The sequence below is a fragment of the Herbaspirillum rubrisubalbicans genome, from assembly GCF_003719195.1.
GTDB classification, from domain to species: Bacteria; Pseudomonadota; Gammaproteobacteria; order Burkholderiales; family Burkholderiaceae_D; genus Herbaspirillum; species Herbaspirillum rubrisubalbicans.
In genome coordinates this window covers 2,301,909-2,414,260 of the sequence record NZ_CP024996.1, presented here as the reverse complement: position 1 = coordinate 2,414,260, position 112,352 = coordinate 2,301,909, and the positions used below count along the sequence as shown (strand labels likewise).

Genomic DNA, 112,352 nt, shown 5'->3' with positions numbered 1-112,352 from the left:
CAATCAAATTCTGCTGGAAACCGACCTGCTCAAGACCCTGCGCATCTGACCGCGCAAGCCGCCGCGCTGCTGCCCGTCTGGCGCGGCAGCGCGGCTGGCCGTACAATCTCACCCTCGCCGCTGGCCGGCCCTCCGTTTTTCGCAAGGCAATCCCCATGACTGAACCTGTACGACTTTCCAAACGCATGTCCGAACTCGGCCTGTGCTCGCGCCGCGAAGCCGACGAGTGGATTGAGAAGGGCTGGGTGCGGGTGGATGGCCAGGTGGTGTCGGTGCTGGGCAGCAAGGTGCTGCCGCACCAGAAGGTCACCGTGGAACGCCAGGCCAGCGCCGAGCAAGCCCAGCGCGTGACCATCCTGATCAACAAGCCCATGGGTTACGTCAGCGGCCAGGCCGAAGATGGCTACAAGCCCGCCGTGGTGCTGGTCAATGAACAATCGCGCTGGACCGAAGACCAGACCGAGATGCGCTTCCACCCGCGCCAGTTGAAGAGCCTGGTGCCGGCCGGACGGCTGGACATCGACTCGGTGGGCCTACTGGTGCTGACCCAGGATGGCCGCATCGCCAAGCAGTTGATCGGCGAGGATTCGGCGGTCGACAAGGAATACCTGGTGCGCGTGCAATACACGCGCCCCGGCAAGCTGCCCGAATCCGATCTCAAACGCCTGAACCACGGCCTCATCATGGATGGCAAGCCGCTGCGCCCAGCCAAGGTGGTGTGGCAGAACGAGGATCAGTTGCGCTTTACCCTGCGTGAAGGCAAGAAGCGCCAGATTCGTCGCATGTGCGACATGGTCGGATTGAAGGTGATCGGCTTGAAGCGCGTGCGTATCGGCGGCGTCAAGCTCGGAGAACTGCCGACCGGACAGTGGCGCTATCTGCGGCCGGACGAAAAATTCTGATCGTGCTCGCCTGAATGAAGAAACGGCCCTGATTCACATCAGGGCCGTCAGGTTGATGACGAACCCCGTGTTTTCGAACACGGGGTTTTGTTTTTCAGGCGCAGGTAATTTGCAGATGGTCGATGGCGCAGAAGCCAAGCAAGGCGCTCATTTTTCGCTGTAGCCACTTTTGTACGCTGGCAGAGGCGCTCAAGCCGTGTAAAAGCGCGCGCAAGCGCGCCACCAACAGGGCAATCTTCTTCATGTTCTGGGCCGCCGCCGCCAACAAGCACTGCTCGGCGACCTTGCGCAATCCCCGCATACGGGCATAACGATGTCCGTGCAATTGCTTGGCGTCGGCGAAGCTGCGTTCTACCGTTTCCTTGCGTCGGGCATAGATGCGCTTGCCCCATTCGGTACGACGCCGATCATCCACCTTCTCCTTGGAACGCTCCCACACATGGCGCGTCACCACCTTGACCGCATTGGCGCTATTGGTGCATTGCTCGCGTACCTTGCAGCCTCGGCATTGCTCAGGGTTGGATTTGTATTCCCGATACCCCAGTCGATTGGTCGTGCTGTAGCGCAAGGGTTGACCCTGCGGGCAGATGTATTCGTCACGGTAGGCATCGTACTCATACGCCCGTTTAAAGAATGTCCCCGGCTTGTGGTTGGGTGTGCGGTAGCCCATCACGCCGCTGATCTCGCGATTCTCCAGTCCCTGGCAGACGGCCGGTGTGAAGTAGCCCGCATCCAGGCCAACGGCCTGTACATCAAATCCGAACGTCTGGCGCTGACGATCCAGGCGCGCCAGATAAGGCTGACTGTCATGGACTGAGGCGGGCGTGACATGGGTATCGGTAATGATGGAATGCTTGGCATCGACGGTGCGGTGATCCAGGTAGAAGAAGCCCTTGGGCTTGTCGTCGCGCACCATGTAGCCACTCTCGGGATCGGTGCGACTGACCTTGATCTCTTTGGTGGGCGGCTCATCATCGTCGTCACGCTTGAGCGGTTTCTTGCCATGCTCGGCACGGTCGATATCCACAGCGGCATCCAATTCGGCCAGATAGGCCGAGGGGGTCTGGGTAACTTGAACGTAGTCGAACTTGTTCTTGTTGGCGTTGGCCTTGAGGTGGGTGCTGTCGCTGTAGAGCACACGGCCATCGACCATGCCGCGTCCAATGGCCTGGCGCACGATCTCGTCGAAGATCTCTTGATAGACGGTGGTATCAATGAAGCGGCGGCGCCGGTTCTGGGAGAAGGTGGAGGAGTCCGGTACCTTGTCGGTCAAACGGAATCCGGCAAACCAGCGATAGGCCACATTGACCTGGACCTCGCGGATGAGCTGGCGCTCGCTGCGGATACCGAAGAGGTAACCGATGAACAAGAGCTTGAAGAGTACCACCGGGTCCAGTGCCGGGCGGCCATTGTCGGCGCAATACAGATGCGCCACCTTCTCTCGGATGAACTCGAAATCCACCGCCGCGTCGATCTTGCGCAGCAGGTGGTCCTTGGGCACGAGCATCTCGATGGTCACCATCTCTAACTCGTGCTGGGCGGCTGTCGGTTTTTTGAGCATGACCGATTAAACAACAAAGCCTTGGCTCTCGCCAAGGCTTTGTCATCAATCTGACGGCCCTGATTCACATCAGGGCCGTTGTCTTTTGCAGCGTGCGAAAGGATCAGAGGAAGCGATCCAGGATCTTGCGGCTGTGCTTGTCCAGCGCCTTCTGGTCGCGGATCAGGAATTGGATGCCATGGCTGTCGGCAATGAGCAGCGCCGGCGCCGCCAGGCGGCGGATGTCTTCCTCGCCCTTGAGCGTGAAGGTGGTGGTACCGCGCGTGGTCTGCACGGTCCAATCGCTGGGCGTGGCGAAGGTGGAGACACTGACGATGCGCTCAATCTCGGGCATGAATTCGCGGCTGGCGAGTTCTTCCTCGATCAGGCGGCGCGTCGCGGCATCCACTTGGTCCAAGGTATCGATCCAGGCCAGCTCATGGCCATCGCTGCTGACCAGGGACAGCCCGCTTTCAGGCGATGTGATCGGAAATGCACGCACCGGAATGACGTGCTCGTGCAAGCCGCCCTGGGCGTCGGTCAACACCAGGCGCCCGAAAGCATTGCGCGCCAAGGTGAAGTGTTGGGCAGAATTCATCGTGGTGCTCATGGCCTTATTCGCCCTTCTCTTCTTCGCTCACCGAGACCTCGGCCTCGCCATCAGGATTGCGCGCCTGGGCCTGGTAGAGCTTGTAGTAATGCCCTTCGCGGGCCATCAGTTCTTCGTGGTTGCCGACCTCGACCACCTGGCCGCGATCCAGCACCACCAGGCGATCAGCCTTGCGCAGCGTGGACAGGCGGTGGGCGATGGCAATCGTGGTACGGCCTTGCACCAGGTTGTCCAGCGCCTTCTGGATTTCCTTTTCGGTGGTGGTATCGACCGAGGAAGTGGCTTCATCCAGGATCAGGATGCGCGGATCGATCAGCAGCGCACGGGCAATCGAGATGCGCTGGCGCTCGCCGCCCGACAGCGCCTGGCCGCGCTCGCCCACCAGCGAGTCATAACCCTGCGGCAGGCGCAGGATGAATTCATGCGCATGGGCGGCACGGGCGGCGGCGATGATTTCCTCACGGGTGGCTTCCGGCTTGCCGTAGGCGATGTTCTCGGCAATGGTGCCGAAGAACAGGAAAGGCTCCTGCAGCACCAGGCCGATGTTGCGGCGGTATTCGGAGATCGGCAGCGAACGGATGTCCACGCCGTCGATGCGGATCGCCCCTTCGGAGACATCGTAGAAGCGGCAGATCAGGTTCACCATGGTCGATTTACCCGAACCACTGTGGCCGACCAGGCCGATCATCTCGCCCGGCGCAATGGACAGGCTCATGTTGCGGATCACCGCGCGGTTGCCATAGCGAAAGCCAATGTTGCGCACTTCGATGGCGCCCTCGACCTTTTCCAGATGGACCGGATTAGCCGGTTCCGGCACGCTGGAGACGTGGTCCAGGATGTCGAAGATGCGCTTGGCGCCGGCCGCGGCCTTCTGCGTCACCGAAACGATGCGGCTCATCGAATCCAGGCGGGTATAGAAGCGGCTGATGTAAGCCAGGAAGGCGGTCAGCACACCCACCGTGATCTGGTTGCTGGAGACCTGCCAGATCCCGAATACCCACACCACCAGCAAACCCACTTCGGTCAGGAAGGTGACCGTGGGTGTGAACAGCGACCAGATCTTGTTGACCCGGTCATTGACCATCAGGTTGTGCCGATTGGCTTCGCGGAAGCGCGCCACTTCACGCTTTTCCTGCGCAAAGGCCTTCACCACGCGAATGCCGGGGATGGTATCGGCCAGCACGTTGGTCACCTCCGACCAGATGCGGTCGATCTTCTCGAAGCCGTGGCGCAGGCGGTCACGCACCACGTGGATCATCCAGGCGATGAACGGCAGCGGCAAGAGCGTCACCAACGCCAGCCAGGGATTGATGGAGATCAGGATGGCCGCCGTCATGATGATCATCAGCACATCAATGGCGAAATCCAGCAGGTGCAGCGACAGGAACACGCAGATACGGTCAGTTTCCGAGCCGATACGCGCCATCAGGTCGCCGGTACGCTTGCCGCCGAAATACTCCTGCGACAGCCGCAACAGGTGCGCATAGGTGGTGGTGCGCAGGTCGGCGCCGATACGTTCGGACACCAGTGCCAGGATGTAGGTGCGCGCCCAGCCCAGGCCCCAGGCCAGCAAAGCCGCGCCCAGCAGGCCCGACAGGTAGAGCGTGGCCAGGTGGGTATCGATGGGTGCGCCGTTCTGGAACGGAATCAGCACGTTATCCATCAGCGGCATGGTCATGTAGGGCGGCACCAGCGTGGCCGCGGTGGAGGCCAGCGTCAGCAGGAAGCCCAGCAGCAGCGAGCCCTTGTAGGGCTTGGCAAAGCGCGACAGGCGAAACAGCGCCCAGGTGGAAGGCGGTGCCTCCTTGGTCTCGGGGCAGATGGCACAGGTGTCCTGGCCTTCCGGCAGCACGGCCTTGCAGGTGGGGCAGACATCGCCTTCTTCCTCAGCCGTGACGCCTGAGGCCAACAGCTCACGCTGCTGCTCGAACAGCTTGATCAAGCGTAGCGCCTGCGGATTTTGCGCCAGCGTATAGCGCCAGGCGGCCAGGCGGCCGGCGCCATCGCACAGCTCCAGCGTACCCACGCCGGCGTGATCGTAGTGTTTCAGTTGCAGCTCGGGGCGGTATTCCCAGTGCTGGGCTGGCTGGCCATCCGGGCCACAGGCCAAGAGGCGGGTGTCGGTGGCCAGCAGCAGGGAAGGCTTGAAATGCAGTTGTGCATCCAGATCCAGCTCCAGCCAGGCCAGCACGGCTTCGCCGGGCGCCAGGCGGGCAGCGGTTTCCGTTTGCCAGCGCTCGGGCAGGCTGGCGGTCGCGGAAGGAATTGAGTCAGTAGTCATGTAACGGCAGCGTTGAGAGGCCCGAAGTGAGCAAATTGAGCAGTTTGGCTATGGTTTTATATGAATGGGCAGGTCTCGCCGGACCTGTTGTGCTGATGCGATGTCGCTGGGCGGTCAAAGACGCAATAACGAACGATAACGAACAGCGCGCGATTATAGCGCAGCGTCCCCACGCTGCATGATCGCTGTCAGGTGCCGCGCCCGCTCACGGCACTCCGATTAACGCGAGAGGCGGCAAAACGGTGCACTTGCAGGCAAGCACAAGTGATCGTTCCCGCACGCTGCGAATCGACGCCCCGCCATCGCCTGGTTTTTTGTGCCGCAGATGCCACGGCGACGGGACAGTCTGCGACAATAACGTTCACATCTACCCCTCTGCTTGCCATCCATGAATTTGCCTTCCGCCTGCACTACCCTGCCCCATCCTTCGGCCCCAGGCTCGGCACCAGATTTCCTCAATGCAACACAATCATTCATTTGCTGCACCCTGCAAATGCAGTAAACCAAACAGCGTCCTGCGCGTTACTGGTCCATGCGTTATTCTGACAGAGTGCTGACCGGCGCGCCGGCAGCCAGCAGAATGGCGACATGAGGGCAAGCACCAGCGACGGTCCGGCTCTGGCAGCGCCGGCATCCTCGGAGACCGGCGCCCCACTTCCGGCAGCTTGGGCAGACCTGGCTTGGGCAATTACAGCGGACTATCCACCACACATGAAAAACATCGAATTCCTCCGTTTCCTGAACCTCAAGGGTCCGAACATCTGGACCTACCGCTCCGCCCTCGAAGTGTGGATCGACATCGGCGAACTGGAGGACTTCCCCTCCAACACCATTGCCGGCTTTCCCGACCGCCTGACCGCCTGGCTGCCGACCCTGATCGAACACCGCTGCAGCTATGAAGAGCGCGGCGGCTTCGTGCGGCGCCTGCACGAAGGCACCTGGCCCGGCCACATCCTGGAGCACGTCACGCTGGAACTGCAGAACCTGGCCGGCCTGCCCGGTGGCTTCGGCAAGGCGCGCGAGACCAATGTGCGCGGCGTCTATAAGGTGGTGGTGCGGGCCCGCCACGAGACGGTCACCCGCGCAGCGCTCTTTGCCGCGCGCGATCTGGTCATGGCCGCCATCGAAGACCGCCCGTATGACCTCGACACCACCCTGCGCAAGCTGCGCCGCATGGTCGACCGCCTGTGCCTGGGGCCCAGCACCGCCTGTATCGTGGATGCCGCCGATGAGCGTCGCATCCCCACCATCCGCCTCTCCGAAGGCAACCTGGTGCAATTGGGCCACGGCTGCAAGTCGCGCCGCATCTGGACCGCCGAATCCGACCAGACCGGCGCGATTGCCGAAGGCATCTCGCGCGACAAGGATCTGACCAAGTCGCTGCTGCAGACCTGCGGCGTGCCGGTGCCCGAAGGCCGTCTGGTGGACAGCCCGGAAGATGCCTGGGAAGCCGCCCAGGACATCGGCCTGCCGGTCGTGGTCAAGCCCTGCGACGCCAACCATGGCCGTGGCGTCTTCATCGACCTCAATACCCGCGAGGAAATCGAGACCGCCTTCAAGGTCGCGCTGGAAGAAGGCAGCGGCGTGCTGGTCGAACGCTTCATCCCGGGCCTGGAACACCGCCTGCTGATCGTCGGCGGCAAGCTGGCCGCCGCCGCCCGGGGTGAACCGATCTTCATCGTCGGCGATGGCCAGTCCACCGTGCAGGATCTGCTGGACGAACTAAACCGCGACCCGCGCCGCGGCCTGCTGGAAGAACATCTGCTGGACCCGGTGCTGCTGGATCGTGAACCGGCCGCTGCGCTGGAACTGCAGCGCCAGAACCTGACCACCGAATCGGTGCCTGCCGCTGGTCGCCGTATCCTGTTGCTGCGCAATGGCAACGTCTCCTCCGACATCACCGACCTGGTGCACCCCAGCGTGGCCGCTGCCGCCTCGCTGGCCGTGCGCATCGTCGGTCTCGACATCGCCGGCGTGGACATCGTGGCCGAAGACATTTCGCGCCCGCTGCAAGAGCAAGGCGGCGCCATCGTCGAGGTCAATGCCGGTCCCGGCCTCTTGATGCACCTGAAGCCCTCGGACGGCAAGCCGCGTCCGGTCGGCGAAGCCATCATCGACAACCTGTTCGGCCCGGAAGAAAACGGCCGCATCCCCGTCGTCGGCGTCACCGGCACCCACGGCAAGACCACCATCGCGCGCCTGATCGCGCGCATCGTGCACCTGTCGGGCAAGCACGTGGGCCTGGCCTGCGGCGAGGGCCTCTACTTCGGCGAACGCCAGATCGAGCGCGGCAATCGCGCCACCTGGGATGCCGCTCATCGGGTGCTGCTGAACCGCGCCGTGGAAGCTGCCGTGTTCGAGAACGGCAGCGCTGCCATCCTCTCCGAAGGCCTGGCCTATGACCGCTGCCTGGTGGGCGTGGTGGCCAACATTGACCCCAACGACAGCCTGCCCGAGTTCTACATCGAGAACGCCGAACAGATCGCTACCAAGGTCAAGCGCACCCAGGTCGATCTGGTGCTGCCGGACGGCGCCGCCGTGCTCAATGCCGACGACCCGCTGGTGGCTGACATGGCCCAGCTGTGCGATGGTGAAGTCATCTTCTTCAGCACCGACCCGGCCTCGGAACTGCTGGCCAGCCACCTGAAGGATGGCGGTCGTGCCGTATTCCTGCGCGATGGCGACCTGATCCAGGCTGAAGGCGAGCGCCAGTGCAAGGTCAGCTCGGTGGATGCCATCCCGCTGACCGAAAACGGCGCCGTGGCCTACCAGGTCGAGAACGTGCTGGCCGCCGTCGGCGCCGCCTGGGCGCTGGGTATCGGCCCCGAGGTGATCCGCGCCGGCATCGAGCTCTTCGGCACCGAACGTGCCGAGGAGCAAGGCCTGAAGTTCAAGAGCCAGGCCGCCTGAAGCGCCGGCCCGCACTGCAAGACTGACCGATTCAAGATCAAGAGACACCTAGGAAAAATTGTCCATGGACGTATCCCGCATTCGCGCCCTGCGCGGCCCCAATCTCTGGAGCAGACACACTGCCGTCGAAGCCATCGTTTCCTGCCCGGAAAACGAACGCGTCATCGCCGACATGCCCGGCTTCGAACTGCGCCTGCGCGCCCGCTTCCCGCAGATCGGCTTCCTCGAACCCGATGGCGGCAAGCAGGTGGTCTCCATGGCCCACGCCCTGGCTGCCGCGGCCCTGGCGCTGCAATCGCAAGCCGGCTGCCCGGTGACCTTCAGCCGTACCGTGTCCACCGTCGAGACCGGCATCTATCAGGTGGTGGTGGAATACAGCGAAGAAGAAGTCGGTCGCCTAGCCTTCGACCTGGCACTGGAACTGGTGCGCGCGGCCCAGGCCGACACGCCCTTCGACCTGACCGGCGCCTTGGCGCGCATCCGTGAGCTGGACGAAGACGTGCGCCTGGGCCCCTCGACCGCGTCCATCGTCAACGCTGCGCTCAAGCGTGGCATTCCCTATCGCCGCCTGACCCAGGGCAGCATGGTGCAGTTCGGCTGGGGCAGCCGCCAGAAACGTATCCAGGCCGCCGAAACCAGCAACACCAGCGCCATTGCCGAATCCATCGCCCAGGACAAGGATCTGACCAAGATGCTGCTGCACGCAGCCGGCGTGCCGGTCCCCAACGGCCGCGTGGTCGAGACCGTGGAAGACGCGCTCAAGGCCGCCGAAGAGATCGGCTCGGCGGTGGTCATCAAGCCGCTGGATGGCAACCAGGGCAAGGGCGTGGCGGTCAACATCAGCACCCCGGAACAGATTACCCGCGCCTTCAACAACGCCGCCCTGATCAGCGATGAAGTCATCGTCGAACGCTACCTGCCCGGCCACGACTTCCGCCTGCTGGTGATCGGCAAGACCCTGGTGGCTGCGGCCCGCCGCGATCCGCCGCAAGTCATCGGCGATGGCGTGCACACCATCCGTCAACTGATCGACCAGGTCAACGCCGACCCGCTGCGCGGCGATGGTCATGCCACCTCGCTGACCAAGATCCGCCTGGACGACATCGCCCTGTCGGTGCTGTCCGGCCAGAACCTGGACCCGGAAGCCATCCCCGCCCAGGGCGTGCGCGTGGTCCTGCGCAACAATGCCAACCTCTCCACCGGCGGCACCGCTACTGATGTCACCGATGACGTACACCCGGACGTAGCTGCACGTGCCATCGCGGCGGCGCAAATGGTCGGACTGGACATCTGTGGCGTGGACGTGGTCTGCAACTCGGTGCACATGTCGCTGGAAGAACAAGGCGGCGGCATCGTCGAAGTCAATGCCGCACCGGGTCTGCGGATGCACCTCTCGCCCTCCTACGGCAAGGCACGCGACGTGGGCGAAGCGATCATCTCGACCATGTATGACGATGGCGACGATGGCCGTATCCCGGTGGTGGCGGTAGCCGGCACCAACGGCAAGACCACCACCGTGCGCCTGATCACGCACCTGCTGGCCAAGACCGGCCTGCGCGTGGGCATGACCAATACCGATGGCGTCTACATCGACGGCCAGCGCACCGATACCGGCGACTGCAGCGGCCCGCGCAGCGCCCGCAACGTGCTGTTCCACCCGGATGTGGACGCCGCCGTGCTGGAAACCGCCCGTGGCGGCGTGTTGCGCGAAGGTCTGGGCTTTGACCGCTGCGCCGTGGCCGTGGTCACCAACATCGGCATGGGCGACCATCTGGGCCTGTCCTACATCAGCACCGTGGAAGACCTGGCCGTGGTCAAGCGTGTCATCGTCGAGAACGTCGCATCCACTGGTACGGCTGTTTTGAATGCAGCCGACCCGATGGTGGCCAAGATGGCCACCTCCTGCCCTGGCTCGGTGACCTTCTTCGCGCTGGATCCGACCCATCCCATCATGGCCACCCACCGCGCCCAAGGCCATCGCATCGTCTATCGCGACGGCGACGCCATCGTGGCCGCGCAAGGTACGTTCGAAAAACGCCTGAAGCTGTCCGGCATTCCGCTCACCCGTAGTGGTGCCATCGGCTTCCAGGTCGAAAACGTGATGGCTTCCGTGGGCGCAGCCTGGGCACTGAACCTGGACTGGGAGCAGATCACCGGCGCCCTGGCCAGCTTCATCAGCGATAGTGGCACCGCGCCTGGCCGCTTCAACCTGTTCGACTACAAGGGCGCCACCCTGATCGCCGACTACGGCCACAATCCAGATGCCATCCAGGCCCTCATCAAGGCCGTGGACAGCCTGCCGGCCAAACGCCGCTCGGTGGTCATCAGCGGTGCCGGTGACCGCCGCGATGCGGACATCACGCGCCAGACCGAACTACTGGGCGATGCCTTCGATGAAGTGGTGTTGTACCAGGACCAGTGCCAACGCGGCCGTGAAGATGGGGAAGTGATCGCCCTGCTGCGCCAAGGCCTCGGAAAGGCCACGCGTACGGCCGATGTGAAGGAAATCAACGGCGAATTCCTGGCCATCGATACCGCCCTCGCAAACCTGCAGCCAGGCGACCTGTGCCTGATCCTGATCGACCAGGTGGAAGAGGCGCTGGCCCATATCGACCAACGTGTGAAGGAAAATTCCTGAGTCTCTCGTTCGGCAGAGCGCTCAAGAAAATCCCGGCACTACGCCGGGATTTTTTTATGACCTGACGATCGATTCAGCGCAAGACTGGCTCAATCATCCTCAGCCATTCTCAGTCGTCCTGACTGGGATCGAGGTCCGGGAACAGGATTTCGGTAAAGCCGAATTGCCGGAAATCGCGGATGCGCATCGGATACAGGATGCCCTGCAAGTGATCGCACTCATGCTGCACCACCCGGGCATGGAAGCCATCCACGGTACGATCGATGGGATGACCGTTCTGGTCGAAGCCCTGGTAGCGCAACTGGCGCCAGCGCGGCACCACGCCACGCATCCCCGGGACTGACAGGCAGCCTTCCCAGCCCTCTTCCTCTTCCTCCGACAAGGGGGTCAATACCGGATTGATGAGCACCGTCTCCGGCACGGCCGGGGCATCGGGGTAGCGCTGGTTGTGGCCGAAGCCGAAGATCACCAGTTGCAGGTCCACCCCGATCTGTGGCGCGGCAAGACCAGCCCCATTGACCGCACGCATGGTCTGGAACATATCATCCACCAGCCGCGCCAGTTCGGGCGTACCAAAGTCCGTCACCGGCTGCGCCTGGCGCAGCAGGCGCGGGTCGCCCATCTTGAGAATGTCGCGTATTGCCATTTGCCTATCTCCGTCCAAGACGCCCGGATCAAGCCGGGCGTTGAATGTCATCTTGGTGGCAGCGTTGTTCCCAGCGCGATGCCTCAACCCTGCTTGGTCGCCACGTCGTGCAGATATTCCGAAAAAGCGGGGCCGGTTTCCGGGTGCTTCAGCCCCATAGCCACCATCGCCTTGAGATAGCCCAGCTTGGAACCGCAGTCATAGCGCTGACCCTGGTAGCGATAGGCCAGCACTGATTCTGCCTGCATCAGCTTGGCAATGCCATCGGTCAACTGGATCTCGCCACCGGCACCGCGCGGAATGTTTTCCAGGTAGTGGAAGATGCGGCTGTTGAGCACGTAGCGACCGACCACCGCCAGCGTGGACGGGGCTTCTTCCGGCGCGGGCTTTTCGACGATGGCGTTGATGCGCTCCAGGTCGGGCTGGTAAGGCGTGGCGCTGACGATGCCGTATTGACGGGTATCGCTCTTGGGCACTTCCTGCACCGCCAACATGCTCATGCCTTCGCGCGCATAGATATCGGTCATCTGTGCCATCACCGGCTTGACACCAGGGTCGGTATCCATGAAGTCATCGGCCAGCAGAATCGCAAACGGCTCCTCGCCCACCACCGGGCGTGCGCACAGCACGGCATGGCCCAGGCCCAGCGGCTCGGACTGGCGGATGAAGATGCAATTGACGCTCTTGGGCACGACGTTACGCACGATGTCCAGCAGCTTCTGCTTGCCGGCGGCTTCCAGTTCGCTTTCCAGTTCGTAGGCCTTGTCAAAGTGGTCTTCGATGGCGCGCTTGTTGCGACCGGTGATGAATACCATTTCGGTAATACCGGCGGCCACCGCCTCTTCGACCGCGTAATGGATCAGCGGCTTGTCAACGATGGGCAGCATTTCCTTGGGCTGCGCCTTGGTGGCGGGCAGGAAGCGGCTACCGAGACCGGCAACGGGGAAGACGGCTTTCTTGATCTTCTTGATCATCATGACTCCGAGGGAAAAATGGGTCTTGTTCTATTCTTATCGTCTGCATAAAAAGACAGTGCGGGCGAATTGTATATGAATAAAACGACAATATGATTACGTCTATTCAACATCCTGACCGGCACACATGAGCTTGAGTCCATCCTCATCCAGGATGGCAATACCCAGCTCTTCAGCCTTGGCCAGCTTGCTGCCGGCTTCGGCACCGGCCACCACGTAGCTGGTTTTCTTGGAGACCGAACCCGAGACCTTGCCACCAGCGGCTTCGATCAACTGCGCCGCCTCGTCACGCGAGAGATTGGGCAGCGTTCCGGTGAGCACGAAGGTCTTGCCGGCCAAGTGTTTGGTGCCGGTGTCAACGCCCTGGTCTTCCGGCCAGTGTATGCCCACGGCGCGCAACTGCTCGACCAGTTCGAGATTGACCGGATCGCTGAAGAAGGCGCGAATCGAGCTGGCCACTACCGGGCCGATATCGGCCACTTCCAGCAACTGTTCTTCGCTGGCAGCCAGCAGCCTGTCGATGCCACCGAAGTGGCGCGCCAGTTCCTTGGCGGTCGCTTCGCCCACGTGACGGATGCCCAGCGCATAGATGAAGCGCGCCAGCGTGGTGGTCTTGGATTTTTGCAGCGCGTCCAGCACGTTCCGGGCCGACTTTTCGGCCATGCGGTCCAGCTCGGCCAGGGCCGACAAGCCCAGGCGATACAGGTCGGCCGGCGTGTTGACCACCTGGCGATCCACCAGTTGCTCCACCAGTTGCTCGCCCAGGCCTTCGATATCCATGGCGCGACGTGAAGCAAAATGCTGCAGCCCCCCCTTGCGCTGCGCTGAACATTTCAGCCAGCCGCCCGAGCAGCGCGCCACCGCTTCATCTTCGGCGCGCACGATGGGCGAACCGCACACCGGGCAGGCGCCGGGCATGACGAAAGCGCGGGCATCGGCCGGACGCTTCTCGGGCACGAAGGCCACCACTTCAGGAATCACGTCGCCGGCACGGCGCACGATGACGGTGTCGCCAATCTGGATATCCTTGCGACGCACTTCGTCTTCGTTATGCAGCGTGGCATTGGTGACGGTGACGCCGCCCACGAACACCGGATTCAGACGCGCCACCGGAGTGATGGCGCCAGTACGTCCCACCTGCACTTCGATGTCCTGCACCACCGTCAGCGCTTCCTGCGCCGGGAACTTGTGGGCCAGGGCGAAACGCGGGGCGCGCGAGACGAAGCCCAGGTGCTTTTGCTGGTCAAGCCGATCCACCTTGTAGACCACGCCATCGATCTCGTAAGGCAGGCTCTCACGCTTTGTGCCGATGCCGCGGAAGAAGTCCAGCAGGCCAGCCGCGCCGGTCACCACCGCGCGCTCCTTGCACACTGGCAGGCCCAGTTGCTGGTACCAGTCCAGCAGCGCCGAATGCGAGGCTGGCATCTCGGCGCCTTCCAGTACGCCAATGCCGTAGGCAAAAAAGCGCAGCGTGCGCTGCGCTGTGATACGCGAATCCAGCTGGCGCAGGCTGCCGGCGGCGGCGTTGCGGGGGTTGGCGAACTCCTTCTGGCCGGCATCGCGCTGACGGAGGTTCAGGCGCGCGAAGTCGTCCTTGTACATCAGCACTTCGCCACGCACGTCAATCACTTGCGGGACGTTTTCGCCATGCAGGCGCAGCGGAATGGCGCGCACGGTGCGGATGTTGGCGGTGACGTTTTCACCCGTGGTGCCATCGCCGCGGGTGGCGGCCTGCACCAGCACGCCGTTTTCATAGCGCAAGCTGATGGCCAGGCCATCGAACTTGAGCTCGGTGGCGTAGCGCACTTCCTGCAGGGTTTCCAGGCCATCGCGCACGCGCTTGTCGAAGGCTTCGATGTCTTCGTCGGTAAAACCGTTACCCAACGAGAGCATGGGAATGTCGTGGCGCACCGGTTCGAATTGCGGCAGAGGTCCGGCACCCACGCGCTGGGTGGGCGAATCGGCAGTGAGCAGTTCGGGATGGGCGGTTTCCAGCGCCTGCAATTCCTGGAACAGCCGGTCGTATTCGGCATCCGGGATGCTGGGCTCATCGAGCACGTAGTAGCTGTGGTTATGGCGGTTCAGTTCGTCGCGCAACGCACGGGCGCGCAACAGCCACTCCGGCGCCCCTTGCGGGGGCCGTGCGGCGGAAAACAAGTCATCTTGCATCGTAGGGGGAAGTAAAAACAGACCTTAGCTGAACAGGCGCAAGGCACGGGTGGAACCGGCCGGGATCTCGGCCGATTCCATGGCGCTGTAGAACGCGGCCACCTGTTCGGCGATATCGGAAAGCGCTTCATCGGTCAGGGGCTGGTCGCTGTCGTCCACGATGATGCCGCCCAGGCGCGCCGACAGCGACTTGGCGCAGGCCACCAGGGCGCCGTAGCCGTCACGCGAAGGCGCCACGCGGGGCACATCCAGCAACAACGTCAGGCGATCGGTGGTTTCATCGGTCGGGGTGGCATTGGTGGAGAGCGCAAACAAGACCTCGCCCTCGCCATCCTGCATCACCAGGTAACCTTCGGTACGGCGGTCGAAGCCCTGGCGGGTCAATGCCGCCAGCAATGTTGCCAGGCTCCAGGGCGCTCCTTGCGAGCGCACATTCACCGACAACTGGGCATCATGGTCGATGATGAACTGATGCAGTGCCTGGGCAGTGCGGATGACGTCGGGCATGTCCGGCAGTTCCGGTTCGCCCGAGAGCGAATCGGTCAGGTCGCGCAGACGCATGACCAGTTCCGAATATTCGATCTCATTGATGGCATTGCTGCGGTTGGCCAGTTGCGCGCCGGCCAGCAAGGCGTCGTAGATGCTGCCGTGAGCAATGGCTTCCCAGTCGCCTTCGAGGGTGCGGCCGATGAAATGCACCGGCTTGTTGCCCACATGGCGCAGGTTCTGCAGCAACGGCAGCAGCTTGTCACCGCGCAGCGGATTGTCCAAAGCGATGGGGATGTTGCAGTCGATCAGCTCATCCACCGGCAGCTCGCGCTTGGGCGCCAGGCGGGCCTGCATCTCGGGCGGCGGCGTGAAGGCGGGCGCGGTCTCGATCTGCTCCTCGGCACCGGCGATGACCTGTGCCACGGTGGACTGCTGCGCCTGGGCCAGGGCCTGATCCAGTGCCGCTTCGGCGCCGCGCGCCGGCTCGGCTAGCGGCGGCTCGCCCAAGAAGGGTTCGCGCGGCTCGAACTCGGCCTGCTCCTGGTAAGCCTTCACCGGAGCAGAGACCGGCTTGCGTTCCGGCACCTCGTACAGCGAGGGTTCGGCGCGTCCCATCTCCGGTGCAGCCGGGCTGGCCGGGGCGCCACTACGTTCTGCCACCGGTGCGGTGAAGACCGGTTCGGTCGGGGCCAGGCCGGGTTCATCGGGCGACATCAGTACATCATCGTGAGACGAAGAAAAAGCACGCTCCACTGTCTTGCGCGCCTTGTGCTCCTGCCACTTGTTGTAGGTGATGACCCCAGCGACAAACACGGCGCCAAGAATGATCAGGCTGGTCTGGAGATCCATCATCATGCTGCACGACCTTTCAGGCTGGCTGGCGGGAAGGCGCCATCATGGGCGCCGCGTGGCATGGTCGGCTGGGAAGAGCTGCTCATCGAAGAAATCCGAATCCTATCAATCCAAGAAGGCCCGGACCGCGCGGGCCGCTCACACGGCCATCCGTGACTGCCGCAGCGCTGCTGGCAGCGGCCAGTGCGGCGCTCATCTGGCACATCGAACGGATCGGGTACGGCAAGTGCGCGGTCAAGATATTGTTATTTTTCCATGGCCCGTAGGCCGTATCAGTACGGTTCCAGCTGGGGCTCGCGCCCTTGTGGGCTGGTCGGCAAGGCTTTCAGGGTACGGTCACGCCCCCTGCTTGTCAAGCCGACAAAGCCCCAGGCCAAGCCAGCACAACCCATCAGGCGGCCTGTTCGGCGCTGGAGAAGTTGGCGGCCGACTCCATGTCCACTGCCACGATACGCGAGACCCCCTGTTCCTGCATGGTCACCCCGATCAGTTGCTGCGCCATTTCCATGGCGATCTTGTTGTGCGAGATGAAGAGGAACTGGGTGTGATCCGACATGCGCTTGACCATGTTGGCAAAGCGCTCGGTATTGGCATCGTCCAGCGGCGCGTCCACCTCATCGAGCAAGCAGAACGGCGCCGGATTCAACTGGAACATGGAGAACACCAGGGCCGTGGCCGTGAGCGCCTTTTCCCCACCGGAGAGCAGGTGGATGGTGGCGTTCTTCTTGCCCGGCGGCTGCGCCATGACCTGCACCCCGGAATCGAGGATTTCGTCGCCGGTCATGATGAGCTTGGCCTGTCCACCGCCGAAGAGCACCGGGAATAGTTCCGAGAAGTGGTGGTTGACCTTGTCGAAGGTGTCCTGCAGCAGGTCGCGGGTTTCCATGTCGATCTTGTGGATCGCGTCCTGCAGCGTGGTGATGGCTTCGTTCAGGTCGGCGTGCTGGGCATCGAGGAAGTGCTTGCGCTCAGAAGCGGTGGCCAGTTCGTCCAGCGCCGCCAGGTTGACCGCGCCCAACGCCGCAATGGCGTTGGTCAGGCGGGTCACTTCGCCTTGCAGATAGGACGGGCGCATGTCGCTGGTGAGCTTCTCGGACAAGGCGGCCTCGTCGGCCTGGGTCTGGGCCAGCGCTTCGGAGAATTGCTCTTGGTTCAGGCGCGCGGCCTGTTCCTTCAGTTGCAGTTCGGTGATGCGATCACGCTGCGGTTGCAGGCTGCGTTCGGCCTGCAAGCGTGCTTCTTCATGCGAGCGCAGTTGCTGCGAGAGCTGATCCAGTTCGTGGCGGGCATCGGCCAGCGCACGCTCCTGCTCGCTGCGGCGGTCCAGCAGCTCTTGCAGGCCAGCCTGGGCGGCCTGATCGTCCAGGCTTTCCAGCTCCAGATTACCCTGCTGCATACTGGCAAACAGTTGCGCCGCCTGTTCCAGGGCAGTGGCAATGCCACGCTTCAATTCCTCGATCTTGTTGCGGTGCGACTTCTCGGCGAATTCGCTTTCCTGGGCGGCGCGCTCCAGCTCGCGCAAGCGCGTGCGGGCGTCGTTGAGCTGCTGTTCCTTGTTGAGGTAATCGGTCTGGCCGTTCTCGTGCTGCTCTTGCAACTCGGCCAGTTCGATATCCAGCTCCTCAAAGCGCGCCTCGGATTCAGCCTGCACCTGCTGCTGCTCGGCTTCCTGCATCCCGATTTCTTCCAGGTCGGTGGCGATCTGGGTGCTGCGCTGGTTGAAGCGTTCCTGCACCTCGGATAGCTTCATCACTTCGATCTGCAGGCTATGCGCCGACTGGGTCAGCGAATTGACGCGCTGGCGCAGTTCCTGCAGGCGCTGCGACGCCGCCGACAGGGCCGCTTCGGCACGCACTGCGCGGCCCTTGGCTTCTTCGGCCAGCATCGCTTGGGCACGTTGCTGCTTGGTGATGTTCTCGATTTCCTGCTGGCGCGCCAGCATACCGTCCTGCTCCGAATCGGAGGCGTAGAAACGCACGCTGGAGTTACTCACCACATGACCCTGGCGGGTCACGAAGAGACCGCCCAGCGGCAGCTTGGAGCGCTCGGCAAAGGCCGTGGCGGTATCGTCGGCGATGTAGATGTGGTTGAGCCAGTCGTTCATCAGGGCGCGCAGGCCCGGATCGTTCAGTTGCAGCAGCGTCACGAAGGGCTTCAGGCCCGCCACTGGCTGGGCGTCCGGCTGGGCCAGCCCGGCATTGGGCGCGTACAGCGCCAGCTTGGCCGGCGGGGCGTCGCTGAAGAAGGCTTTGGCCCAGTCCAGGTTGGACATTTCCAGGGCCGACATGCGCTCGCGCAGCACCGCTTCCAGCGCGGTTTCCCAGCCGGATTCGATGTGCAGCTTCTGCCACAGGCGCGGCAGCTCGGCCAGACCGTGCTTTTCCAGCCAGGGTTGCACCTTGCCCTGGGCCTGTACGCTTTCCTGCAATTGCTTCAGGGCCGTCAGGCGCGCTTCCAGCTGGGCATTGGCCGAGGTTTCCTTGCTGACCAGTTCCTGGGCGGTGCGGCGCTCTTCTTCCAAGCGCGGCAACTGCTCCTGCGCCTCCTCCAGGTACAGATTGGCCTCTTCCAGCGAGGCCTGCTTTTCTTCCAGCTGCATCCGCAGGTTGGACAGGTGCGTCTCGTCGGGCAAGGCCATGCCGTTCTTTTCCTGCATCAGGCGTTCGCGGCGTGCGGCCAGGCCGGAGAGGATGTTGGAAGCATTGCGCTGGTGCGTCGATTGCAGCTCGATCTGCTGCTGTACCTGCATGATCTTGCCGCGCGACTCGGTGGTCTTGACCTGCGATTCGCGCCAGGCCGCCTCCAGCGACGGCAAGCGATCGCTGGTGTCTTGCACCGCGTGCTGGGCTTGCTCCACCCGCATTCCGAATTCTTCGAGCTGGATCTCGGCTTCTGCCAGTTCTTCCTGCTGCTGGGTGCCCTGGCGCTGCCACTGGTCGCGCTGCGCGCCCAGGGAGTTCAACTGGGCTTGCAGGCGGTTGCGCGATTCGATGACGAACTTGATCTGCGCTTCCAGGCTGCCGATTTCGGAGTTGGTCTGGTACAGGTGGCCTTGCGCCTGGTGCAGGCGGTCGCCGGCGCCATAGTGCGCCTGGCGCATATGCTCCAGCTCGGTTTCGACGTGGCGCAGCTTGGCGGTCTGCTCTTCCAGGTCGATCTGGGCGCGCTCGATTTCCTTGAAGAAGCGCTCCTGCTCCGCCTTGGCCTCGTTCTTGCGCAGCAGCCACAGCAGCTTCTGCTTTTCTTCCTGGTCGTTCTGCAACTCGTGGAATTTCTTGGCCACGGCGGCTTGAGCTTCCAGCTTTTCCAGGTTGGTATTGAGCTCGCGCAGGATGTCTTCCAGGCGGGTCAGGTTTTCGGTGGTGTCGTGCAGGCGGTTCTCGGTTTCGCGGCGGCGTTCCTTGTACTTCGATACGCCTGCGGCTTCTTCCAGGAAAATGCGCAGCTCTTCAGGACGCGCCTCGATGATGCGCGAGATCATGCCCTGGCCGATGATGGCGTAGGCGCGCGGACCCAGGCCGGTACCGAGGAAGATGTCCTGGATGTCGCGGCGGCGTACCGACTGGTTGTTGATGTAGTAGGACGACGTACCGTCGCGGGTCAAGGTGCGCTTGACGGCGATTTCAGCGTACTGGCCCCACTGGCCGGCGGCCTTGCCGGCAGAGTTGTCGAACACCAGCTCGACCGAGGCGCGCCCGGCCGGCTTGCGGTGGGTAGAGCCGTTGAAGATGACGTCCTGCATCGACTCGCCACGCAGCTCGGAGGCCTTGGATTCACCCAAGACCCAGCGCACGGCGTCGATGATGTTGGATTTGCCGCAGCCGTTGGGTCCGACCACGCCGACCAGCTGCCCCGGAACCTGGAAATGCGTAGGCTCGACGAAGGACTTGAATCCAGATAATTTGATGGAAGTTAGACGCACGTTATCGACAAATTAAAACAATTGAGGGAAAGCGGGAATTTTGCTTCCAGAAAGGCCGGTATCATAACATCGCACGGCCCTGGCAAGGCCAAAAACGGCTGTGGATCGCCTCTGGCGGCGCGTTTCTCCGCCCATCTTCGCACCCTACACTGCGCAAAGAAGAACGCCGTACCGACTCGCATCGGTACGGCGCGCTTTCATTCACTTCAGCAAGGGGGAATCAGAAGGTTTCCCAATCATCATCAGTGTTTGCGGGTGATGACCTGCCCGCAGAGGCCGGTTTGGCGGGGGCTACCGCCTTGCTCGGCGGTGGCAGCGGTGCCACCGGCTTCACCATTGGCTTGGCAGCAGGCTTGAGGGTCGGCTTGGCCGCTACGGATGCTGCCTTGACGGTGGCAGATGCTGTCTGCGGCGCAATGACCTCCTCACCCTCCACCTGGAAGGTCGCCACCGCCGCCTTCAGGCGGCGCGCCTGCTCTTCCAGCGAACCCGCGGCCGCGGCCGCTTCTTCCACCAGCGCTGCATTCTGCTGGGTCACCTGGTCCATTTCGCCGACGGCCAGGTTGACCTGCTCAATGCCGCGTCGCTGCTCTTCGGATGCGGCCGATATCTCACTGACGATGTCGGTCAGACGCTGCACCGCCGAGACCACCTCGCCCATGGTTTCACCAGCGCGCGCCACCTGATCCGAACCGCTGCCCACACGCTGTACCGAATCCTCGATCAAGACCTTGATTTCCTTGGCCGCCTGGGCGCTGCGCTGGGCCAGCGAGCGCACTTCCGAGGCCACCACGGCAAAGCCGCGCCCTTGCTCGCCGGCGCGGGCGGCTTCCACCGCCGCATTGAGCGCCAGGATATTGGTCTGGAAGGCGATGCCGTCGATCACGCCAATGATGTCCGAGATCTTGCGCGAACTTTCCGTAATACCTTCCATGGTCTGCACCACCTGCCCCACCACATCGCCGCCGCGCCGGGCGATCTCCGAGGCACTGTTGGCCAGTTGGCCAGCCTGACGGGCGTTGTCGGCATTCTGCTTGACGGTGGCCGTGAGCGAATCCATGTTGGAGGCCGTCATGGCCAAGGAACCAGCCTGCTCTTCGGTGCGCGAGGACAGATCAAGGTTGCCGGCGGCAATCTCGTGGGCGCCGATATCGATGGCCTCGGTCCCCTGACGGATACCCTTGATGACGCCAGCCAGGCGTTCACGCATGGTGGCCATTTCATAAAGCAGGCTGCGAGTATCGCCGGCGCGCGTCTGCACCTGCACGGTCAGGTCGCCATTGGCAATGCGGGTGGCGATATCCACCGCATAAGCGGGTTCGCCACCGAGACTGCCGGTGATGCGACGGATGATGGCCAGCATCATCAGCGACACCACCACTCCCACCACCAACAGGATGCCCAGGAGCCGGGAAACGTCGGCCCGGAACTGGGCCTGCACGTCACTGAGAAACACGCCGGTGACGATGAACCAATCCCAAGCCTGGTTGTGTACCACGTAGCTCATCTTGGGGGTGCGATTGTTGTCGTCAGTACCGGGCAGACGACCCATGTACTGCACGAAGCCCTGCTGCTTTTCCTGGCCCACCTTCATCATCTCGACGTAGTAGGCCTTGCCCTCGGAATCCTTGCGGTCGGCCACATTCTTGCCGATCATCGCCTTGTTGGAAGGCAGCATCAGCACCACCGGGCGGGAGTCGAAGATGAACAGGTAATTGTCGCCGTCATAGCGCATGGCAGCGATGCGTTCCAGTGCATTCTTCTGCGCCTCTTCCTTGGAAATCTTGCCCGCAGCAACATCGGCCACATAGCTGTTGACCACGCCATTGGCCGCCTCCACCACGCGGCGCAGGCCATCCTTGCGTTCCTCCATCATGTTTTCGCGGGCGCTGTAGGCCGACCAGGCTGCCAGCAGCAGCAAGCCCATCCACATCACCACCAGCGCAGACAGTAGCTGTGCCTTGAGGCTCTTCATTATTGATCTCCGGGAATTAGTGTCCAGCCTCACAGGCTGGCTCGTATTGGCAAGTGCCCACCATACGCCTGAAAGATTGCTGACAAAGCACTGAATACAGCGCTTCCCTGCCCCTGATTTCCCGGATTGCACTTTTTCATTGCTCCGCCGCACCAAGCTCGACACCTGCACCATGGCGGTGGACAACGTTGGATGGTCTGGCCTCCTGTCGATCATGCATGTCACCCGACCAACCTCGCTGCCGTCCATGGGCGCAGCAATGACGGTATAATCGCAAGCTTTCCCAGCCCTTTGCCGTGGCCGCCCGATCTCGCTGACACCCTCGCGAAAGGCCGGCCCGGGAAGCTTTACTCCAGTCCAGCGACGTGAATCCCCTACTCGACAAACTGCAGCCCTATCCCTTCGAAAAGCTCAAGAAGCTCTTCGCCGGCATCACGCCCGACCCGGCCTATCGCCCGATCAGCCTGGGCATTGGCGAGCCCAAGCATCCCACCCCGGCCTTCATCCAGCAGGCGCTGACCGACAATCTGGCCGGGCTGGCCTCGTACCCGGCCACGCTGGGCAGCGAGGCGCTGCGCGGGGCCATTGCCGACTGGCTGCAACAGCGTTATGACATCCTACGCCCCGATCCGGCCACCGAGATTCTGCCGGTGATCGGTTCGCGCGAGGCGCTGTTCTCGCTGACCCAGACCGTGGTCGATCCGACCAGACCGGGGGCGCTGGTGATGTGCCCCAACCCGTTCTACCAGATCTACGAAGGCTCGGCCTACCTGGCCGGCGCCGAGCCCTACTTCGTCAATTCGGACCCGGCGCGTAACTTTGCGCCCGATTTCAGCCAGGTGCCGCAAGAAGTGTGGGAACGCGTGCAGCTGCTGTTCGTCTGCTCGCCGGGCAACCCTACCGGAGCCGTGCTGAAGCTGGATGACTGGAAGGAGCTGTTTGCGCTGTCGGATCGCTATGGCTTCGTGATCGCTTCCGACGAATGCTATTCCGAGATCTACTTCAAGCAGGATCCGCCGCTGGGTGGCATGGAAGCCGCCCGCAAGCTGGGCCGCGACTATCGCAATCTGGTGTGCTTCTCCAGCCTGTCCAAGCGCTCCAACGTGCCAGGGATGCGCTCGGGCTTCGTGGCCGGCGATGCGGCCATCCTCAAGAAATTCCTGCTCTACCGCACCTACCACGGTGCGGCCATGAGCCCGGTGATCCAAGCCGCATCGGTCTTGGCCTGGCAGGACGAGACCCACGTCCAGGACAACATCGCCAAGTACGTCACCAAGTTCTCGCAGGTCACGCCGCTGCTGCAGGAAGTGATGGATGTCGCCTTGCCCGATGCGGCGTTCTACCTGTGGGCCAAGGTCGACAAGCTGGTCGATATCAGCGACACCGAATTCGCTCGTCGCCTCTACGCCGAATATAATGTCACGGTGCTGCCCGGCAGCTACCTGGCGCGCGAGGCGCATGGCGTCAATCCAGGCGCCGGCCGCATCCGCATGGCGCTGGTGGCCGAAGTCGAAGAATGCCTGGAGGCGGCGCAACGCATCGTCGCCTTCACCAGGAAACTGGCCGGCCAGGCCTAAGCCCGGCCAAAGAAGCCAGATTCACACCCCTTTCACCCAACCGTTCATAGATATCAACATGACACAGTCCATTCAGCAAATCATCGATCAGGCGTGGGAAGACCGCGCCAGCCTGTCCCCCAAGAGCGCTCCGACCGACATCCGCAATGCGGTGGCCGAAGTGATCGCAGGCCTGAACGATGGCACCCTGCGCGTCGCCAACCGTCAAGGCGTCGGCCAGTGGGAAGTCAACCAATGGGTGAAGAAAGCCATCCTGCTGTCGTTCCGCCTGGAAGACAACGTGCCGATGTCGGCTGGTAGCGGCTACCCGCAGTTCTACGACAAGGTGCCCACCAAGTTCGCCAACTACACCGCGGAAGATTTCGCCCGTGGCGGCTTCCGCGTGGTGCCGCCCGCCGTGGCCCGTCACGGTTCCTTCATCGGCCGCAACGTGGTGCTGATGCCCTCCTATGTGAACATCGGCGCCTACGTCGATGAAGGCACGATGGTCGACACCTGGGCCACCGTCGGCTCGGCTGCCCAGATCGGCAAGAACGTTCACCTGTCGGGTGGCGTGGGCATCGGCGGCGTGCTGGAGCCGGTGCAGGCCGGCCCCGTCATCATCGAAGACAACTGCTTCATCGGTGCCCGTTCGGAAGTCGTCGAAGGCGTCATCATCGAAGAAAACTCGGTGCTGTCCATGGGCGTCTACATCGGCCAATCGACCAAGATCTATGACCGCGAAACCGGCGAAGTCCACTACGGTCGCGTACCGGCGGGCTCGGTGGTGGTGCCGGGCAACCTGCCCTCCAAGGATGGCAAGTACAGCCTGTATGCCGCCATCATCGTCAAGAAGGTCGATGCCCAGACCCGTTCCAAGACTTCCATCAACGAACTGCTGCGCGGCGAGTAATCCCGCCCTGCAACTTCATTGAAGTCCTGAAACACCCACGCGCCGCGCCGGTCGTCCTGTCCGGCGCGGCGTCGTGTTCTAATGCCCTGTTTTGTGAGAACCAGCATGAGCGACAAGATCACCCTTTTCGGCATCCCCAACTGCGACACTGTCAAGAAGGCCCGCGTGTGGCTGGACGAGCAAGGGATCGCCTATCACTTCCACGATTTCAAAAAGGCCGGCCTCACCGCCGAACAGGCGCAAGCCTGGCTCAAGGACGTGGAGCGCGACGTGCTGGTGAACCGCAAGGGAACCACCTGGCGCGCCCTGCCCGATGAGCGCAAAGCCGCCATCACCGATGACGCCGGCGCAGTCGCCCTGATGGTGGAAAACCCCTCGGTGGTGAAGCGCCCGGTGCTCTTCGATGGCAAGCAGTATCACGTCGGCTTCAAGGCCGATCAGTATCAACACATTTTCGAGAAATGATCATGAGCAAGACGCTGGCCCTGACCCAGGAATTGATGTCCCTTTCTTCCGTCACCCCCGAAGACAAAGGCTGCCAGGCCAGGCTGGCGGAATTGCTCACGCCGCTGGGCTTCGTCTGCGAGACTATCCAGTCGGGCGAGGTCACCAACCTGTGGGCGCGCAAGGGCACAGCCCAGCCGCTGGTGGTCTTCGCCGGCCACACCGACGTGGTGCCGACCGGCCCGCTGGAGAAGTGGCAGTCGCATCCCTTCCAGCCGACCCTGCGCGATGGCCGCCTGTACGGTCGCGGCGCCTCCGACATGAAGACCTCGATCGCCGCCATGGTGGTGGCTTGCGAAGAGTTCACGGCGGCCCATCCCGAACACAAGGGTTCGATCGGCTTCCTCATCACCAGCGATGAAGAAGGCCCGGCCACCGATGGCACCGTGGTGGTCTGCAATGCCTTGAAGGCACGCGGCGAGCAGCTGGATTACTGCATCGTCGGCGAGCCGACTTCGGCCAAGACCCTGGGCGACATGATCAAGAACGGCCGCCGTGGCACCATGTCGGGCAAGCTGACCGTCAAGGGCATCCAGGGCCACATCGCCTATCCGCAACTGGCGCGCAACCCCATCCACCAAGCCGCACCGGCACTGGCCGAACTGGTGGCCGAACAGTGGGATGCGGGCAATGAATACTACCTGCCGACGTCCTGGCAGATTTCCAACATCCATGGCGGTACCGGCGCATCCAACGTGATCCCGGGTGAAGTCGTGATCGACTTCAACTTCCGCTTCTCCACCGCCAGCACCGTGGAAGGCCTGCAGCAGCGCGTACACGCCATCCTCGACAAGCATGGCCTGGAATACGACCTGAAGTGGACCGTCGGCGGCCTGCCCTTCCTGACCCCGCGCGGCGACCTCTCGGATGCGCTGTCCAAGGCGATCAAGGACGAGACCAGGCTGGACACCGAACTGTCGACCACCGGCGGCACCTCGGACGGACGCTTCATCGCCCAGATCTGCCCCCAAGTGATCGAATTCGGCCCGCCCAACGACAGCATCCACAAGATCGATGAGCACATCGAAGTGCGTTACATCGATCCCTTGAAGAACATCTACCGCAAGACGCTGGAAAACCTGCTGGCCTGAGCCGGCGGCATTGCATCGAAGAGAATCTCATGACCCCCAACAATTTCTCCACCGTGCGCGACCTGCTGCGCTACGCCGTGACCCGCTTCAACACCGAACAACTGTTCTTCGGCCACGGCAGCAGCAATGCGCTGGATGAAGCGGCCTACCTGATCCTGCATACCTTGAAACTGCCGCTGGACCAGCTCGATCCCTTCCTCGATGCACGTTTGCTGCCCGAAGAAATCGCTTCGATCATGCGTGTGATCGAACGTCGCAGCAAGGACCGTGTGCCGGCGGCCTACATCACCAATGAGGCCTGGCTGGGCGCCTATCGCTTCTACGTCGATGAGCGCGTGATCGTGCCGCGTTCCTTCATTGCCGAACTGATTCCGCAGCATTTCTCGCCATGGATCCAGGACCCGGAAGCCATCGAGAATGCGCTGGATCTGTGCACCGGTTCGGGCTGCCTGCCCATCATGCTGGCCGATGCCTTCCCGAACGCGCAGATCGATGCCGTCGACATCTCCGCCGACGCCCTGGCCGTGGCGCGCAAGAACGTGGACGAATATCAGCTTCAGGATCGCATCAACCTGGTCCAATCCGACCTGTACACGCAACTGCCGCTGCGCAAGTACGATCTGATCATCAGCAATCCGCCCTATGTGAATTCCGGTTCCATGGCCAAGCTGCCCCAGGAATATCTGCGCGAGCCGCAACTGGCGCTGGCCGGGGGCGAGGATGGCATGGATCTGGTGCGCAAGATCGTGGCCGGCGCCGCCGAGCGCTTGACGCCCGAAGGCGTGCTGGTGGTCGAGATCGGCAATGAGCGCGCCTTCGCCGAAGCCGCCTTCCCGGAACTGGAACTGACCTGGCTGACCACCAGTGCCGGGGATGACATGGTGTTCCTGGTCACGGCCGAACAACTGCAACTGGCCTGAACTTCGGCATTAGCGTGCCCCTTTGAGTCTGAATCACCGATGATCCGTTTCCAGCAAGTTTCCCTCCAGCGTGGCGTCAAGCCGCTGTTGGAGAATGTCGACCTGACACTCAACCCGGGCGACAAGATCGGCCTGATCGGCGCCAATGGCGCTGGCAAGTCCAGCCTGTTCGCCATGCTGCGCGGCGAGCTGCACCCCGACTTAGGCAATATCGATTACCCGGCGCGCTGGCGCATGGCCTACGTGGCGCAGGAAACCCCGGCGCTGGACCGGCCGGCCATCGAATACGCCATCGATGGCGATGCCCATCTGCGCCAGTTGGAAGCCGAGCTGGCCCGCGCGGAAGCGCAGCCGGACGACAAGCACGATGGTAATCACGTCGCCGAACTGCACACCGCCCTGGCCGATGCCGATGCCTATACCGTGCGCTCGCGTGCCGAGCAATTGCTGCTGGGGCTGGGGTTTTCGCTGGAGCAGATGGAACGGCCGGTGGCCAGCTTCTCCGGTGGCTGGCGCATGCGCCTGAACCTGGCGCAGGCGCTGATGTGTCCGTCCGACCTGCTGCTGCTGGACGAACCAACCAACCACCTGGACCTGGATGCCATCATCTGGCTGGAAGACTGGTTGAAGCGCTATGAGGGCACGCTGCTCATCATTTCACACGACCGCGATTTCCTGGATGGCGTGGTGAACGTGATCGTTCATATCGATGATCGCAAACTGAAGCGTTATTCCGGCAACTACAGCGCCTTCGAGCGCCAGCGCTCGGCCCAGCTGGAACTGATGGCGGGGATGATCGAGAAGCAGCAGCGCCAACGCGCGCACCTGCAATCCTTCATCGACCGCTTCAAGGCCAAGGCGACCAAGGCGCGCCAGGCACAGAGCCGTATGAAGGCTTTGTCCAAGATGGAAGAGCTGGCACCGCTGCGGGCAGCAGCCGAGTTCTCGTTTGAATTCCGCGAGCCCTTGTCGGCACCGAATCCGTTGCTGGTGATGGAAAAGGTCAACGCCGGCTATCACATCGAGGGCAAGAACGGCGCGCCCGATGCAGACAAGATCATCGTGCATGGCATCGATTTCTCACTGCAGAATGGCCAGCGCATTGGTCTGTTGGGCGTCAACGGCGCCGGTAAATCGACGCTCATCAAGACGGTGGCGGGCGAGATCGATCCGCTTTCCGGGACGGCCCGGCTGGGCAAGGGCCTGGTGATCGGTTACTTCGCCCAGCATCAGGTGGAGATGCTGCGCCATGACGAATCGCCTCTGTGGCACTTGACCCGGCTGGCGCCCGATGTGCGTGAGCAGGAATTGCGCAATTTCCTGGGCAGCTTCAATTTCAACGGCACCATGGCTACCTCCTCCATCGCCCCCTTCTCGGGCGGCGAAAAGGCGCGCCTGGCGCTGGCCCTGATCGTCTGGCAGCGCCCCAACCTGTTGCTGCTGGACGAACCGACCAACCACCTCGACCTGGAAACCCGCGAAGCCCTCACCATGGCGCTGGCGCAGTTCGAGGGCACGCTGGTGCTGGTATCCCACGATCGCCACCTGCTGCGCGCCACGACTGACCAGTTCCTGATCGTGGCCGAAGGCAAGCTGCAACCCTTCGATGGCGACCTGGACGACTACAAGGATTGGCTCTTCAAGACCAAGCTGGCCGCCCGCAATGATGCCGCAGCCGCTGCGCCGCTGCCGACCTCCAGCCAGCCGGTGGAAGCCGCTCCGGCTTCTCTGGTGGACCGCAAGGAACAGAAGCGCCTGGAGGCCGAACAGCGCCAGAAGATGTCGGCCCTGAAAAAGCCCATCGAGGCGCGCATCAAGCGGCTCGATGAGCAGATCGCCAAGCTCAACGTCCGCAAGGGCGAGATTGATGCCCGCCTGGCCAGCCCCGACATCTACGATGCCGCCAACAAGGATGAGCTCAAGACGCTCATCACCGACCAGGCCTATTGCAGCAAGGAGCTGGAACAGCTGGAAAACGAATGGCTGGAACAGCAGGAAGCACTGGAGCAATTGCAGGCCTGAAGTCCGAAGGAACCGAGGCTGGCATAAGCTTTCTACATGAATGTCTTAAGCCAGCCCTTGCAGTTGGGCAAAACGAAGGCATCATTGCGCCCTGGCCGCACTTTTTGTGGCGAAAGTTTTTATAAGGACATCGAGATATGAACAAAAACATCAAGCAATGGCTGCTGGCCGGGGTTGGCGCGGCACTGCTGGCTTCCTCCCTGAGCGTCTCGGCAGCGGACCTGCTGCAATCGGTCAAGAGCAGCGGTACCTTGAAGGTGGCACTGGAAGGCAACTATCCCCCGTTCAACTTCAAGGATGCCAAGACGGGCGAACTGACCGGGTTCGAAGTGGACGTAGCCAAGCTGCTGGCAGCCAAGCTGGGCGTCAAGCCGGTCTTCACCACCACCGAGTGGAGCGGCATCCTGGCCGGTCTGGGTGCGGGCAAGTATGACGTCATCATCAACCAGGTCGGCATCACCGATGAACGTCAGAAGGCTTTCGATTTCTCCGATCCCTACACCCTCTCCAGCGCCCAGTTGATCGTGCGCAAGGATGAAAAGCGCGACTTCAAGAGCCTGGACGACCTGAAGGGCAAGAAGCTCGGACTGGGCCAGGGCACCAACTTCGAACAGAAGGCCAAGGCCGTGCCGGGCATCGACGTGCGCACCTATCCTGGTTCACCCGAGTACCTGGCCGACCTGGCCGCTGGCCGTATCGATGCTGCGCTCAACGACAGCCTGTTGGTGGGCTATATCCTGAAGTCGACCAACCTGCCGCTGAAGGCCGGTAGCCCCATCGGCACCGTCGACAAGATCGGCATTCCCTTCCGCAAGGGCAATCCCGAGTTCAAGGCTGCGCTCAACAAGGCCTTGGCCGAGATCAAGGCCGATGGCAGCTTCAAGGCCGCCTCCGAGAAGTGGTTCGGCATTGACGTGAGCCAGCCGCCGAAAGCACAATAAGGCGCGCCAGACCAAGCGCTCCCTGCTGCCCGGCATGGTCCGGGCGGACCGATTTATCCCCGCATGGCGGGGATAATTTTTTATATCGAATGCTTATGGAAATCCTGGAACTGCTACAGCAAGCCGCCCCCACCCTGGCCAAGGGCGTGGGCTACACCCTGCTCTTCGCGCTGGCCTCGATGGTGGGCGGCTTGGTGCTGGGTTTCGTGCTGGCCGTGGCGCGCATCGTTCCCTGGCGCCCCATCCACTGGCCGGCCGCGGTCTACGTCAGCATGATGCGCGGCACGCCGCTGCTGGTACAGATCTTCGTCGTCTATTACGGCTTGCCGGGGTTGGGCATCGAGTTTTCACCGCTGACGGCCGGCGTGCTCACCTTGAGCCTGAACGCCGGGGCTTACCTATCGGAAAGCCTGCGCGGCGCCATCCTGGGCGTGACCCGCGGGCAGTGGAATGCTTCCTATAGCGTCGGGCTGACCTACTTCCAGACCTTGCGCTACATCATCGTGCCGCAGGCGGTACGCATCGCCGTGCCCTCGATGAGCAATACCTTGATCAGCCTCATCAAGGACACCTCGCTGGTCTCGGTCATCACCGTGACCGAACTGATGCTGGCGACCAAGGAAGTGATCGCGGTGACCTTCCGCCCGCTGCCGCTGTACGTGGCCGCTGCCGCCATCTACTGGGCCCTGAGCCTGTGTTTCGAGGCCTTGCAGCACCGGCTGGAGAAGAAGCTGGGTAAGGCGCACCAGGTTTGACGGAGCGCGCGAGCTACCACTGCCCCATGCAAAAAGCCCGAATGCGATGCACTCGGGCTTTTTATCGGGTGAGGTGGGAATCTTTCCCGACCAGGTCACTCAACCTAACTCAACGCTTGACGCGGTAGATATCCTGACCCACTTCGTTGATCTGACGACGCAGTTCGCGGCGTTCATCGGCACTGAGCTTGCCGTTACGGCGCTGGTCCTGTTCGCTGGCCATCTGGCTGCGCTGCTCTTCGGGATGGAAGTCGCTTACGTGCTGCCTGAACTCACCCGGCTGCCCCGGCATCGGCCGGCCGCCCTGGGGTGGGGCCGCCAACGCGGCCGCTCCCACACCGAGCGCCAGCATCGCTGCCAGACATAGCTTGTTGAGGACTGCAATCTTCATAATGCGATTTTTTCCGGGGACAGAGAATCAAGGAGAGAAAGCAGCGACGACGTTGCTTTCCCGACGTGATTCCAGTTTAGGCCGCAGGCCGCGATGGTATAAGATGATTAAGGTAAGGGATGTAACAGTTTGTAATGGATCAATAGACCCGACTTGCTCAAAATCGCCAAGACGCTACCATAGGCAACATGAATACAACCAACGGCAACAATACTAATACGACAACTTCCGCCAATCAATTCAAAGTATTGGTGGTGGATGACGACATTCGTCTGCGCGACCTGCTGCGTCGCTACCTCACCGAGCAAGGCTTCAACGTGGTCACGGCCGAAAACGCCCAGGCCATGAACAAGCTCTGGATCCGCGAGCGCTACGACCTGCTGGTGCTGGACCTGATGCTACCCGGCGAAGATGGTCTGGCCATCTGCCGCCGCCTGCGCGGCGCCGGCGACCAGACGCCGATCATCATGCTCACCGCCAAGGGCGAGGACGTGGACCGCATCATCGGCCTGGAAATGGGCGCCGACGACTACCTGCCCAAGCCGTTCAACCCGCGCGAACTGGTAGCCCGCATCAATGCGGTGCTGCGCCGCAAGGGCCCCGATGAACTACCGGGGGCGCCGTCCGAAACCCCGGAAACCTTCGAATTCGGTGATTTCATCCTGGACCTGGGTACCCGCACCCTGAAAAAGAATGGCGAAACCATCTCGCTGACGACCGGGGAATTCTCGGTACTGAAGGTTTTTGCACGCAATGCCCGCCAACCGCTGTCGCGCGAGAAGCTCATGGAAATGGCGCGCGGTCGCGAATATGAAGTATTCGACCGCAGCCTGGACGTGCAGATTTCGCGCCTGCGCAAGCTGATCGAACCAGACCCGGCCAATCCACTGTACATCCAGACCGTATGGGGCCTGGGCTATGTCTTCATCCCGGAAGGGAAACCGCGCTGATCACCCGCTTCACCCCTGACCTGCAGGCCGCTTGCCGATGAAAGTCCGTACTCAATCAGGATGGTTCAGCAACGGCCTGTTCTGGCGCACGTTCTTCCTCCTGACCTTCCTGATCACCGCCAGCATGGTGGCCTGGGTGGCCAGCTTCCGCATGGTCGAACGCGGCCCGCGCGCCGAGCAACTGGCCGCACAGATCGTGTCGGTGGTCACCATCACCCGCGCCGCCCTTACCCACTCCGCACCCGAGATGCGGCGTGAGCTGCTGTTCGACCTGGCCAGCAACGAAGGCATCCGCATCTATCCGCTGGAAAAGACCGACCGCATCGTCCCGCCCGAGGATTCGCCCATCGTCCCCGAGCTGGAGTACTACGTGCGCCAGTCACTGGATGAGAACACCATCTTTGCCTCCAGCGTCAACGAGGTGGAGGGTTTCTGGATCAGCTTCAACATCGATGATGACCAGTATTGGCTCATGCTCGACCGCGGTCGCCTGGATCGCACTTCCAGCCTGCAATGGCTGGGTTGGGGCTCGATTGCGCTATTCCTGTCGTTGATCGGTGCAGTCTTCATCTCCACCCTCATCAACCAGCCACTAGCCCGGTTGACGGCCGCCGCGCGTGCCATCGCCAAGGGTCGCCAGCCGGAACCGCTACCTGAATCCGGGCCCACCGAGATCGAAGAAGCCAACCGCAGCTTCAACCAGATGGTGGCCGACCTCAACCGTATCGAATCGGACCGCGCCCTGATCCTGGCCGGCATCTCGCACGACCTGCGCACGCCCCTGGCGCGGATGCAACTGGAAGTGGAGATGGCCAACCTGTCCGATGAATCGCGTGACGGGATGCACTCGGACCTGGCGCAGATGGACAGCATCATCGGCCAGTTCCTGGACTACGCGAAACCCTTCGATACCAACAACCTGGAAACCATCGACCTGGCTGGCCTGCTGGAAGATGTAGCGGCCAAGTCCAGCCGCCTGGCCGACGTGAAGATCACGACCCAGATCACCCCGGCCACCGAGGTTGCCGGCAACGGCACCGAACTGGCACGGGTGTTCAGCAACCTGGTCGAGAATGCCCGCCGCTACGGCAAGACCGCCGACAGCGACTGCGCCGAAATCCACATCCGCAGCCGCATCGAGGGCCAGCAAGTGGTGGTGGAAGTGTTCGACCATGGCTCGGGGGTGCCGGAGAACGAATGCGAACGCCTGCTGCGTCCCTTCACCCGTCTCGATACCGCACGCGGCCAGGCCAATGGCTCCGGGCTGGGCCTGGCCATCGTCAACCGCATCGTGCTCAAGCACAATGGCAAGCTGGTCTTGAAGGGACATGAAGAACACTATGGCGGCCTGCTGGTGCAGATTTCGCTGCCGTTGAAGGGACATCGCCGTCATGCCTGAGCGCACCAGCCAATGGAGAGTCTGGCCCGTGCTGGCCTGCGCCCTCCTGCCCGGTCTGGCCCTGGCGCAGACCTATGCCGACCGCAACCTGAGCATCCCGCCCGTGGGGGGTAACGGCGCTCAGCGCCCCATCGTGATCGTCTCCCCGGTCGTTCCCTCCGGCCCTTCCCCGCTGGTGCCGCAGGTGCATGGGAATGGCCCGGCCGGTGCCTATGCCTCCGACGAACCGGGGCCGGACATCCGCGCCCGCAATGCCGACTATGTCACGCAGTTCAAGGTAGTGGGACAGGTGCCGCCGGGCGCCACCATCAGCAAGGTCAGTTGGCGCTATACGCTGGCCAGCAAGCCAGCCGGTTTCGAGGCGCGGCTGTGCTGGCAGGATGCGGGATTATGCTGGGATGTGAGCGACGCCAACGCCGGCAGCACCGACTTCTTCAATGGCCGCGACGCCACCCGCCCCTTCCAGCTGCATTACAGCCTGCGCGGCACCGCGCGCACCGGCGAGGCGCCCATCAAGGGCGAAGTCAACCAAGTCATCGTCACCTTCGCCACGCCCGGCTGAAGCTCTTCAGGCGGCGTAATCGTCGATCTCGCGCGCCTTCTGCAAGGCGTCGTCAATGCGCTCCACGGCAATCACCTTCAAGCCCTCGATGGGCTGCTTGGGCGCATTGGCCTTGGGGATCACGGCGATGGAAAAGCCCAGCTTGGCTGCCTCGCGCAAGCGCTCCTGACCACGCGGGGCGGGACGGATCTCGCCGGCCAGGCCAACTTCCCCGAACACCACCAGCCCGCGCGGCAAAGGCTTGTTGCGCATCGAAGAATTGATGGCCAGCAGCACCGCCAAGTCGGCGGCCGGCTCGGTAATCTTCACGCCACCGACTGCATTGATGAACACATCCTGATCGAAAGCCGCCACGCCGGCATGTCGATGCAGCACGGCCAGGAGCATCGCCAGCCGGTTCTGCTCCAGCCCCACCGATAGCCGGCGCGCATTGGGCACGTGCGAGCTGTCCACCAGCGCCTGGATTTCCACCAGCAGCGGACGCGTGCCCTCCTGGGTCACCATGACGCAGGAGCCTGGCACCTGATTCTCATGCTGCGACAGGAACAGGGCCGAAGGATTGGAGACCCCCTTCAAGCCCTTCTCGGTCATGGCGAACACGCCCAGTTCGTTGACCGCGCCAAAGCGGTTCTTGAAGGCGCGCACCAAGCGGAAGCTGGAATGGGTATCGCCCTCGAAGTAAAGCACCGTATCGACGATGTGCTCCAGCACGCGCGGGCCGGCCAGCGCGCCTTCCTTGGTCACATGGCCGACCATGATGATGGTGATGCCGGAAGTCTTGGCGACCCGCGTCAATTGCGCCGCGCATTCGCGCACCTGCGCCACCGAGCCGGGAGCCGAGGTCAACGCATCCGAATACAGGGTCTGGATGGAGTCGATCACCGCCACTTCGGGCTTGTGCTCGGCCAGAGTAGCCAGGATCTTTTCCAGCTGGATCTCGGCCTGCAATTGCAGCTCGCGCGCATCCACCGCCAGCCGCTTGGCGCGCAGGGCGATCTGAGAGCCGGACTCTTCGCCGCTCACATAGAGGACTTTCTTGAGCTTGGAGATATTGGCCAGCGCCTGCAGCAGAAGGGTCGATTTGCCGATGCCGGGGTCACCGCCGATCAGGGCCACGCCACCCGGTACCAGGCCGCCGCCTAGCACGCGGTCGAATTCCTCGATGCCGGTGCCAAAGCGCGGCACGTCGATGGCCTCGATATCGGCCAGGCTCAGCACCGGAGCCGTCTGCGCCAGGCTTTGCGGGCCCGAGGAATAACGGTTGCCGCCGCTGGCTTCCACCAGGGTCTCGACCAGGGTGTTCCACTGCCCGCAGGCCGGACACTGGCCGGCCCATTTGTTGCTGATCCCGCCGCACTCGGTGCAGGTGTAATTGGTCTTGACCTTGGCCATCGTCGCCTTGCTGCCCTTGCTTTCCTGTTTGCTGTCACTTCCTGGCAAATCTGCCAGAAAGTTCATCTATTTCAATTACTCCACTTCACGCACCGCCACCCGCGGGGCCAATGCGCACATCAGTTCATATCCGATGGTACCCGCGGCAAAGGCGACCTCATCGATGGGCAACCGATTGCCCCACAACTCGACGTGGCTGCCCACGGTCGCACCCGGCACGTCGCTCAAGTCCACGCACAGCATGTCCATCGACACCCGGCCCACGGTGGCGGTCTTGACGCCATCGACCAGCACCGGTGTGCCGCTGGGCGCATGACGCGGATAACCGTCGGCATAGCCGCAGGCCACCACGCCGACCCGCATGGGCTTGTCGGCCACGAAGCGGCTGCCATAACCGATAGCTTCACCGGCCGGGACTTCCTGCACGCCGATGATCTTGCTTTCCAGGATCATGGCTGCGCGCAGGCCGAAGTCGGCCGCGCTGCCGCCACCGGGGGTGCCGCCATAGAGCATGATGCCCGGACGGATCCAGTCGTTGGCCAGTTCCCCATGCATCAGGTCGGCGGCGGAATTGCAGAGGCTGCGCGGACCGGCCAGGCCTTCGGTGCCGGCCTGGAAGCGGCGCACCTGCTCGGCCAGCGGCAGCGCCGGGTTGCCGGCATCGTCGGCATTGGCGAAGTGGGTCATCATGGTGATGCTGCGCACGCTGGCAATCTTCTGCACGCGCTCGTAGGCAGCGCGGAAAGCCTCGGGCTTGAAGCCCAGGCGGTTCATGCCGCTGTTCATCTTCAAGTGCACATGCAGGGCGCTATCGGTGACGAATTGTTCCAGCAGCGCGATCTGTTGGTCGCAATGCACAGCGAACTGGATGTCATGCTGGGCCAGCACCGGCAGATCGTCGGCATCGAAGAATCCTTCCAGCAGCAGGATGGGCTTGGTCCAGCCCAGTTCGCGCAGGCGCACTGCATAGTCCGGCTCCACCAGCGCCAGACCATCGGCGGCAGCGAAGCCGCGCATGGCGCGTTCCAGCCCGTGACCGTAGCCATTGGCCTTGAGCACGCCCCAGACACGAGCCTGGGGGGCGTGGGCACGGGCCACGGCGAGATTATGTTGAAGCGCGGAAATGCTGATGGAAGCGAGGATCGGTCTTGGCATGATATCCAGTGGGGGATGGCAGGTAAGGAGGCAGACGACTGACAGAAGAGAAGATGGCTAACCAGCTGGCAATGCCGCCGTGGGCCTGCCTGAAGCGCTTGGCCCGGGCGTTTTTGCCCAGCGAGGAACAAGCGGACATTTTACCGGACGAACATCTTTCTGGTTTGACTTATGACGGAGTGCACATGGTTTCATGGTATAAAGCTACCCGGACATCATTTGTTATACATCTTGGACAGGGATGAATCGCGGTTTCTATACCATCATGGCGGCGCAGTTCTTTTCGTCGCTCGCCGATAACGCGCTGCTGATCGCCGCCATCGCCCTACTTGCCGAAATGCACTCGCCAGCGTGGATGACCCCGCTGCTGAAGTTGTTCTTCGTGCTTTCCTATGTGCTGCTGGCCGCCTTCGTGGGCGCCTTCGCCGACGCCTTCCCCAAAGGCAAGGTCATGTTGGTTACCAACATGATCAAGATCGCCGGCTGTTCCCTCATGTTCTTTACCGTGCATCCGCTGCTGGCCTATGCCGTGGTGGGCTTTGGCGCGGCAGCCTACTCACCGGCCAAGTACGGCATCCTCACCGAACTGCTGCCACCGGAAAAACTGGTCGCAGCCAATGGCTGGATCGAAGGGCTCACGGTGGGCTCCATCATCATGGGTACGGTGCTCGGAGGGGCGCTGGTGAACCCCAAGATTTCGGCGGTGATCCTCAGCTTCGATTTCCCCATGATCGACCTGCCCATCGACACCCCTACCGAAGCCGCCCTGTGCATCATCTCCTGCATCTACATCATCGCCGCACTGTTCAATTTCTACATTCCTGATACCGGTGCCCGCTACGAGCACCAGGAACGCAATCCCGTGCGCCTCATCGTCGATTTTGCCAATTGCTTCACCACCCTGTGGAAGGACAAGCTGGGCCAGATCTCGCTGGCCGTGACTACGCTCTTCTGGGGCGCCGGAGCGACGCTGCAGTTCATCGTGTTGAAATGGGCCGAAAAGTCGCTGCACATGCCGCTGGACAAGGCTGCCATCCTGCAGGGTATTGTCGCCGTGGGGGTGGCGCTGGGTGCGGTAGCCGCGGCCCGTTTCGTGCCACTGAAAAAGTCACTGACCGTCATGCCTCTGGGCATCATCATGGGCATCGTGGTGATGCTGATGACCACCACCACCTCGGTGTGGGTGGCCTACCCGCTGCTGGTGATCGTGGGTGCACTGTCGGGTTACTTCGTGGTACCAATGAACGCCCTGCTGCAACACCGCGGTCACGTGCTCATGAGCGCGGGCCACTCGATTGCCGTGCAGAACTTCAACGAGAACCTCTCGGTACTGACCATGCTGGTGCTGTATGCCTTCATGGTGCGCATGAACCTGGATGTGAATACCGTCATCATCATCTTCGGCTCCTTCGTGGCCGGCATCATGTATCTCATCATGCGCCGCCATGCCGCCAACCAGCGCGAGCACGACTCTCTGGCGCTGATCGGCGAAGACAAACACCCGCACCACTGACACGCCAGCAAAGGCCTGGGCCTGTTCAGACCTGCAAGATGGCGTGCCGCACGGTATCGGCGGCACGCGCTTCCCACTGCGGCGGCACGATGAAAGCGCGTGCCGTTTCCAGCAACTCCGGCTGCGCCCCTTGCTCCAGGCGGCATTGCGCCACCATCACCGGATTATCGTCAGCGCGGAACATCTCTTCGAGCCGCAACAGCAACTGCGTCAGCGACATCCCCTGCTCTGGCGGCAGCCTGGCCGGTGCGAGCCAGGACAGGCGCGGCAACAAGGCATAACGCATCTTGTCATCGCTGCCGTCGTCCAGCGCCTGCAAACCCGACGCATCGCACCAGAAGCCGCGGCAATGATCTGCGGCGATGCCCATCGCCGGGGGCAAGACCAGGGCCTCCCCCTGGCGATAAAACAACCAGCCCTTGACCAGCGCTCGCGCCGCCACCACCGGTGCCGGCAAGACCGCCTGCGCGGCCGGATGGGAGGAGAGCATCAACTGATGCTGCATGATCTTGCGCATCTTGCGCCCCAGCGAATCAGCCAGGTTAGGACCGACGAAGGCGTCTGCGGCCTGCCGAGCAGCACTGTCGCGCCCCTGCAGGAGATAGAACTTGGTGGCAAATTCCCAATGCACCACGCCACCATCACTCTCGGCCTCGGGCGAGCGCACCAAAAAATCGAATTCGCCCAGCGTCTCGCGTTTAGGGCCTTGGTTGTGCACCTGCAGGTTGGCGGCCACCAGGCAATCTTGCTGGCGCAGGTAGAAGCCGAGCAGTTTTTCGGCATACCGCCCCAGCCGAGCCGAGGGCTGCTGCGCCATGTGGGCGTGCAGCGCCGCGTTCAGCGCAGGATCGTATTGCAGGTCATGCAGCCAGCCTGCGACTTCCGGCGAGAGCACCCCCAGGCTGGCGATGCGGCCTTCCCAGCAGGCCGCCTCCGGCGCCAGCAGGTCCGGCGCATACAGCAGCCAGGCCAGGGCGCGCACATGCGGGTCGCGCAGTTCGGGCCAGCGCTGGTGAAAGCGCATCTGATGCGCATGAAAGCCCGGACCCAGCATCGCCTATGGCCTTAGCGCGCCTGCGCCTGGTAGGTGCTCATGGCCAGGCACAGGTCGGCCCAGGCCTTGCTCTTGTCATTGAGTGTGCGCAGCAGGTAGGCCGGATGGTAGGTCACCACCAGCGGCAATTCCTGGTAGCGATGCACGGTGCCGCGCAGGCGCGAGACCGGCGTGGTCGGATCCATCCCCAGCAGGGAAATGGCGGCCGTCTTGCCCAGTGCCACCAGCACGGTCGGCTGGATCAGCTCGATCTGGCGCTGCAGGTAAGGCAGGCAGGACGCCACTTCCTGCGGCGAAGGAGGACGGTCGCGACCATTGTCGTCGGTGGGGCGGCATTTGACGATGTTGGCGATGTAGGCGTTCTCGCCACGCTTGACGCCCATGGACAGCAGCATGTTGTCCAGCAGCTTGCCGGCCGGGCCGACGAAGGGCTCGCCCTGCTGATCCTCGTTGCGGCCCGGGCCTTCGCCAATGAAGAGCCATTTGGCCTTTTCATCGCCTACGCCAAACACGGTATTCTTGCGCCCCTGACACAGGCCGCAACGACGGCAGTCGGCGACCTGCTGCTTCAACTGCGGCCAGTCCATGGTCTTGATCCTGGCGATCAGCGGATCGATGGCCGGCGCGTCTTCGTCATCCTCGCCATCGGGAATGAGCATGGGCTCCATCGACGCGGCGAAGTCCATTTCATCCAGCCACGAAGGAGGACCACCTGCGTGCGCTTCGTCGATCGGGGCGCGAGGACGTGCGGGTACAGCAGATGGCTTGGCGGCAGGCTGGGCGTTCACCGCAGGCTTAACCGGCACATCCTCGGCAAGAGCAACCGGATCAACGACCTTGGCCTGCACTACTTCAACGTCAGGCGCTGGCGCGGCTGGCGGCGACGCCTGTGGTGCCAGCGCCTGGGCTTCTTCCACGGCCAGTTCGCGCCGCACCCATACCGGGCCGATGCCCAGTGCATCCAGCAGGGCCAGCGAGGAGCCGAAGCCGGGGTCCTGTTTCAATTCTTCACTCATAAGGGCAGGCTCATGACGATAGCCCCTTCACGGGTCTGGTTGGCGGCGGGATAGTAATTCTTGCGCCGGCCGATTTCGGTAAAGCCATAGTGGCGATAGACCTTGGCAGCATGTAAGTTCGATTCGCGTACTTCCAACAGCATCATGCGCATCTGGTGCTGGCGCGCCACTGCCGTGGCCCGGTCCAGCAGCAGGCGTCCCAGCCCCTGGTGCTGATGGGCCGCCGCCACGCTGATATTGAGCAGGTGCGCTTCATCGACGGCCAGCATCACCAGGAAATAACCCAGCAACTGACCCCGGGCGTCGCGCAGGGTCTGCGCCTGGTAGCCGCTGTAGAGCGAATCCTGGAAATTGCCCCGGGTCCAGGGATGTGAATAGACCGCATCCTCGATCTGCACCACCGCATCCAGGTCAGCTGCGCTCATGACCCCGAACTGCAAGATGCCATAGCGAGGATGCGATACCGTCGGCGGCAACTCCACTGCACTCATGCGGTGCCCTTGGCAGCATCGCGCTCTTCGCGCTCGGCCGTGGTCAGGGCCACCTTGTTGCGCAGGTAGAGCGGCTGCGCCTCTTCTGCCGGCAAGGCCAGGCCGCGCGCAAAATGCATCTGGCCCAGCGTGGCCACATGGCGCGCATGGGGCATGGCCTGGGGGTAGACGGCGGCAAACCGGCTGCCACAGAAAGACTCAGTGAAATGCTCCCCATAGACCGCCAGGCCATTGCCACAGGCATAGGGCCGGCCGTCGATGGTCACCTGGGCGGCCGGCGACAAGGCCGGTTCGGCCAGCACCTCCCAGCCACCGTCGAGGCGGGAGCGATAACGCGCCCAATAGACTTCCCCCATACGTGCATCGAGGATGGCCAGTACCTCAACCGCATTTGCATCCTCGGCATGACAGGCCTGGGCAGCAGCTTCCAGCGTCACCACCGGCACCACCGGCCGGTCGCAGCCGAAGGCCAGCCCCTGTACCACGCCGCAGGCGGTGCGCACGCCGGTAAAGGAGCCGGGGCCCACGCCAAAGGCCAGGGCGTCGCATTGCGACAGCGCCAGGCCGGCATCGGCCAGCAAGTGCTGGATCATGGGAAGAATCGCATCGGAGTGAGTCTGCGCACCCGCAGACTGGCACGCAATCAGTTCGCCCCGGTAGAGCAAGGCCGCCGAGGCCAGCTCGGTGGAGGTTTCAATAGCAAGAATCGTGGACATCCCGCTATTTTACCGTGCCAGGCACAATTGTTCGGTTCGTTGACAGCAATCATGAGTCTTTGTGCGGCAGCGCAAAACCAGGACGCGTGATGCGAGTAAAATAAGCGCGCCATGTCCTACCAGAAACTAGACCAGACCAACCGCCGCCAACTCGCCGAGGCGCTACGCAACGACACCTGGGTCGTGGCTTGCCTGTGCGCGAACTGGTGCGGCAGCTGCCGCGAATATGAAGCCGCCTTCCAGGCCTGGGCGGCGCGCTACCCGCAACATCATTTCGCCTGGATCGATATCGAAGACCAGGCCGACCTGGTCGGTGATCTCGACATCGACAATTTCCCCACCCTGCTCATCGAACGCGGCGCCACCGTCGCCTTCTTCGGCCCCATGGAACCCGATACCCGCCTGGCCGAACGCATCCTGCTGGCGCAAGTCGACAAGAGCGACGCCGAACTGCAAAGCGAAGCCAGCAGCTCTGCCGAGCGCCGCAGTTGGCAGCAGGACTGCAGCCTGCTGGACAAGCTGGCCGATGTGATCGGCTGAGCAACCTCGGCACACCAGCCTCAGGTCAGCCAGGGGTCGGTCTCCGGATGCGGAAAACGGGCGCTGACGAAATCGGCGAAGCTGCGCACCTTGGCCGACAACAGTCGCCGGCTCGGATAGACCATGGAAATGACCACCTGGCCCATATCGAAGTCCGGCAGCACCTGCACCAGCTTACCGCAGCGCAGGTCATCGCCCAGCGAATAGGAAGGCCGCAGCACGATGCCCATGCCGGCCAGCGCCAGGTCGCGCAGCAACACGCCGCTATTGGAAACCACCTTGCTGACGATGGGCACGTCCATCACCCCCGCCTCAGTATTGACGTGCCAGTGATGGCGCAGATATTCATGGGAGAAGTTCAGGCAACTATGGCGCGACAGGTCTTCTGGCTGCTCCGGCGCACCATGACGCGCCAGATAGGCGGGCGAGGCGCACAGGATCACCCGGGCCACGCCCAACTGACGCACGATCATGCTGGCATCGAACTTTTGCATACTGCTGAAAAAGCCGATGTCGATGCCCTCTTCCACCAGATCAATGGAACGATCAGACAAGTTGATATCCAGCGCCACCTCGGGATAGGTCTCGGCATACGCGGCCAGCATCTCGCCCAGTTGCGACTGGCCGAAACCGGCATTGGAATAGATGGCCAAGGTACCGGCCGGCCGCTTGGTCTCCAGTGACACCAGGGCTTCGGCGTCATCGACCTCGGCCAGGATCATGCGCACCCGCTCCAGGTAAGCCTGCCCGGCCTCGGTCAGCGACAGACGCCGGGTGGAGCGATTGAGCAGCCGCGTACCCAGGTGCGCCTCCAGATCGGCGATGAAACGGGTCGCCACGGCATTGGAAATGTCCAGCAACTCGGCTGCCCGCACGAAACTGCCCTGCTCCACCACCTTGGCAAACACCCGCATTGATTGCAAGCGATCCATTTTTCAAGCCCCTGATTGTTCCATAAAGAGAAATAGTCAATTCCGATTAGACCCATTTCTCTTTGACTTCGCAATATTTACACTTCTTCCATCGGTTGGCGCCACGCAACATAACCCTGCCGACCGACTTCGCCAGATCGCCCACGAGTGAACTTTCCCACCAGGAGAGTGCTTTGCAGTCCGCTTTTCAAGCCTTACTCGCCGGCATCCGGGGAAGCCCGATCCACCACTGACTCAAAGAGGATTCATCATGAACATCAAGAATATCGTCGTTGCCGCCTCCCTGCTAGCCGCTGCTGGCGCCGCCATGGCCGAAGCCCCGTATCCGCCGGAAACCCCGTTCCACTCGACCCAGACCCGTGCTGACGTCAAGGCAGAACTGCAACGCGCCCAAGCCAACCACGAGATCGCCCTGCGCAATGAGTACCCGCTGGTGCGCCAGGCCCCCTCCAAGTTGAGCCGCCAGGATGTCCAGAACCAACTGCAGCAAGCCAATCGCGCAGCACAAAGCCTGTACAACGGCGCCTGATCTGTCCCATCCTGTCGGTTGATGCATTGACCGATGTCGCACAGGCAGTGTTCCGCCTCGGCGCATCCCCCGCGTTGTACATGAATGAACGCGAACGTATGCTGACCGCACGCGTCTGAACCGCCGCACCGTAGTTCCAAGCAGTACCGTTGTTTCACCGTACCGCAGCACCACCTGCCATGCCGCCACTCATCAACGGGCGCATGACAGTTGGTGCCCCAGCCTTCAGCTTCCCTCCTCACTCCCTGCACTTTCCTTCATGGCTCCCATTTTTTGCCGCATGGACTTCGCATTCCAGCGCCACAAGCCTGCCAAATCATGCACGCACGGGCCCCAGGATGCTCATTTCCGACGGTCAATGGCGGGTAAGGCGATTTTTCGGTGAATCCGGGAAGAATCCCGGCAGAAGCAAGCCACATCAAGCTTTCCCTTGAGATTTTGGCGCTGCGCATGTAAAGTCAAGGGTTTGTTCCTTCCGGCCTAGCTAAGGGTTTCTTGTCAAAGTCGGGCCACCTTTTTTTATCCCCTATGGCTTTATACGTTCACAAATACGGCGGCACCTCGATGGGCTCGATCGAGCGCATCCAGAATGTCGCAAAGCGCGTTGCCAAATGGCACGACGCCGGCCATCAGATCGTTGTCGTGCCCTCGGCGATGTCTGGTGAAACCAACCGCCTCTTGGGCATGGCCAAGGAAATCATGGCCCAGCCCGACGGCCGCGAACTGGACATGCTGGCCTCTACCGGCGAGCAGGTGTCGGTGGCGCTGCTGGCTATTGCCTTGCAGGCGCTGGGCAAGCAAGCCGTCTCCTACGCCGGCTGGCAGGTTCCCATCAAGACCGACTCGGCCTTCACCAAGGCCCGCATCCGCTCCATCGATGACGCCAAGGTTCGCAAGGATCTCAATGCCGGCAAGGTCGTCATCATCACCGGCTTCCAGGGCGTGGACGCCGACGGCAACATCACCACCCTGGGCCGTGGCGGCTCGGACACCTCGGCCGTGGCCGTGGCCGCAGCCATGAAGGCTGCCGAATGCCTGATCTACACCGACGTCGACGGTGTCTACACTACCGACCCGCGCGTGGTCAGCGACGCCCGTCGCCTCAAGACCGTGACCTTCGAAGAGATGCTGGAAATGGCCTCCCTGGGCTCCAAGGTCTTGCAGATCCGCTCGGTGGAATTCGCCGGCAACTACAAGATGCCGACCCGCGTGCTGTCGTCGCTGACCGACCCGCTCACGCCGCTGGCCGAAGAAGCCGCCTCCGGCACCCTGATTTCGTTTGAGGAAGACAAGAACATGGAACAAGCAACCATCACCGGCATCGCCTTCAGCCGCGACGAAGCCAAGATCACCGTGCTGGGCGTGCCCGACCGTCCGGGCATCGCCTACCAGATCCTGGGCCCGGTGGCCGATGCCAACATCGAAGTGGACATGATCATCCAGAACCAGTCGGTGGAAGGCAAGACCGACTTCACCTTCACGGTGCCGCGCGGTGAATACGCCAAGGCCGTGGAAGTGTTGAACGCCAGCGTCAAGGCGCATATCGGTGCAGCCGCCATCAATGGCGACACCAAGGTCTCCAAGGTCTCGGTGGTAGGCGTGGGTATGCGCAGCCACGTGGGCATCGCTTCGCAGATGTTCCGCACCCTGTCCGAAGAAGGCGTGAACATCCAGATGATCTCCACCTCGGAAATCAAGATCTCGGTCCTGATCGACGAAAAGTACATGGAACTGGCCGTGCGCGCCCTGCACAAGGCCTTTGATCTGGACAGCGCCAAGTAATCTGCACGACCCGCCGCAGCGAAGACGGCACCGGTGAAAAAACAGTAATTATTTGCCAGACGACTGTTGACCGGATGCAAATGAGAAGATATTATCTCGGTCTTCGCTGAGGCAACGCAGCAATGCGATAACAGCCTGCAGTGTGGAGACGTGGCCGAGTGGTCGAAGGCACTTCCCTGCTAAGGAAGCATACGGGCTTAAACCTGTATCGAGGGTTCGAATCCCTCCGTCTCCGCCAACAGAATGTTTTAAGAAGTTCGTAGTTGTTCGCAAAAGCCGCTCTGCCCCTGGGTTAGAGCGGCTTTTTTGTTCTCTGGTGTTCGGCAACGTTCATTTACATCCGGAATTTTTGTTGGTAGATTTGCTGGTGAAAAATCACCGTCAGAAAACTTTCACCAACAAATGGCCCTGACCGACCTTGCCTGCCGCACCGCCAAGCCCCAAGACAAGCAATACAAGCTCTCCGATGGCAAAGGCCTGGTGCTGATCTGCCACCCCAATGGCAGCAAATACTGGAGCGGCGCTTACCGATTCGCCGGCAAACAAAAATCTCTCTCCCTCGGCGTCTACCCGGAAGTAAGCCTGGCCGACGCGCGCGACCAGTGGACTGATGCGCGTCGACGCCTGAAGGACGGCATTGACCCCGGTCTGGCCAAACAACAAGACAAGTTGATCAAGATCGCTGCGGCTGCGCGCACGTTCAAGGCCGTCGCAATGGAATGGCACACTCACATGGCCGGTAGCGGGGAGTGGGGAGCCGGCTCAGTTGCGGAATATCTCCACCGCCTAGAGACCGACGTCTTCCCCCACATCGGCAACGACCCCATCGACAACATGCCGCCGAAACGGATCCTGCATGTGATCCGAGAAATGGAGAAGCGCGGCGCTATCGAACTGGCCGGCCGCGCCCGTGGCATGCTGGCGCGCATTTTCAACTACGCAATCGCCTGTGGCGACACGAAAGTCAATCCGGCCGATGCCCTGAAGGATCTGGTAAAAAAACCAGTCAAGGGACACTTCGCATCCATTGAGGTCGAAGAGTTTCCCGAGTTCATTCGGGAGGTAGTCAAGATGCAATTACACGGCCGCTGGACGCCAGCAGTGCGTTGTGGCTTCTGGTTGATGATGCGTACCTTCGTGCGGACACAAGAGCTGATCGCCATGCCGTGGGATGAGTGGAAACGCGATAAAGCATTGTGGGTTGTTCCGGGCGAGCGAATGAAGAAGAGACGAGACCATATTGTGCCACTCTCCTGGCAGGCCACCGCGCTCCTAGAGGAAATGGAGGCCCTCACGGGGCGCAATCACTATGTGTTCCCGAACGCGCGCGACCCGAAGGACCATCTATCTGAGGGGGCAATCCTGGGGGTTCTCAAGCGAATGGGGTATCACGGCAGAATGACGGGACATGGCTTCCGTTCGCTAGCCACTGGGGTCCTGACGCAGCAACTTAAGTTCGAATATCGCGTAGTCGACTTACAACTCTCTCACGCGAAGGACAATAAGAACGATGCGGCCTACGACCGCGCCAAGTGGATCGATGAGCGTATCAAGATCATGCAAGCTTGGTCAGACTACATCGACCAGCTCGTGGCAGATGCATCCAGACCCAGGCTCATTACAGCCGTAGCCTGAATGCCGGCTGCCAAACAATGACTGGCCGGTTGCGTCAGCAACCGGCCAGATGCTCTACCTTTGTAATTTCTAATGGCTCAGACAACCCACTAGGTCGCTGCACTCATCCCTGTGGCTCAACGACTCTGTACAACTCACCGGTCGGGCCATTATTTTTCTCATTTGGGCCAAACCAGCTAATTTCCTGACCATTTAAGTTCTTCGAGCGGAAAACATACATCGGTTGCTTCAATTTGTTGGCTGCTGCCTGGGCTTTTTCGAGAGTGTCTTGCATGTTTCCTCCAATAATCCATGATGCATCGGTCTTAGCCACCTATGACTACAAACATCCGCAACGAGAAGTTACGCCAAAAGTTACGCGTTCGTTATTTCTTTCGTGTGAGTTGTTGACTAGTCGAGTATGCTGCCGCTGAAACGAAGGGCGGTAATATACTTCGCCAATCCGTCCAGCCCAGGGAAGACGATTCCGGCATGCATCCCCATGCGCCAGAGCTCGCGTTTAATTGTTTTTTTTGCATCTGCCGGAATAACAAATGCAGTAAGTGACTCTTCCTGATAAGGCTCGTAAGGGTTTTTCATGAGTATAAAGACTCCCTGTTGCGCCTGGATTCGTGCGTCAATCCATGGAGGAGCATAGAGCATATCGTTGTCGATCTCGAAGGGGTCCTTCGGAACAGATTTATGGCTCAAAACTTCATCATGCCGTGCCTGCATGTAGACCACGCCAGGTGTTGGTGCCAGGCTCTCAACCGCAAAGAAGAGAGCTACCAGTGGACTCAGTGTCCAATCTAAAAGCCGCGTGGGCAAACCATAGTGCTGTGCCAATGCCATCATCTCCAATTCGTTGGCGGGATGATGCTTTCGAATGAGATGAGACCGTTCCTCGAATAAAATTATCGCCTTTCTTTCAGCTAGTGCCTTACTTTTGAGAGTCTTGGCGCTCGCGAAGTTGATTGATGAGCGCCCGATGCCAGCAGTAATAGACCATTCCGCGTTCTCCTGCCCACGAAAAATCTGCTGTTTATTTTCGCTCAATGTAGCTCTAATAAAAGTCTGAAGTGTCTTAATTGTCTTTTTTTTCATGGCCCCACCCGTTCTTTAGTGCAGAGAATTATAGAGGACGATGGAAGCGAAGAGGAAGCGCACATTCTTGTCCGCAACTACGCCGCCCCATCGGGTGCAGTCGGCACCACCAACTCTATCGGCGGGCAAGTCCCGCCCATCTCACACGTCATAGAGCCCCTCAACATTCCTAGACCAATCGGCCTGCCGTCAGCGTCCTTCGCTAAAGAAGAATACGATCTCATGGAAATCCCAAATACACTGCTTCAAACGCCAGATTTTCCATAGCGTAGCCCGCATTTCAGGCGTCGGATTTTGCACGCATAGCAATCGTAGCTCTTCGAAAATCTGCGCCCTAAGTCCAGATGGCACATTGATTTTTGCTTCACGCCAGTAAAAACACTGTATACAAACACAGTTCGCCTAGTCTAAGGCATGAACTAGACTTGTCACGAAAATACAGCCCCTCAATACGACGTATCGAAGGAACCGCGTTGCGGGAATTCTTAGGCCGGTCAGTGGGAGATGAGCCAAAAGCTTTACCTCAACAGGTCCGTGCTCGCCCTCTAACCCCACTTATTAGTCTGACCCGAATGAGTGATTTTCGACCGTTAATGGATGTGTTCACTTGCGTGCGTCCCCTAATTGCAATAAACAACGACAAGCAGTTTCCCTATTCTGTTTTAGGGAGTTGCTTTATCGCCGACTTTTATGAGCGTTATTTTGTGATCACCGCAAAGCACACTTATTTCAAGAGTTACACAGTTACCCAGCTGGCAGCACAATATGATCCAAAACAAGCCAGAATGTTGCCATTCAACCGCCGTTTTGAGTTATTGCCTCACGGTGGAACTGACGAAGAGCTATCAGACATAACTATTCTGGAGATCGACGCCGATCAGCTCGATATCGGGTCGCTCGGAGCCACCTATCCAGCAAAAATTACGATCGACGACAGCTTTACACTTTTAAACCCTAACTTCAACTATGCCTTTCGTGGCTATCCACATCAGTTACGCGAATACTCCGAAAAGCAGATTCATAGCGTTGGCGTGACAGGAGATGCATTTCTACTTGACGGAAACCTGTCAGATAGTGGGCTCCACGGACTCACGGTCAACAATGCAGAGAAATTTCCCTCCTTTGACGGATTTAGTGGATCACCTGTTTTTCAGCTTTCTCACTTAGACGATATCGTGACCCTTCCTTGCTTCTCCGGCATGCTCACCAGAGGAAATCAGAGATCCGGAATAGTACATTTCATGACATGCAAGCAGATCGTAAAAGCGCTTCAAGCCATCGTAAAGGAACATGAAATACCACCCGTGAAGAAGATTTGATCACGACCGGCCATACCCCCACCTAACTACATTCCTGCATGTTCGATCACCTGCTCTGCGCGGTGGTACTTGTCGATGCAGGCGTTGAGGTCCCGCACGATGTCATCGCCTTCGAGGGCGAAATCGAGAATTCGCCCAGCAGCCGCTGGCAGAAGGTCGGCTCGCGCTTCTCGATCTCCAGCGGCGGCAGCTTGGGCAGCGGTGGCTGCACTAGCCGCGTCGACGGCGACTGACAGGCGCACAGCACCAGTGCGCAGCTCATCACGCAAAACATCCATCCGTTTTTTTGCATTGTCTTTCTCCTTTTGAAGAGCGGCCGTCATGTTGGCGAAGGCCTGCTGGCCTCCCCGCTCTGCCTCTCGGTAACGTTCGGTGGCGCTGGCCAGGGCAATGGCGTGCAGCTCGCTAACCGTCGCCTCCCTGCCCTCATCGATCTGCGCCTGGCGGTGGCCACCCCATAGGTAGCCGCCAATCAGGCCCAGGCAGAGGGCCAGCACCACAGCGCCGAAGTTCTGGATTCGGTTCATGAGATCACCTCCAAGGCACGCTCCCAGATGGCCTTGCGCTCGGCAAAGCCATTTGCATCGCCGATGGCCACCGTTTTCTTGCCCCGGTTGACTAGGTCACTCACGCCATCGATGTCGCCGGCATCCGCCCACTTGGCCAAGCCATTGACCGACCAGAACCAGCCGGCAGCGCGACACCCGTGGACCGGCTCGCACAGCAGCCGGGGCTGCTCCACGCAATCCACGTGCAGCGCCAGCATCGCGGCCAGGTGGTTGTGGTAGCCGGTGATCTGGATCGGGCCGTGCCCTTTCCAGAAGCGGCCCGGCGTCGAGCCGTGAGCAGTCGCGATCCGGATCGCCTCCGGATTGGTGTTTCCGAGATCTGCCCGGTTGTCATAGGCGGCGCCACTGGCCAGCTCCTCCATGAAGCGAAACTGACCCGACTCATGGCCGATCTGTGACAGGAAGGCCGCCATGCGCAGGCGCGTATCGATCCCGAATTCCTGCATGGCTGCGTTGAGGGGCTTCAAAAACAACGATGCCCGCGTGGAAGCGGGCATGATGCGTTGGAGCTGGGCAAGCGTGAGTATCATCTTGGCTCTCCGATATCGGTTGCACGACGGTTGCGATAGATCCACCCACCGGCCAACAGGCCGGCCACCCCGACGTTCGAGATCACCTCGGCCGGCTGCGGACTGATATAGCCGTACAGCGGCCCGGTGATCACCCCGAATGCCCCCACGGCCGAGATGACGTACCACGCACGCACCAGGTGATTGCTGCGATGGTTCATTCGGTTCAGCGCGAAGACGCAGTGGAGGAAGAGCGCGAGGCTGGCCAGGAAGTTGACGACCAGCAGGTAGTCGGTAGCGAGCAGGATCTTGATCATTTGGATGGCTCCTGGTTGATGTTGCCCCCTCCGAATTTGGTACGCATCCACCCCAGTGCCAGCGGAATAACCGTCTGCGAACTTGCCCCGATCAGGAAGCCGCTGCAGAGCCGCGTGGCCTCGGAGTATTTCCCGGACCAGGCGAACGCATCCGACTGGATCGCCCAGGCGTGCAGCATAGGGCCGACGTAGCCTCCCATGAGCGCGCTGGTGATCAGGATCATGACCGCCCGAGGGCGGGATACTGGAGGCAGGCTGGAGAGCATGGCCAGGCCACCGGCCAGCCCTGCCAGCAGCATCTCGTACTGCAGCCCCAGGAATGACCCTGTAATGGTGATGGTGCCGACGGCAAACGCCCCCGAGCCGGCGCCGATCACTGCCCCTGTTGTTGGTTCTGGCATGTATGTCCCCGAAAGAAATGAAAAAGCCGCCAAAATGGCGGCCGTGCTGTGCAGACGTCTGCACTACTGGAAGGTCATTCCAGCGACGGAACGAGCAGCCGCCCCTTTTCCGGCAACTGCGATATGAGCCAGGCCGGCACCGGGCCACCACCGTCGTAGCGCAGTTCCTGACCATCGAGCACCACCTGGCTGCCGATAAGATATTCCGCGAACATGGCCAGCTCATCGCCAGCGGCTGGCTGCAGCACATAGAAGAGCCGGTCCTGACGATGGTCTTCTACCAGCTGCCATCCGCTGCCAACAACACGGGCAACATAGCCTTGCGGCGCGGCCGGCGGCTCCTCGATCAAGGCGCCGTAGGGAATATTGAAGTCGCCCGGCTGTAGGGGCAGCTCAAAGGCTTGGGTCGGGTACAGGAAGAATCCCAGCGCATCTGCCTGGTAGACGGTTATCGAACTCATTACTTACCTTTCAGAAATTTGATAACGGGCGAGCATTGATCACCCGGAGATACAGATCAAATGTGGATGACGGGGTTGAATGCAGTGTGCCGAGGCGCCGTTTCAGCGGTACCTGCCGCGCCTGTTAGCGTAGAACGGGACAAGTTCACAGTCGCTCCCCCTGCATTTACTGCATAGGTCCCGCTGGCATCGACCCACGCTCCGTTTCCACCGAGGCCGTGGACATGGGACTTCAGGGTATCGGCCTTATACGAACCGAGAGCGCGGGCAGCCAAGGTGTCGGCATCGGTGCCGCTGTAACGACGGAACACGTTGCGCAAATCCGGAACTCGGAAGGTGGCCGCATCGACATCAACGAAATAGTGGCCGCCAATGTTGGTAGTCCAGTTCGCCTGCGTTAAGACAAGGCCATTCTCCTGGGCATAGCCCCACAGACCCGCATAGGCCGTCTTGCTCAACGTGCCGCCAACGGCACTGATCTCCGACGCCAGCGGGGTTGTCGTATGTCCATCCATCGGTCGACCGCAAAGGGGGCTGCGATAGCCTGTGAAATAGGCGCTGGCCGACCAGCGCCATACCTCGCAGACTTCCTTCACGATGATCGGCCCAACATCGGCGGTCGGCAGCGCAGTGATGGAATACTGGCGGATCGAGAGAGAGCCGATTAGGCTCTGTATCGATGTGAGCAGCATGGAGTACGAGGAGCCATCCACCGCACCGCCTGCAGCCTCGATGACGCGACTGATCTCCTCCTGCACGTGGTCGAACCAATCGCCCTCCAGGTCAGTCGCGGGCACGCCGGCGACAGCATTGCCATTGGTGAAGCCGGGCTTGCCCGCGCCAAACTTGTCAACGACCTTCGTGGCCGTAGAAATTCTCTTCATGCTGCAGCTCCATAGGAAATGTACAAAACGGTGTGCGCCGGCCGGTAGCGCGCCAGAATGCAGGCCAGCGAGGAATCTCCCCACCGGCGAATCGGCGCGCTACATGGACTGGTCGCGTTCATGGTGCGGATGGTCACGCTGCCCGGCACATTGATTCGCCAGGCATACCGCCACCCGCCTTGGTTCAGTGAAGCGCTGCACATGGAGTTCGCCCGGAACGGACGAAACTCATTGATAGTGCAGCCCGGATAACCGAGCACCTCAAGCAAGTTGATGAAGAAGGCGACCGACTGCCCGCCCTGCCATGCCAGCTTCTGGTGCAAGCGCTGGCGCCGCTCGTCGGGCGTGGGTGCCAGATCCATACACTCATCGGGCAGACCTGCCACGCGCTCCCAGTCCGACAGGAGCTCCGACGTGGTCCGAGGGTCTGCCTCCTCGAGTAGCTGGTCGGCCCGAGCGTCCACCCTGGCCAGTTCATCCGCCTTGGCCAAGAGCAGCTTGGCCAGGCCAGTATCCAGATCTCGGGACCATGCAGGGCCAGACGGCAGCAGCTCCAGCAGTTGCGCCTGGTAATGTTCTGCGATCATGGCCATGTGATCACCCCCAACGTGGCGATGCTTCCTACAGGGTTGATCACATCCGCCGCCGGCGTTGCCAGTGCGTAGTCATCCTCGCCTGCAGCTGAGCTGATGGCCGCCCGCATATGCGAGAGCTTGACGGTGCCGCCGGGGATCGCCTCCCGCCGCAACAGATCGGCCAGCTCTGCCCGGATCGCCTCGCGCGTAGCAGGGGTGTTCGGGCTCAGTTGCGTGAACTGGAAGTTGATCGGCGCCCCGGTCGGCGCGGCCACATACAGCTCCGCCGTGACCGGCCTCTTCGCATCCAGATATGCCTTCACCGCTGCCACGGCCGCAGCGTCAGGAATCGGCACCGCGTCGTTATCGCGCATGAAGCGTACCGTCACGGTACCGGCCCCCATCTCGCCCGGATAGACCCACGCCCGCGTCACGCCCTGCACCTCCAGCGCCCAGGCTTCATAGTCGGATTTGGTACCGCCGTTCGGCGGCTGCTGGATGCGCTCCAGCAAGCGAGCACGCCAGGCATCGACCGTTTCCTGCTCGGTGCCATCGGTGATGCCGGCAGGGCCCACGGTCATGCTGCTATCCAGGCCATCGATGGGCGTGACGAGTTTGAGTCCCACGCCTGCCGCCGTATTCCCTGCCGTCCCAGCCACCACGGCAACGAGCGGAAGTGATCCGGCGCCCACGGCCAGATTGACTGCAGCAGAGGTCTTGTACCGCACTCCGTCCTGACGCTGAATCAGCGTCCCGGCTGGAACAGTCAAGGCCGCAAAGGCGCTCACCGAGGCGAAGCCGACTGACGGCGCCGCCGTCTTCCTAGGTACCTTCCAGATGCTGGCGTATCGTGCTAAGTGATCCTCATCACAGCGGTCGATCATCAGCTGATCCGCGAGCCAGTCCAGATGGCCATGCAGCCCGTCGACCGCACCGGATTGCACCACGGCCAGCACATTGAGCGTGGCCACCGAAAGCCGGGCCTCCGCACCGGTGAGCCGGCCGTTGGTATCAGCGAGCGCTCGCGTTACCAGCTCTCTCAGAGTTGGCCTGTCAAATGGCATTACATCCTCCCTTGATTGATATTCGACCAGGCGAAGTCGAAGCGAAACTTGGCCGGCGCCTTTTTCGGCCGAGTGACGGTGACTGCGAGCCCGAGCCAGCCCTGGCGCACGATCTGCGCGTCGACCTGAATGGAATCCACAACCCCGTCCTGGACGAGCCAGAGCAGTGCCTCCTGCCCGTATTCCCTCGCCTTCGCGACCACCTCTGCCAGCTGCTTTTCCCGCGCCAACAGCCAAAGGCGAGAGCCAATGCGCCGCCCTTCGCCGGCACCGCCAAGGGCATCGCCCCACCACCCGCGCCTCGAGGAGCTGGCATCCGGCAACGGATCATCATCCTCGGCGCGGCGATCGCTGAAGAGTGAGATCAGGATTGCCGTCTTGATGTCGTGATCCGTGGCCAGGTCGCCATTGAGCACAGCGATGTCGCCGCGATGATTGGCGGCGTCCCAAAAGATCTCGATGTCCATTACATCTTCACCTGATCCTTTCCGACGCGGCCGCCTTCCGGATTGGCATGATCGTGGTCGTTGTAGACCGTTCGCATCGCGGACATCTTCTTGTTCCCGTGGTCGCTGATATCGCCGTCGGCAGAGATGCTGCCCACCACCTTGAGGTCTCCGGACATCTTGACCAGGGGCGTGGTCATATCCACCTCGGGCGTGTTCTGGATGCTGATGGGCTTGCCACCACCATCGATCACGATCCCGTTGCGAGTGAGGTGCACCTTCTGGCCCTGGTCGTCATAGATCGCCATCTCGCCGTCCCGCAGGCCGCGCAGACGGAAGCGACGATCATCCACCGCGACGATCACGGAGTGGTCGCGATTGCCACCGATGAAGGTGGATAGAAACTCGGCGCCGGCCTTCGGCACCGAGGTGAAGCCATACTGCTGCACGCGCTCCATCTGGTCGTAATCCTCGCCATCCATCAGCTTGCCGCGAATCAGCTGGATCGCGGCGGCATCGTTGACCTTGCTGACAATGCCTCGACCCAGCATGAGATTGATCTTTGCCTTGAAGTCAGCGGTCGCTTCTCTAATTAATGCCAAGATGTCCATCATTTCCCCAACACGTTGAAACGGTTTTGCGCCGCACCGCCGGCAGGATCCGGGATCTCGGGCAACTGGTCGAATGCGTTACGCGAGACCAGCTGCAGCACCGTTGTCGAGCCGGCCTCATCGAGCTTGAAGTTCGCCGAGGAGATCAACCACCAGTCGTCCAGGCGCATCCAGGGGCACTGGATCCGGACCATCTTGTTGATCTCCCACAGCTCCCCGGTGGCCTCCTCGCGCCAGCCCTGTACCGTCACCGTGACCTTCCTGGCCTTCGCTTCCCGGTTGGACGCCTCCCACTCGGCGCGCTTCTGGCACCGAGCGGCATCAGCCTGGGTCTCGGCAACGATGATCAGTGGACGATAGCGGCCGATCTGGCTGTTCCCGGTTTTACTCGACGGCGCGCGCTTTACAGCGCCCTTGGGCGCGGCGTGAACCACGTCAAAGCGATCGGCGCCAGGAGCCCCCGTCTGCCCCTGCACAGTGATCTCGCTGAAAAGTGCCGCGTGGCTGTTCTCGAACGAAGCCTGCAGGATGTTCTTGCCGTGCTGCAGGACCGTCTCGCATTCGCCACCCAGCCCGGCGCGCGTGATGACCAGGCCGCCTTCGCGGTCGGACACGAACAGCACGCCTTCGGTCCTGGCCAGCTTGTCCAGTGTCCGGAAAACTGTCTCGCCTGCCTGGCAAGCCTGGCGCGGCACCTTACCGCTCACCCGGGTTTTCTTGGGCGGCGTACCCTTCTTGCCCGCCTTCTTCTGCTTGGTGCTCAGGCGCTTGCCGCTCACCGTTTCATCGAAGATCGTGATACCGAAGGGCTTACAAAGCGCCTCGGCGATCTGCTCCAGCGTCTGCCCAGCGAAGGCCGTTGTCGGTGCCGAGCAGTCCACTAGGTCGCCGGCCTTGTCCCGACCCGTCACCTTGATCTCATGGCTACCCTGGTCATACGTCACGGACACGACATCGACGTACCCCGTGATCACCACGTCGTCTCCGATCAGGATTTCGCAGAGTTCGCCGGGGGCGATTACCCAGTCCACCGGCTGCTCTGGCCAGCGCTCAGTAAGAGCCAGCTCGAAGTTACCGGCCAGTTGCTCGATGCTGGTTCGCACGTTGATGCCCTTCCAGCCACCATAGATCTGGCCGCCGACCCGCAAGGTCAGCAAATTGGAATCTGCCATCGTCACTCCGAAACAAATTGAAGGGGGCGCCCGGCCGGCACGAAGCCGGGATGCGCGACCGAGTTGCGGCTGACCAGGTCATCCGCCCTTCCCTGGGCGTACCAGGCATCTCCGTAGAAGTCATGTGCCAGCACGACGGCCGGCCGGACCTGCTGCTGCGTCACCGACACCAGGCTCGGCAGCGCAACCGTATTGCTGGCCAGGTGCTGTAGAGCCACCGTCCGAAGCTGCACCACCGCCTGGCTGGTCGCCTGACTGACCTTGTCCGAAAAAAGGATGGCATCGGCCCGCTGGACGATCTCCGAGCGCAGCACCTGCGCCTCTGCCGTCGTAGCTGGCTGCGTCGTGGCCAGTTCATAGATCCGGTTGGACGTGGCGCCACCGCGCACCAGGTCACTGAAGGCCGTCTGATTGCGCACCACGGCGATTCGTGACGCAGTTGTCGCGTTGACGGCCGAGGCCGAAGACGCCAGCCCCTCGGAGAAGCTGAAGAAGGAGAGCCAGCGCTGCGCACCACCAATCAGCCCAAGCACGCCCTTTGCCAGCGACAGGGGGGCATCCAGGCTGCTGCGCAGGTTCTCAGGCAGCAGTGACGTGAGCACCGACGTCGGATCCGCTCGTATCCAATCCAAAGCACCGAGATCGACATCCGGCAGTGCCATCAGATCATCCACTTGACCCACGGCATCGGCGACTGCGAAGTCCGGAAGGCCGTCCACCGAGAAGTTGTCGGCAAAGTCCTTCTCGAAGGACGCATCGCACACGCCGGCCTGCTCGGCGAGCTTGGCCTCGGTATCCACCGAGGTCTTCGGCTCCTCCTGCTTGCCGGCCTCGAGGAAGGTGATCGAGAACTTCGCCATCCCGCCTTCGCGCGATGACTCGGTAATCTGCACCTCCCCGAACACGGTCACCGAGACCGTGCCGTAGTACGGATGCACCAGCTGGCCAGGGCCCGCCTTCTCGATCGCGGCGATCAAGGCATCGCGCGGGACCATGTAGTCGTTGTCGGCCGCCGGATCACCCAGCACGAAGGCATCCACCTTGTACTCACGTGCCCGCCGTCCCATATCTTCCGCATAGGGAATGTCGCGCTGCGGATATTCGTGCCGTGCAATGCGGCGGCCGGCACTCAGGCTGGATCCGTCGACGTTGAACTTCGCGCCTCGGAAACTCGCCGGGCGCAAGTTATCTCGCCATGCCATGTGGTTTCTCCCTTACATCATGGCCAGGCCGGCCGTGACATCGATGTCCATCGCGTTGCCGGCACGCTTGAGCTCGGTCACCTTCGCCGGCGCGCCTTCCAGTTGGATCTTGAGCGTGCCGCCCACCTCCGTCTTGCCGGCACTGGCGGCCTGGGCGGCCGTGATATTGCTGGCCCGGTCGGTGGCAAAGGTGAACTTGAAGTCCTTCATGGCGTCCGGCATCAATCGGTCAGGCAAGATCGTCTTCAGGATCCCCAGGATGCCGTTGGCCAGCGCCTGCCATCCCTCCAGCCAGACTTGAATCATGCCGCTGAAGAAGTTGACATCGAAGACGCCCTTGATCCGATCCCATGCGCCGCTGACGTAGGAAACGATGTTGTCCCAGTTCTTGTAGATGATCACGCCGAAGGCGACCACACCCGCAATCATCAGGCCGATTGGATTGGCAAGCATCACGCCCCACAGCGCCTGCAGTCCGCTCATCGCTGCCGGCAACATCGTCCAGGCAAAGACGCTCAACTTGACGGCCGCCACACCCAGCGCCCAGCCCAACTGCCCGAAGGCCAGCAACACCGGCGACATGAGACCGCCCAGCATCAACAGCGTGGAGACTGTCGGCCCGAAGGCGCTATTGAGCGACTTGAAGACTGCGCCGACCTTCTGCGCCACCTGCCAGAGGCCTTGGAACAACTGCACACCGATCTCGATGATCGCCGGCAGCTTCTCCAGGAAGGCGTCGAATTTGCTCTCGATCAGGCCACGGTTGGCCACCGTCCATTTCTGGATGTTCTCGAACATCGGCTGCAGCTTCTCGGCCAGCTTCAGACCGAGGAAGTTCTTGATACCCTCGAAGGTGCCCTGCAGGCGCTTCCACATCTTGTCGAAGGAGTCGGCCTGCTGCAGCTGGTCGTCGGTGAAGATCCGGCCATCTGCCGTCATCTGTTCATACTTCTCGCGGATCCCATCAGCACCACGGTTCATGGTGCCCATCATGATCTCGCCGGACTTGCCCATCAGCTCCAGCAGGACCGCCTGCTTGGCAATGTCCTTATTGGAGCCCTTGAAGGCATCGGCAATGCGCTCGATCACCTCCTCGGGCTTCATCCCCTTCAGCTGCGCCATGGAGATTCCCACGCCCGCGAAGGCTTGCTGCTGCTCTTTCCCGCCGGCCAGCGCTAGGCCCATTGCCTTCTTCAGCTTGCCCATGGCGGCGGCGGCGTCTTCCATGGTGCCGCCATCTTCCTTCACCAGCTCGCCGAACACCTGCAGGCGCTGGGCGTTGATCTGGTATTTCTCGGCCAGGTCACCGACGCTGTCAGCGGCCTCGGCCGCTGCGACCCCGAAATGGAGGATCTCCCCGACCGTGCCGGCATACACACCGCCGATCCCGACCGTAGTGACAGCCAGTCCCACCAGCGACTTGGACAGTGCGCCGACCGCGGATTTGACCTTGCCCAGGCCCGTGGCGTCGTACAGCTTGCCAAAGGCCGAGTGCAGATCGCCGGCCGGCTTGATCATGCCTTCCAGCTTGGCGCCGATCTCATTGAGGGTGGTCGAGGCCTTGTCGATGGCCGAGATCACCAGCTCTGTTTTTGTCTGTTGCGTTCCCATTCGATTCTCGCGGGCAAAAGAAAAGCCCCGCCGGGTTTCCCAGGCGGGGCTTGTCAGAGTTGCGTTACGTCAGGAGAAGAGGATACCGAAGAGGCCAATCACAAAGCGCAGACCGATCCAGGCGATACTAGCTACCAGGATCAGCCCCAGCACTGCAGGAATCAGCCCGATAGCACCGGCACCGAATGCCAGCAGGCCGACCAGACCTGTCATGCGACCGGGCACTTCCTTCTTAGGTTTGGCGGGTTTTTCCATCAACCCATTCTAACAGAATGCCCTGACCGTCAAGACGAGCCCTGCATCCGCTGTTGCGCCTTGATCACCTCACTGGCCTCATTGGCCCAGAAGTCCAACTCCCAGCTATCCATCTCCCACATCTCGCTCGGCGGAAAGTGGTAGAAGTGCGCGATCAGGCCGATGGCGTCACGCCAGTGCCACGTACCAAAAAAGGCGCCACCTTCCCCACCAGCTCGATCACATCGACCGCATCCAGCTCATCCAGCGTGTCCGCCGGTAGGCCATTCATCTCCGCGATAAACTTCAGCGCGCCACCGAACTTCCCGTCCGAGGTCTTCGGATCAACGCCCTTCATCTCTTTGGCCTTCAGGCGGCGCAGTTTCAGGAAGGTGATATCGGATCCGTCCGCTGCCTTGATCGGGAACGCCAGGTCGTAGCGATCTTCCTGCACCACCGTGATGCTGCCTGCGGGCACTGGGGCGGTACCGTCGCCCACCGGCGCCCCTGCCGGCGTGCCCATGGAAGGCGGCAGAGTGGGCGATGGTGCAGACGTCTGCACAGGGCCGGCGGTCGGGCCGTTCGGTTGGCGCTCGTAGAATTGATCGTAGCTCATGCTTGCTCCACCGGTGCGCCGATGAACTTGAGCGATGCCTTACCATCGCCCGCCTGAGGACTGATCGGCGATTCCAGACCAGCACCGCGCTGGATGAACTGCTGCCCGGAATCGCATTCGAAGACGATCGAGCCATTGGTCATGGCGTTCAGGCCGACGATATCCGTATCGGCGTTCACCGCGATATCGCATTCGATTTCCGAATGCACCGGCGTCTCCGTCCAGCCGAGGAAGCCGTGGTCGCCCACGACCGGCTTGCGGGTGACCCCGCCCGGATTGAGCTTCGCCGTGCCGGGGAGGCTGGCGATACTCGCACCGTTGACGCGGATAAACGCGCGTCCAAAATACTGAGATGGCATGTAAGCCTCCTATTAAAGACGGAACTGGACCTGTGCTGCGAACACCCGGAACTGGTTGACCAGATCAGGCGGCAGGCGCACGTCCACTCGGTTGCGATCGTTCTTGTTGCGGACCACCAGCAGATCCGACTTGAACTGATCAGGGTTTTCCATGATGCCGGCGTCCACCCAATCCAGAGCCAAGGCGATCAACTCTGCCTTGATGTCCTTGGGCGCGGCCACCGCCTGGCCTGGCGCCACCGGCGTGGTGTCATCCACCAGCTTGTGACGCGGGAAACGCTGGGCGATGCGCGCACGCACCTGGTAGCGCATCAGCGACAGGGTGTACATGGTCTCGATGTCCCGATAGCTCGGGTCAACCGTCCCGGACGCATTGGTCTTGTAATTCGTCACCGCGCGCTCGATCACCACGTTGCCGCCGTTGTCCACCACGGTCGTCGCGCCGCCATAGGACAGAATGTTGTTACGCTCGGAGCGCAGCCACCGCTTCGCGGCCGGCGCCGGCAGACGCGTGGGCAGCACCAGCGTCTGCAGCGGACGGGCCGGGTCGATCGCCAGGTAGTACGCCGAAACCGCACCGGCTAGCACTGCCTTCTCCCACACCGGGCCCGGCTCACCACCGGTTTCGCAGGTCCACAGCGTGATGTGCGAATTGTTGCGCGCGGACAGCAGCGTATTGAGGGAGCCCACCGTGCCGCGAACGGCCGAATGGCAATGGCCATCGTTCTGGTACAGCGGTCCCCAGCGGTTGTTCAGCTCAGTCTCCATCAGCGCCAGGTTCGCGGCATCGTTGAACGGCATGATGATGGTGTTGTACTGCACCGCGCCGATGTTGGCCAGAGCGGTCGCAATGCTCGGATCAGCCGTACCACCGCTCATCTGGACGATCGCCACGCCCAGACCGGCCGGAGTCGCCTCGGACATCGGGTAATAGTTCAGCTGCATCATCAGATCATTGGTGAGCGTGCCCTTGTGGCGCGCAGTGACGGTCACCACGCCGGCAGCGCTGGCAGCGGTCACCACCAGATCCGGCTTGGCGTTGATCGCAGCAGCCAGAGCAGCAGCAATGACTGCAACGGTATCGGTGGTAGCAACCGCGACCTGCACCACGTCTTCGCCGATATACAGATTCAGCGTGCCCCCCTGCGTTGCAGATCCGGTAATCGTGATGGTGCCAGTCGCCGCCGTGCCGGCGCCGTTGTCCGGGATCGGGACGATCCAGGTCTCGATGGTGTCGGTGACGTCGAAGAGCGAGGCAATCATCGCCGCGCCAATCGAACCACGACCGAAGGCAGCGATACCCGCCGTCTTGCCGCTCACCTGCAGAGGAACGTTGGCAGCGCCGGTACCGGTGGCCAGCGACTGGCCGATCAGCAGGATGCGCTGCGGCATGTTCACCGGCGAGCTGATCGCCTTGCTGTTGTCGAATTCGACGTACTGGCCAGGCGTGAGCAGATCCACCGGGATCTGGTTGAACGAAATGGAACCGTCACTCATTGCTCACCTCCACCATCTGCAACGCCACCAGCTTCACCTGCTGCCTGCGGCTCGGTGCTGACATCGCCGTCGGCGAGTCGACGGATCCAGAAAGCATCGTTCTCATTGACCTCGGTTTCGCCCGCGACCTCGCGGTACGTGACGGGGTCGCGAACGGTCCTCCCTGGTACGGGATAGATCTTCATTGCGTTGCTCCTATTGTGGGAAATTGATTGTTGCAGAGGCGTCAACCTGACCGTCCGGCCCGACCGGCAATGGCGGATCATTGCGCGGCGAGGCCATGTCAATCTCGACGGCCACCTTCTGCAGGTCGTCGCCCTCGACACTCGGCTGCCAGATGTAGACGCATTCATAGGTCATCGTGAGGAGCGCCGCCTCGAGGTCGGCTGCGCTCTCGTAGTCCGGCTGACTCCCCTTGTACCGGAGCGACTGACAGATGCCACCGAGGTAAGGATCCGTGATCAACCGCTGCTCGACCACGTCCGCCAGGTCATCCAGCACATCGACCACAGCCGCACCATTCAGGGCATACAGTTGCACGTAGACCTGCACCGTGCGCTGCTCCTGGTACTGGTCCGACAGATCCTCGGTGACCTCGGCACCGGTGATGATGTTGGCGAAAGGCAGATCCTCCGATCTGGCCGCACGGGTACGGGCCAAGAACAGCTTCTCCAGCAGCGGATGCCCCGCCAGTTTCTCCTGCACGGCCAGCCGGATTTTCTTGCGGGTATGCATGTCAAGCCTCCGAGATCAGCACTTTCATCAGTTCACCGTCGTCGACGCGTCGGGGGATCTGTCGCACGCGGTAGCGCACGCTACCGACCTGGATGAAATCATCCTCATCCAGGCCGATCAGCTTGCCGGCGGGGTACGTCAGCTCGGCGACGTTCGCGACGACGAGATGCTCGGACAGCGCAAACACATCCGGCGCATCGACGAGGCCCATCGTGGTCTGCTCTGCTCCACCGCTGGGCGCCCAAACAACGGGCTTGCCCATATCGGCGAAGAAGACGTCCAGATCTTCGGCGAACACGGCCGCTTACTGCGCTTCGGCAGACTTGACGGACGGGTCGGTGACCACACCCAGGCCGGTCAGCTGCTCGATGGTGGCCTTGTCCTTCTTCTCGTCCAGCTCGATGGTGGCGCCGGCCGGGTAGACCGTGCCGTTATGCTCCAGCTGCCAGTTCACTTGCAGTTTCATGTTGACTCCTATTCAGGGATGAAAAACAGGCCCGCCAAGGCGAGCCGCAGTTTGGATCCAGCCACGCCGCTTATGCGACGACGTTCTGGAAGAAGTAAGACAGGTCCGGGGCGCTCACCACCTCGGTGACGCGCTCGCCAGCACGGGTCTTGTAGCCGCCTTCCAGGCCGCCGAAGTCCTTGCTGTAGATCGTGTCCGAGATGCGCTCGCCGAACTGGGGAGTGAAGCCCCAGGTGGTGGAGCGGCTCGCCTCGGTCGGCGTCTCGCGGTAGGTCAGCGCGCAGTGCTTGCCCCAAGCACGCTGATAACTCGCGGTCTGGCCCTTCTTCGCGGTGTTGACGAAGGCCTCGCCCACCTGAATCTCATCCAGCTCCAGTGCATCGGCCAGTTGCTGGCGCGAAACGCCGCCGGACATGCCGCCCTTGCCGTTCACGTAGTCGATGGTCTTCGGGTGCAGGATCAACTTGGTCCAGGCGGCTCGGCCGATGGTCATCACGTTCGGACGCATCACCGGCACATCGAGCGCGGTCAGGAGCGCCGTGATCGGGTCAGAGTTGCTGTAGTCGGACCACTGCGAGGTGCCCGACAGGGTCAGCTTGTTGACGTGGTTGGCGGGAGCGAACACGGTATTGGCCACGCGGACCTCGCGATCCAGGAGGATCAGCTTCATGACGAACTCCGCCGCGTTGGCGATGGGATCCACGCCCTCGGGGGCGTTCTTGATGTCCACCACCGGCACGACCTCGTCTAGGCCGTATTCGAACACGCTGGCCGGGATCAGGTCCCCGATCGACTCCACCTGGTTCGGGGCGCTCTTGCGGCCGACGCGAGTTTCGGGGACGGTGAACTGGTCCGCCATGTTCTGGCGCATGTACTTGAAGTCCTGGGCGCCCACCGGCACACGCGGCATGACCGAGTCGGCGATCAGCTTGGTGTTGCTGTAGGCAATGACGATCGCGCGAATGACCGCCGGATTGATGGGAAACGGTGCTGCTGCACTCATGCTTGGCTCCTAAATTGGAATGGGAATGAAAGAGGCGAACGGGACCAGGAAGCCTTAGCCCTGGATCATCTCGGCGCCGACGTACACGCTGCCGATGTCGCCCAGGACGCCCGAAACCTCGGCATAGCCGATGATCCGGGCATTGACACCGGCGGCCGGAGCAGCGGCGATGGCGCGACCGAGTGCGTCCGAGGTCAGCGGCTGGCCACGGGTAACAGGGCCGCCGAACTCGATCTCGGCCGGGCCGCTGCGCACGATGTCGGCGCGATCGCCGGCAGCGTAGGCAAAGCCTTCAGTGACGCCGATCATCAGATCGGTGGAGGCCGCCGCCTGCTTCACGGAGCCATCGGTGGCGCCGTAGCAGACGATGCGGAACTTGGCCAGGGCGGTTTCGGCCGTGTAGTTGAGTACGGTATTGGGGACGCGCATTGCGGTTCCTTTCGATGAATTGGAGGAAGTAGGCCGTCCGCCGATCAGGCTGCGGACAGTTCGGTATTGGCGCGGGCCGCCGCCTGGGCATAGGAAATGCGGCGACCGGCGTTGCTTTCTGCCGTCACGATCTCCTGCGCACGTGCGGCGATCGCCTCATGGGTCGGCTTCTTCACCGAGGTTGCCTGCGGATCGTCGGTCGGCTTCACCGGATCAGGTGCATCGCCTTTCAGATTGGTCGCCATGGCGGCCAGCTTCGTCTTCTCGGCGCCCAGCACCTGGGCGGCGGCTTGGTCCGGAGTGGTCTTGCCGTCCGCCTTCAAGGTCGAGATCAGGGCTTCATGGCCCGGCATCGAGTGCGCCTCGATGCCCAGGATGCGCTGGCGCTCGCTGGCGGCACCCTCGGCCATGAAATCGGTACGCAGCTGCGCATACAACGGGGCGTGATCGCGCTCCAGCGCTTCACGGGTCAGAACGGTTGCAACGGGGTCGGGCATTTCATTTTCCTCATGGATAGGATCGTGGCTCTTCGCAGCACCGGCGCTGGCCACAGTTGGAGAAGTACTGCCGCCCAGCGCACCACCGGCGCCGGCTGCAGTATTGGATTTCGCCGCGATTTGAGCGACGCGACGCGCTGAAAACTGGTTTGGATCGGCCGCCATCTGCTGCACGATGGCGTCCACGGTGGCCATGCCATCTACCAAGCCGGCGTCAACCGCCTGCTGACCGATGAACACGCGGCCATCGGCCATGTGCTGCACCACATCCTCGGCAGCAACGCCCCGGTGATCGGCTACGGCATCCACAAAGACCGAGTAGATGTGATCCACCTGGTCCTGCAGGTACTGCTTACCTTCGGCGGTGAGCGGGGCCACGCTGGAGGCGATCCGCTTATAGCGGCCGGCCGTGATCTCGGTGGCCTGGCCACCGGTCGCGCGCGGGCTGTAGTCATGCGTCATCACCACGCCGATGCTGCCGACATTGACGGTCGGGCCGCTGATGTAGACCGCGTTGGCGGCAGAGCCGAACCAATACGCAGCGCTGGCCAGCGTGCCCTCGGAGACGGTGACGATCGGCTTCTCGGCCGACAGCTCGCGGATGGTGGCGGCCAGCTCGGGCGTACCCAGCACGCTGCCTCCAGGCGAGTCCACCGCCAGCACCAAGCCGCTCACGCGCGGGTCGGCGATGGCCGACTCGACCTGCTTGATGAGCAGCTGGGCCGAGGCGCCGCCGCTCACGCGGGTGAAGAGATTGGCCTTCGGTGCGATCACGCCGTCCACCGACAGGACCGCGACACCGTTATCCCGGATCTCGTAGTCCTGCTGCTCGCTCGATAGGGGCCGATTCAGGCGCGCTTCGATGGCCTCGATGTCGATCTTCTCGCCGCGCAGATGCGTAGCGTAGATGCCCTGGATCTCGCACAGCTTTTCCGGCTGAATCGCCCAGGGACTGGTGAGGATTTCGATCAGTTTCATGACTTGGAAGTAAAAAGGGCCCCGCAATGCGAGGCCCGTCAGGGTTCAAGAATCAATCTGGATCCGGCGGCAAATCCGGCGGAGGAGTGCTCGGCGCCGCGTCCAACAGACCGCCTTCGCGGCGCATCCGCTGTTCCTTCACGCGCTGCTTGTGCTTGGTCTCCCAGTCGCCGCCGTCGTAGGCCGCCACTTCTTCCTCCAACGTCGTCACGCCGATATCGACACGCTTCTCGATGGCACTGGCTTCCTTCAGCGGGTCCAAACTGCTGGGACCGTCGCCCAGCCACACCGCCTGGCACCAGGCACGGCGCAATCCGGCGTCCGCAAAGAAGCCAGGCGCGCTGAGGCGGCCGATGGCGACCGCCTCGGCAAGCCAAGTCTCATAGATTGGCTGGCAGAAGTTCGACGCCAACCAGGCCCGGCGCACCCGGAAGAACTTCCAGGCATCCAGCATGGCCGCCCGCGCCGCGCTGTAGCTGGCCGTGTAATGCTTGATCAGCACTTCGAACGGCAGCTCCAGGTTGACGCCGATCTGGCGGAGGATCGCCATCACGAACGGATCGAACTGGGCATTCGGCCGGCCGGGATTGGCCGTGTTCACCTTCTCGCCCTTGGCCAGGTCGATAATGGCACCGGATTGGAGCGCCAATTCCGGCGCGGCCTTCTCTTCCTGGCCGTAAAGTTCTACAGGCTGATTCTGGTCTGCCTCATGCTCGATGAAAACCGTGAACATGCCCGAGACGACGGCGGCCATGATTTCGGCCTCGGTGTAGCGATCAAGCTGCTTCAGCGGCTCGATCACCGCCGCCAGATAGGGCTCACCACGATGCTGATCGGGTCGCAACCGCTTGAACAGATGCACCACATTGCGCCGCCCAGTCTGGGAGCCTCGCGCGGCGATCCGTGTGAAGGACAGCTTCTTGCCCATCCGGACACTGCCCGGATGCTGGTCACACACATGCACCGCTGCCATGGCGCCGTAGCCATCAAGCTCGATCCCACCGAAGACATTCCCTTTTCCGAGCAGATCGGGCGGAGTCGCGACTCGATCCCCCTCGATCAACTGGACCTTCGTCGCATACACGCAGTTATCCACGCGGTTCGACGGCAGCACAGCAAAGGCGTCGCCGTTGACCAGCGCAGAGCGCAGTGCAAGGTCCTGGAGGTCGTAGAAGATCTGCGTACCGGTGGAATCGCACTCAAGCGCGTTCTCTGCCCACAGCTGGAACTCGCGGGTGACCGAGCGCTGCCAGGCTTGTACCTGGTCATCGCTCATGCCGAGGAGATCGCCATCAATGGACGGCCGCATGGCCAGGCCAGTACCCACGACGTTCGTCACCACCGTATTGATCACACCGCCGGCCAGCGGGGCATTGCGCATGAGATCCCGCGAGTTCTCTCGCAGCGTGGCCAAATCGGGCAGAAGGTCGTCGTCGGCACTCTTGCCCGAGGTGAACCAATTGCGAAAGCTTCGCCGACTGCGATCAGCCCCCACATACGATCCCGCGATCGCCATGTGTGCGCGGGCCTGCATCCGTCGCGTGCCAGCGACGGGATCGAAGTACGAGACCACCTTATCGATCACGTTGGGCGCCAGCTGCAGCTTGCCTCGGGCGTTCATTGCGGCACCCCATAGCTGATGTTCAAACCGCGACGGCGGCCGCTCGCGGCGGCGGAGAGTTGCGCCACAATGCCCTGCCAGTAGGTGATCTGCTCCCTGATCACAGCGGCATCGGCGCGACGCAGTTTTCGGGTACCGATGCTGTACTCCTGATTCTGCGAGACGGCCAGGCTGGCGGCCAGCCAAGCGGCGAGTTGTGCCTGGGCTTGATCCAGAGTGATACCGGACATATCGTTTCCTATCGTTCAATCCCGCGCGAGCGGACCCGCCGCCCACCAGAGGACGGCGGCGGCATCGGTGCAGGTACTTGCACCCGCGCGGGTGGATTGTTGATTTCTATCGACTCGGATGGGCCGGCCGATGCCATGGGCGCCGGTGGCGGCGATGCGAACATGTCAGCGACTGAAGGCTGTACTGCGGCCTCAAGGCGTTCCCACATCCGCTCGGTATAGCGGTGCAGGTCAAGCATGTGCGCAGAGAACATGGCCAGCACCGTGCAGTCCAGCACCTCGTTGCGTTTGCGTAGCGGCACCCAGCGATACTGCTCACCGGAGGCCGTGCGCACCTTGACGCGTGCTTCGGCTGTCAGCTGGTGGTAGAACTCGGCGGGCAGATCCTGCGAGAAGTGCAGGCAACCTGGCCCCGACACCGTCACGTTCAACCGCCCGAAGATCAAATCCTTTGCCGTGTCGGTACCCACAAGCCAGAGCCTGATGCCGTTCTTGATTACCTGGCCTGCAATGTTCACGTCCTGCAGGGACGAGCGCCCTTTCACGGGCCCGCCGAGGCGAGAGTCGCCCTTGCTGGCAAAGCAGCGCCGACCCTTCGCCTGCTGCATCCGCGCCCAGGCATAGGCCTGGTGCGTGAAGTGGCCACCAGTATCGATGGTGTACCCCTCGACGCCCAGCGTCCCGCCCGCCATGTGCTGAAACCGCGTCTCCATATAGAAGGACAGCTTCTCCCAGTCAGCCGGTACCGCCGGATTCGCCGCCAGGACCATGTAGTCGACCACCCACATCTCCTCGCCGCGTCCAACCGCCCAAACCACCACCTCGAAGCGGTTGTCCTGGACGTCGATCCCCGCCACCAGCACCAGGCCGCCCATCTGGACCACGCGAAGGGGGTACGGCTCTGCCCGCTGCATCAACGCATGGATGTCAGCCTTCTCGACATCCTCCTCCCAGGTCTCGCCCAACGTCGTGTTGACGAAGGTCTGCAGCTCCGACTTGTCACCGGTCTTGGCCTTGCGCTGCGCCGACAAGAATTCGTCCACGATCTGCGCCCAGCTGGTCTGCGGGCTGTAGGCCGTCCAAACATGGAAGGCCACTTTCTTCGGTACCGGGATCCGGGCGCCATCCGGCGCGTGAAAGCTGCCATCACCGTCATCGATGTAGGATCCGTCCTGCGCGATCCAGCGGCCCTGCCCCCACGCCTCCAGATAGTCCGCCTGGGTCATCTGCCCGTCGCACAGATCACACATGTGCATCACGGTCGACGGATCGTCATTGATCCACTTCATCCCGAAGGACTTATCCTTGCCACCCCAGCGCAGGGTGATCATCTCGCCGCAATGCTTGCAAGGGATGTGCCGCTTGAACTGCAGGTCGGCCTGGTCATGCCGCGCCTCGATCAGCGAGAGCCCCTTCAGCTTCGGGGTAGACCCGCCAATCAGCTTCGGGAAGGTAGCGCCCTCGATGCGCTTGCGCGCCAGGGTGATCGGGCTGCCTTCCTTCTCCACGTTCTGGTCGAAACCATCCACCTCGTCCAGGATCGACACGTCGACCGACAGGCGTCGGTAGTTCTTCGCGGCCTTGCCGCCCCGCAGGTGCAAGACCGAAGTCAGGAACTTCTTCTGCCGCAAGGTGTTTGCCTTGCTCTTGGCCTGGAAGCTCGGGAATACCTTCATCATCGCGGGCACGTCACGCAGCATCGGTTCCAACTCGGTCTTGCAGAACTCGTCGCTGTCGTCGTCTGTCGGTTGCCACAGCGCCTGGTTGCGCCGCTTGTGTTCGGCGAAGTAGCCGACCGCCGCCAGGATCATCTTCGTATAGCCGACCCGGGCCGACTTCATGAAGGTGACTTCTTCGATCTCATCATTGGACATCGCGTCCATGATGGCGACCTGGTAGGGATACGCTTCCCACGCCTGCTCGACATAGGACGACTCGGCCGACAGGTAAAAATTCTTGGCGGCCCATTCCGACAGCCTCATTGGCTCAACGGCCGCCAGCGATTCCAGGCCCGCTGCGATCGCGCGTTCAATCTCCTTCAGATCCATCTTCGAGGTCGCTTTCTGCGGCCTCGCTATCATCTTCGTCGTCGAGGTCCGCTAATTTGATGGCGGCCGCATGGTTGCGCGCCTTGACCAGCTCGCGCGTGATGAAGTCCAGATCATCCGCAGAGAGCTGGGAGCGCCGTTTCAATTGCACCGGCACCGCTTCCAGGATGCCAGCGATCTGCCGGCCGACCTTCGAGAGCACCTGCTCCAGGAGTGCGACCGGCGCCAGCTCGCGTCGCGTGACCGCGTTCTGCATCTCCACCTTCTCGCGCTGTGCACGCGCGAGCGCGGCGCGCTCCGTCGCCAGATCCAGCTCGCCAGCAGCGAATCGGCCGGCGGCCTGCTCGCGCAGGTTCGTGCAATACGCTTTCAGCCAGACGCCAGCCGGCTCACCGGGCTGAAGAATGCCGCGCGTGAGGAGTTCGCTGACGGCTGGCTGGCTGATTCCGACCAGCGCGCCGAACGCGGCCTGAGTCGTCTTGGCCTCCAGATCCATCACATAACCCCCTAGGGAAAATTTTGTAAGTAGTGCGAAATCGGGGCGCGAATTACCCTCGCCAGCCGAGGCCCCGGAAGTACCTTGAAAAAAATATCACCCGAGCAACACCGCCCTACCGGGCCGAGGCCAGGGCCGCGTCGATGGCCGCGATCAGATTCTTCGCAGAGCTCGTCTTGACGGCGGCCTGCCCGATGTCTCCGAACGGGAATCGCTTCTTGTATTGCACGCGGTCCGCATAGCTGACGATCAGCTGCACATGCGTACCCTTGCGCTGATAGATTCCCGCGACACCTTTGACCTTGCCACTGAAGACATCCTTCCGAGCCAGCAGCTTCTTGATGGCACCTCGCGTCATGTTGCCGTACTGGTTCAGCCGGACGCCTTTCGGTACGACGACAGCACGCCGAGCGGGCGTGCGCGTTCCACCGGCCACCTGATACTGCAGATACTTTTCCTGATCATCCTTGATGAACACCTTAGCGTACTGCTTCTGCTTGGTGGCCGGCTCAACGGCAAACGCCTTCATGGTGAACGGCGTCGGGCGATCGAGGTTTTCCGGGAGCGCCTTCCCGAGTGCGACTTGAGCATCCTTGGCTGTTGCAGTCAGGCCCTTCGCAATTCCAAAGGGAAGCTGCTTGCCCGCTTTCTTGAACTTCAAAGCATTGGCGAGCAAGTCATGCTTGACCGAGGCGAAGATCATCAGGGCTCCTGAAAAGAATGTGCAGATGTTTGCACAGTGGTGGCGGGCTTATGGCAGCCGCCTTGCCCTTCCTTCTATGAAGCCAAAAAACAAAAAGCCCCTCATGCAAGGGGCCGTACACTAGTTCGTTGAATCGGCTTATCGAATCATCCCTTCCAGCACCGCTTCCAACACAGATGCCTTCAGGAAATAGGCAAACTCTTTAAGGGTGTCAGCGTCTTCAGAGGATGGGACCTCGCTATGCCCCAATGGATACGTGGCGTAGATGATCCTGCCTGTAAAATCGAACTGGAGCTCGTAAACTGGGCTTTCGCAAGAGGCATGATCTTCATGGAAGAATTTGAATGCCACCGCCGCCTGTCGGCCAGCTGTCAAAAATGTGTTTGTGTGCAGCTGGACCTCGCCCACCTGCGTCTCAAGGACATAGGGGTAGGAGCCAATGCTCACCAGGCAAGCGTCCTCGATCAAGTCAGCTGCCACCCCGGTTGGGTGCGACAGCGCCGAAACGAGACCGCGGCCCAACTCATCCAGAGCTTGAAAATCGAGCAATCGGGCCCCGACGGTCGACGCCGCTTGATGAAACTTGCTCTCTACTGCCATGACATTCCCCTTGGTTGTATGCGAGCGGAAATAATAGCAACAACCTGCCCCTTCTGGCTTCGAGAACGAAAAAGCCCCGGAAAATTTCTTTTCTAGGGCTTTAAACGCAACTGCGTCGAGTTTGGCGAAAATATAAGGCAACTGTCCCAGACACGTCAACAGCTTTTTCCGGCTGTGGATAATTCCGCTGGTGCGGGGATGATCCCCTGCTCAATAAAGTGCCGCGCGAGCCGCTGGTGCGCTGCTGCCTCCAACTGCCGCACATGACTGCGAACTACGGCGCTCGCACGATGGTACGTGGACTTGGAACACCCAAACGCCGCTGCGAGGTCACGTACCGAAACCTTAGTCTTGATGTGATTCGCAAACTGACGGGCCAACAATCCATCTACCGCCATGGCGGGAACATTCTGGAGAGCCGGCCGCAGCCAGTCCGAGAGTTCCCTTATCGCAGCAGCCCGCTCATGTGAGAAAGCATATCGACGCGCGCCATTAACATCCTCGTATTCCGTCGAACCAAAACGCGCACGTACGACCATCGCCTCAATCCTGGGCAGATGGTGATTCACAGCAGCCACGATCATCGCGCACTGAGCACGGATCTCATCGTCGGTCAGCCCGGAGAAATCGATGCTACCAGCAGGCGTCCCCTTCAATGCCGAGAACCATTCCGCTTGCCCAGGCGTCAACTGGCGACCCGGCGCGTCCAGATCGATGGTCGCCATCATCTGCAAGAGCATGGAACGCGTCACACATCCTTGACGCGGCTCATTCGAGATCACCAGGAACGCTGTGTGTAGTGCGTGGCCGACATCACGGAAGATCGCACCCTTATTTGCCTCAATTGCTACCAGCATAATTTTTCCCTCACTTGTTGCTGTTATTGCCGGTCGATGCCGGCGGCTGTTGCTTGCCAGGCCACCGATTCATGACGCGCAGCTCTTTGCCGCTCGATTCGATGACGATTTCGATATAGACGGGCGGTAGCACTATCTCGCGTTCCTGACTGATCCCGAGTTCGTCCCAGTAAATCTCAACGGTTCCGCGCTTCTGTGGAGTCCCAATGTGCGAACCATTCTCCTGGGCGTAAAAGACCGCTTCCCCTCGGAGCGACCGCCTTATCTGGCGATCAACCGGAAGCAGGCCATGCTCCCTTCGGAGGTCGTCGATCATGCTGGCGACCATTGGCATTTCCTGACGCAGATCGCTCATCCGACTAACCTCCCCTCGAACAAAAAAAGGTTGGCGGCAAGGTTGGACGGCGCAAAGCCAATACCCATGCGGCTTTGCCAACCTCCTAACCTCGCTAACCTACTTTTGAATGGATTTGAAAATAAAAAAAGGAAAAAGAAGTCCCTACGCGTGCGCGCGTATGCGCACGTGTGCGTGAGAATGTGCAAAAAAGGTTGGGAGGTTGGCGAAGCCGCTATGGTGGCGGCTTTCAGCCGTCCAACCTTCAAAATGAAGGGTTGGACGAGGTTGGGAGGTGAGACGAAAATCATCGCCTTTTCCGCACGCGCAACTTGCGCGCACGATCCCTGGCAGGATGATACTCGGCAACACATCACAACGCTAGAAGGGGATCGCATAATCGCCCTCCTCTGCCATCTTTGGCTCGACAACAGCCGGCTTCGGACGCACGTAAAAATACTCCCGCGCCCCGTTTGGATCACGCTCCTTCTCCCATCCCAGCTTGCGCATACACGCCGAGATGCGCATGGTTTCGTTCTTCGACTGCGAGAGCTTGCCGATCTCGATGTGCAAGGCCCGCGTAAGCAGCTCGCGCGCCGTCACACGATCCAGCTTACGAACACTCAAGGAATTACCATCGGCATCAATTCCTTCCACGTAGTCGTACAGCCGTCCGATCCATTGGTCCGGGATCTCGCGGTCGTCCTGCGCCGGCATGATCAAGCGGACATCCTGGTCACGCGTGGCATACCACTTAACTCCCCTGCGCCACATTGCGACAGCTTCGCCGAACAACTGGTCCCTCACCTCGGCCAGGCCTACCGTATCGACGCGGCCACATTTCACCGGCCAGAACCGTCGGCTGCCTGTCGGGTCTTTGAAGTACTGCCCTTCGTTCGTCGTCGCAGCAAAGAGCGTGCGCCGAGGAAGGTTGCGCATACGCCTGCCATACGGCTCGCGAAATCGGTCCTTCTTACTCGACATGAATGCCTTAACCGCCGTCACTTCTGATCGGTTGAATTGCTCCAACTCAGCAACCTCATACAGCAGGATGCCCTGGATCGACAGATAGCCGTCTTTCTCCCCCATCCGGAAGGGAGTGTCCGCGTACCAAGCCCCGCCCAGCACCTCCAGCGCCGTGGACTTACCCGCGCCCTGCCCGCCCTCAAATACCGGCGCGCAGTCATGCTTGATGCCGGGTACGTAAGCACGGGCCGCGAGGCCGACAAGGAACATCGTCGAGACCAGGCGCGTGTAGTCGGAATCTTCCGCTCCCCAGTAGCGATGGAAGGCATCCGCCACGCGAGGCTTGCCGTCCCACTTCGCCTCACACTCGGACATGTAGTCCGTAACCGGATTGAATGCATGGCGGCGAGCGACCTGCGCCACTGCCTTCTCGATTTCACCGATGCTCGATACGATCAGGCCGTAATGCTGACCAAGGAACAGGCCCAGGAAGAAGTCGTCACTTTCCGTCCACTCACCGGGCTCAGACTCCCAGGGTGGATCACGCCGCTTCATGAGCAGCTCAGAAAACTTGTCGAAGGCCACGATCCCGTGCAGGTCGGGATCATGGGTCAGCGCTAGGAAGACGTTTTCCCGGCAAGGCTTCACACCGGTCGCCCCATAGAGCATCATCGCCTTGATCTGCGCGCGGTCCATGCTGCCTGCGCTAGCCGGACGTTGGGGTACATCCTCTGGCGTAGGCGGCGCATCGACCCATGCAGGCACGCTGTCATCGCTGACCGCTGCTGGCGATGCGGGCGCTGCCGCCTCCTCTACAGACTTGGCCACCCAAGCAGGCCGCACGTGGGCAAGCCACGCACACACATCCTCTTTCGTTCCGCCCGCAGCAATCAGATCGGCCACATCCCAACCATCCTCGACCTCGCCTGGAGGAGGAATATCGACGAATTGGATCGAGCAGCCCTGGGAAAAATTCAACTCGGCCACCGCTTGCATCGCAACCATACCCGGCTGCTCGACTTCTGGCTTTATCTCGCCAGCCTTCGCGTGGTTCTCTTTGTAGCGCTGCGCATCGGCATCTGCCCATAAGAGCAACGAACGGCCGGCTAGCAGCGACCAATCAACTTTCTTGACCGCCTTCCCACCACCAGGCCAAGACACGACATCCCACGCGTCGCCCACAGCGGCCCTAGCCGCGTCAGCGCACTTCTCTCCCTCTACCACCAAAACAGGGAAGCCTTCCCTGAGCGGTTGAGGAAGGTAAAGGGGCCGTGGCTCACGCCACTGAATCCAATGCCATTTCCTATTGCCGGTGTTCTCATCCTGCGCGTAAACGCATGGCAAAACTTCCTTGCCACCGTCCGATGTGACGAAGCGACAAACGATGCCTAAAAGCTGCCGCTGCTGGTCCCGATACTCCCAAACCATCTGCGGCCGTCCTCGCACTGGATGAGCGACGGGATACGGTAACGCCGCCTCGGGAATAGGCAGAATCGGGCACCAGGAACTAGTGGATTTCTTCTCCTTCGGAGGTGCTCCTACCCCTTTGCCGGCTTGCGCAGGCGCTGATTTCTGTGGCAAATAGGGAGTTCCGTTAGGAATTCTCTTGACCTTATCTGCGCCGTGAATAGCGATGCCCAGCTCGCGAGCGAGGTGAGCACAAGCTTTCCCTTGGGAGATGGATTCCTTCGCCGCGTAGAGCGAGATAGGATCACGGCCGGCTTCGCCGTCCATGGAAAAATCAGACCAAAAACCAGCTTTGTCGCCTTTCAGGCGAACACGCAAGGATTTGCCGGCTTCGCCGGAGAGGGAACCAATGCAGAACTCGGCGCCGTCAACAACGCCGTTTGGAAACCATTGAGCCAGCAGCGAATCCAGCGAGGCCAGCGCGGCCGCATTGACCGCATCGAAGTCCTCAAGCTCCACTCACCGGCTCCTGCTCGTGGCTGCAATAGATCTGGAACATGAGCGCCATGAGTTCCTGCATAGTGCGCTGAATCTCGTTAGAGATGCGCTGCAGGTCTGCCTTCTCACGGGCATCGATGTGGTTGTCATCCGTATAGGCGGTATACGCCCGAGACAATTCGCCAAGGCGCGCCCACAGCTCCTGGAACTTCGAATGCAGGTCTTCGCGGTCGACGCTGCCAGGCGTGATCAGCTTGACGAATACACCACCGCTCGCCGCCGCTATAGCTTCAGCGAAGAGCGTAGTGCTGGTGAAGGCCTGCATCTCCAGCGAGTGTTGCGTGCGGACTGCTTGGCCCTTGCGCTCATAGACGCGGTTCGAGAGCGCATCTCGGGTCATTCCCAAAGCGGCCGCCATGGCATCCCATCCCCCTGGGAAGGCATCAATCATTCCCTGGTGTGCTTGGCGTAAATTCATGTGTACTCCCTCGTATTTAGGCGAATATTGCGCCGTGATATATTCCGAAAACACTCAACAGCCCATCACTGGAGCCTTCGTGAAAACAAATCGCCCTGCCCTGCTGACTATTGGTGCCTTCAAGAGACTGCTCGCCGGATTCGATGACAACGACCACCTCGACTTCAGCGGCCTGGACTTCTATCGGCTTAAGACGCGCGGTCCAAATCTCGTCCAGGTGGAGTTCAACCAACAGGTTTATCGGAATGCTGAAGGTGACGTGGTGGTTGAAAATCTTGAATAATTGAGATCGCCCAAACTGATGCAACGTCGTGCGTGACCGGCCGGTACGATTCGACAGTCACGCCATTGACGATCCGACGGAAGATGTAGAGATCAGCCGCGCGTTCAATTTGCCAAACGTCGGCTGGCTTGTGGACGCCCATGTTCTCTTGATTTTCTGGGAGTCCCGCCAGCCCATCAGCATGGGTTCGGCACGCATAGCGATTGATGTAGTCAGCGACGCTGGAAACAAGGTGCTTCGCCGAATCCACGCTCAAACACAACCGGATAGTGCCATCCGAGGTCTCGAAGCCGATACCGATTTCATTGGCACCATCGTCTACAGGCGTCGTATTGCGCCAGGACGCAGGCACATACACAGCTGGTATCCGGGATTGACGGTCGGCCTCCCTGTAATGCCGGTATTGCTTGTCATCGACGTTGACTGTGAGCCTCGGTTGCAATGCCTGGAAGAGACGCGCCACCTCGGCCATGCCGTCATTAAATTGGCTGGAAGACACAGGAGTTCCACCAGCCATACGCCAAAATTTGCGTTCGTGCTTCGGCTTGAATTTCACAATCCATTCCCTTTCATTGTGGTTTTCTTGATTGCCTGGCAGTCATATGCTTCGCCCCATCATTCAAAAAACATGAGGGCACGGGCATGAAGGCCGACAGATATTTAGTTCTCTTCCACTTCGCGGCCAAGGTGACCAGGGCCAACTTGTCCGAGATAGCCGTGCAGGTAACGCGAGCAGTCCGAAACACCCTGCAGAACAGTGAGGCGATTTGCTCGACCGCTTCATCCGTCGCATTCGTGGGCGAGTCCCGCGCATCGGCAGACTCCCTATTCCGCTTACTGGCAAGCGATCTCCAGCCTGGCGACAACTTGAGTATTTTTTCGCTGGGCGAAGGCATCGCTACCTCGCACCCTGGCCTGCATCGCTGGGCTCATCGCGACGGGTAATGGGGCCGCTCGCCACGAGCTCAGGCCAGATCTCCTGCCAATCCTTGGGGCGCAGGTCTTGCCGCTTCACCTCACCTCGGGTGACTTTTTCAATCCGAGCGCAGAGCAGCGGCTCAATCAACGTGCCGCGCCTTCTCCAATTGCTAACAACGGACTGCCCAACGCCAATCTGGTCCGCCAGCCTGGACACTCCCCGCGCAATATCAATGGCTTTGTCGAGTGGTTTCATGGCGGCATTTAATCACTTTAGTGATAATGCAGTCAACACCCAAGTGATTCACACAAGTGATTTAATCCGCGAATGAACAAAGAAACCTTGGGCGCACGGCTTCGCGCCACCCGAAAAGCCAAGCAACTAACGCAAGCGCAGCTTGCGCAAAGGGCCGGCTTGACCCAAGGAACAATTGGCAATATAGAATCGGGGATCAGGGGGTACGGAGAAAGCCTGCTGGATATTGCGAAAGCGCTGGACGTCGATCCGGCCTATCTACGCATGGAAACAGACGTAAAGCATCAAGACAGCGCCTCCAACGACAGCGACGTGCCAGGTGATCTGTCGGCGCGACAGGTCGTGCTCTTGCAGTTATTCGATGGACTTACCTCGAAGCAGCAAGACGAAATAATCAGGACTCTTGAAGCTACGAAACAAGCCAACTTTGAGCTAATCGAGGAGCTTGCCCAAAGGCGGCACAAGTAAAACCTGCCAGTCCGCTCCCACCCCGCTGCCTGAGAAATTCATGCGGCGAGGCTATCTACAGCCAATCAATTTAATTGCCACACAGACATTAAGTGATTATTTTCCACCCAAAATATCACTACAGTGTTGAATTATAAAATCACTTGAGTGATACTCGCTCCCGTGTTCAATCACCGGAGCGATAAATGCGCATCGCCAAAAAAGCCGCAGCCACGCAACTGCCAGCCAAGTTCAACTTCCTCGCCGGTCGCCGACCGCCCTCTCGCCGCGAGTGGCCACTTGGCCATACTCCAGCTGAAGCGCAGTCGATCGCCATCACTAGCACCAAGCGAGGTGCTAAATGAGCCGCTTCTACCTAGCGCCTGAGAGCGAAGATACGTTCCGGCGAGTGTCGCACTCCCGCGTGATTTCCCATGTCGCGAAGAAGTGCGAGTGCGGCAAGCAAACCACCGCAAAAGACCTGGCTCAATACGGCCACTGCGTGGCGTGCCAGAAGGCAACAGCGAAGCCGCCTATCAAGTTCGTTTTCACAACTGGCCACCTGGACTACCTCTCACCTGAGAACGGCGACCGCCGCTTCTGGCCCGTGCCTTCCGCCTGGACGAAAGCGAGGGAGGCATGAGCTATCCCGTCATCAAGAAGATCCAAAAGCAGACCTTTACCACGCTCGTGCGGAACGTAAAGCTCAACGTCTGGACTGATGGGCAATCTTGCTCCGCCTACCTGTTCTTCCAGCGCGGCGACCAGACCCCAACGCCCCTGGCCTACGCGATCTCGCACACTTCGGACCGATGCCACTTGCGGAAGGCGCAAGACCAATGGTCACTCTGGATCGGGTCCGCTGCCTTCGAAATCAACGAGAAGGATTACCAGACTATCGCTGACCTCCTCGGCTGCGCTGTCGTGCAGGAGGTGGCAGCGTGAAAGCCTTCCTCCTCACGATCACCCGCGAGAGCGGCATCCCGCTGACGCTGACCATCATCGCGCACTCGTCTTTCGATGTGCATACGTCTGCACTCGATATGTTCGGCGTCTGCAAGATCTCGGTGAGGCCAGCATGATCCGGACAACCCTCACCCGCCTCATCACCGCCATTGCGGTCGTCTATCTGCTGCTGATCGCCCAAGCATTTACCAAGAACGGTCCCGAGCTGGAGCCATTCGTGGATCTCGGCCGACAGATGGCCATCGAGGAGCTGCCGCCTGTCGATCAACTGCGCTCCCTGTGTTCGGTCGAGTGGCCGAGCGAGGTTGCTGGCGCTAAGACAGCAGAGGCTCGCCGCAAGGCCTGTCGCGCATTCGGGGAGTGACCACATGCGCCACCTACCCAAGTCGGTCGCCCCACAGATGACGCTCCAGGAGCTGGGGCTTGCAGTCACATCGAAGGCCGGGTGCTCACCCCTGCTTGGCCAGGATGTCGCTCGCACGCTCCTGGACGAATTCAACTCAATGCTCGCAGCAGGCTACCAGCTGAGCATCCCACAACTTTGCCGGCCGATCAGGCCGGGCCACACCACCTGGCGCATCGATGTCGCGAACCCCATTCTCGGCTTCGCTGGCGCCCTGCTCTTCACCGTCCCCACTATTCACTAATTCGGAGATGATCATGAATCAAGTCACCCAAGCGCAGTTCGGGATGATCCCGCTGCAATTCATCGAGACCGACCCCAACCAGCCGCGACGGACATTTGATGAAAACGCCCTGCAGGAGCTGGCGGACAGCATCAAGGTCAGCGGCGTTATCCAGCCCATTCTGTTGCGCACCATCGAGGATAGCGATACGCGCCTGCAACTGGTTGCGGGAGAGCGCCGCTATCGTGCGTCTCAGCTCGCCGGCCTGACCGAGATTCCCGGCATTGTGCGTCAACTGACCGATGCCGAGGTGGCCATCATCCAGCTGGTCGAAAACCACCAGCGCGCCGGCGTGCCACCGCTCGAAGAAGCCGAAGCCATGGAGCGCGCCATGCGCGACCACGGACTGAAGATCGATGATATTTGCACCGAGCTGGGAGTTAAGCGCCGCTGGGCCTATTCACGCCTGCAGTTGCTCGATCTCTGCGCCGAAGCACGAGTCGGATTGAATGATGGGCGGCTGGCACCCTCGACGGCACTGCTCATCGCACGCATTCCAGTAGCAAGCCTCCAGGAACGCGCTGCAGCTGAAGTGCTGACAAACAATGGAGCAGGCTCCCCCATGTCCTACAGGCAGGCCAAGACCTGGATCGAGCAACGTTACACCCTGGACATCAATCGGGCCGCATTCAGCCTGGTGGACGCGAAGCTCTGCAGAGCAGCAGGATCATGCGCGGAATGCCCGAAGCGTACCGCAAACGATCCCGATAAATTCCCCGACATCACCGCAGACGTGTGCACTGATCCCGACTGCTTTGAAATGAAGACCGAGGCGCACAATGCGGCTGAAATCGCTAAAGCCGCAAAGAAGAAAATCCGCTTCTACGAATCCTGGGAGCAATGCAAGACGGAGCGCAACGGTGATCTGAGCACGGACTTCGTTCTGGCGCGCACCTTCGACAGGCTTATCAACGCCGATCACCAGAATATGCCTGTCGACGATTTGCTCGGCACCGACCGAATGCCAAAGCCTATTGGAATATTCAAGAATCTCTCTGGACACATCACGAACATCTACTCGAAGAGCGATATCCAGTGTGCGCTAGAGAAGGCGGGGCTCGCGAGAACCGAAGAAGAAAGCCAGGCAGACATGCAGCCGGCGTCACAGGAGGCTGATCCGGCACCGATGACAGTGCGCAAGAACGATACAGAAGACCCCGCTGCGCTTCAACGCAAACGCATCGAGGAAATCAACCGCAAGATCGCTGACGGCTACAACGCCTTCCACGAGGAGCTTCTAGACGAGATCAAGGATCAGGTCGATCACCAGATTCTGCTCCCCGTCTATCGGGCGCTGGCGGTCTTTTCGGCAGGCCAGGCGATCCGAGCAGAACCGCTTGGCTTCTCGAAGCGAGTTGACGAGTCCTACAGCGTCGATTTTTATGACGCGAACGCTGTGGATGAAATGGCCCAAGATGCGTCGGATGAGGACGTGTGCCGTCTTCATCTCGATGCAACCCTCAGCGTCATTCCACAAGTGTACCCGCGCCAGATCGATGGCGGCATCATTCATGTCGAGGATGAGTGGCGAGAACATCAGCTGTTGCACTACGAAACGCTGAAGAAAATCGGCCATATTTGCGGTATCGACATCGGCCTGCTCCAGGACAAGCATCTGGCCGATCTGCTGAATGAGCTCGCCGATGCAATGGCGTCAGCCGAGGAAGCGCCGGCTGAAGAGCCTACCGAGGCACCCAAGCCCAAGGCCACGAAGAAGCAGCCAGCTCGCCCCAAGCAAGCAGCCAAGAAGGATGCCATCAACCCGGCTGATGCCTGGCCCTTCCCGAAGTCGAAGGAACGCGTATGAGCGGCCATCTGCGCAGTCGGGCGAAGCGCGCTGCCCGGAAACATAAGCACCATGTGGTGCGCGACCACGGAAGCCTCACGATGGCTCAGATGCCATGGCGGATGCGCGCCACCTTTGGCCCGGTCGAAGATATCCTGACGGCGCTCGAGACCACCGGTGACATCGATGTCGACAACGATGGCGCCGTCTATCGAGCCCCCAGCAGCCACGCGTGGTACGACCTTGCAGGCGCCATTGAGGGCTTCGCCGAGTTCTACGAGGCGCACGCCCGCATCAGCGGTCGCGAGATGCCCACCAGGTCACTCCGCCAGTTGGCGAACAAGTTTGCCTATGGCGTGATGATCTTCCAGTCGGACGTTGATGCGGTTCGCCGAGACTTGGCCATCCTGAAGCAAGAGACACTCCCGATGACAGAGCACTACACCACCACCATCATCCAGAGCATGACGGAGGAAGCATGACTTCAATTATCCTGCTGGGCGTCTCATGCGCCATTGGCGGCTACCTCATCGGCGTATTCATCGGCGTCAAGCGCGCCATCAAGGCTGAAGAACGGGCAGACCGCTACCTTCTTGCAATACTCGACCTAGATCGGTGGTGCGGCCATCCGTCTCCGGCGGCTCGCATCATTGCCAAGCACCTGATGGTCGTTGGCGAAGGCGATCCGCTCAACGCAGGCACTCCATGCGGTGAAGAACCCTGCACAGTGATGGGCTTGCGCGAGCAACTGACGCGCCTCCAGCGACTGCAGCCCCGCGCACTCCCCCGCGCCGTCGGGGTCATCAAGAATGATCCAGTACTCCATGGGTGGCATATGCAGCCGCTGGTGCCCTGGGAGACGATTGGCGCTAACGCCCTACTATACAACTCCCCGCCAGCCGAGAAAGCGAACGGTTTAGACGCTGCAGCGCGCGACGTGCTGGCTGAGCGCCGCCGGCAGCAGGATGTCGAGGGCTGGACGCTGGAGCACGACGATGAGCACGTTTCGGGCGAGATCTCCGCGCTGGCCGCGTTCTATGCGATGCCGCCGGCCGCGCGTGACTGGGACGCCAGCAGCACGGGCTACGGCGAAACGCTCGGCGAGGCGATGCTTCCGCCTGACTGGCGGGCGAAACCTGGTGATCGGCGCGAAGAGCTGAAGAAGGCCGGTGCTCTGATCCTTGCCGAAATAGAGCGTCTAGACCGCATTGCAGCCCACCAAGAAGGGGAAGATGCATGAAACAACAATACCAAGAGGTCAATTTCCGTCGCGATACCCTGCATCTCATCGATCTGATGAACGGGATCATCGATGACTACGTGAACCAGGGCTACCGCCTGACCGTCCGACAGTTGTACTACCAGCTCGTGGCGCGCGACATCATCGAGAACACCGAGCGCAGCTACAAGCGCACGACCGGCATCGTCAACGATGCCCGGAACGCTGGTCTGATGGACTGGGATGCCATCGAAGACCGGACGCGCGACTTCATCCGCCGGGCCAGCTGGAAGAACGGCAAAGAGATCCTGAACGCCTGCGCCGACAGCTTCCACTCTGACATGTGGCTCAACCAGGAGCACCGCGTCTTCGTCATCGTGGAGAAGGAAGCCCTGGCGGGCGTGCTCGAACGCGCCTGCCGGCGCTGGGATGTGCCGTTACTGGCCGCTCGCGGCTACCCGAGCGGCACCGTGCTGCGCGAATTCGCCGAGGAAGATCTCCTGCCCGCCGACCGCAGCGGCCAACACGCCGTGATCCTGCATTTCGGCGACCACGACCCGAGCGGCCTCGATATGAGCCGAGATCTGCAGGAGCGCCTTTCCATGTTCACCTGGAATCAGGAGTTTCATTTCGAGCGCGTGGCGCTGAACATGGACCAGATCGATGAACAAGATCCGCCGCCGAACCCGGCCAAGACCACCGATTCACGCTTCGAGGCTTACCTGCGCCAGTTCGGCCACGAATCCTGGGAACTCGACGCCCTGCCGCCGAGCTACCTGGCCAACCTGGTGGACGAGCACGTCGGCCGCTTTGTCGACGACGACCAGTGGGATCTTCGCGAGAAGCACATCCAAGCCACACGCAACGCCTTGTTCAAGACCGCCCTGGCATTCAAAGAGCCGAAGGAGGCCGCCCTATGATTACCCACGTCCTGAAGTGCTGGCCGCAGCCATTCACCGATCTGCTGAGCGGGGTCAAGACCCATGAATTCCGCCTCAACGATCGCGACTACCAACCCGGCGACATGCTCAAGCTGTGCTGCTTCGATCCGAGCACCGAGCGCTACACCGGCGCCGAACTGCAGCGCCAGGTGACCCACGTCCTGCGCGACGGCTTCGGCCTCCCGACCGGCTACGCCGTTCTCTCGCTGTCCGCCTGCCTGATCGATGACCTGCCGCAGGAATTCTCGCTCAACCTGGAGACGCTGGAAGTGATCGCCGATACGGCGGCCGCCGCCGGCGACATCGCGAGCGACGCGGCGCCAGCCGATCATCCACGCAAGCCGTTCTCGATTGCTGAACTCACCCAGGAGCAGGACGAGTTCATCTCGCTGGTAGATCCGGCCACCACCCTGCAGCTGATTGCGTTGGCGCGAAAGCAACTCATCTCGCCAGCGCAACCGCGCGGCGGTGTGAACTTTCCTGGAACGCTGCGGGAACTTCAGGAGCACCTCAATGCATACGGCGATGCCATGGCCAGCCACGACGAGGAAGCCGCAGGCGTCGCCTATGCGGCCTTACTTGATCTCATCGTCCCGACTCAAGCGACCATCTTCCCGGCCCAGCTGACGCCCGAACTGCGTCGTGTCCTAGGCGTGCCGAACTTCCGCTGCGCGCCCTATGCCGAGATCTATCGCATCGCTGGCTACGCGATCCCCTGCAAGGCAGAAGAAGAGCAGGCGTTTGTCATTCACCGCCTGACACGCGCCGTCCTGATGCATGGCGAGGGGTGGGAAAAAGCGATCAATACCGAATTGCAGGATGCCGTGAGCGCCGCAGAGGCTCGCTATCAGGAAGGCGGTGCATGATGGCTCATACCATTCTTCGCACGAAGGAAGTCATCGCCAAAACCAAACTCGGCCGCACAACGCTTCACGAGAAAGTCAGGGATAATACGTTCCCGAAACCCGTGCCGCTGGGCGGCCGTGCAGTGGGCTGGATTGAGAGCGAAGTGGACGCTTGGATCGAAGCGCTGATGAAAGCCAGAGACTCGAATTATGTTGGTGAAAGTGTTGGTGAAAATTCTTCCGAACGAACTAGACCCCGCCACTGACAAGGCCCACAGGAGACTATAAGTACGCCTCCGTCTCCGCCAGAAATATGAAAGCCCCTGTTTTTGACAGGGGCTTTTTTATTGCCGGATTGCGCAATAGCTTCAAGATCCAATACGGTAAGTCATCAGGTCAACAACATTCCACGACCTTTTCCTCCTCGAAAAATCGCAAGCGCCTCAACTTCATTTCTGGAATTGCACGCCCCCCCCTGCCCCGCAAACGTCGTATAAACCAGCACAGCCTTGGACATCGATTCTGCCGTCCACCATCAGGCTCACCATTACCCCGCTTGCCTGTCGAACCTTATCGATTGACGCTTAACGCTCAACGTTATACGTTAACCATGATCATCAGTTTCCGATGCGCAGAAACCGAAGCCCTCTTCCATGGTGAAACCGTGGCCCGGTTCGCCAACATCCGGGCCGCGGCAGAACGCAAACTGCAGATGCTGGAAGCCGCTGCGACGTTGGATTTCCTGTGCTCACCGCCTGGCAATCGGCTGGAACCGCTGCAGGGTGATCGAAGCGGGCAATACAGTATCCGCATCAACAGCCAATTCCGACTCTGCTTCATCTGGAACAGCATTGGAGAAGTAGGCGCAAGCCATGTTGAAATCGTCGATTACCACTGAAAACAAGCTCATGAACCCTGCCAGCAATCGTATGCGCCCCATCCATCCGGGCGAAATCCTGCGGGAAGAATTCCTCGCCCCGGCCAACCTCAGCGCCAATGCACTGGCCATCGCCTTGCGCGTACCCGCGACTCGCATCGGCGAAATCGTCAACGAACGGCGCGGCATCACGCCTGATACCGCATTGCGGCTGGCGCGATTTTTCGGTGGCGATGCGCAATCCTGGCTGAACCTGCAGATGACCCACGACCTCAAGATCGCCCAGCAGGAAAACGGCGCCCGCATCGAGCAGGAAGTACAACCCATGGTGCGATCGGCCTGAAGCTTGCCGGATGACGATCACGACCGAGCACAACTCCTCTCCGAGGATTACTGAATCACCCCACACGCCAAGCGCGCCCCACCTCCACCCAAAGTAGCCGGATGATCCGAATGATTGTCCCCGCCCACATGCACCATCAAGGCATGACCACGCAACTCGGCAATGCTTTTCAAGCGCGGCGCCAGGACCGGATTGTCCGCCCTGCCGTCAGCCGTGACGTACAGGGCCGGCAGGTCGCCCAGATGCCCCTCGCCATACGGCCCCTCATGCTTGCCGGTCTTCTGCGGATCCCAATGACCACCAGCTGCGAGCGCGGGCTCCATCTTTCCATCCTTTTCCAGCGGCGCGCAGCTGGGGTTCTGATGCACGTGGAAACCGTGTACACCCGCCGGCAAACCGGACAAGGCCGGCTTGAACAGCAGGCCGTAGGGCGTCTCGCTGATGGTGACTTCGCCGGCCGGGGACGCCACGCCCTGGGCATTGACCAGGTTGAGCGCCACCGTGATCGGAGGCTCGGCAGCAGAGACAGCAGTGATGGCCGATCCACAGGCCAGGGCCAACATTGCAATAGCTCGCTTCATGATCGTGCTCCTTGTGCTAACAAAAAAGTGGAGGATAGGCACTCTGGCGAAGAGCGGAAGAAAAACGTCTAGACCGACTAGAAAAATCGAAAAAATTTCCGCGATCAGATCGAAATAACTCAAGAAAGCACCGGATGACACCTAAAAAGCCCGCAACGACTCTTCCCCCAGCATAGGAGCAGAGCAGGCAGAGAGCAATGCGGCAATCCGACACCCAGACCTGATTCGGGTGCCGGTCAAACTGGAATCAGTTGCCGGACATACCGTTATCCGGTGTAGGCGGAGTCGGCGCCAGGTTGAGCTTGCGCCCTTCCAGCAGCATGGCGTGGAAGTCGTCGGCCGGTACCGGGCAGGAGAAGAGGAAGCCCTGCAACTCGTTGCAGCCGGCTTCGCGCAGGAAGTTGAATTGCTTCTCGGTCTCCACCCCTTCGGCGATGACCTTGTGGCGCAATTGCTTGGCGATGCCGATGATGGCGCTGGCAATGGCGCAGTCATTGGTATCGTCGGGAATGCCCATGGTAAAGGAACGGTCGATCTTGAGGGTATTGATGGGGAAGCGCTTCAGATAGGACAGGCTGGAATAGCCGGTGCCGAAGTCGTCCAGCGAAATCGTGATGCCCAGGCTGCAGATCTTTTCCATGATGGAAATGACGCGGTCGGTGCTGTGCATCAACATGCTTTCGGTGATTTCGATCTCCAGCCAGTCGCCGCTGAGGGCGTGTCGGTTCAGCGCAGCGCGCACACGATCAGGCAGGGAGCGGGTAAATTCACGGGCCGTGACGTTCAAGGCAATACGAATCGGTGCCAGCCCGGCTTCCTTCCAGGCGCGCGCCTGGCGACACACGGCATCCAGCACCCAGTCGCTCAGTTGCACGATCAGGCCGGTTTCCTCGGCAATGGGGATGAATTCTCCCGGCAGCAGCAGGCCGCGCTCGGGATGCTGCCAGCGCACCAGGGCTTCGCCGCCGGTGATGGCCAGGGTGTTCATATCCACCTTGGGCTGGTAGTACAGCAGCAATTCGTTGTATTCGAAGGCGTGCAGCAGGCCGGTCTCGATACGCAACAGGTCCAGCGTGTTGCGGTTCATCTCTTCACTGTAATAGACGTAGCCGCCTTCATTGTTGTCACCGCCCTGCTTGGCGCGGTACATGGCGATGTCGGCCAAGCGCAGCAGGGTTTCGGTGTCGCTGGCGTCTTCCGGGTACATGCTCACGCCGATGCTGGCGCCGACCCGCAATTCATGGCCGTCGATGAAGAAGGGTTCGTCGAACAGGGAGAGCAGCTTCTGGGCCACGTAGCCGGGGTGATGATCCTTGTCGATGTCGAACAGGGCCACCGCGAATTCATCAGCGCCCAGACGCGCCACCACATCCTGCTCGCGCAACGCGCGGCGCAGGCGGATTGCCACTTCCACCAGCAACATGTCGCCCGCCACATGGCCCAGCGTGTCGTTGATGGGCTTGAAACGGTTCAGGTCGATGAACATGACGCAGCCCTGCAGATTTTCATGCTGGGCTGCGGTCAGTGCCTGGTCCACGGTACGGGTCAGCAGCGTGCGGTTGGGTAAGCCGGTGAGTGCATCGTAATAGGCCAGGTGATGGATCAGCTTTTCGGCATTCTTGCGTTCGGTGATGTCGTTGAGATAGCCGATCAGGCCAATGGGATGGCCATTCTGGTCGCGCATGACCGACAAGGACAGGCTGGCCCAGAACACCTCGCCGGACTTCTTGCGCCGACGGACCTCGATCTCGCGGCTGCCATGCTCCAGGAACAGGGCGTGCATGGCGTCCTCTTCCTCTTCATTCTCATAAAGGAAGAGCACGTTGCGGCCGATGGCTTCCAGGGAGGTATAGCCGAACAACTGCTCGGCGCCCCGGTTCCAGCTGGTGATGAAACCGGCCGGGTCCATGGTGATCACCGATTCGTGCATCTGGTTCAGGATCTGCGCCTGCTGCTCCAGCTTGGCTTCGATCTGGTCCAGCGCGCGGCTGCGCTTGTCGCTGTCGGCACGACGCTGCATCAGTCGGCCGAGGAAGGAGGCCAGCAACGCCAGGCGGCTGCGCTCCTGGTCGGTATAGGGCCGGGTCAGCGGGGGGAAGACGAAATAGCCGAATTGCGTGCTCTCGAACTGCACGGCCTGACACAGGCCATTAACGCTGGTATTGCCATCACCGCCGCTCTCTGGTGGCAAGTTCACCATGTAACGCCCGCCCGGGCGCTTCAGGAAACCGGATGCGATCCCTCCCAGCGCAGCGTGCAGCGCCATGCCCTGCAGATTCTGCGTGGCGTCCAGGAGTGCCGAACAGCACGCCAGATCGTCGCTACCCACGGAGGAAATCATCGAGATCACGCCTCAGTACTGACGCGTGTGGCCCAATTGAAGGCCTGAATAAGACAACGGCAATACACCTGCGCATCCAGACCCGCGGCATCCAGATCGGAATGACGCAGCGGAATGCGGCCGTCTTCGGAACGCTCGACCACGTCGAGCAGCTTGCCCAGCCGGCCCGTGCGACGCACCAGGGCGTTGACGATGTCCACCGGCAACTTGAGCGGCTCGATGATGTCATGCAAGGGCATCCCTAGCAGGATATCCAGCAGCGAGAACATGCCGGTGATGAAGGCACGGTCCAGCTCTTCCTGGGTGCACTGGACCTTGTGCGCCATCGCTTCCATCATCGCCGCCCGAGCGGCGGCGCGCGGCAGCAGTGGATTGGCCGACTCGTCGCCGGGGAAACGCGCATACAGCAGCAATTGCAACCAACGCTGCAATTGACGGCGACCCAGCAGGTTGATGGCCTGGGTGAAATTGGTGATATGCGCCGAGAAGCCAAAGGCGGCCGAACTGACCAGCTTGAAGAGCTGGTAGGACAAGGCCGGATCTTGCTTAAGCAAAGATTCGAGCGCGTTGGCGTCGGCGTCGCGCGCCACCAGCTCCAGCAACTTCAACAGGCGGGCACGGGAAATCGAATTCTTCTGCGACAGGCGGCTATCTGGATGCAGGGCGTAGTCGCCCGAGAACCAGCGGAAACCTTCCACCCGGCAAGCATCGAACTGCACCGCATCGCCCACGTTCTCGGCCAGGTGCGGCCCGCGCAGGCGGTGCAGCCACTGGGTGGTTTCCGGCACGTGGCCCATGCTCACGTCCAGCGCCATCGATTCGACAAAGGGGAACACACTGGCGCCCTGCGCCGGCAAGCCATCGGCGATGATGGCAAAGCCGCGGCTGTAGAGCCAGTCCAGCGCATCGATCTTGGCCGGGTCGACGCAGTGCTCTACCGGCACCCGCAAGGCGAGCTGCCCTTGCGGAATCTCCTGGGCGAACTCGGGCGCGAAGATGGCCGGATCGCGAACCGGGATGATGCAGTTCAAGCCACCCAGCGCATCGAGCAGGTCGAATTCATTGAAAAGCCTGGACAGCAGCGCACTGCCATCCTCGACGGCGGGCGAAATATGCAAAGACAGCGCGGTCCAGACGTGGTGAACGTCGGCGACGGGCTGCAAAAACACGAGTGGGAATGGAACGCTTTTATCCTGAACAGCCATATTTTTATCGTGGCGCACCCCGTGAGTCTCCCGGGGCGCTCTATCACATTGAAAAACTGTAAAGAAGTTTCCCAGCAGAATACTTAATTAAAATTAAATTTTTTCTAAATATACCTGATAAAAGCAAGCTTGCAACATGGCTTTACATTGACAGGAAAATTTCCTGCAAATCATTCAAAAAGCGACGGCCCAGTTCGGTAGGCCGGATCAGTGCATGATCGCGATACAACATGCCCTTTTGCTCGGCCAGGTTCAGTTGCTGCTCGATCTGGTTCAGGCTCATGCCGGTACGTTCGGCAAACAGATTGGGGGGGAAGCCTTCGGTCAGGCGTAGGGCATTGAGCATGAACTCGAAGCCCAACGCATCGCGGCCGATCTCGCCCTCTTCCTGGATGGGGCTGCCGACCCGGGCCTGATCCAGGTAGGCCTGCGGATGCTTGTAACGCATCTGGCGCACGATGCGGTGCGGGAAGGATAGCTTGGAATGGGCGCCGGCACCGATGCCCAGGTAGTCGCCGAATTGCCAGTAGTTCAGGTTATGCCGGGCGCGCCGCTTGGGCTGGGCGTAGGCCGAGACTTCATAGTTGGTATAGCCAGCCGCCGTGGTGAGTTCGGCGATCATGTCCTGCATATCGGCACTGGCATCCTCATCCGGTACCGGTGGCGGGTACTTGGCAAAGAGTGTATTGGGCTCCAGCGTCAGGTGGTACAGCGACAGGTGCGGCGGTGCAAAGGCGATGGCAGTGCTGATGTCGGCCTGGGCCTCGGCCAGCGTCTGCTGGGGCAGCGCATACATCAGGTCGAGGTTGAAATTGTCGAAGTTGGCGTGGGCGATCTCCACCGCCTTGCGGGCCTGGTCGCCATCGTGGATGCGGCCCAGGGCGTGCAGATGCTGGCTGTTGAAGCTCTGGATACCGATGGACAGGCGGTTGATGCCGCTGGCCCGGTAAGACCTGAACTTGTCGGCCTCGAAGGTACCAGGATTGGCTTCCATCGTAATTTCGATGTCGCTGTCGAAGGGCAGCAAGGTGCGCAGGTCCGACAGCAGACGGTCCAGGCCGGCTGCCGAGAGCAGGCTGGGCGTGCCGCCGCCGATGAAGATGGTGTGGATCTTGCGGCCCCAGATCAGCGGCAGCGATTGCTCCAGATCACTGCGCAAGGCTGCCAGATAGTCGTCCTCAGGGAAGCTACCTTTGACTTCATGCGAATTGAAATCGCAATACGGGCACTTGCGCACGCACCACGGGAAATGCACATACAGCGACAAGGGCGGCAAGGCCGTCAGTTGCAGGCTGCCGGGCTTGAGGAAGGCCAGCGCCGCCTGGGCCGGACCTGCCGCTGCCTGGGTGGCGGGGGGGGCGGCCATCGCAGGGTTGATCGGTTTGATCGGGATCATTTCAGCTTCTCGACCAGTGCGCGCAGAGCCTGGCCACGGTGGGACACGGCATTCTTCTCGGCGGCCGTCAGTTCGGCGGCGGTCTTGCCCAGTGCCGGCAGCAGGAAGTGGGGATCGTAGCCGAAGCCGCCCTCCCCGCGCGGCTGCGCCATGATCTCGCCCTTCCAGAGGCCATCGGCGATGACCGGTTGCGGGTCGTCGGCATGACGCACATAGACCAGCACGCAATAGTAATAGGCCGACTTGTCGGCGTGCGCGGCCAGCTCGGCGACTAGCTTGGCATTGTTGTTGGCGTCCGACTTGGGTTCGCCGGCATAGCGCGCCGAATACACGCCCGGCGCACCGCCCAGGGCATTGACGCAGACCCCGGAATCATCGGCCAGCGCCGGCAGGCCGGTCAGGCGGGCGGCATGACGGGCCTTGGTCAGGGCATTCTCGACGAAGGTGGCGAAGGGTTCTTCCGCCTCGGGGACATTGAACTCGCCCTGCGGGCGCACGTCCAGCCCGATGTCGCCCAGCAGGCTGGCGAATTCCTTCAGTTTGCCGGCGTTGTTGGACGCCATCACGATCTTTTGCTTGGGTTGCATGTGTGCTCAAAATTCAGTTGCAAAGGGCGTAGCGCGCGCCGCCACAATAAAAAACGCCATGTCGGTGCGGCACATGGCGTTTTTGTTCATATCGCTTCTGAGCCGCATTGTACGGCCATTTGTGCCGCCGCGTCGCTGCGACTTACAGGCCCAGGGCCTGCTTCTGCAAGCCGTTGAGCGTGGCAATGCCTTGCTGGGCCAGGTCCAGCAGGCTGTTGAGCGTGGCGCGGTCGAATGCCGCGCCTTCGGCGGTGCCCTGGACTTCCACGAAGTGGCCGGCGTCGGTCATGACCACGTTCATATCAGTATCGCAATCCGAATCTTCCAGGTAGTCCAGGTCCAGCACCGGCACGCCCTGATAGACGCCCACAGAGATGGCGGCCACGAATTGCTTCACAGGAATGGTTTCGATCAGGCCGCGCGACTGCAGCACGGTGAAGGCATCATAGGCCGCCACCATGGCACCCGTGATGGCCGCAGTACGGGTGCCGCCGTCGGCTTGCAGCACGTCGCAGTCCAGTTGCAGGGTGCGCTCGCCGAAGGCTTCCAGGTTGAAGGCGGCACGCAGGGCGCGGCCGATCAGGCGCTGGATTTCCTGGGTGCGACCAGATTGCTTGCCCTTGGCGGCTTCGCGGTCCATACGGGTGTGGGCGGAACGCGGCAACATGCCATATTCGGCAGTCAGCCAGCCCTGGCCCTTACCTTTCAGGAAGCCGGGCACCTTTTCCTCGATGGAGGCGGTGCACAGCACCCGGGTATCGCCAAACTCGACCAGCACCGAGCCTTCGGCGTGCTTGGTGTACTGGCGGGTCAGGCGTACCTCGCGCAATTGCGAAACGCTGCGGCCGCTGGGGCGATGGAAAGTTGTCATGATGATCCTTGTCTTGGTCTGGACTAAGCGGGTCGGGGGCTGATGGCTGATGGCGGAGATAAGGGGCTGGGGCGCAGCAGCCAAAACCGCCCATTTTGCTGTTTTTGATAGCGCGGCGCCGCCAAACTTCATTAAAATGCGGGTCCGACCGGGCCACACCCGGGCAGAGCGCACTGGCAGTGCCGGAACGTTCAAGACCGGCATTGTAATGGAACACGATGCAGGCCGTCGCGACCTCGACCAGATGACGCCACCCTGCCCGCCCCGCCCGCCACCCGACCCCGCAGGCGCCCTTGCTGCGCCGCCGTCCGCTTATGGAGCCCCGACCTTGACCATCTACAGCATGACCGGCTATGCCGTCACCACCCGTGAAACCACTGCCGGCACGGTCACCCTGGAAATGAAGAGCGTGAATTCGCGCTTCCTGGACCTGCAATTCCGAGTCAACGACGACCTGCGCGCAGTCGAGCCGATGCTACGCGAAGCCATCATGGGCCGCCTGGTGCGCGGCAAGGTGGAGTGCCGCCTGTCCTTCGGCCGCAAGGTCGCCAGCGGCAACAGCCAAGCCATCAACACCAGCCTGGTGGCACAACTGGCCAGCCTGCAGGATCAACTGCGCGCCCAATTCCCCGACGCCGCGCCGCTGTCCATCAATGAATTGCTGCGCTGGCCGGGCGTGATGGAAGAAGCCGAAATCAGCCAGGAAACCCTGCAGGCCGACATCCTTTCCACCCTGCAACAGACCCTGGACGCCTTCGTCGAATCGCGCGCGCGCGAAGGCTCGGCATTGCAGGCGGTGATCCTGGCCCGGGTCGATGCGATGGAAGCCATCGTGGCGCGCATCACGCCGCTGGTGCCGCAACTGGTCGAGCAATTCCAGCAAAAAGCCATCGAACGCATGACCGAAGCCCTGGGCCTGGCCCTGCAGACGCAAAATGGCGCGGCCCCCGTGGCCACCCGCGAGGAATCGCTGGAACGCATCCGCCAGGAAGTGACGCTCTATGGCATCCGCATCGACATCGCCGAGGAACTGGCACGCCTGTCGGCGCACCTGGCCGAGACCCGCCATATCCTCAAGAAGGGCGGCCAGGTCGGCAAGCGCCTCGATTTCATGATGCAGGAACTGAACCGCGAGGCCAACACCGTCGGCTCCAAGGCCGCCGTCAAGGAGCTGGCCGATGCCTCCATGGAACTGAAGCTGCTCATCGACCAGATGCGTGAGCAGGTGCAGAATCTGGAGTGAAGCTGGCGCCGCCGCATCTCTCCCCCCACATTGATTAGTTAAAAGACATTTTCAGCGAGGACCCCATGCCCGTCCAAAAACCCACTTCCGGCAGCCTCTTCATGGTGGTCGCCCCGTCCGGCGCCGGTAAATCGACCCTGGTCAACGCCCTGCTCAAGCAGGAACCGAGCATCAAGCTGTCCATCTCCTACACCACCCGCGCCCCGCGCCCGGGGGAGGAACACGGACGTGAATATTATTTCACCGATGTGGATGACTTCCTCAAGCGCCAGGCCGAAGGCGAATTCCTGGAATGGGCCGAAGTGCATGGAAATTACTACGGCACCTCGCGCCTGATGATCGCCGACCAGATCGCCAATGGCACCGATGTGCTGCTGGAAATCGACTGGCAAGGCGCCCAGCAGGTGAAGAAACAATTTACCAATGCCATCGGCATCTTCATCCTGCCGCCCTCCATCGCCGCCCTGGAAGAGCGTCTGAAGAAGCGCGGACAGGATGAACCGCACGTCATCACACGCCGTATCCTGGCCGCTGGCGGCGAAATCGCGCACTCCCCAGAGTTCGAATATGTTATTATTAATCAAGAGTTTGCCGTCGCTTTGTCCGAACTGACGGCAATCGTCCAGGCCGCCCGCTGCCGCTTCCCGCAGCAAGCCGCTCGTAACGCCTACTTGTTCACCCAGTTGGGCATCCACGCAAGCTGAACAGCATAAGCTAGACGAGCAAGCCCGCGCCGGACCCATCAATCCACAAGCAAGACCGTCATTCAGGAGTTTCACATGGCCCGCATTACCATCGAAGATTGCCTCAAGCAGATCCCCAACCGCTTCCAGTTGACCCTGTCGGCCACCTACCGCGCCCGCCAGCTGCTGCAAGGCCATACCCCCAAGGTGGAAGCCAAGGACAAGCCGACCGTGACCGCCCTGCGCGAAATCGCCGCCGGCAAGGTCGGCATCGAGATGCTCAAGAAGGTTCCGGCCTGATCCTGGTCCGTCCATGAAGCTGATAACGGACAAGTATGAGCCTCACCACTACCGACTCCACCTTATCAGCCGCTGCTAGCTCCAAACGTGCCGCCGGTTCCGGCCGCACCGCAACTCCCCAGGAAGTCGCCCCTGCCGCTGCCCATAGCGGCGTGGCGACTTTTGCGCACCTGATCCCCAAGCTCGAAGAATACCTGACGCCTTCCGAACTGAAGAAGGTCAAGGAAGCCTATCGCTTTGCCGATGAGATGCACCTGGGCCAGATGCGCAAGTCCGGCGAGCCCTATATCTCGCATCCGCTGGCGGTGGCCGAGATCTGCGCCGAATGGAAGCTCGATGCCCAGGCCATGATGGCGGCCTTCCTGCATGACGTGATGGAAGACCAGGGCGTCAAGAAGGAAGAGCTGATCGAACGCTTCGGTGCCTCCGTCGCCTCGCTGGTGGATGGTCTGTCCAAGCTGGACAAGATCGAATTCCAGAGCCAGGTCGAAGCGCAGGCGGAGAATTTCCGCAAGATGCTCCTGGCCATGGCACGCGACGTGCGGGTGATCCTGGTCAAGCTGGCCGACCGCCTGCACAACATGCGTACCCTGGGCTCCATGCCGCCCGAAAAGAAGCGCCGCATCTCGCGCGAGACCATGGAAGTCTACGTGCCCATCGCGCACCGCCTGGGCCTGAACAACATCTACCGCGAACTGCAGGAACTGTCCTTCTCGCACCTCTACCCGCTGCGCCACCGTACCCTGTCCAAGGCAGTCAAGGCGGCCCGCGGCAACCGCCGCGAGGTGGTGACCAAGATCATGGAGTCGGTCACCAGCACCCTGATTGCCGCCGGCATCCCGGCCCAGGTCGATGGCCGCGAAAAGACCCTCTACGGCATCTACCGCAAGATGCGCAACAAGCACCTGAGCTTCTCGCAGGTGTTGGATGTCTACGGTTTCCGGGTGGTGGTGGACAGCTTTGCCAACTGCTACGTGGCGCTGGGCACCCTGCATTCGCTCTTCAAGCCGATGCCGGGCAAGTTCAAGGATTACATCGCCATTCCCAAGTTGAATGGCTACCAGTCGCTGCACACCACCCTGATCGGCCCCTACGGCACGCCGGTCGAGTTCCAGATCCGTACCACCGAGATGCACCGCGTGGCCGAATCCGGCGTGGCTGCGCACTGGTTGTACAAGGATGACGAAGGCAGCCTGACCGACCTGCAGCAGCGCACCCATGCCTGGCTGCAGTCGCTGTTGGACATCCAGAAGCAGACCGGCGATTCGGCCGAGTTCCTGGAACACGTCAAGGTCGACCTGTTCCCCGATTCAGTGTATGTCTTCACACCCAAATCGAAGATCATCGCCCTGCCGCGTGGCGCCACGGCGCTCGATTTTGCCTACAGCATCCACACCGACATCGGCGACCAGACCACCTCGGTCATCATCAATCACGAACCGGCACCGCTGCGCTCGGAACTGCACAATGGCGACATCGTCGAGATCATCACCTCGCCGACCTCCCGCCCTAGCCCCAACTGGCTAGGCTACGTGCGCACCGGCAAGGCGCGTTCGGCCATCCGCCACCGCCTGCGCACGGCCAACCGGGTCGAGTCGCAGACCGTGGGACGCCGCTTGTTGGGCAACGCTCTTCATACACTGGGCATCGAACCTGAACTTCCTTCCCATATCGTCGAGCGCCTGCTCAACGAATCCAGCGCCAAGACCATGGATGACCTGTATGCCGAGATCGGCATCGGCACCCGCATGGCACCGCTGGTAGCACGCCACATCATGACCATGATGGATACCGGCGTGAGCGTGCCGCAGCTGGACCCGGAAGGCCACATGCTGCCCAACAAGCCCGACCCGGTGGTCATCACCGGCAGCGAAGGGGCGTCGGCACAATTGTCGTCCTGCTGTATGCCGATTCCGGGCGACCGCCTGACCGGCTATCTCAAGCCGGACCAGACCCTGATCGTGCATACCCAGGAATGCGAGACCGCCAAGCGCCTGCACGAGAAGGAGCCGGACCGCTGGATCGAACTGGTCTGGGGCCATGACCTGAATCGTCGCTTCGATTGCCGCATCACTATCCTGATCCACAACGAGCGCGGCACGCTGGCCCGCATCGCCGCCGAAATCGGCGAATCGGACGCCAACATCGTCTCGGTGGCCATGGATGACGAAGGTGGCAATGCGTCGATGAAATACCTGCGCTTCACCATCCAGATCGAGGATCGCGTGCATCTGGCGCGCCTCATGCGCGGCATCCGCAAGATCGACAGCGTGGCGCGTATCCTGCGCGAACGCGGCTGATCTCCCTGCCCTCCCCTCCATGACAAACGCCCGCATTGAGCGGGCGTTTGTCATTGGCCCACTTGCGCAAGGCCGCTCAGGCTGCCGCTTTTTCCGGCATTGCGGCGCCCTTGGCCTGGTCCTCCAGATGCCGCTGGCAAGCCTGGGCGCCCTTGTCGGCAATACCGCGTTCCAGCTTGTCAGCGAAGAACTCGATCAAAGCGCTCACCGCGCTGGGCAACTGGCGGCGATGCACATAGACGGCATAGAAACCCATGGTGTCGCGCTGGTAGTCCGGCAGGATATTGACCAGCGTGCCATTGCGCAAATCCTCCGAGGCCAGCATGGTGGGCAGCAAGGCAATCCCCAGCCCGGCGCGCGCCGCCCGCAACTGCCCCTGGGCGGTATTGATGCACAGCCGCGGCGCCACCCGCACGCTTTGGGGCCCATGCGGGCCTTCCAGCTTCCAGACCGTATGCTGCGGCGCTTGCGAGGTCGCCAGGCAAGCGTGGCCGACCAGGTCGGCCAGGGTCTGCGGGCTGCCCTCGCGCTCCAGGTAGCGCGGGCTGGCAATGAGCGCCAGGTGGCTTTGCACCAGCTTCCTGGCCACCAGGCTGGAGTCCGGCAACACCCCGCCGCGAAAGGCCAGGTCGATACCCTCGGCAATCAGGTCGGCGCGCCCGTCGTTGAGCACGAATTCCAACTGCACCTTGGGATAGAGACGCATGAATTCATGCATCCACTCGATGGAAAAATTGTCGAAAAAGTCCACCGGTGCCGCCACCCGCAGGCTGCCGGCCGGCTCGCCCTGGCTTTCGGTGAGGCTGGTACTGGCGTGCTCGATGTCCTCCAGGCCCGGCGCGCAGCGCTCGAAGAATTCGCGACCGGCGGCGGTCATGTTGAGCTGGCGCGTAGAACGCTGCAGCAGCCGCACGCCCATGGCGGCCTCCAGCGATTGCAGGCGGCGGCTGATGGTATTGGGCGGCATGGACAGTCTGCGGCCGGCAGCGGCAAAGCTGCCGGCCCGCACTACGTGAACGAATAGCCAGATGTCATTGAGGTCTAGCATGGCGAGCCTGGATTGCTTCCATAAATGGATCAGTGAAATGCGATTCTCGCATCTATTGGAAGAAATGAAAACTGGGTATCGTAGACTCCAATGCAAACGCCCTTCCCAACACGGCAATGCCCACCGAACCATCGAAAGGACACACCATGAGCACCCTCCTGCACATCGACTCCAGCGCCCGTAGCGACGGCTCCATCTCGCGCCAGTTGACCGCTTCCTTCGTCCAGCAATGGCAAGCCAAGAACCCCGGCGGCAAGGTCGTGCATCGCGACCTGGCGGCCAACGCCCTGCCGCACCTCAACGAATCCATGCTGGGCGCCTATTTCACCCCGGCTGAGGCGCGCAGCGCCGAGCAGGCTCAGGTCATCCAGCAATCCGACGCCCTGGTCGATGAACTGCTGGCCGCCGACACCATCGTCATCGGCGTGCCGATGTACAACTTCGCCCCGCCCTCGACCCTGAAGGCCTGGATCGACCACGTGTTCCGTGCCGGCCGCACCTTCAAGTACACCGAAACCGGTCCGGTGGGCCTGGCTACCGGCAAGAAGGCCGTCATCATCCTCTCGCGTGGCGGCAAGTATTCCGAAGGCCCGATGGAAGCGCTGGACTTCCAGGGCAAGTACCTCAAGGGCGCGCTGGGCTTCATCGGTATCACCGATGTCGAGCTGGTAGTGGCCGAAGGCGTGTCCATGGGTGAAGAAGCGGCCAAGGCCGCTGTGGCAGGCGCCCAGGCCAAGATCAACGCCACCGTCTGATCGCAGCCCCTGCAGCACCCGGCAACGGGGCGCACCGCGCATTGCGGTGCGCCCCGTTTTGCTTGATCAGTCCAGACATTGGGCTCAGTGATGGCCCAATCCCTTGTGCATCCGGCGCAATCCCAGCCAGACGCAAGCCGCCACCACCGGCATGGCCAAGCCGGTGGCCAGATCTGGATTGAGCGGCAGGCCAGCCGCCTTGGCGGCCTTGCCGGCATACCCCAATAGCCCGATCACGTAATACGAAATGGCCGCCACCGACAGGCCTTCCACCGCCTGCTGCAGCTTCAGTTGCTGGGCGGCGCGGGCATTCATGGATTCCAGGATCTGACGGTTCTGGCGTTCCTGCACGATACCGATGCGGGTGCGCAGCAAGTCGTTGGTATGGGCGATGCGCTCGGCCAACGCTTCCTGGCGGCGCGCGATGGCCTGGCAGGTATTCATGGCCGGCGCCAGGCGGCGTTCCATGAATTCACCGATGGTCGGCACCCCCTCGATGCGCTGCTCGCGCAATTCTTCGATACGCGCCTGCACCAGCCGAAAATACGCTTGCGAGGCCGAAAAGCGGTAGCTGTTTTCCAGCGACAACTTTTCGATGCGCGCCGCCAGCCCGGTGATCCTGCGCAGGATGCGCTCATCCTCGGCCTGCTCCTCGGGCGTACCCGTGGTGGATTGCTCGGACTGCACCATGGCCGCCGTCAAGGCCGCCAGGTCACCCTCGATCTCGTTGAGCAAAGGCCCGGATTGCTGCGCATGGGGCAAGCCCAGCAGCGCCATCATGCGATAGGTCTCGATTTCCAGGATGCGCTGGGCCAGGCGTCCGCCCTGCAGTTCGCGCAGGTCGATGTCGCGCACCACGAAGCGCGAGAAACCATCGGACTGGATCTGGAAATCGGTCCAAATCTCACCGCCCTGCAAGACCTTACTGGAACTCATCAGCTTGCCTTCGAAGATGCGCTGCATCTGGCGTGCAGTGGCCGCCGGATCATCGGAACCGGGCTCCACCACCACGTGCGCCGCCACCATCAGCTTGCCCTTGAGCGCGATCAGCCATTGCTGCGGGATGTGCGCCAGCGGCGCACGGGCGAAGGCCTGATCGGTCGACAGCACTTCTTCGTGCGCCTGGGCGAAGGTATAGGTGGCGAACTCGGTATGGCACTCCCACTTCAGACGGAAGCGGCCGAAATCGTGATAGAAGTGCTTGGCCTCGCCACCCGGTGCGACCACGCCGAAATGGGTACACAACTCATCGAGCAAGGCGTGCTGGGCGCTGGCATGGCGCGCGCCGTTACCCTCTTCGCGCACATAGACGGCCAGATGCGTCAGGGTTTCGGAGCGCGTCAATTGCAGGAAGGGGCGCGAATGCACCTCGGCCGCCAGGACGACACGCTGCGGATGGTTCAGGCTGGCAAAAACGATGGACATGAGGCTTTCTCGTGGAGGGTTCAAATAGCTTGCACCGGGCGCTCTTGGTGGCGCTCGCGGCCAGCAGCAGTAGCGCGTGCAAGAAGCACGCCGGCCTGCTGCTCAATCAGGGAGTGATGCTTACTGCGGGGCCGGATAGCTGACTTCCAGGATGGTCAACTGCTCCACCCCCGACGGGGTCTGCAGCACCACCTCATCGCCTTCGCGCGCCTTGGTCAGAGCCCGCGCCACCGGGGAAATCCAGCTGATGCGGCCCTTGAGCGGATCGAGTTCATCGATGCCGACGATGGTCACCGTATGGGCTTCCCCCCGCTGGTTTTCGTAGTGCACGGTGGCACCGAAGAAGACCTGGTCGCTGCCGTGATGGACCGAGGGATCGACCACTTCGGCATTGTCCAGCCGCTTGGTCAGGAAGCGGATACGGCGATCGATCTCGCGCAGGCGCTTCTTGCCGTAGAGGTAGTCGCCATTCTCGGAACGGTCGCCATTGGAGGCCGCCCAGGACACCACGCGCACCACCTCGGGCCGCTCTTCGTCGATCAGGTGCAGCAGTTCATCCTTGATGCGCGCATGACCCTGCGGGGTCATGTAGTTCTTGGCCCCGGCCGGAATGGCCGGCAAGGCGAGCTCATCATCGTCGTCGCCGCCATCGGATTCTTTTACAAAAGCCTTGTTCATGCTGGAGTGGGTTAGGTATGCAGGTTCTGGCGTATTGTAGCCGCATGTGCAGCAACGCAGCGGTACAGTTGGGCGCATGAATGTCGCACCCACTTGTCACGGTAGCCGTCCACGCCAGGCTCGCCCTTTGGGCCGCACTCGGCGATAATCGGCATTTGGCCCGCATATGGTCGTCATGTCGAGCCTCCCAACCACCCTGCTCCTTCAAGCCCTTACGCCTTCACTCCTCCTAGCGCCATGTCCTCCATCGCTCCCCGCTATCGCATCGGTCTCATCGCCAACCGCGCCCACCAGGACGCCTCGGATTCTGCCCTGGTGCAGTTGCTGACCGGTTCGCGGCATCGTATCGAAAGCCTGCAGCCCGAACTGATCGTGGTCGGTCGCACGCTCGACGCCATCAGCCAAATGAACCTTTTGCCAGGCTACCCCCACCTGGTGCGCTTTCCCTACGGTCGCCATGGCGGCTTGATGAAGCTTGTTTCGCGCACCGTCGACCCCGACCCGCAGCGTACCCTGGATGCGGTGATCTACCTGATCGACCCGGTCGATCCTTCCTCCACCTTCCCGGAAGCGGTGGCGCTCAAGCGCCAGTGCGTCATCCACGGCAAGCCTTTCCTGTCGACCCTGGCCGGCGCCCAGGAATGGTTCGAACTGGAAGCCATCGCCAATGGTGCCAAACCCGACAGCTTCCTGGATGACCGCTTCCACCTCCAGGAGGAAGGCATCGCCCTGATCGCTCACGATGCCATGAAGTCGCGCATGTTGGAGCTGGCCGAGAAGCACTTCGAGGTACTGGACCAATTCGCCTTCCGCTGCGCCACCGGCACCACCGGTGGACTGCTAAACCAGTTGGCCATGAAGATGAAGGGCGAAGCCGGCCGCCACTGGGTCAAGCCCTTCCTCTCCGGCCCCTTGGGCGGCGACGCCCAGATCGCCGAACTGATCCTGGAGCGCCAGTGCCGGCGCGTGCTGTTCCTGGAAGATCCGCATGTAGCGCGCCAGCACGAAGCCGACATCCAGTTGCTGGAACGCGCCGCCCGCACCGTGACCGCCTATGCCTCCTGCATGAGCGATGTCCAATGGGGCGACCGCTGGCTCTCGCTCATCAAGGCGCGCGCGATCTGATTTGCCGATGACGTCGTCTTCCCCGCCGCCACGCCGCAGCCATCGCTGGCGTCGACGCCTGCTGGCCCCGCTGATCTATACCGCAGCCCTGCTGTTGATGCTGGAAGAATGGCTGTGGGATGCCACCCAGGCCCTGCTGGCGCGCATTCCCGACTGGCCGCTGCTGGTGCGGCTGCAACGCTGGGTGGAGCGGCTCTCGCCGTATGCCGCCCTGATGATCTTCCTGGCACCGACCCTGCTGCTGCTGCCGGTGAAGATCCTGGCGCTGCTCTCCATCACCCACGGCCACCCTACCCTGGGCTTGCTCATCGTGCTCAGTGCCAAGGTCTTGGGCACGGCGCTGGTGGCACGCATCTATGCGCTGACCCGGCGCAGCCTGCTGTCACTGCCTTGGTTCGTGCGCTATCACGACCGCTTGCTGGCCTTCAAGGCTAGGCTCACGGCGCAATTGCAAGCCACGGCAGGCTGGCAACAGGTGCAACGGCTGGTGCGATCGGTCCGGCAAGGCCTGGCCCGCGTCAAAAGCGTGCTGGCACAGCGCATGGTGGCCCAACCGGGCGGACCTGCCACTCGTCTGCTGCGACTGTTGCGACGGCTGGTAAGCCGTATGCGCAAGCATTAAGACGCACCAACGAAAAAGGCTGCCGCGGCAGCCTTTGGTCTTCATACGATCCCGCACGGGGCGCAATCAATCATCGTCGTCATCGTCATCGATATAGCCTTCCGGCGGCGGCGACATCTGCATGGAGGCCTGGCCCCCGATGTTGTTGTTGGAAATGCTGTTGCCCCATTCGAAGGCGTGCTTTTCGGCGGCAAAGAAATCATCGGCCGACAATTGCAGTTCATCCAGCAGGCGCTGCATCTCGGCTTGGTCGGGCTCGCGCAGTTCAGTGCACTCCACCAGGCGCAGGACCGAACCATAGTAGCCATTGCGCCGCAGCAGCGCTTCGCGGATTTCGGTACTGACGGTGATCTGGCGCAGCACGCTTTCCATGCTCATGCCAAAGAGCGCATCGACCAGCGACATGATGCCGACAGTGAAGGCCATCTCCGACATCTTGCGTCGTCCGGGCCGGATCTTGGCCGTGATCAGCTCCAGCATCTTGCCGCGCGTGGCCGCCAGGATCATCAGCGGCGACATGGTGTGGGCACGCTCCTTGTCGGTATTGGCAAAGAGCAGGATCTGCAGCCAGCGCTTGAGTTGTCGGCGTCCCAGCACGATCAATGCCTGGCCCAGCGAATCGATGAACTTCTGGAAACCGTAGACGGGCGTGTTGACCAGGCGCAGCAAGGTCAACGAGAGCGCCACGTCGCGCTTGATGTAGCGCACGATCTCCGCGTTGTCGACATTGCGCACCAGCAGCGTCAGCAGATGCATGATGATCATCTTGGACGCCTCCAGCTTCTTGCCCTGGAGAATCATCGGTTTGGCGAAGTAATAACCCTGGAAGAAATCGAAACCGAAGGTCATGCAGTCATTGAACTGCTGCAGCGTCTCGACCTTCTCAGCCAGCAACTCCTTGCGGGCACGCTTGAAGTGCACGGAAAGCTTGAGCAACTTGCTGGGGTCGACTTCCATCACGTCGATCTTGATGATCTTCACCAGCGGCAGCAGTTCTTCGATTTCCTGCGATTCGGCCACCACATCGTCCAGCGCAAACACGTAACCGGCCTTGACCAGCTCGCGCACGCGCGCCACCAGTTCGGGCGTGACCCGCACCGTCTCCAGGATTTCCAGCACCACCTTGTCCGCCGGCAGGAAATAGATGAAGTCGCTCATCAGCACGGCCGCATCCACATTGATGAAGCCGTGCAGGTTGCCGATCACGTTGGACAACCCCAGCTCGGAAGCGTGGGCGATCACCGCTGCCGTGGCCGTGACGTCATCCTTGACGTTGGCCGGTCCGAAAGCGGCGCTGCGAAACAGCAGTTCGTAACCGATCAAGTCTTGGTCCCGACTCAGGATGGGCTGGCGGGCCAGGAAGAAATCCAGGGCGTGATGCGCGGGAGGGGGCGGAGCGGATGGGTCGGCTGACTGGTCTGACATGGTTGTTTTTTTAAATGCCCCTGGTGTTGCGGCAAATATTGCCTCAAGGCAATTTACCTATTGTATGCCAATTTGCACTAATCTCAGCAACGTTGCGTCTATTCGAAACAAAAAATCACCAATAATCGCAACACCAGTATAACCCGACATCAGATTTCCCCGGATTCGAGCACATATTCGGCGCTGTCATCCACCCCCAGCACCTCGATCAGATAGGGCATGACTTCCTTGAGGCCGGCCTCCAGGGTCCAGGGCGGATTGAGGATGAACATGCCGCTGTTGTGCAGGCCAAAGCCATCCGGCGCCGGGCCATGGATGGCCAGCGTGACGTTGAGCCAGCTCTTGGCGCCCAGGCGCTTGAGGCGTTCCGGCAACTGACGCGATTCATTGCGTTGCAGGACCGGATACCAGACCGCATAGGTACCGGTGGGAAAGCGCGTGAGCGCATCGGCCAGCACCTGGGCCACGTGGGCATAGTCACGCTTGTCTTCATAGGGCGGATCGATCAACACCAGGCCGCGGCGCGAGGGCGGCGGCAGCAAGGCCTTGAGACCCTGGAAACCGTCACCGCGATACACCATCACGCGCTTGCCGCGGGTGGATGGTCGCTGGCCCTGGGCAGCGGCGTGGGCTTCGAGCTTGCGGAAGTTGTCTTCCAGCACCTTCACTTCACTGGGGTGCAATTCAAACAGACGCAGGCGATCCTGCTCGCGCATGGTCTTCTCGGCGCAATAGGGAGAGCCGGGGTAGTAACGCATCTTGCCGCTGGGGTTGAGCGACTTGACCACGTCGACGTATTCCTTGACCATCGCCGGCAAGTCCTTGCGCTCCCACAGTTTGGCGATGCCGGTCTCGTATTCGGCGTTCTTGCTGGCGTAATCTCCATCGAGCGCATAGACGCCTGCGCCGGCATGGGTGTCGATGACCATATAGGCAGTGTCTTTCTGCCCGAGATAGCGCATCAACTGGATGATCACCATATGCTTCAGGACATCGGCGTGGTTGCCGGCGTGAAAAGCGTGGCGATAACTCAGCATGGAAAATTCACTTCTAGGATGGGGGTTGAAATCGGGTGGCGGGACGGACCTGGACAGGCCGCTGCCACGAACACCGATGAGGTGTAAACGTCATGCATTCTAACAAGGATAAGTGAGCAGTTGTCGGACTAATCCGTCATTGTTACAAAGATACCCTTTTGCAGCGGCTTGGCGAGGCCCCGCCAGGACCGCCGAAAAATGCGAGCTCATAGCCTCAGTTCCCGGCCCGGTCGAGCCGGAAATAGGCATCCAGCAACGAGGTCTTGAAGACCACACCCAACAGGCGCGGATCTTCGGCGCTGGCGATCACGGGCAGGCGTTCGCCCTGATGGTCGAGGAACAACTGCAGCGCTTGGCCCAGCGACATGTCGGGCGTGACCTCATGCAGGAAATGCGGCCGCAGGAAATCGCGAGCCATGCTACCGGCGGCTTGCTTCTTATCCAGCAGCCAGGAAGTGATGTCCTGCAACGCCACCACCCCCTGGTAGCGCTGCTGGGCGTCGACGATGTAGACGTACTTGACCGGGTACTTGAGGAACAGCGCACTGACTTCTTCCAAACTGGCGTCTTCCATCAAGACCGTCTCGGCCGGTCGGATCAGCTCGCTCATGTGGGTGCCGCGCAGGCGCAGCCGTTCTTCATTGTCGCGATGGCGCTTGAGCGTGATTTCGTACATCGAGCGCCCATCGACGCTGCGCGCCACCACATAGGCCACTACGCAGGACAGCATCAGCGGCAGCACCACCTGGTAGCTCAAGGTCATTTCGAAGATCATCAGGATCGCCATCAAGGGAGCATAGGAGGCCGCTGCCAGGAAGGCCCCCATACCCACCATGGCATAGGCGAAGGGCTGCGAAGTATGCACCGGCAGCAGCGCCTGGGCGGTATCGCCGAACAGGTAGCCGACCGCCGCCCCGACGAATAGCGTCGGCGTGAAGATCCCGCCCACTGCGCCCGAGCCGACCGTAATGGCGGTAGCCAGCACCTTGATCACCAGCACCATCAACACCATCTGCCACAGCCAGGTGGTATGCAGCAGTGAATTGACCAGGCTGTAGCCATTGCCCCAGACCTCCGGCACCTGGATGGAAATCAAGCCCACCAGCAAGCCGCCCACGCCCAGGCGCACCGGCAGCGGCAACTTGAACTTGGCGAAACCGTGCTTGCCCAGCTCCAGCACCCGCAGGAACTGCGGCGCCAGAATCCCGGCCAGTACGCCCAGCACCAGAAACAGCAGCACTTCCCAGCCACCGATCTCGGGGAAGTACGGCATCTCGTAGGTGGCACGGTAACCGGGCAGCTCGCGCATGGTGATGTTGGCCACCACCGAGGCCACCATGACCGGGCCGAAGCTTTCCATCACCAGCGAACCGAGCACAATCTCGGTGATGAAGAAAGCCCCCGCAATGGGCGCGTTATAGGCCGAGGTAATGCCCGCTGCGGCCCCGCAGGCGACCAGCAGGCGCAGGCGAGATGAAGGAAAATGCGAAAACTTGCCCACCAGCGACGCGCACAACGCCGACAGCTGCACCATCGGCCCTTCGCGCCCGATGGAACCACCCGAGGCAATCGAGGCCAGCGAGGAAATGCTGCGCAAGAGGGTGTTGCGCACCGGAATGGCACCATCGCCGATGGCCACCGCTTCCATGTAGTCGCCGCCATTGCCGGCCGGGGTCTTCTTGGCCCACACCAGGAACAGGCCGGCCACCACGCCGCCGCAGGTCGGCAGCAAGACCCGCACATGCCAGGGCAAGCCCTTGGCGATATCGACGAAGCTGCCATCATGGCCGGTCAGCCAGATCTGCAGCAGCGCGATGCATTCGCGGAAGGCAATCGTGGCCAGCGCGCCGACGAAGCCGGCCAGCGCCCCCCACAACAGCATCGAATGGGTTTCCGAGACGCGACAGGCGTTCAGTACCCGCAGCCGGTACTTGATCCACAGTTCATGCATGAGCGCCACCACCCTGCTGGCTGCTGGCCTGCACCTGCCCATCCGCCTCTGGCTGCTGCATCAGCGAATGCAGATGCCTGAGGTCGGCGGCGATGGCGGTGGCTGCTTTCTTCTGCATCCGCCGATAGCGCGCCAGCACTTCCTGCCCCAGCTCGGTGACGGCAGCGCCACCGCCACGCGCGCCACCGGTGGCGGTCGCCACCAGCGGACTGGCGAAACAACGGTTCATCTCCTCCACCAGCAGCCAGGCGCGCCGATAGGACATTGCCATCTCGCGGGCAGCGCCGGAAATCGATCCGGTCTGCGCGATGGCCTGCAACAGGTCGGCCTTGCCGGGGCCGAAAGCAATGGTGTCGCCCTGCATCACGCGCACTCGTAGGGTCTTGGAATCATTCATGCGCGTGATTGTACTAGCGGGCAGGCAGCGGCGACCAGACGCCTGCACGCAATTGACGTTCGTTATATCCTTGCGTATATTTCGCCCACCTCCCGCCACTCCCAGGCCCAACATTCTGCCGATCAAGGATTGCCGATGTTCATGAAATTGCGCCTCAAAGCCGCCCTGCGCACCGTCTGTGCGGCCACGCTGATCTTGGCAGCCGGTGCGGCCCAGGCCACCGACCTGGTGGTGTCGGCTGCCGCCAGCCTGACCAATGCCTTCAAGGAATTGGCGCAAAGCTTCGAACAACAGCATCCGGGAGTGAAGGTCATTACCAACTTCGGCGCCTCCGACATCCTGATGCAGCAGATCGTGCGCGGCGCCCCGGCCGATGTGTTCGCCTCGGCCGACCAGACCGCGATGGACAAGGCGGTGGCGGAAAAGGCGGTCGATGCCGCCAGCCGCCAGAACTTCGCGGCCAACCAGATCGTGCTGATCGTGCCGCACGATGCCAAACAACTGCCGACCAGCCTGGCCAATCTGACCCGTGCCCAATACCAGCGCATTGCCCTGGGCAACCCGGCCTCCGTGCCCTTCGGCCGCTACACCAAGGCGGCGCTGGAACAGGCCGGCCTGTGGCCTCAGGTGCAGGCCAAGGCGGTGATGGCCGAGAACGTGCGCACCAGCCTCGATTACGTGGCGCGCGGTGAAGTCGATGCCGGCTTCGTCTTCGCCACCGATGCGGCGGTGATGCCCGAGAAGGTCAAGGTCGCCCTCCGCATCCCTTCCGACACGCCGGCCACCTACCCCATCGCGGTGACCAGTGGCAGCCGCCAACCGGCGCTGGCAGCGCAATTCGTGGCGTATGTGCGCTCCTCCAGCGGACAAGCGGTGCTAGCGCGCTATGGTTTCCTGAAGCCGTGATGCATCCGGTCTGGACGCCGCTGCTGCTGTCGCTAAAGGTGGCGGGACTGGCCACCTTGCTCAATCTGGTGCTGGGGGTGGCGGCCGCCTATGGCCTGTCGCGCTGGCGCTCGCCCTTGCGTGACTTCATCGATTCGGTACTGACCCTGCCGCTGGTGCTGCCACCCACCGTCATGGGCTATTACCTGCTGGTGCTCTTTGGTCGCCGTGGTACCTTCGGCGCCTGGCTGGAAGGCATGGGGATCCAGTTGGTCTTTACCTGGCAGGGCGCGGTGCTGGCCTCCACCGTGGTGGCCTTTCCGCTGGTCTTGAAGGCCGCCCGCGCAGCCTTCGAAAGCGTCGATCAGCAACTGGAAAACGCTGCCCGCGTGCTGGGCGTATCCGAAGCCGGGGTATTCTTCCGGGTCAGCCTGCCGCTGGCCACGCGGGGCATCATGGCTGGAGTGTTGCTGGCCTTTGCCCGCGCACTGGGCGAATTCGGGGCGACGCTGATGGTGGCCGGCAACCTGCCGGGGCGCACCCAGACCCTGTCGGTGGCCATCTATGAAGCCGTGCAGGCGGGCGATGACGGCGCGGCTACCTTGCTGGTGATCATTACCTCGCTCACCTGTATCGTGCTGTTGATGATAGCCGGTCGCCTGGTGCCGGATCGCTCGCAATTGCGCGTTCGCTAACAACCCGCAAATCATTTATATTTTTTAGACCACACCATTCGTGAGCGTCGACCTCCAGATCCACAAACAACTGCGCGCCGGGGATCGCATCTTCGATCTCGATATCGCCCTGGCCAGCCACAGCCAGCGCATCGTGCTGTACGGCCCTTCCGGCTCGGGCAAGAGCCTCACCTTGAAGGCCATCGCCGGACTGATACGACCGGATCGCGGCCACATCCGCGTGCGCGGCCGCACGCTGTTCGATAGCGCCGAAGGCATCGATGTGCGTGTGCAGGAGCGCAATGTAGCCTACCTGTTCCAGGATTACGCCCTCTTCCCGCACCTGACGGTGGCGCAGAACATCGCCTTTGGCCTGTCACGCGGCAGCTGTAACCCACGCCGCCCGACCGGGCATCCCGCCGTGCAGCGCTGGCTGCAGGCCTTCGAGCTGCAGGCCATCGCCCACAGCCACCCGGCCCAGATTTCCGGCGGCCAGCGTCAGCGCGTGGCGCTGGCGCGCGCGCTGGTGGCCGAACCCGAGATGCTCTTGCTGGATGAACCCTTCTCGGCGCTGGACCTGTCCTTGCGCCAACGGATGCGCCAGGAACTGGCCGAGCTGCAAACCCATCTGCAGGTACCGATGCTGCTCATCACCCACGACCCGGCCGATGTCGAGGCGCTGGGCCAGACAGTCTTCGAACTACGCGACGGCCAGTTGCGCTGAATTCGGCCACGCAGACGAAAAAAAGCCGCACCCTTGTGGGGTACGGCAGCAAGTTCGGGGGGTCACCCCGCCGGCCCGCGCAAGGATGCGGGCCGGCGTTACATCACACATTCACATACCTTCATACGACAGTCTTGCCCACTGCGAAGCAGCGCCTCATGCGGCCTTCTTGGCCTTGTCGTCGAAGAATTGTTCATCTTCGGTCGAACCATGCAGTGCCGTGGTCGAAGACTGACCTTGCTGGATGGCTTGGGTCACGGCGTCGAAGTAGCCGGTACCGACTTCGCGCTGGTGCTTGACCGCCGTGAAGCCCTTGGCGGCGGCGGCGAATTCGGCTTCCTGCAATTCCACGAAGGCCGACATCTGGTTGCGGGCATAGCCGTGCGCCAGGTTGAACATCGAGTAGTTCAGCGCATGGAAGCCAGCCAGCGTGATGAACTGGAACTTGTAGCCCATGGCGCCCAGCTCGCGCTGGAACTTGGCGATGGTGGCGTCGTCCAGGTTCTTCTTCCAGTTGAAGGACGGCGAGCAGTTGTAGGCCAAGAGCTTGCCCGGGAACTTGGCATGAATGGCTTCGGCGAAGGTCTTGGCAAAGGCCAGGTCCGGCTTGCCGGTTTCGCACCAAACCATGTCGGCATACTCGGCATAGGCCAGGCCACGCGAGATCGCCTGATCGATGCCCGGATGGGTCTTGAAGAAGCCTTCCACGGTGCGCTCGCCCGACAGGAAGGGCTTGTCGTTGGCGTCCACATCGGAGGTCAGCAAGTCAGCGGCTTCGGCGTCGGTACGGGCGATCACCAGAGTCTTGGTGCCCATGACGTCAGCGGCCAGGCGGGCGGCGTTGAGCTTTTCACAGGCTTCGCGGGTCGGCACCAGCACCTTGCCACCCATGTGGCCGCACTTCTTGACCGAGGCCAGTTGGTCTTCGAAGTGCACACCGGCGGCACCGGCTTCGATCATCGACTTCATCAGTTCGAAGGCATTCAGGACGCCGCCGAAACCGGCTTCGGCATCGGCCACGATGGGCGCGAAGAAGTCGATGTCGTCACGGCCTTCGGACCACTGGATCTGGTCGGCGCGGGCGAAGGTGTTGTTGATGCGCTTGACCACCATCGGCACCGAGTTGGCCGGGTACAGCGACTGGTCGGGGTACATTTCACCGGCCAGGTTGGCATCGCCGGCCACTTGCCAGCCGGACAGGTAGATGGCCTTCAGGCCGGCCTTGACCTGCTGCATGGCCTGGTTGCCGGTCAGTGCGCCCAGGGCGTTGACGAAGGGTTCGTTGTGAACCAGGTTCCAGAGCTTGTCGGCACCGCGCTTGGCCAGGGTGTGCTCAATCTGCAGCGAGCCGCGCAGACGAACCACGTCGGCCGCACTGTAGTTGCGCTTGATGCCCTTCCAGCGCGGGTTCTCTGCCCAGTCGCGTTCCAGGGCCTGGATTTGCTGTTCACGAGTGCTCATGTGGATCTCCTTGTTGGTCAATATGAAGTGGCTTGAAACCGGATGAAATCGTTGATTCCATGACTTCATAGTAGGCCTGCAGGAGCGGAGCAACAATGTCTTATATAAGATATCTGTAAAATTTTTATACGAATAAAATCAGTTACTTACACTCTTCTTTTTGCGATACGAAACAAAAATCCAGAGAATGAAAAAGATTTTTGATGCAGCGCACTGGCGTTTTTCATGATGCGAAATGAAGATTTCGTATCGTAAAATATCGCCTAAATGAAACCTCTCGCAGCGTGATCGTTCATATGAACACTGCCACGAATGACGCCTGATCCTCATCCGTGTAGCGGGCCGCGACAGGAAATTCGCTTTTTTCTTCATCCCGCAGCTGGTTGAACTGCTTTTCCAGGTCGGGTTGTTTAATCTGCAAAGAAGGCAGAGAATAAGCCCCTAACTAATTATTAAGCGGCGATGCAACGCCGCCCCTGTCTACATGCATTACGCCCTGGACATTCGCACTTTCCTCTTCAGTCATTATTTCTATACGGGTGTGCGGATCGCAATCGGGGTAGTCGGCCTGACCCTGCTGGTGTTCAACGTGGCCGACATGACCACCACCATGACGGTCTTCCTCGGTGCGCTCTGTACCAGCCTGATGGACCTGCCCAGCCCGCTGCGCCACAAATTCAATGAAATGCTGGCCGGCGTGCTGCTCTGTACCCTGGTCATGCTCATCATCAGCTTGTGCGCACCGGTGCCCTGGCTGCTCAGCGCCATGATGGTGGTGGTCAGCTTCTTTGCCAGCATGATGGTGGTCTATGGCAAGAAGACCATGCCGCTGCAGTTCGCCGCACTCATGGTGATGACCCTGTCGATGGAAAACCAGGTGCCCATTGCCGACGCCTTCCTGCACGCCGCGCTGTTCCTGGGTGGCGGCCTGGGTTACCTGGCCTATTCGATGGCGGTATCGTGGTTCCTGCGCCGGCGCATCAAGCAGCAGGTGCTGGCCGAGGCGCTCTTCGAACTGGCGCGCTACCTGCGCATCAAGGCCGATTTTTATGACGTCAAGCACGACCTGGCCAATCAGTTCAATCAGCTGGTGCGCCAGCAGATCGTGGTGGCCGACAAGCAGCAGGC

The 112,352-nt window shown here is 61.5% G+C and carries 116 protein-coding genes and 1 tRNA gene (2 of these 117 cut by a window edge); 48 read left to right on the top strand and 69 right to left on the bottom strand.

The annotated features are described in order from the left end of the window. Together RC54_RS10920 and RC54_RS10915 are read left to right on the top strand one after the other, a co-directional pair. Positions 1-49 carry the end of a [protein-PII] uridylyltransferase gene (locus RC54_RS10920; RefSeq protein ID WP_058895292.1) on the top strand. Its footprint begins 2,504 nt before the window's first position, so 49 of the gene's 2,553 nt are visible here — the last part of the coding sequence; its start codon lies beyond the left edge, outside the window; the stop codon is at positions 47-49. Positions 50-155: 106 nt separating this feature from the next. Continuing rightward, positions 156-902 (top strand): pseudouridine synthase, encoded by a 747-nt coding sequence (locus tag RC54_RS10915; protein WP_061789214.1) that lies wholly within the window; start codon positions 156-158, stop codon positions 900-902. A 94-nt stretch (positions 903-996) separates the two neighbouring features. Here RC54_RS10915 and RC54_RS10910 read toward each other — a convergent pair whose 3' ends face one another. The 3 genes from RC54_RS10910 to RC54_RS10900 form a co-directional block, all read right to left on the bottom strand. Next, on the bottom strand, positions 997-2,463 hold the full coding sequence (locus RC54_RS10910; RefSeq protein ID WP_058896034.1) for an IS1182 family transposase: 1,467 nt from the start codon (positions 2,461-2,463) through the stop codon (positions 997-999). A 103-nt stretch (positions 2,464-2,566) separates the two neighbouring features. Beyond that, on the bottom strand, positions 2,567-3,052 hold the full coding sequence (locus tag RC54_RS10905; protein WP_058895290.1) for a cyanophycin metabolism-associated DUF1854 family protein: 486 nt from the start codon (positions 3,050-3,052) through the stop codon (positions 2,567-2,569). Positions 3,053-3,056: 4 nt separating this feature from the next. Then, the gene (locus RC54_RS10900; protein WP_058895289.1) at positions 3,057-5,333 is read right to left on the bottom strand and encodes a cyanophycin metabolism-associated ABC transporter; all 2,277 of its coding nucleotides are present in this window, start codon (positions 5,331-5,333) and stop codon (positions 3,057-3,059) included. Positions 5,334-6,044: 711 nt separating this feature from the next. On the opposite strand from RC54_RS10900, the gene RC54_RS10895 reads away from it, so the two are divergent. After that, complete coding sequence (locus RC54_RS10895; protein ID WP_058895288.1) at positions 6,045-8,243, top strand: cyanophycin synthetase; 2,199 nt, start codon at positions 6,045-6,047, stop codon at positions 8,241-8,243. Between the two features lie 64 nt (positions 8,244-8,307). Continuing rightward, on the top strand, positions 8,308-10,881 hold the full coding sequence (gene cphA / locus RC54_RS10890) for a cyanophycin synthetase (RefSeq protein ID WP_061790418.1): 2,574 nt from the start codon (positions 8,308-8,310) through the stop codon (positions 10,879-10,881). Positions 10,882-10,990: 109 nt separating this feature from the next. On the opposite strand, the gene def is transcribed toward cphA, so the two are convergent. The 6 genes from def to RC54_RS10860 form a co-directional block, all read right to left on the bottom strand. Continuing rightward, entirely contained in the window at positions 10,991-11,527 is a 537-nt protein-coding gene (def, locus tag RC54_RS10885) for a peptide deformylase (protein ID WP_061790417.1), read from the bottom strand. An 83-nt stretch (positions 11,528-11,610) separates the two neighbouring features. Then, entirely contained in the window at positions 11,611-12,501 is an 891-nt protein-coding gene (gene galU / locus RC54_RS10880; RefSeq protein WP_058897544.1) for a UTP--glucose-1-phosphate uridylyltransferase GalU, read from the bottom strand. A 102-nt stretch (positions 12,502-12,603) separates the two neighbouring features. Further along, a complete protein-coding gene (gene ligA / locus RC54_RS10875; protein ID WP_061790416.1) occupies positions 12,604-14,670 on the bottom strand; it encodes an NAD-dependent DNA ligase LigA in 2,067 nt (688 codons plus the stop codon). A 24-nt stretch (positions 14,671-14,694) separates the two neighbouring features. Continuing rightward, positions 14,695-16,014: a cell division protein ZipA C-terminal FtsZ-binding domain-containing protein gene (locus RC54_RS10870; protein ID WP_061790415.1), complete on the bottom strand. Its 1,320-nt coding sequence runs from the start codon at positions 16,012-16,014 to the stop codon at positions 14,695-14,697. A gap of 388 nt (positions 16,015-16,402) precedes the next feature. Further along, entirely contained in the window at positions 16,403-19,933 is a 3,531-nt protein-coding gene (gene smc, locus RC54_RS10865; RefSeq protein ID WP_082686019.1) for a chromosome segregation protein SMC, read from the bottom strand. Positions 19,934-20,153: 220 nt separating this feature from the next. Beyond that, on the bottom strand, positions 20,154-21,908 hold the full coding sequence (locus RC54_RS10860; RefSeq protein ID WP_061790414.1) for a methyl-accepting chemotaxis protein: 1,755 nt from the start codon (positions 21,906-21,908) through the stop codon (positions 20,154-20,156). A gap of 365 nt (positions 21,909-22,273) precedes the next feature. Between RC54_RS10860 and dapC the strand changes: the two genes are divergently transcribed. The 8 genes from dapC (at position 22,274) to RC54_RS10820 (ending at position 30,610) form a co-directional block, all read left to right on the top strand. Further along, the gene (dapC, locus tag RC54_RS10855; protein ID WP_061790413.1) at positions 22,274-23,485 is read left to right on the top strand and encodes a succinyldiaminopimelate transaminase; all 1,212 of its coding nucleotides are present in this window, start codon (positions 22,274-22,276) and stop codon (positions 23,483-23,485) included. A gap of 58 nt (positions 23,486-23,543) precedes the next feature. Next, positions 23,544-24,377, top strand: coding sequence for a 2,3,4,5-tetrahydropyridine-2,6-dicarboxylate N-succinyltransferase (gene dapD / locus RC54_RS10850; RefSeq protein WP_058895281.1), 834 nt, complete (start codon positions 23,544-23,546; stop codon positions 24,375-24,377). A gap of 105 nt (positions 24,378-24,482) precedes the next feature. After that, positions 24,483-24,842 carry an ArsC family reductase gene (locus tag RC54_RS10845; protein WP_058895280.1) on the top strand — a complete coding sequence of 120 codons (360 nt, stop codon included), beginning with the start codon at positions 24,483-24,485 and terminating at the stop codon, positions 24,840-24,842. A 2-nt stretch (positions 24,843-24,844) separates the two neighbouring features. Continuing rightward, positions 24,845-25,972: a succinyl-diaminopimelate desuccinylase gene (gene dapE, locus RC54_RS10840; protein ID WP_061790420.1), complete on the top strand. Its 1,128-nt coding sequence runs from the start codon at positions 24,845-24,847 to the stop codon at positions 25,970-25,972. Between the two features lie 29 nt (positions 25,973-26,001). Next, entirely contained in the window at positions 26,002-26,892 is an 891-nt protein-coding gene (gene prmB / locus RC54_RS10835; protein WP_061790412.1) for a 50S ribosomal protein L3 N(5)-glutamine methyltransferase, read from the top strand. A 39-nt stretch (positions 26,893-26,931) separates the two neighbouring features. Beyond that, on the top strand, positions 26,932-28,914 hold the full coding sequence (locus RC54_RS10830; protein ID WP_058895278.1) for an ATP-binding cassette domain-containing protein: 1,983 nt from the start codon (positions 26,932-26,934) through the stop codon (positions 28,912-28,914). Positions 28,915-29,051: 137 nt separating this feature from the next. Beyond that, the gene (locus RC54_RS10825; RefSeq protein WP_017451041.1) at positions 29,052-29,855 is read left to right on the top strand and encodes a cystine ABC transporter substrate-binding protein; all 804 of its coding nucleotides are present in this window, start codon (positions 29,052-29,054) and stop codon (positions 29,853-29,855) included. A gap of 95 nt (positions 29,856-29,950) precedes the next feature. Continuing rightward, positions 29,951-30,610, top strand: coding sequence for an amino acid ABC transporter permease (locus RC54_RS10820; protein WP_174526145.1), 660 nt, complete (start codon positions 29,951-29,953; stop codon positions 30,608-30,610). A 109-nt stretch (positions 30,611-30,719) separates the two neighbouring features. Here RC54_RS10820 and RC54_RS10815 read toward each other — a convergent pair whose 3' ends face one another. Next, positions 30,720-31,001, bottom strand: coding sequence for a hypothetical protein (locus RC54_RS10815; RefSeq protein ID WP_017451039.1), 282 nt, complete (start codon positions 30,999-31,001; stop codon positions 30,720-30,722). 188 nt (positions 31,002-31,189) lie between these two features. Between RC54_RS10815 and ompR the strand changes: the two genes are divergently transcribed. From ompR to RC54_RS10800, 3 genes are read left to right on the top strand one after another with little or no spacing between them, the layout of a single operon-like run. Beyond that, positions 31,190-31,951, top strand: coding sequence for an osmolarity response regulator transcription factor OmpR (gene ompR / locus RC54_RS10810; RefSeq protein ID WP_017451038.1), 762 nt, complete (start codon positions 31,190-31,192; stop codon positions 31,949-31,951). Between the two features lie 37 nt (positions 31,952-31,988). Then, positions 31,989-33,350 (top strand): sensor histidine kinase, encoded by a 1,362-nt coding sequence (locus tag RC54_RS10805; RefSeq protein ID WP_171427012.1) that lies wholly within the window; start codon positions 31,989-31,991, stop codon positions 33,348-33,350. After that, positions 33,343-33,912, top strand: a complete 570-nt coding sequence (locus RC54_RS10800; RefSeq protein WP_174526144.1) for a flagellar protein FlhE — start codon at positions 33,343-33,345, stop codon at positions 33,910-33,912. Before RC54_RS10805 ends, RC54_RS10800 begins: the two co-directional genes overlap by 8 nt. Positions 33,913-33,918: 6 nt before the next feature. Here RC54_RS10800 and radA read toward each other — a convergent pair whose 3' ends face one another. Beyond that, the gene (gene radA, locus RC54_RS10795; RefSeq protein WP_061790419.1) at positions 33,919-35,304 is read right to left on the bottom strand and encodes a DNA repair protein RadA; all 1,386 of its coding nucleotides are present in this window, start codon (positions 35,302-35,304) and stop codon (positions 33,919-33,921) included. Positions 35,305-35,379: 75 nt separating this feature from the next. Then, positions 35,380-36,459 (bottom strand): alanine racemase, encoded by a 1,080-nt coding sequence (gene alr / locus RC54_RS10790; RefSeq protein WP_058895275.1) that lies wholly within the window; start codon positions 36,457-36,459, stop codon positions 35,380-35,382. 241 nt (positions 36,460-36,700) lie between these two features. Between alr and lplT the strand changes: the two genes are divergently transcribed. After that, the gene (gene lplT, locus RC54_RS10785) at positions 36,701-37,972 is read left to right on the top strand and encodes a lysophospholipid transporter LplT (RefSeq protein ID WP_061790411.1); all 1,272 of its coding nucleotides are present in this window, start codon (positions 36,701-36,703) and stop codon (positions 37,970-37,972) included. 25 nt (positions 37,973-37,997) lie between these two features. Here lplT and RC54_RS10780 read toward each other — a convergent pair whose 3' ends face one another. The 4 genes from RC54_RS10780 to tsaB are packed head-to-tail and all read right to left on the bottom strand — an operon-like array spanning position 37,998 to position 41,249. Further along, positions 37,998-39,026 (bottom strand): DUF1853 family protein, encoded by a 1,029-nt coding sequence (locus tag RC54_RS10780; RefSeq protein WP_061790410.1) that lies wholly within the window; start codon positions 39,024-39,026, stop codon positions 37,998-38,000. 11 nt (positions 39,027-39,037) lie between these two features. Then, on the bottom strand, positions 39,038-40,042 hold the full coding sequence (locus RC54_RS10775) for a uracil-DNA glycosylase (protein WP_058895272.1): 1,005 nt from the start codon (positions 40,040-40,042) through the stop codon (positions 39,038-39,040). Then, positions 40,039-40,533, bottom strand: coding sequence for a ribosomal protein S18-alanine N-acetyltransferase (rimI, locus tag RC54_RS10770; RefSeq protein ID WP_058895271.1), 495 nt, complete (start codon positions 40,531-40,533; stop codon positions 40,039-40,041). Before rimI ends, RC54_RS10775 begins: the two co-directional genes overlap by 4 nt. Next, positions 40,530-41,249, bottom strand: a complete 720-nt coding sequence (gene tsaB / locus RC54_RS10765; RefSeq protein ID WP_061790409.1) for a tRNA (adenosine(37)-N6)-threonylcarbamoyltransferase complex dimerization subunit type 1 TsaB — start codon at positions 41,247-41,249, stop codon at positions 40,530-40,532. The genes rimI and tsaB overlap by 4 nt, the downstream gene beginning before the upstream one ends. Before the next feature lie 111 nt (positions 41,250-41,360). On the opposite strand from tsaB, the gene RC54_RS10760 reads away from it, so the two are divergent. Continuing rightward, on the top strand, positions 41,361-41,789 hold the full coding sequence (locus RC54_RS10760; RefSeq protein WP_017451028.1) for a thioredoxin family protein: 429 nt from the start codon (positions 41,361-41,363) through the stop codon (positions 41,787-41,789). A gap of 20 nt (positions 41,790-41,809) precedes the next feature. Here the strand turns inward: RC54_RS10760 and RC54_RS10755 are convergent, their stop codons facing one another. Further along, the gene (locus RC54_RS10755) at positions 41,810-42,721 is read right to left on the bottom strand and encodes a LysR family transcriptional regulator (RefSeq protein WP_061790408.1); all 912 of its coding nucleotides are present in this window, start codon (positions 42,719-42,721) and stop codon (positions 41,810-41,812) included. A 250-nt stretch (positions 42,722-42,971) separates the two neighbouring features. On the opposite strand from RC54_RS10755, the gene RC54_RS10750 reads away from it, so the two are divergent. The 4 genes from RC54_RS10750 to RC54_RS10735 all read left to right on the top strand — a co-directional run bounded on the left by RC54_RS10750 (position 42,972) and on the right by RC54_RS10735 (position 46,667). Further along, on the top strand, positions 42,972-43,250 hold the full coding sequence (locus RC54_RS10750) for a DUF4148 domain-containing protein (protein WP_061790407.1): 279 nt from the start codon (positions 42,972-42,974) through the stop codon (positions 43,248-43,250). A 528-nt stretch (positions 43,251-43,778) separates the two neighbouring features. Continuing rightward, positions 43,779-45,032: an aspartate kinase gene (locus RC54_RS10745; RefSeq protein WP_061790406.1), complete on the top strand. Its 1,254-nt coding sequence runs from the start codon at positions 43,779-43,781 to the stop codon at positions 45,030-45,032. A 144-nt stretch (positions 45,033-45,176) separates the two neighbouring features. After that, positions 45,177-45,270, top strand: a tRNA-Ser gene (locus tag RC54_RS10740). A 164-nt stretch (positions 45,271-45,434) separates the two neighbouring features. Then, the gene (locus RC54_RS10735; RefSeq protein WP_061790405.1) at positions 45,435-46,667 is read left to right on the top strand and encodes a tyrosine-type recombinase/integrase; all 1,233 of its coding nucleotides are present in this window, start codon (positions 45,435-45,437) and stop codon (positions 46,665-46,667) included. Positions 46,668-46,770: 103 nt separating this feature from the next. Here RC54_RS10735 and RC54_RS25140 read toward each other — a convergent pair whose 3' ends face one another. Both RC54_RS25140 and RC54_RS10730 read right to left on the bottom strand, forming a co-directional pair. Beyond that, positions 46,771-46,941, bottom strand: a complete 171-nt coding sequence (locus RC54_RS25140) for a hypothetical protein (RefSeq protein WP_156481336.1) — start codon at positions 46,939-46,941, stop codon at positions 46,771-46,773. Positions 46,942-47,057: 116 nt separating this feature from the next. Beyond that, positions 47,058-47,750, bottom strand: coding sequence for an FRG domain-containing protein (locus tag RC54_RS10730; RefSeq protein ID WP_061790404.1), 693 nt, complete (start codon positions 47,748-47,750; stop codon positions 47,058-47,060). A gap of 425 nt (positions 47,751-48,175) precedes the next feature. On the opposite strand from RC54_RS10730, the gene RC54_RS10725 reads away from it, so the two are divergent. Beyond that, positions 48,176-49,069 carry a hypothetical protein gene (locus RC54_RS10725; protein ID WP_164471201.1) on the top strand — a complete coding sequence of 298 codons (894 nt, stop codon included), beginning with the start codon at positions 48,176-48,178 and terminating at the stop codon, positions 49,067-49,069. A gap of 26 nt (positions 49,070-49,095) precedes the next feature. Here the strand turns inward: RC54_RS10725 and RC54_RS10720 are convergent, their stop codons facing one another. The 36 genes from RC54_RS10720 to RC54_RS10545 all read right to left on the bottom strand — a co-directional run bounded on the left by RC54_RS10720 (position 49,096) and on the right by RC54_RS10545 (position 77,400). Continuing rightward, positions 49,096-49,596, bottom strand: a complete 501-nt coding sequence (locus RC54_RS10720; protein WP_061790402.1) for a lysis system i-spanin subunit Rz — start codon at positions 49,594-49,596, stop codon at positions 49,096-49,098. Further along, positions 49,593-50,168, bottom strand: coding sequence for a glycoside hydrolase family 19 protein (locus tag RC54_RS10715; protein ID WP_123020434.1), 576 nt, complete (start codon positions 50,166-50,168; stop codon positions 49,593-49,595). Before RC54_RS10715 ends, RC54_RS10720 begins: the two co-directional genes overlap by 4 nt. Continuing rightward, the gene (locus RC54_RS10710) at positions 50,165-50,464 is read right to left on the bottom strand and encodes a hypothetical protein (protein WP_061790738.1); all 300 of its coding nucleotides are present in this window, start codon (positions 50,462-50,464) and stop codon (positions 50,165-50,167) included. Before RC54_RS10710 ends, RC54_RS10715 begins: the two co-directional genes overlap by 4 nt. Then, on the bottom strand, positions 50,461-50,865 hold the full coding sequence (locus RC54_RS10705; RefSeq protein ID WP_241517415.1) for a restriction endonuclease: 405 nt from the start codon (positions 50,863-50,865) through the stop codon (positions 50,461-50,463). Before RC54_RS10705 ends, RC54_RS10710 begins: the two co-directional genes overlap by 4 nt. A 74-nt stretch (positions 50,866-50,939) precedes the next feature. Next, positions 50,940-51,326 carry a hypothetical protein gene (locus tag RC54_RS10700; protein ID WP_061790736.1) on the bottom strand — a complete coding sequence of 129 codons (387 nt, stop codon included), beginning with the start codon at positions 51,324-51,326 and terminating at the stop codon, positions 50,940-50,942. Positions 51,327-51,382: 56 nt separating this feature from the next. Next, positions 51,383-52,210 (bottom strand): hypothetical protein, encoded by an 828-nt coding sequence (locus tag RC54_RS10695; RefSeq protein WP_082803241.1) that lies wholly within the window; start codon positions 52,208-52,210, stop codon positions 51,383-51,385. Further along, positions 52,207-52,803 carry a YmfQ family protein gene (locus RC54_RS10690; protein WP_061790735.1) on the bottom strand — a complete coding sequence of 199 codons (597 nt, stop codon included), beginning with the start codon at positions 52,801-52,803 and terminating at the stop codon, positions 52,207-52,209. Before RC54_RS10690 ends, RC54_RS10695 begins: the two co-directional genes overlap by 4 nt. Beyond that, positions 52,794-53,849, bottom strand: coding sequence for a baseplate J/gp47 family protein (locus tag RC54_RS10685; protein ID WP_123020433.1), 1,056 nt, complete (start codon positions 53,847-53,849; stop codon positions 52,794-52,796). The genes RC54_RS10690 and RC54_RS10685 overlap by 10 nt, the downstream gene beginning before the upstream one ends. After that, on the bottom strand, positions 53,849-54,316 hold the full coding sequence (locus tag RC54_RS10680) for a phage GP46 family protein (RefSeq protein WP_061790717.1): 468 nt from the start codon (positions 54,314-54,316) through the stop codon (positions 53,849-53,851). Before RC54_RS10680 ends, RC54_RS10685 begins: the two co-directional genes overlap by 1 nt. Beyond that, on the bottom strand, positions 54,316-54,909 hold the full coding sequence (locus RC54_RS10675; RefSeq protein WP_082803236.1) for a phage baseplate assembly protein V: 594 nt from the start codon (positions 54,907-54,909) through the stop codon (positions 54,316-54,318). Before RC54_RS10675 ends, RC54_RS10680 begins: the two co-directional genes overlap by 1 nt. Continuing rightward, positions 54,906-56,078, bottom strand: a complete 1,173-nt coding sequence (locus RC54_RS10670) for a phage baseplate assembly protein (protein WP_061790719.1) — start codon at positions 56,076-56,078, stop codon at positions 54,906-54,908. The genes RC54_RS10675 and RC54_RS10670 overlap by 4 nt, the downstream gene beginning before the upstream one ends. 2 nt (positions 56,079-56,080) lie before the next feature. After that, complete coding sequence (locus tag RC54_RS10665; RefSeq protein ID WP_082803237.1) at positions 56,081-57,280, bottom strand: DNA circularization protein; 1,200 nt, start codon at positions 57,278-57,280, stop codon at positions 56,081-56,083. 12 nt (positions 57,281-57,292) lie between these two features. After that, complete coding sequence (locus tag RC54_RS10660; protein WP_156481368.1) at positions 57,293-58,891, bottom strand: phage tail tape measure protein; 1,599 nt, start codon at positions 58,889-58,891, stop codon at positions 57,293-57,295. Between the two features lie 69 nt (positions 58,892-58,960). Then, positions 58,961-59,146: a hypothetical protein gene (locus RC54_RS25135; protein ID WP_061790722.1), complete on the bottom strand. Its 186-nt coding sequence runs from the start codon at positions 59,144-59,146 to the stop codon at positions 58,961-58,963. 154 nt (positions 59,147-59,300) lie between these two features. After that, entirely contained in the window at positions 59,301-59,741 is a 441-nt protein-coding gene (locus RC54_RS10655) for a phage tail assembly protein (RefSeq protein ID WP_123020432.1), read from the bottom strand. Continuing rightward, a complete protein-coding gene (locus RC54_RS10650) occupies positions 59,738-60,100 on the bottom strand; it encodes a phage tail tube protein (protein WP_061790767.1) in 363 nt (120 codons plus the stop codon). The genes RC54_RS10655 and RC54_RS10650 overlap by 4 nt, the downstream gene beginning before the upstream one ends. Positions 60,101-60,112: 12 nt before the next feature. Continuing rightward, positions 60,113-61,597 carry a phage tail sheath C-terminal domain-containing protein gene (locus RC54_RS10645; protein WP_123020431.1) on the bottom strand — a complete coding sequence of 495 codons (1,485 nt, stop codon included), beginning with the start codon at positions 61,595-61,597 and terminating at the stop codon, positions 60,113-60,115. Next, complete coding sequence (locus RC54_RS10640) at positions 61,594-61,782, bottom strand: DUF2635 domain-containing protein (RefSeq protein WP_061790740.1); 189 nt, start codon at positions 61,780-61,782, stop codon at positions 61,594-61,596. Before RC54_RS10640 ends, RC54_RS10645 begins: the two co-directional genes overlap by 4 nt. A gap of 10 nt (positions 61,783-61,792) precedes the next feature. Then, the gene (locus RC54_RS10635; RefSeq protein ID WP_061790741.1) at positions 61,793-62,332 is read right to left on the bottom strand and encodes a hypothetical protein; all 540 of its coding nucleotides are present in this window, start codon (positions 62,330-62,332) and stop codon (positions 61,793-61,795) included. 1 nt (position 62,333) lies between these two features. Continuing rightward, entirely contained in the window at positions 62,334-62,630 is a 297-nt protein-coding gene (locus RC54_RS10630) for a head-tail joining protein (protein WP_123020430.1), read from the bottom strand. 6 nt (positions 62,631-62,636) lie between these two features. After that, a complete protein-coding gene (locus tag RC54_RS25130) occupies positions 62,637-62,798 on the bottom strand; it encodes a hypothetical protein (RefSeq protein ID WP_156481372.1) in 162 nt (53 codons plus the stop codon). Between the two features lie 70 nt (positions 62,799-62,868). Further along, positions 62,869-63,801, bottom strand: coding sequence for a phage capsid protein (locus tag RC54_RS10625; RefSeq protein WP_123020429.1), 933 nt, complete (start codon positions 63,799-63,801; stop codon positions 62,869-62,871). A gap of 54 nt (positions 63,802-63,855) precedes the next feature. Next, entirely contained in the window at positions 63,856-64,230 is a 375-nt protein-coding gene (locus RC54_RS10620; protein WP_061790765.1) for a DUF2190 family protein, read from the bottom strand. 44 nt (positions 64,231-64,274) lie between these two features. Then, positions 64,275-65,705, bottom strand: coding sequence for a S49 family peptidase (locus RC54_RS10615; protein WP_123020428.1), 1,431 nt, complete (start codon positions 65,703-65,705; stop codon positions 64,275-64,277). Positions 65,706-65,757: 52 nt separating this feature from the next. Continuing rightward, entirely contained in the window at positions 65,758-67,326 is a 1,569-nt protein-coding gene (locus tag RC54_RS10610; protein WP_123020427.1) for a phage portal protein, read from the bottom strand. Further along, positions 67,323-67,556 carry a DUF6148 family protein gene (locus RC54_RS10605; RefSeq protein WP_061790679.1) on the bottom strand — a complete coding sequence of 78 codons (234 nt, stop codon included), beginning with the start codon at positions 67,554-67,556 and terminating at the stop codon, positions 67,323-67,325. Before RC54_RS10605 ends, RC54_RS10610 begins: the two co-directional genes overlap by 4 nt. Positions 67,557-67,564: 8 nt before the next feature. Then, the gene (locus RC54_RS10600; protein ID WP_061790680.1) at positions 67,565-69,604 is read right to left on the bottom strand and encodes a phage terminase large subunit family protein; all 2,040 of its coding nucleotides are present in this window, start codon (positions 69,602-69,604) and stop codon (positions 67,565-67,567) included. Then, complete coding sequence (locus RC54_RS10595; protein ID WP_082803227.1) at positions 69,585-70,100, bottom strand: terminase small subunit; 516 nt, start codon at positions 70,098-70,100, stop codon at positions 69,585-69,587. The genes RC54_RS10600 and RC54_RS10595 overlap by 20 nt, the downstream gene beginning before the upstream one ends. 115 nt (positions 70,101-70,215) lie before the next feature. After that, positions 70,216-70,803: a hypothetical protein gene (locus RC54_RS10590; protein WP_061790682.1), complete on the bottom strand. Its 588-nt coding sequence runs from the start codon at positions 70,801-70,803 to the stop codon at positions 70,216-70,218. A 138-nt stretch (positions 70,804-70,941) separates the two neighbouring features. Next, positions 70,942-71,403 carry a hypothetical protein gene (locus RC54_RS10585; protein ID WP_156481361.1) on the bottom strand — a complete coding sequence of 154 codons (462 nt, stop codon included), beginning with the start codon at positions 71,401-71,403 and terminating at the stop codon, positions 70,942-70,944. Between the two features lie 155 nt (positions 71,404-71,558). Beyond that, a complete protein-coding gene (locus RC54_RS10580; RefSeq protein ID WP_061790684.1) occupies positions 71,559-72,260 on the bottom strand; it encodes a hypothetical protein in 702 nt (233 codons plus the stop codon). Positions 72,261-72,270: 10 nt separating this feature from the next. Beyond that, entirely contained in the window at positions 72,271-72,615 is a 345-nt protein-coding gene (locus RC54_RS10575) for a hypothetical protein (RefSeq protein WP_156481362.1), read from the bottom strand. A 360-nt stretch (positions 72,616-72,975) separates the two neighbouring features. Further along, positions 72,976-75,486 carry a VapE domain-containing protein gene (locus RC54_RS10565; RefSeq protein WP_061790687.1) on the bottom strand — a complete coding sequence of 837 codons (2,511 nt, stop codon included), beginning with the start codon at positions 75,484-75,486 and terminating at the stop codon, positions 72,976-72,978. Continuing rightward, the gene (locus RC54_RS10560) at positions 75,476-75,943 is read right to left on the bottom strand and encodes a YmfL family putative regulatory protein (protein WP_061790688.1); all 468 of its coding nucleotides are present in this window, start codon (positions 75,941-75,943) and stop codon (positions 75,476-75,478) included. The genes RC54_RS10565 and RC54_RS10560 overlap by 11 nt, the downstream gene beginning before the upstream one ends. Positions 75,944-76,167: 224 nt before the next feature. Then, the gene (locus tag RC54_RS25125) at positions 76,168-76,782 is read right to left on the bottom strand and encodes a hypothetical protein (RefSeq protein ID WP_156481363.1); all 615 of its coding nucleotides are present in this window, start codon (positions 76,780-76,782) and stop codon (positions 76,168-76,170) included. A 342-nt stretch (positions 76,783-77,124) separates the two neighbouring features. Next, the gene (locus tag RC54_RS10545; RefSeq protein WP_061790692.1) at positions 77,125-77,400 is read right to left on the bottom strand and encodes a transcriptional regulator; all 276 of its coding nucleotides are present in this window, start codon (positions 77,398-77,400) and stop codon (positions 77,125-77,127) included. Positions 77,401-77,472: 72 nt separating this feature from the next. Here RC54_RS10545 and RC54_RS10540 point away from each other — a divergent pair, with 72 nt between their 5' ends. The 15 genes from RC54_RS10540 (at position 77,473) to RC54_RS10485 (ending at position 85,510) form a co-directional block, all read left to right on the top strand. Next, the gene (locus tag RC54_RS10540; RefSeq protein WP_123020426.1) at positions 77,473-77,868 is read left to right on the top strand and encodes a helix-turn-helix domain-containing protein; all 396 of its coding nucleotides are present in this window, start codon (positions 77,473-77,475) and stop codon (positions 77,866-77,868) included. Between the two features lie 185 nt (positions 77,869-78,053). Further along, positions 78,054-78,212, top strand: coding sequence for a hypothetical protein (locus RC54_RS25120; RefSeq protein WP_156481383.1), 159 nt, complete (start codon positions 78,054-78,056; stop codon positions 78,210-78,212). After that, a complete protein-coding gene (locus tag RC54_RS10535) occupies positions 78,209-78,490 on the top strand; it encodes a hypothetical protein (RefSeq protein ID WP_061790768.1) in 282 nt (93 codons plus the stop codon). The genes RC54_RS25120 and RC54_RS10535 overlap by 4 nt, the downstream gene beginning before the upstream one ends. After that, positions 78,487-78,792: a hypothetical protein gene (locus tag RC54_RS10530; protein ID WP_123020425.1), complete on the top strand. Its 306-nt coding sequence runs from the start codon at positions 78,487-78,489 to the stop codon at positions 78,790-78,792. The genes RC54_RS10535 and RC54_RS10530 overlap by 4 nt, the downstream gene beginning before the upstream one ends. Then, the gene (locus tag RC54_RS25115; RefSeq protein ID WP_156481375.1) at positions 78,789-78,929 is read left to right on the top strand and encodes a hypothetical protein; all 141 of its coding nucleotides are present in this window, start codon (positions 78,789-78,791) and stop codon (positions 78,927-78,929) included. The genes RC54_RS10530 and RC54_RS25115 overlap by 4 nt, the downstream gene beginning before the upstream one ends. Then, positions 78,926-79,177 carry a hypothetical protein gene (locus tag RC54_RS10525; RefSeq protein WP_123020424.1) on the top strand — a complete coding sequence of 84 codons (252 nt, stop codon included), beginning with the start codon at positions 78,926-78,928 and terminating at the stop codon, positions 79,175-79,177. Before RC54_RS25115 ends, RC54_RS10525 begins: the two co-directional genes overlap by 4 nt. 4 nt (positions 79,178-79,181) lie before the next feature. After that, positions 79,182-79,460, top strand: a complete 279-nt coding sequence (locus tag RC54_RS25110) for a hypothetical protein (RefSeq protein WP_164471200.1) — start codon at positions 79,182-79,184, stop codon at positions 79,458-79,460. Between the two features lie 13 nt (positions 79,461-79,473). Next, complete coding sequence (locus RC54_RS10520; protein ID WP_164471199.1) at positions 79,474-81,306, top strand: ParB/RepB/Spo0J family partition protein; 1,833 nt, start codon at positions 79,474-79,476, stop codon at positions 81,304-81,306. After that, positions 81,303-81,767, top strand: a complete 465-nt coding sequence (locus RC54_RS10515) for a hypothetical protein (RefSeq protein WP_061788833.1) — start codon at positions 81,303-81,305, stop codon at positions 81,765-81,767. The genes RC54_RS10520 and RC54_RS10515 overlap by 4 nt, the downstream gene beginning before the upstream one ends. Then, positions 81,764-82,525 carry a hypothetical protein gene (locus RC54_RS10510; RefSeq protein ID WP_061788832.1) on the top strand — a complete coding sequence of 254 codons (762 nt, stop codon included), beginning with the start codon at positions 81,764-81,766 and terminating at the stop codon, positions 82,523-82,525. Before RC54_RS10515 ends, RC54_RS10510 begins: the two co-directional genes overlap by 4 nt. Next, a complete protein-coding gene (locus RC54_RS10505) occupies positions 82,522-83,424 on the top strand; it encodes a hypothetical protein (RefSeq protein ID WP_082803063.1) in 903 nt (300 codons plus the stop codon). The genes RC54_RS10510 and RC54_RS10505 overlap by 4 nt, the downstream gene beginning before the upstream one ends. Then, the gene (locus RC54_RS10500; RefSeq protein WP_061788831.1) at positions 83,421-84,311 is read left to right on the top strand and encodes a DUF3850 domain-containing protein; all 891 of its coding nucleotides are present in this window, start codon (positions 83,421-83,423) and stop codon (positions 84,309-84,311) included. Before RC54_RS10505 ends, RC54_RS10500 begins: the two co-directional genes overlap by 4 nt. Then, positions 84,308-84,556 carry a helix-turn-helix transcriptional regulator gene (locus RC54_RS10495; RefSeq protein WP_208652674.1) on the top strand — a complete coding sequence of 83 codons (249 nt, stop codon included), beginning with the start codon at positions 84,308-84,310 and terminating at the stop codon, positions 84,554-84,556. The genes RC54_RS10500 and RC54_RS10495 overlap by 4 nt, the downstream gene beginning before the upstream one ends. A 344-nt stretch (positions 84,557-84,900) precedes the next feature. Continuing rightward, the gene (locus tag RC54_RS10490) at positions 84,901-85,188 is read left to right on the top strand and encodes a type II toxin-antitoxin system RelE/ParE family toxin (RefSeq protein ID WP_061788830.1); all 288 of its coding nucleotides are present in this window, start codon (positions 84,901-84,903) and stop codon (positions 85,186-85,188) included. A 10-nt stretch (positions 85,189-85,198) separates the two neighbouring features. Then, complete coding sequence (locus tag RC54_RS10485; RefSeq protein ID WP_058895266.1) at positions 85,199-85,510, top strand: HigA family addiction module antitoxin; 312 nt, start codon at positions 85,199-85,201, stop codon at positions 85,508-85,510. A gap of 47 nt (positions 85,511-85,557) precedes the next feature. Here RC54_RS10485 and sodC read toward each other — a convergent pair whose 3' ends face one another. From sodC to rph, 6 genes are all read right to left on the bottom strand, one after another. After that, on the bottom strand, positions 85,558-86,091 hold the full coding sequence (gene sodC / locus RC54_RS10480) for a superoxide dismutase family protein (RefSeq protein WP_058895265.1): 534 nt from the start codon (positions 86,089-86,091) through the stop codon (positions 85,558-85,560). Positions 86,092-86,338: 247 nt separating this feature from the next. Next, entirely contained in the window at positions 86,339-88,432 is a 2,094-nt protein-coding gene (locus RC54_RS10475; RefSeq protein WP_061788829.1) for a putative bifunctional diguanylate cyclase/phosphodiesterase, read from the bottom strand. Positions 88,433-88,437: 5 nt separating this feature from the next. After that, a complete protein-coding gene (locus RC54_RS10470) occupies positions 88,438-89,637 on the bottom strand; it encodes an EAL and HDOD domain-containing protein (protein ID WP_058895263.1) in 1,200 nt (399 codons plus the stop codon). A gap of 142 nt (positions 89,638-89,779) precedes the next feature. Next, on the bottom strand, positions 89,780-91,033 hold the full coding sequence (gene hemW, locus RC54_RS10465; RefSeq protein WP_061788828.1) for a radical SAM family heme chaperone HemW: 1,254 nt from the start codon (positions 91,031-91,033) through the stop codon (positions 89,780-89,782). Further along, the gene (gene rdgB, locus RC54_RS10460) at positions 91,030-91,620 is read right to left on the bottom strand and encodes an RdgB/HAM1 family non-canonical purine NTP pyrophosphatase (RefSeq protein ID WP_061788827.1); all 591 of its coding nucleotides are present in this window, start codon (positions 91,618-91,620) and stop codon (positions 91,030-91,032) included. Before rdgB ends, hemW begins: the two co-directional genes overlap by 4 nt. A 142-nt stretch (positions 91,621-91,762) precedes the next feature. Next, entirely contained in the window at positions 91,763-92,491 is a 729-nt protein-coding gene (gene rph / locus RC54_RS10455) for a ribonuclease PH (RefSeq protein ID WP_061788826.1), read from the bottom strand. Positions 92,492-92,819: 328 nt separating this feature from the next. Here rph and RC54_RS10450 point away from each other — a divergent pair, with 328 nt between their 5' ends. The 4 genes from RC54_RS10450 to RC54_RS10435 all read left to right on the top strand — a co-directional run bounded on the left by RC54_RS10450 (position 92,820) and on the right by RC54_RS10435 (position 97,017). Then, the gene (locus RC54_RS10450; protein ID WP_082686017.1) at positions 92,820-93,734 is read left to right on the top strand and encodes a YicC/YloC family endoribonuclease; all 915 of its coding nucleotides are present in this window, start codon (positions 92,820-92,822) and stop codon (positions 93,732-93,734) included. Between the two features lie 65 nt (positions 93,735-93,799). Further along, positions 93,800-94,438: a guanylate kinase gene (gmk, locus tag RC54_RS10445; protein WP_017451015.1), complete on the top strand. Its 639-nt coding sequence runs from the start codon at positions 93,800-93,802 to the stop codon at positions 94,436-94,438. A gap of 75 nt (positions 94,439-94,513) precedes the next feature. Then, a complete protein-coding gene (gene rpoZ / locus RC54_RS10440) occupies positions 94,514-94,717 on the top strand; it encodes a DNA-directed RNA polymerase subunit omega (protein WP_008328299.1) in 204 nt (67 codons plus the stop codon). Positions 94,718-94,752: 35 nt separating this feature from the next. Further along, positions 94,753-97,017, top strand: a complete 2,265-nt coding sequence (locus tag RC54_RS10435) for a RelA/SpoT family protein (RefSeq protein ID WP_058895259.1) — start codon at positions 94,753-94,755, stop codon at positions 97,015-97,017. Between the two features lie 76 nt (positions 97,018-97,093). On the opposite strand, the gene RC54_RS10430 is transcribed toward RC54_RS10435, so the two are convergent. Continuing rightward, entirely contained in the window at positions 97,094-98,065 is a 972-nt protein-coding gene (locus tag RC54_RS10430) for a LysR family transcriptional regulator (RefSeq protein WP_017451013.1), read from the bottom strand. 146 nt (positions 98,066-98,211) lie between these two features. Here RC54_RS10430 and RC54_RS10425 point away from each other — a divergent pair, with 146 nt between their 5' ends. Further along, a complete protein-coding gene (locus RC54_RS10425; protein WP_058895258.1) occupies positions 98,212-98,820 on the top strand; it encodes an FMN-dependent NADH-azoreductase in 609 nt (202 codons plus the stop codon). Positions 98,821-98,904: 84 nt separating this feature from the next. Here the strand turns inward: RC54_RS10425 and RC54_RS10420 are convergent, their stop codons facing one another. Next, positions 98,905-100,245, bottom strand: a complete 1,341-nt coding sequence (locus RC54_RS10420; RefSeq protein ID WP_061788825.1) for a DUF3422 family protein — start codon at positions 100,243-100,245, stop codon at positions 98,905-98,907. A 120-nt stretch (positions 100,246-100,365) separates the two neighbouring features. Continuing rightward, entirely contained in the window at positions 100,366-100,923 is a 558-nt protein-coding gene (greB, locus tag RC54_RS10415; RefSeq protein ID WP_058895257.1) for a transcription elongation factor GreB, read from the bottom strand. Between the two features lie 237 nt (positions 100,924-101,160). Here greB and RC54_RS10410 point away from each other — a divergent pair, with 237 nt between their 5' ends. Beyond that, on the top strand, positions 101,161-102,048 hold the full coding sequence (locus tag RC54_RS10410; protein WP_058895256.1) for a methylglyoxal synthase: 888 nt from the start codon (positions 101,161-101,163) through the stop codon (positions 102,046-102,048). A gap of 7 nt (positions 102,049-102,055) precedes the next feature. Continuing rightward, a complete protein-coding gene (locus tag RC54_RS10405; protein ID WP_058895255.1) occupies positions 102,056-102,670 on the top strand; it encodes a hypothetical protein in 615 nt (204 codons plus the stop codon). A gap of 66 nt (positions 102,671-102,736) precedes the next feature. Here RC54_RS10405 and RC54_RS10400 read toward each other — a convergent pair whose 3' ends face one another. The 4 genes from RC54_RS10400 to RC54_RS10385 form a co-directional block, all read right to left on the bottom strand. After that, entirely contained in the window at positions 102,737-104,095 is a 1,359-nt protein-coding gene (locus RC54_RS10400; protein ID WP_017451007.1) for an EAL and HDOD domain-containing protein, read from the bottom strand. A 149-nt stretch (positions 104,096-104,244) separates the two neighbouring features. Beyond that, positions 104,245-105,132 carry a 23S rRNA (adenine(2030)-N(6))-methyltransferase RlmJ gene (locus RC54_RS10395; protein WP_017451006.1) on the bottom strand — a complete coding sequence of 296 codons (888 nt, stop codon included), beginning with the start codon at positions 105,130-105,132 and terminating at the stop codon, positions 104,245-104,247. Between the two features lie 214 nt (positions 105,133-105,346). Further along, the gene (locus RC54_RS10390) at positions 105,347-107,083 is read right to left on the bottom strand and encodes a ClcB-like voltage-gated chloride channel protein (RefSeq protein ID WP_061788838.1); all 1,737 of its coding nucleotides are present in this window, start codon (positions 107,081-107,083) and stop codon (positions 105,347-105,349) included. Beyond that, positions 107,076-107,480 (bottom strand): winged helix-turn-helix domain-containing protein, encoded by a 405-nt coding sequence (locus RC54_RS10385; protein WP_058895254.1) that lies wholly within the window; start codon positions 107,478-107,480, stop codon positions 107,076-107,078. The genes RC54_RS10390 and RC54_RS10385 overlap by 8 nt, the downstream gene beginning before the upstream one ends. A gap of 135 nt (positions 107,481-107,615) precedes the next feature. On the opposite strand from RC54_RS10385, the gene modA reads away from it, so the two are divergent. The 3 genes from modA to RC54_RS10370 are packed head-to-tail and all read left to right on the top strand — an operon-like array spanning position 107,616 to position 109,763. Beyond that, the gene (gene modA, locus RC54_RS10380) at positions 107,616-108,386 is read left to right on the top strand and encodes a molybdate ABC transporter substrate-binding protein (protein ID WP_061788824.1); all 771 of its coding nucleotides are present in this window, start codon (positions 107,616-107,618) and stop codon (positions 108,384-108,386) included. Next, entirely contained in the window at positions 108,386-109,060 is a 675-nt protein-coding gene (gene modB, locus RC54_RS10375) for a molybdate ABC transporter permease subunit (RefSeq protein ID WP_058895252.1), read from the top strand. Before modA ends, modB begins: the two co-directional genes overlap by 1 nt. Before the next feature lie 40 nt (positions 109,061-109,100). Next, positions 109,101-109,763 carry an ATP-binding cassette domain-containing protein gene (locus RC54_RS10370; RefSeq protein WP_058895251.1) on the top strand — a complete coding sequence of 221 codons (663 nt, stop codon included), beginning with the start codon at positions 109,101-109,103 and terminating at the stop codon, positions 109,761-109,763. A gap of 156 nt (positions 109,764-109,919) precedes the next feature. On the opposite strand, the gene aceA is transcribed toward RC54_RS10370, so the two are convergent. Then, positions 109,920-111,224 carry an isocitrate lyase gene (aceA, locus tag RC54_RS10365; protein WP_017451000.1) on the bottom strand — a complete coding sequence of 435 codons (1,305 nt, stop codon included), beginning with the start codon at positions 111,222-111,224 and terminating at the stop codon, positions 109,920-109,922. Between the two features lie 484 nt (positions 111,225-111,708). Here aceA and RC54_RS10360 point away from each other — a divergent pair, with 484 nt between their 5' ends. Further along, positions 111,709-112,352: the start of an FUSC family membrane protein gene (locus tag RC54_RS10360; protein ID WP_061788823.1), read on the top strand. The gene runs 1,588 nt beyond the window's last position; the window shows 644 of its 2,232 coding nt (coding positions 1-644); it begins with the start codon at positions 111,709-111,711; its stop codon lies beyond the right edge, outside the window.

Excerpts from the sequence above, each read along its gene's own strand:
- RC54_RS10915 (WP_061789214.1), top strand. The coding sequence starts at position 156 with ATGACTGAACCTGTACGACTTTCCAAACGCATGTCCGAACTCGGCCTG.
- RC54_RS10910 (WP_058896034.1), bottom strand. The coding sequence starts at position 2,463 with ATGCTCAAAAAACCGACAGCCGCCCAGCACGAGTTAGAGATGGTGACC.
- RC54_RS10905 (WP_058895290.1), bottom strand. The coding sequence starts at position 3,052 with ATGAGCACCACGATGAATTCTGCCCAACACTTCACCTTGGCGCGCAAT.
- RC54_RS10900 (WP_058895289.1), bottom strand. The coding sequence starts at position 5,333 with ATGACTACTGACTCAATTCCTTCCGCGACCGCCAGCCTGCCCGAGCGC.
- RC54_RS10895 (WP_058895288.1), top strand. The coding sequence starts at position 6,045 with ATGAAAAACATCGAATTCCTCCGTTTCCTGAACCTCAAGGGTCCGAAC.
- cphA (WP_061790418.1), top strand. The coding sequence starts at position 8,308 with ATGGACGTATCCCGCATTCGCGCCCTGCGCGGCCCCAATCTCTGGAGC.
- def (WP_061790417.1), bottom strand. The coding sequence starts at position 11,527 with ATGGCAATACGCGACATTCTCAAGATGGGCGACCCGCGCCTGCTGCGC.
- galU (WP_058897544.1), bottom strand. The coding sequence starts at position 12,501 with ATGATCAAGAAGATCAAGAAAGCCGTCTTCCCCGTTGCCGGTCTCGGT.
- ligA (WP_061790416.1), bottom strand. The coding sequence starts at position 14,670 with ATGCAAGATGACTTGTTTTCCGCCGCACGGCCCCCGCAAGGGGCGCCG.
- RC54_RS10870 (WP_061790415.1), bottom strand. The coding sequence starts at position 16,014 with ATGATGATGGATCTCCAGACCAGCCTGATCATTCTTGGCGCCGTGTTT.
- RC54_RS10860 (WP_061790414.1), bottom strand. The coding sequence starts at position 21,908 with ATGAAGAGCCTCAAGGCACAGCTACTGTCTGCGCTGGTGGTGATGTGG.
- dapD (WP_058895281.1), top strand. The coding sequence starts at position 23,544 with ATGACACAGTCCATTCAGCAAATCATCGATCAGGCGTGGGAAGACCGC.
- RC54_RS10845 (WP_058895280.1), top strand. The coding sequence starts at position 24,483 with ATGAGCGACAAGATCACCCTTTTCGGCATCCCCAACTGCGACACTGTC.
- dapE (WP_061790420.1), top strand. The coding sequence starts at position 24,845 with ATGAGCAAGACGCTGGCCCTGACCCAGGAATTGATGTCCCTTTCTTCC.
- prmB (WP_061790412.1), top strand. The coding sequence starts at position 26,002 with ATGACCCCCAACAATTTCTCCACCGTGCGCGACCTGCTGCGCTACGCC.
- RC54_RS10830 (WP_058895278.1), top strand. The coding sequence starts at position 26,932 with ATGATCCGTTTCCAGCAAGTTTCCCTCCAGCGTGGCGTCAAGCCGCTG.
- RC54_RS10825 (WP_017451041.1), top strand. The coding sequence starts at position 29,052 with ATGAACAAAAACATCAAGCAATGGCTGCTGGCCGGGGTTGGCGCGGCA.
- RC54_RS10820 (WP_174526145.1), top strand. The coding sequence starts at position 29,951 with ATGGAAATCCTGGAACTGCTACAGCAAGCCGCCCCCACCCTGGCCAAG.
- RC54_RS10815 (WP_017451039.1), bottom strand. The coding sequence starts at position 31,001 with ATGAAGATTGCAGTCCTCAACAAGCTATGTCTGGCAGCGATGCTGGCG.
- ompR (WP_017451038.1), top strand. The coding sequence starts at position 31,190 with ATGAATACAACCAACGGCAACAATACTAATACGACAACTTCCGCCAAT.
- RC54_RS10805 (WP_171427012.1), top strand. The coding sequence starts at position 31,989 with ATGAAAGTCCGTACTCAATCAGGATGGTTCAGCAACGGCCTGTTCTGG.
- RC54_RS10800 (WP_174526144.1), top strand. The coding sequence starts at position 33,343 with ATGCCTGAGCGCACCAGCCAATGGAGAGTCTGGCCCGTGCTGGCCTGC.
- radA (WP_061790419.1), bottom strand. The coding sequence starts at position 35,304 with ATGGCCAAGGTCAAGACCAATTACACCTGCACCGAGTGCGGCGGGATC.
- alr (WP_058895275.1), bottom strand. The coding sequence starts at position 36,459 with ATGCCAAGACCGATCCTCGCTTCCATCAGCATTTCCGCGCTTCAACAT.
- lplT (WP_061790411.1), top strand. The coding sequence starts at position 36,701 with ATGAATCGCGGTTTCTATACCATCATGGCGGCGCAGTTCTTTTCGTCG.
- RC54_RS10780 (WP_061790410.1), bottom strand. The coding sequence starts at position 39,026 with ATGCTGGGTCCGGGCTTTCATGCGCATCAGATGCGCTTTCACCAGCGC.
- RC54_RS10775 (WP_058895272.1), bottom strand. The coding sequence starts at position 40,042 with ATGAGTGAAGAATTGAAACAGGACCCCGGCTTCGGCTCCTCGCTGGCC.
- rimI (WP_058895271.1), bottom strand. The coding sequence starts at position 40,533 with ATGAGTGCAGTGGAGTTGCCGCCGACGGTATCGCATCCTCGCTATGGC.
- tsaB (WP_061790409.1), bottom strand. The coding sequence starts at position 41,249 with ATGTCCACGATTCTTGCTATTGAAACCTCCACCGAGCTGGCCTCGGCG.
- RC54_RS10760 (WP_017451028.1), top strand. The coding sequence starts at position 41,361 with ATGTCCTACCAGAAACTAGACCAGACCAACCGCCGCCAACTCGCCGAG.
- RC54_RS10755 (WP_061790408.1), bottom strand. The coding sequence starts at position 42,721 with ATGGATCGCTTGCAATCAATGCGGGTGTTTGCCAAGGTGGTGGAGCAG.
- RC54_RS10750 (WP_061790407.1), top strand. The coding sequence starts at position 42,972 with ATGAACATCAAGAATATCGTCGTTGCCGCCTCCCTGCTAGCCGCTGCT.
- RC54_RS10745 (WP_061790406.1), top strand. The coding sequence starts at position 43,779 with ATGGCTTTATACGTTCACAAATACGGCGGCACCTCGATGGGCTCGATC.
- RC54_RS10735 (WP_061790405.1), top strand. The coding sequence starts at position 45,435 with ATGGCCCTGACCGACCTTGCCTGCCGCACCGCCAAGCCCCAAGACAAG.
- RC54_RS25140 (WP_156481336.1), bottom strand. The coding sequence starts at position 46,941 with ATGCAAGACACTCTCGAAAAAGCCCAGGCAGCAGCCAACAAATTGAAG.
- RC54_RS10730 (WP_061790404.1), bottom strand. The coding sequence starts at position 47,750 with ATGAAAAAAAAGACAATTAAGACACTTCAGACTTTTATTAGAGCTACA.
- RC54_RS10720 (WP_061790402.1), bottom strand. The coding sequence starts at position 49,596 with ATGAACCGAATCCAGAACTTCGGCGCTGTGGTGCTGGCCCTCTGCCTG.
- RC54_RS10715 (WP_123020434.1), bottom strand. The coding sequence starts at position 50,168 with ATGATACTCACGCTTGCCCAGCTCCAACGCATCATGCCCGCTTCCACG.
- RC54_RS10710 (WP_061790738.1), bottom strand. The coding sequence starts at position 50,464 with ATGATCAAGATCCTGCTCGCTACCGACTACCTGCTGGTCGTCAACTTC.
- RC54_RS10705 (WP_241517415.1), bottom strand. The coding sequence starts at position 50,865 with ATGCCAGAACCAACAACAGGGGCAGTGATCGGCGCCGGCTCGGGGGCG.
- RC54_RS10700 (WP_061790736.1), bottom strand. The coding sequence starts at position 51,326 with ATGAGTTCGATAACCGTCTACCAGGCAGATGCGCTGGGATTCTTCCTG.
- RC54_RS10695 (WP_082803241.1), bottom strand. The coding sequence starts at position 52,210 with ATGAAGAGAATTTCTACGGCCACGAAGGTCGTTGACAAGTTTGGCGCG.
- RC54_RS10690 (WP_061790735.1), bottom strand. The coding sequence starts at position 52,803 with ATGGCCATGATCGCAGAACATTACCAGGCGCAACTGCTGGAGCTGCTG.
- RC54_RS10685 (WP_123020433.1), bottom strand. The coding sequence starts at position 53,849 with ATGCCATTTGACAGGCCAACTCTGAGAGAGCTGGTAACGCGAGCGCTC.
- RC54_RS10680 (WP_061790717.1), bottom strand. The coding sequence starts at position 54,316 with ATGGACATCGAGATCTTTTGGGACGCCGCCAATCATCGCGGCGACATC.
- RC54_RS10675 (WP_082803236.1), bottom strand. The coding sequence starts at position 54,909 with ATGATGGACATCTTGGCATTAATTAGAGAAGCGACCGCTGACTTCAAG.
- RC54_RS10670 (WP_061790719.1), bottom strand. The coding sequence starts at position 56,078 with ATGGCAGATTCCAATTTGCTGACCTTGCGGGTCGGCGGCCAGATCTAT.
- RC54_RS10665 (WP_082803237.1), bottom strand. The coding sequence starts at position 57,280 with ATGGCATGGCGAGATAACTTGCGCCCGGCGAGTTTCCGAGGCGCGAAG.
- RC54_RS10660 (WP_156481368.1), bottom strand. The coding sequence starts at position 58,891 with ATGGGAACGCAACAGACAAAAACAGAGCTGGTGATCTCGGCCATCGAC.
- RC54_RS25135 (WP_061790722.1), bottom strand. The coding sequence starts at position 59,146 with ATGGAAAAACCCGCCAAACCTAAGAAGGAAGTGCCCGGTCGCATGACA.
- RC54_RS10655 (WP_123020432.1), bottom strand. The coding sequence starts at position 59,741 with ATGAGCTACGATCAATTCTACGAGCGCCAACCGAACGGCCCGACCGCC.
- RC54_RS10650 (WP_061790767.1), bottom strand. The coding sequence starts at position 60,100 with ATGCCATCTCAGTATTTTGGACGCGCGTTTATCCGCGTCAACGGTGCG.
- RC54_RS10645 (WP_123020431.1), bottom strand. The coding sequence starts at position 61,597 with ATGAGTGACGGTTCCATTTCGTTCAACCAGATCCCGGTGGATCTGCTC.
- RC54_RS10640 (WP_061790740.1), bottom strand. The coding sequence starts at position 61,782 with ATGAAGATCTATCCCGTACCAGGGAGGACCGTTCGCGACCCCGTCACG.
- RC54_RS10635 (WP_061790741.1), bottom strand. The coding sequence starts at position 62,332 with ATGCATACCCGCAAGAAAATCCGGCTGGCCGTGCAGGAGAAACTGGCG.
- RC54_RS25130 (WP_156481372.1), bottom strand. The coding sequence starts at position 62,798 with ATGAAACTGCAAGTGAACTGGCAGCTGGAGCATAACGGCACGGTCTAC.
- RC54_RS10625 (WP_123020429.1), bottom strand. The coding sequence starts at position 63,801 with ATGAGTGCAGCAGCACCGTTTCCCATCAATCCGGCGGTCATTCGCGCG.
- RC54_RS10620 (WP_061790765.1), bottom strand. The coding sequence starts at position 64,230 with ATGCGCGTCCCCAATACCGTACTCAACTACACGGCCGAAACCGCCCTG.
- RC54_RS10615 (WP_123020428.1), bottom strand. The coding sequence starts at position 65,705 with ATGAAACTGATCGAAATCCTCACCAGTCCCTGGGCGATTCAGCCGGAA.
- RC54_RS10610 (WP_123020427.1), bottom strand. The coding sequence starts at position 67,326 with ATGAACGCCCGAGGCAAGCTGCAGCTGGCGCCCAACGTGATCGATAAG.
- RC54_RS10605 (WP_061790679.1), bottom strand. The coding sequence starts at position 67,556 with ATGTCCGGTATCACTCTGGATCAAGCCCAGGCACAACTCGCCGCTTGG.
- RC54_RS10600 (WP_061790680.1), bottom strand. The coding sequence starts at position 69,604 with ATGGATCTGAAGGAGATTGAACGCGCGATCGCAGCGGGCCTGGAATCG.
- RC54_RS10595 (WP_082803227.1), bottom strand. The coding sequence starts at position 70,100 with ATGGATCTGGAGGCCAAGACGACTCAGGCCGCGTTCGGCGCGCTGGTC.
- RC54_RS10590 (WP_061790682.1), bottom strand. The coding sequence starts at position 70,803 with ATGATCTTCGCCTCGGTCAAGCATGACTTGCTCGCCAATGCTTTGAAG.
- RC54_RS10585 (WP_156481361.1), bottom strand. The coding sequence starts at position 71,403 with ATGGCAGTAGAGAGCAAGTTTCATCAAGCGGCGTCGACCGTCGGGGCC.
- RC54_RS10580 (WP_061790684.1), bottom strand. The coding sequence starts at position 72,260 with ATGCTGGTAGCAATTGAGGCAAATAAGGGTGCGATCTTCCGTGATGTC.
- RC54_RS10575 (WP_156481362.1), bottom strand. The coding sequence starts at position 72,615 with ATGAGCGATCTGCGTCAGGAAATGCCAATGGTCGCCAGCATGATCGAC.
- RC54_RS10560 (WP_061790688.1), bottom strand. The coding sequence starts at position 75,943 with ATGAATTTACGCCAAGCACACCAGGGAATGATTGATGCCTTCCCAGGG.
- RC54_RS10545 (WP_061790692.1), bottom strand. The coding sequence starts at position 77,400 with ATGAAACCACTCGACAAAGCCATTGATATTGCGCGGGGAGTGTCCAGG.
- RC54_RS10540 (WP_123020426.1), top strand. The coding sequence starts at position 77,473 with ATGAACAAAGAAACCTTGGGCGCACGGCTTCGCGCCACCCGAAAAGCC.
- RC54_RS25120 (WP_156481383.1), top strand. The coding sequence starts at position 78,054 with ATGCGCATCGCCAAAAAAGCCGCAGCCACGCAACTGCCAGCCAAGTTC.
- RC54_RS10535 (WP_061790768.1), top strand. The coding sequence starts at position 78,209 with ATGAGCCGCTTCTACCTAGCGCCTGAGAGCGAAGATACGTTCCGGCGA.
- RC54_RS10530 (WP_123020425.1), top strand. The coding sequence starts at position 78,487 with ATGAGCTATCCCGTCATCAAGAAGATCCAAAAGCAGACCTTTACCACG.
- RC54_RS10525 (WP_123020424.1), top strand. The coding sequence starts at position 78,926 with ATGATCCGGACAACCCTCACCCGCCTCATCACCGCCATTGCGGTCGTC.
- RC54_RS25110 (WP_164471200.1), top strand. The coding sequence starts at position 79,182 with ATGCGCCACCTACCCAAGTCGGTCGCCCCACAGATGACGCTCCAGGAG.
- RC54_RS10520 (WP_164471199.1), top strand. The coding sequence starts at position 79,474 with ATGAATCAAGTCACCCAAGCGCAGTTCGGGATGATCCCGCTGCAATTC.
- RC54_RS10515 (WP_061788833.1), top strand. The coding sequence starts at position 81,303 with ATGAGCGGCCATCTGCGCAGTCGGGCGAAGCGCGCTGCCCGGAAACAT.
- RC54_RS10510 (WP_061788832.1), top strand. The coding sequence starts at position 81,764 with ATGACTTCAATTATCCTGCTGGGCGTCTCATGCGCCATTGGCGGCTAC.
- RC54_RS10505 (WP_082803063.1), top strand. The coding sequence starts at position 82,522 with ATGAAACAACAATACCAAGAGGTCAATTTCCGTCGCGATACCCTGCAT.
- RC54_RS10500 (WP_061788831.1), top strand. The coding sequence starts at position 83,421 with ATGATTACCCACGTCCTGAAGTGCTGGCCGCAGCCATTCACCGATCTG.
- RC54_RS10495 (WP_208652674.1), top strand. The coding sequence starts at position 84,308 with ATGATGGCTCATACCATTCTTCGCACGAAGGAAGTCATCGCCAAAACC.
- RC54_RS10490 (WP_061788830.1), top strand. The coding sequence starts at position 84,901 with ATGATCATCAGTTTCCGATGCGCAGAAACCGAAGCCCTCTTCCATGGT.
- RC54_RS10485 (WP_058895266.1), top strand. The coding sequence starts at position 85,199 with ATGAACCCTGCCAGCAATCGTATGCGCCCCATCCATCCGGGCGAAATC.
- sodC (WP_058895265.1), bottom strand. The coding sequence starts at position 86,091 with ATGAAGCGAGCTATTGCAATGTTGGCCCTGGCCTGTGGATCGGCCATC.
- RC54_RS10475 (WP_061788829.1), bottom strand. The coding sequence starts at position 88,432 with ATGATTTCCTCCGTGGGTAGCGACGATCTGGCGTGCTGTTCGGCACTC.
- RC54_RS10470 (WP_058895263.1), bottom strand. The coding sequence starts at position 89,637 with ATGGCTGTTCAGGATAAAAGCGTTCCATTCCCACTCGTGTTTTTGCAG.
- hemW (WP_061788828.1), bottom strand. The coding sequence starts at position 91,033 with ATGATCCCGATCAAACCGATCAACCCTGCGATGGCCGCCCCCCCCGCC.
- rdgB (WP_061788827.1), bottom strand. The coding sequence starts at position 91,620 with ATGCAACCCAAGCAAAAGATCGTGATGGCGTCCAACAACGCCGGCAAA.
- rph (WP_061788826.1), bottom strand. The coding sequence starts at position 92,491 with ATGACAACTTTCCATCGCCCCAGCGGCCGCAGCGTTTCGCAATTGCGC.
- gmk (WP_017451015.1), top strand. The coding sequence starts at position 93,800 with ATGCCCGTCCAAAAACCCACTTCCGGCAGCCTCTTCATGGTGGTCGCC.
- rpoZ (WP_008328299.1), top strand. The coding sequence starts at position 94,514 with ATGGCCCGCATTACCATCGAAGATTGCCTCAAGCAGATCCCCAACCGC.
- RC54_RS10435 (WP_058895259.1), top strand. The coding sequence starts at position 94,753 with ATGAGCCTCACCACTACCGACTCCACCTTATCAGCCGCTGCTAGCTCC.
- RC54_RS10430 (WP_017451013.1), bottom strand. The coding sequence starts at position 98,065 with ATGCTAGACCTCAATGACATCTGGCTATTCGTTCACGTAGTGCGGGCC.
- RC54_RS10425 (WP_058895258.1), top strand. The coding sequence starts at position 98,212 with ATGAGCACCCTCCTGCACATCGACTCCAGCGCCCGTAGCGACGGCTCC.
- RC54_RS10420 (WP_061788825.1), bottom strand. The coding sequence starts at position 100,245 with ATGTCCATCGTTTTTGCCAGCCTGAACCATCCGCAGCGTGTCGTCCTG.
- greB (WP_058895257.1), bottom strand. The coding sequence starts at position 100,923 with ATGAACAAGGCTTTTGTAAAAGAATCCGATGGCGGCGACGACGATGAT.
- RC54_RS10410 (WP_058895256.1), top strand. The coding sequence starts at position 101,161 with ATGTCCTCCATCGCTCCCCGCTATCGCATCGGTCTCATCGCCAACCGC.
- RC54_RS10405 (WP_058895255.1), top strand. The coding sequence starts at position 102,056 with ATGACGTCGTCTTCCCCGCCGCCACGCCGCAGCCATCGCTGGCGTCGA.
- RC54_RS10400 (WP_017451007.1), bottom strand. The coding sequence starts at position 104,095 with ATGTCAGACCAGTCAGCCGACCCATCCGCTCCGCCCCCTCCCGCGCAT.
- RC54_RS10395 (WP_017451006.1), bottom strand. The coding sequence starts at position 105,132 with ATGCTGAGTTATCGCCACGCTTTTCACGCCGGCAACCACGCCGATGTC.
- RC54_RS10390 (WP_061788838.1), bottom strand. The coding sequence starts at position 107,083 with ATGCATGAACTGTGGATCAAGTACCGGCTGCGGGTACTGAACGCCTGT.
- RC54_RS10385 (WP_058895254.1), bottom strand. The coding sequence starts at position 107,480 with ATGAATGATTCCAAGACCCTACGAGTGCGCGTGATGCAGGGCGACACC.
- modA (WP_061788824.1), top strand. The coding sequence starts at position 107,616 with ATGTTCATGAAATTGCGCCTCAAAGCCGCCCTGCGCACCGTCTGTGCG.
- modB (WP_058895252.1), top strand. The coding sequence starts at position 108,386 with ATGCATCCGGTCTGGACGCCGCTGCTGCTGTCGCTAAAGGTGGCGGGA.
- aceA (WP_017451000.1), bottom strand. The coding sequence starts at position 111,224 with ATGAGCACTCGTGAACAGCAAATCCAGGCCCTGGAACGCGACTGGGCA.